This is a genomic window from Burkholderiales bacterium, assembly GCA_036262035.1.
Taxonomy (GTDB): Bacteria; Pseudomonadota; Gammaproteobacteria; order Burkholderiales; family SG8-41; genus JAQGMV01.
The window spans coordinates 1-113611 of sequence record DATAJS010000023.1 but is presented as its reverse complement, the minus strand read 5'-3'; the positions used below and the strand labels follow the sequence as shown (position 1 = coordinate 113611).

General features: G+C 67.6%; 105 protein-coding genes, 2 tRNA genes and 2 pseudogenes (1 of these 109 cut by a window edge). 51 read left to right on the top strand and 58 right to left on the bottom strand.

Annotated elements, in window-relative coordinates:
- On the top strand, positions 1–269 hold the 3' portion of the coding sequence (locus VHP37_24390) for an outer membrane protein assembly factor BamD (protein ID HEX2829506.1). It extends 544 nt beyond the left edge of the window; 269 of the gene's 813 nt are visible here — the last part of the coding sequence; the start codon falls outside the window, past its left edge; the stop codon is at positions 267–269.
- A gap of 107 nt (positions 270–376) precedes the next feature.
- Here the strand turns inward: VHP37_24390 and VHP37_24385 are convergent, their stop codons facing one another.
- The 9 genes from VHP37_24385 to VHP37_24345 form a co-directional block, all read right to left on the bottom strand.
- Entirely contained in the window at positions 377–673 is a 297-nt protein-coding gene (locus VHP37_24385; GenBank protein HEX2829505.1) for a metal-sensitive transcriptional regulator, read from the bottom strand.
- Positions 657–866 carry a heavy-metal-associated domain-containing protein gene (locus VHP37_24380; GenBank protein HEX2829504.1) on the bottom strand — a complete coding sequence of 70 codons (210 nt, stop codon included), beginning with the start codon at positions 864–866 and terminating at the stop codon, positions 657–659. The genes VHP37_24385 and VHP37_24380 overlap by 17 nt, the downstream gene beginning before the upstream one ends.
- A 3-nt stretch (positions 867–869) precedes the next feature.
- Positions 870–3065, bottom strand: coding sequence for a heavy metal translocating P-type ATPase (locus tag VHP37_24375; GenBank protein ID HEX2829503.1), 2196 nt, complete (start codon positions 3063–3065; stop codon positions 870–872).
- Positions 3066–3155: 90 nt separating this feature from the next.
- On the bottom strand, positions 3156–3833 hold the full coding sequence (locus VHP37_24370) for a glycine zipper 2TM domain-containing protein (GenBank protein HEX2829502.1): 678 nt from the start codon (positions 3831–3833) through the stop codon (positions 3156–3158).
- 259 nt (positions 3834–4092) lie between these two features.
- Positions 4093–6042 (bottom strand): acetoacetate--CoA ligase, encoded by a 1950-nt coding sequence (locus VHP37_24365; protein HEX2829501.1) that lies wholly within the window; start codon positions 6040–6042, stop codon positions 4093–4095.
- A gap of 89 nt (positions 6043–6131) precedes the next feature.
- Complete coding sequence (gene lysS / locus VHP37_24360; GenBank protein HEX2829500.1) at positions 6132–7643, bottom strand: lysine--tRNA ligase; 1512 nt, start codon at positions 7641–7643, stop codon at positions 6132–6134.
- A gap of 2 nt (positions 7644–7645) precedes the next feature.
- Positions 7646–8750, bottom strand: a protein-coding gene (gene prfB, locus VHP37_24355) for a peptide chain release factor 2 (GenBank protein HEX2829499.1) whose coding sequence is annotated in 2 segments (ribosomal slippage) — positions 7646–8668 and positions 8670–8750 — 1104 coding nt in all. Because the reading frame shifts where the segments join, the coding sequence is not laid out codon by codon here.
- Positions 8751–8850: 100 nt separating this feature from the next.
- Complete coding sequence (gene recJ, locus VHP37_24350; protein ID HEX2829498.1) at positions 8851–10515, bottom strand: single-stranded-DNA-specific exonuclease RecJ; 1665 nt, start codon at positions 10513–10515, stop codon at positions 8851–8853.
- Between the two features lie 23 nt (positions 10516–10538).
- Complete coding sequence (locus tag VHP37_24345; protein ID HEX2829497.1) at positions 10539–11570, bottom strand: hypothetical protein; 1032 nt, start codon at positions 11568–11570, stop codon at positions 10539–10541.
- A gap of 63 nt (positions 11571–11633) precedes the next feature.
- Between VHP37_24345 and VHP37_24340 the strand changes: the two genes are divergently transcribed.
- The 4 genes from VHP37_24340 (at position 11634) to VHP37_24325 (ending at position 14622) form a co-directional block, all read left to right on the top strand.
- Positions 11634–12893, top strand: a complete 1260-nt coding sequence (locus VHP37_24340; protein HEX2829496.1) for a lipoprotein-releasing ABC transporter permease subunit — start codon at positions 11634–11636, stop codon at positions 12891–12893.
- Positions 12886–13572 (top strand): lipoprotein-releasing ABC transporter ATP-binding protein LolD, encoded by a 687-nt coding sequence (gene lolD, locus VHP37_24335; protein HEX2829495.1) that lies wholly within the window; start codon positions 12886–12888, stop codon positions 13570–13572. The genes VHP37_24340 and lolD overlap by 8 nt, the downstream gene beginning before the upstream one ends.
- A 144-nt stretch (positions 13573–13716) precedes the next feature.
- Positions 13717–14259, top strand: coding sequence for an MOSC domain-containing protein (locus VHP37_24330; GenBank protein HEX2829494.1), 543 nt, complete (start codon positions 13717–13719; stop codon positions 14257–14259).
- A 12-nt stretch (positions 14260–14271) separates the two neighbouring features.
- A complete protein-coding gene (locus tag VHP37_24325; GenBank protein HEX2829493.1) occupies positions 14272–14622 on the top strand; it encodes a DUF2200 domain-containing protein in 351 nt (116 codons plus the stop codon).
- 28 nt (positions 14623–14650) lie between these two features.
- On the opposite strand, the gene VHP37_24320 is transcribed toward VHP37_24325, so the two are convergent.
- The 4 genes from VHP37_24320 to VHP37_24305 all read right to left on the bottom strand — a co-directional run bounded on the left by VHP37_24320 (position 14651) and on the right by VHP37_24305 (position 18008).
- Positions 14651–15001 carry a hypothetical protein gene (locus tag VHP37_24320; GenBank protein ID HEX2829492.1) on the bottom strand — a complete coding sequence of 117 codons (351 nt, stop codon included), beginning with the start codon at positions 14999–15001 and terminating at the stop codon, positions 14651–14653.
- 3 nt (positions 15002–15004) lie between these two features.
- Positions 15005–16723, bottom strand: a complete 1719-nt coding sequence (locus VHP37_24315) for a potassium/proton antiporter (protein ID HEX2829491.1) — start codon at positions 16721–16723, stop codon at positions 15005–15007.
- Between the two features lie 92 nt (positions 16724–16815).
- Positions 16816–17445 (bottom strand): DNA-3-methyladenine glycosylase, encoded by a 630-nt coding sequence (locus VHP37_24310; protein HEX2829490.1) that lies wholly within the window; start codon positions 17443–17445, stop codon positions 16816–16818.
- On the bottom strand, positions 17442–18008 hold the full coding sequence (locus VHP37_24305) for a DUF2062 domain-containing protein (GenBank protein ID HEX2829489.1): 567 nt from the start codon (positions 18006–18008) through the stop codon (positions 17442–17444). Before VHP37_24305 ends, VHP37_24310 begins: the two co-directional genes overlap by 4 nt.
- 77 nt (positions 18009–18085) lie before the next feature.
- Between VHP37_24305 and VHP37_24300 the strand changes: the two genes are divergently transcribed.
- Positions 18086–20479 carry a DNA internalization-related competence protein ComEC/Rec2 gene (locus VHP37_24300; GenBank protein ID HEX2829488.1) on the top strand — a complete coding sequence of 798 codons (2394 nt, stop codon included), beginning with the start codon at positions 18086–18088 and terminating at the stop codon, positions 20477–20479.
- Between the two features lie 139 nt (positions 20480–20618).
- Positions 20619–22808, top strand: a complete 2190-nt coding sequence (locus VHP37_24295) for a bifunctional (p)ppGpp synthetase/guanosine-3',5'-bis(diphosphate) 3'-pyrophosphohydrolase (GenBank protein ID HEX2829487.1) — start codon at positions 20619–20621, stop codon at positions 22806–22808.
- A 207-nt stretch (positions 22809–23015) separates the two neighbouring features.
- Here VHP37_24295 and VHP37_24290 read toward each other — a convergent pair whose 3' ends face one another.
- The 4 genes from VHP37_24290 to VHP37_24275 form a co-directional block, all read right to left on the bottom strand.
- Complete coding sequence (locus VHP37_24290) at positions 23016–23717, bottom strand: SUMF1/EgtB/PvdO family nonheme iron enzyme (protein HEX2829486.1); 702 nt, start codon at positions 23715–23717, stop codon at positions 23016–23018.
- A 177-nt stretch (positions 23718–23894) separates the two neighbouring features.
- Positions 23895–24311, bottom strand: a complete 417-nt coding sequence (locus tag VHP37_24285) for a DUF350 domain-containing protein (protein HEX2829485.1) — start codon at positions 24309–24311, stop codon at positions 23895–23897.
- A gap of 9 nt (positions 24312–24320) precedes the next feature.
- Complete coding sequence (locus VHP37_24280; GenBank protein HEX2829484.1) at positions 24321–25451, bottom strand: glutathionylspermidine synthase family protein; 1131 nt, start codon at positions 25449–25451, stop codon at positions 24321–24323.
- Entirely contained in the window at positions 25451–25786 is a 336-nt protein-coding gene (locus VHP37_24275) for a hypothetical protein (protein ID HEX2829483.1), read from the bottom strand. The genes VHP37_24280 and VHP37_24275 overlap by 1 nt, the downstream gene beginning before the upstream one ends.
- Positions 25787–25886: 100 nt before the next feature.
- Here VHP37_24275 and VHP37_24270 point away from each other — a divergent pair.
- From VHP37_24270 to VHP37_24230, 9 genes and pseudogenes are all read left to right on the top strand, one after another.
- Positions 25887–25963: transfer RNA gene (locus VHP37_24270), tRNA-Val, on the top strand.
- 149 nt (positions 25964–26112) lie between these two features.
- Complete coding sequence (gene thrS, locus VHP37_24265) at positions 26113–28029, top strand: threonine--tRNA ligase (protein ID HEX2829482.1); 1917 nt, start codon at positions 26113–26115, stop codon at positions 28027–28029.
- A 27-nt stretch (positions 28030–28056) separates the two neighbouring features.
- Positions 28057–28575 (top strand): annotated as a pseudogene (infC, locus tag VHP37_24260) (translation initiation factor IF-3).
- Positions 28576–28929: 354 nt separating this feature from the next.
- Positions 28930–29124: a 50S ribosomal protein L35 gene (rpmI, locus tag VHP37_24255; protein ID HEX2829481.1), complete on the top strand. Its 195-nt coding sequence runs from the start codon at positions 28930–28932 to the stop codon at positions 29122–29124.
- 12 nt (positions 29125–29136) lie between these two features.
- On the top strand, positions 29137–29496 hold the full coding sequence (rplT, locus tag VHP37_24250) for a 50S ribosomal protein L20 (GenBank protein HEX2829480.1): 360 nt from the start codon (positions 29137–29139) through the stop codon (positions 29494–29496).
- Between the two features lie 107 nt (positions 29497–29603).
- Positions 29604–30590 (top strand): phenylalanine--tRNA ligase subunit alpha, encoded by a 987-nt coding sequence (gene pheS, locus VHP37_24245; GenBank protein HEX2829479.1) that lies wholly within the window; start codon positions 29604–29606, stop codon positions 30588–30590.
- Positions 30587–32938 carry a phenylalanine--tRNA ligase subunit beta gene (gene pheT, locus VHP37_24240; protein ID HEX2829478.1) on the top strand — a complete coding sequence of 784 codons (2352 nt, stop codon included), beginning with the start codon at positions 30587–30589 and terminating at the stop codon, positions 32936–32938. The genes pheS and pheT overlap by 4 nt, the downstream gene beginning before the upstream one ends.
- A 12-nt stretch (positions 32939–32950) precedes the next feature.
- Positions 32951–33274, top strand: a complete 324-nt coding sequence (locus tag VHP37_24235) for an integration host factor subunit alpha (protein ID HEX2829477.1) — start codon at positions 32951–32953, stop codon at positions 33272–33274.
- Positions 33246–33623, top strand: coding sequence for a MerR family transcriptional regulator (locus VHP37_24230; GenBank protein HEX2829476.1), 378 nt, complete (start codon positions 33246–33248; stop codon positions 33621–33623). Before VHP37_24235 ends, VHP37_24230 begins: the two co-directional genes overlap by 29 nt.
- Positions 33624–33705: 82 nt before the next feature.
- On the opposite strand, the gene VHP37_24225 is transcribed toward VHP37_24230, so the two are convergent.
- From VHP37_24225 to VHP37_24175, 11 genes are all read right to left on the bottom strand, one after another.
- On the bottom strand, positions 33706–34494 hold the full coding sequence (locus VHP37_24225) for a fatty acid desaturase (protein HEX2829475.1): 789 nt from the start codon (positions 34492–34494) through the stop codon (positions 33706–33708).
- A 101-nt stretch (positions 34495–34595) separates the two neighbouring features.
- On the bottom strand, positions 34596–37007 hold the full coding sequence (locus VHP37_24220) for a cyclic nucleotide-binding domain-containing protein (GenBank protein ID HEX2829474.1): 2412 nt from the start codon (positions 37005–37007) through the stop codon (positions 34596–34598).
- A gap of 20 nt (positions 37008–37027) precedes the next feature.
- Entirely contained in the window at positions 37028–38317 is a 1290-nt protein-coding gene (locus VHP37_24215) for a multiheme c-type cytochrome (protein ID HEX2829473.1), read from the bottom strand.
- The gene (locus VHP37_24210; protein ID HEX2829472.1) at positions 38314–42027 is read right to left on the bottom strand and encodes a hypothetical protein; all 3714 of its coding nucleotides are present in this window, start codon (positions 42025–42027) and stop codon (positions 38314–38316) included. The genes VHP37_24215 and VHP37_24210 overlap by 4 nt, the downstream gene beginning before the upstream one ends.
- Positions 42027–44093: an SH3 domain-containing protein gene (locus tag VHP37_24205; protein HEX2829471.1), complete on the bottom strand. Its 2067-nt coding sequence runs from the start codon at positions 44091–44093 to the stop codon at positions 42027–42029. The genes VHP37_24210 and VHP37_24205 overlap by 1 nt, the downstream gene beginning before the upstream one ends.
- Entirely contained in the window at positions 44083–45951 is a 1869-nt protein-coding gene (locus VHP37_24200; protein HEX2829470.1) for a heme-binding protein, read from the bottom strand. Before VHP37_24200 ends, VHP37_24205 begins: the two co-directional genes overlap by 11 nt.
- A complete protein-coding gene (locus tag VHP37_24195; GenBank protein ID HEX2829469.1) occupies positions 45948–47678 on the bottom strand; it encodes a cytochrome c3 family protein in 1731 nt (576 codons plus the stop codon). Before VHP37_24195 ends, VHP37_24200 begins: the two co-directional genes overlap by 4 nt.
- An 11-nt stretch (positions 47679–47689) precedes the next feature.
- Positions 47690–48544 (bottom strand): hypothetical protein, encoded by an 855-nt coding sequence (locus tag VHP37_24190; protein HEX2829468.1) that lies wholly within the window; start codon positions 48542–48544, stop codon positions 47690–47692.
- Positions 48545–48639: 95 nt separating this feature from the next.
- A complete protein-coding gene (locus VHP37_24185) occupies positions 48640–49443 on the bottom strand; it encodes an SDR family oxidoreductase (protein ID HEX2829467.1) in 804 nt (267 codons plus the stop codon).
- 74 nt (positions 49444–49517) lie between these two features.
- Positions 49518–52184 (bottom strand): glucosidase, encoded by a 2667-nt coding sequence (locus tag VHP37_24180; protein HEX2829466.1) that lies wholly within the window; start codon positions 52182–52184, stop codon positions 49518–49520.
- 1 nt (position 52185) lies between these two features.
- The gene (locus tag VHP37_24175) at positions 52186–52683 is read right to left on the bottom strand and encodes a gluconokinase (protein ID HEX2829465.1); all 498 of its coding nucleotides are present in this window, start codon (positions 52681–52683) and stop codon (positions 52186–52188) included.
- Positions 52684–52737: 54 nt separating this feature from the next.
- On the opposite strand from VHP37_24175, the gene gnd reads away from it, so the two are divergent.
- Complete coding sequence (gene gnd / locus VHP37_24170) at positions 52738–53736, top strand: decarboxylating 6-phosphogluconate dehydrogenase (protein HEX2829464.1); 999 nt, start codon at positions 52738–52740, stop codon at positions 53734–53736.
- A 125-nt stretch (positions 53737–53861) separates the two neighbouring features.
- On the opposite strand, the gene VHP37_24165 is transcribed toward gnd, so the two are convergent.
- The 6 genes from VHP37_24165 to VHP37_24140 all read right to left on the bottom strand — a co-directional run bounded on the left by VHP37_24165 (position 53862) and on the right by VHP37_24140 (position 59736).
- Positions 53862–54062, bottom strand: a complete 201-nt coding sequence (locus VHP37_24165) for a hypothetical protein (protein ID HEX2829463.1) — start codon at positions 54060–54062, stop codon at positions 53862–53864.
- Positions 54063–54080: 18 nt separating this feature from the next.
- Positions 54081–54392, bottom strand: coding sequence for a BrnT family toxin (locus tag VHP37_24160; protein ID HEX2829462.1), 312 nt, complete (start codon positions 54390–54392; stop codon positions 54081–54083).
- A gap of 118 nt (positions 54393–54510) precedes the next feature.
- Positions 54511–55713 carry a type II secretion system inner membrane protein GspF gene (gspF, locus tag VHP37_24155; GenBank protein HEX2829461.1) on the bottom strand — a complete coding sequence of 401 codons (1203 nt, stop codon included), beginning with the start codon at positions 55711–55713 and terminating at the stop codon, positions 54511–54513.
- Positions 55714–55718: 5 nt separating this feature from the next.
- The gene (gene gspE, locus VHP37_24150) at positions 55719–57194 is read right to left on the bottom strand and encodes a type II secretion system ATPase GspE (GenBank protein ID HEX2829460.1); all 1476 of its coding nucleotides are present in this window, start codon (positions 57192–57194) and stop codon (positions 55719–55721) included.
- A gap of 44 nt (positions 57195–57238) precedes the next feature.
- Positions 57239–59281 carry a type II secretion system secretin GspD gene (gspD, locus tag VHP37_24145; GenBank protein HEX2829459.1) on the bottom strand — a complete coding sequence of 681 codons (2043 nt, stop codon included), beginning with the start codon at positions 59279–59281 and terminating at the stop codon, positions 57239–57241.
- Positions 59278–59736 (bottom strand): type II secretion system protein N, encoded by a 459-nt coding sequence (locus VHP37_24140; GenBank protein HEX2829458.1) that lies wholly within the window; start codon positions 59734–59736, stop codon positions 59278–59280. Before VHP37_24140 ends, gspD begins: the two co-directional genes overlap by 4 nt.
- A 121-nt stretch (positions 59737–59857) precedes the next feature.
- On the opposite strand from VHP37_24140, the gene gspG (VHP37_24135) reads away from it, so the two are divergent.
- The 8 genes from gspG (VHP37_24135) to gspN are packed head-to-tail and all read left to right on the top strand — an operon-like array spanning position 59858 to position 64912.
- Positions 59858–60289 (top strand): type II secretion system major pseudopilin GspG, encoded by a 432-nt coding sequence (gene gspG, locus VHP37_24135; GenBank protein ID HEX2829457.1) that lies wholly within the window; start codon positions 59858–59860, stop codon positions 60287–60289.
- Positions 60282–60773 (top strand): prepilin-type N-terminal cleavage/methylation domain-containing protein, encoded by a 492-nt coding sequence (locus tag VHP37_24130; protein ID HEX2829456.1) that lies wholly within the window; start codon positions 60282–60284, stop codon positions 60771–60773. Before gspG (VHP37_24135) ends, VHP37_24130 begins: the two co-directional genes overlap by 8 nt.
- Positions 60760–61143 (top strand): type II secretion system minor pseudopilin GspI, encoded by a 384-nt coding sequence (gene gspI / locus VHP37_24125; GenBank protein HEX2829455.1) that lies wholly within the window; start codon positions 60760–60762, stop codon positions 61141–61143. The genes VHP37_24130 and gspI overlap by 14 nt, the downstream gene beginning before the upstream one ends.
- Positions 61140–61703: a type II secretion system protein GspJ gene (locus tag VHP37_24120; protein HEX2829454.1), complete on the top strand. Its 564-nt coding sequence runs from the start codon at positions 61140–61142 to the stop codon at positions 61701–61703. Before gspI ends, VHP37_24120 begins: the two co-directional genes overlap by 4 nt.
- The gene (gspK, locus tag VHP37_24115; GenBank protein ID HEX2829453.1) at positions 61700–62536 is read left to right on the top strand and encodes a type II secretion system minor pseudopilin GspK; all 837 of its coding nucleotides are present in this window, start codon (positions 61700–61702) and stop codon (positions 62534–62536) included. The genes VHP37_24120 and gspK overlap by 4 nt, the downstream gene beginning before the upstream one ends.
- The gene (gene gspL / locus VHP37_24110; GenBank protein ID HEX2829452.1) at positions 62533–63711 is read left to right on the top strand and encodes a type II secretion system protein GspL; all 1179 of its coding nucleotides are present in this window, start codon (positions 62533–62535) and stop codon (positions 63709–63711) included. Before gspK ends, gspL begins: the two co-directional genes overlap by 4 nt.
- Complete coding sequence (gene gspM / locus VHP37_24105) at positions 63708–64190, top strand: type II secretion system protein GspM (GenBank protein HEX2829451.1); 483 nt, start codon at positions 63708–63710, stop codon at positions 64188–64190. Before gspL ends, gspM begins: the two co-directional genes overlap by 4 nt.
- Complete coding sequence (gspN, locus tag VHP37_24100) at positions 64187–64912, top strand: type II secretion system protein N (protein HEX2829450.1); 726 nt, start codon at positions 64187–64189, stop codon at positions 64910–64912. Before gspM ends, gspN begins: the two co-directional genes overlap by 4 nt.
- Here gspN and VHP37_24095 read toward each other — a convergent pair whose 3' ends face one another.
- Positions 64913–65581: a lytic transglycosylase domain-containing protein gene (locus VHP37_24095; protein HEX2829449.1), complete on the bottom strand. Its 669-nt coding sequence runs from the start codon at positions 65579–65581 to the stop codon at positions 64913–64915.
- A 67-nt stretch (positions 65582–65648) separates the two neighbouring features.
- Here VHP37_24095 and VHP37_24090 point away from each other — a divergent pair.
- A tRNA-Pro gene (locus tag VHP37_24090) sits at positions 65649–65725 on the top strand.
- A 59-nt stretch (positions 65726–65784) separates the two neighbouring features.
- Positions 65785–66582, top strand: a complete 798-nt coding sequence (locus VHP37_24085; GenBank protein ID HEX2829448.1) for an enoyl-CoA hydratase-related protein — start codon at positions 65785–65787, stop codon at positions 66580–66582.
- 2 nt (positions 66583–66584) lie between these two features.
- On the opposite strand, the gene VHP37_24080 is transcribed toward VHP37_24085, so the two are convergent.
- Positions 66585–67934 carry an MmgE/PrpD family protein gene (locus VHP37_24080; protein HEX2829447.1) on the bottom strand — a complete coding sequence of 450 codons (1350 nt, stop codon included), beginning with the start codon at positions 67932–67934 and terminating at the stop codon, positions 66585–66587.
- Between the two features lie 137 nt (positions 67935–68071).
- On the opposite strand from VHP37_24080, the gene VHP37_24075 reads away from it, so the two are divergent.
- Positions 68072–68617 (top strand): hypothetical protein, encoded by a 546-nt coding sequence (locus VHP37_24075; GenBank protein ID HEX2829446.1) that lies wholly within the window; start codon positions 68072–68074, stop codon positions 68615–68617.
- A 52-nt stretch (positions 68618–68669) separates the two neighbouring features.
- Here the strand turns inward: VHP37_24075 and VHP37_24070 are convergent, their stop codons facing one another.
- The 11 genes from VHP37_24070 to gspG (VHP37_24020) all read right to left on the bottom strand — a co-directional run bounded on the left by VHP37_24070 (position 68670) and on the right by gspG (VHP37_24020) (position 78096).
- Positions 68670–69137, bottom strand: coding sequence for a hypothetical protein (locus tag VHP37_24070; protein ID HEX2829445.1), 468 nt, complete (start codon positions 69135–69137; stop codon positions 68670–68672).
- A gap of 190 nt (positions 69138–69327) precedes the next feature.
- Positions 69328–69873 carry a type II secretion system protein gene (locus VHP37_24065; protein HEX2829444.1) on the bottom strand — a complete coding sequence of 182 codons (546 nt, stop codon included), beginning with the start codon at positions 69871–69873 and terminating at the stop codon, positions 69328–69330.
- Positions 69873–70250 carry a type II secretion system protein gene (locus tag VHP37_24060; protein ID HEX2829443.1) on the bottom strand — a complete coding sequence of 126 codons (378 nt, stop codon included), beginning with the start codon at positions 70248–70250 and terminating at the stop codon, positions 69873–69875. The genes VHP37_24065 and VHP37_24060 overlap by 1 nt, the downstream gene beginning before the upstream one ends.
- Positions 70244–70726 (bottom strand): type II secretion system protein, encoded by a 483-nt coding sequence (locus VHP37_24055; protein ID HEX2829442.1) that lies wholly within the window; start codon positions 70724–70726, stop codon positions 70244–70246. Before VHP37_24055 ends, VHP37_24060 begins: the two co-directional genes overlap by 7 nt.
- A complete protein-coding gene (locus VHP37_24050) occupies positions 70723–72720 on the bottom strand; it encodes a secretin N-terminal domain-containing protein (GenBank protein HEX2829441.1) in 1998 nt (665 codons plus the stop codon). Before VHP37_24050 ends, VHP37_24055 begins: the two co-directional genes overlap by 4 nt.
- A complete protein-coding gene (locus tag VHP37_24045; GenBank protein HEX2829440.1) occupies positions 72717–73397 on the bottom strand; it encodes a hypothetical protein in 681 nt (226 codons plus the stop codon). The genes VHP37_24050 and VHP37_24045 overlap by 4 nt, the downstream gene beginning before the upstream one ends.
- Positions 73394–73918, bottom strand: coding sequence for a hypothetical protein (locus tag VHP37_24040; GenBank protein HEX2829439.1), 525 nt, complete (start codon positions 73916–73918; stop codon positions 73394–73396). The genes VHP37_24045 and VHP37_24040 overlap by 4 nt, the downstream gene beginning before the upstream one ends.
- On the bottom strand, positions 73915–74817 hold the full coding sequence (locus VHP37_24035; GenBank protein HEX2829438.1) for a hypothetical protein: 903 nt from the start codon (positions 74815–74817) through the stop codon (positions 73915–73917). The genes VHP37_24040 and VHP37_24035 overlap by 4 nt, the downstream gene beginning before the upstream one ends.
- Complete coding sequence (locus tag VHP37_24030; GenBank protein ID HEX2829437.1) at positions 74798–76483, bottom strand: GspE/PulE family protein; 1686 nt, start codon at positions 76481–76483, stop codon at positions 74798–74800. The genes VHP37_24035 and VHP37_24030 overlap by 20 nt, the downstream gene beginning before the upstream one ends.
- A complete protein-coding gene (locus VHP37_24025; GenBank protein ID HEX2829436.1) occupies positions 76480–77667 on the bottom strand; it encodes a type II secretion system F family protein in 1188 nt (395 codons plus the stop codon). The genes VHP37_24030 and VHP37_24025 overlap by 4 nt, the downstream gene beginning before the upstream one ends.
- 21 nt (positions 77668–77688) lie before the next feature.
- Positions 77689–78096 carry a type II secretion system major pseudopilin GspG gene (gspG, locus tag VHP37_24020; GenBank protein ID HEX2829435.1) on the bottom strand — a complete coding sequence of 136 codons (408 nt, stop codon included), beginning with the start codon at positions 78094–78096 and terminating at the stop codon, positions 77689–77691.
- Positions 78097–78249: 153 nt separating this feature from the next.
- Between gspG (VHP37_24020) and VHP37_24015 the strand changes: the two genes are divergently transcribed.
- The 4 genes from VHP37_24015 (at position 78250) to VHP37_24000 (ending at position 81902) form a co-directional block, all read left to right on the top strand.
- Complete coding sequence (locus VHP37_24015; protein HEX2829434.1) at positions 78250–78819, top strand: hypothetical protein; 570 nt, start codon at positions 78250–78252, stop codon at positions 78817–78819.
- Positions 78820–78844: 25 nt separating this feature from the next.
- Positions 78845–79801, top strand: coding sequence for an FkbM family methyltransferase (locus VHP37_24010; GenBank protein HEX2829433.1), 957 nt, complete (start codon positions 78845–78847; stop codon positions 79799–79801).
- Between the two features lie 77 nt (positions 79802–79878).
- Positions 79879–80874 (top strand): tripartite tricarboxylate transporter substrate binding protein, encoded by a 996-nt coding sequence (locus tag VHP37_24005; protein HEX2829432.1) that lies wholly within the window; start codon positions 79879–79881, stop codon positions 80872–80874.
- A gap of 263 nt (positions 80875–81137) precedes the next feature.
- Entirely contained in the window at positions 81138–81902 is a 765-nt protein-coding gene (locus VHP37_24000; protein HEX2829431.1) for a hypothetical protein, read from the top strand.
- A gap of 45 nt (positions 81903–81947) precedes the next feature.
- Here VHP37_24000 and VHP37_23995 read toward each other — a convergent pair whose 3' ends face one another.
- The 3 genes from VHP37_23995 to VHP37_23985 form a co-directional block, all read right to left on the bottom strand.
- Positions 81948–82676, bottom strand: a complete 729-nt coding sequence (locus VHP37_23995; GenBank protein ID HEX2829430.1) for a PEP-CTERM sorting domain-containing protein — start codon at positions 82674–82676, stop codon at positions 81948–81950.
- A gap of 178 nt (positions 82677–82854) precedes the next feature.
- Positions 82855–83112, bottom strand: a complete 258-nt coding sequence (locus VHP37_23990) for a hypothetical protein (GenBank protein HEX2829429.1) — start codon at positions 83110–83112, stop codon at positions 82855–82857.
- Positions 83113–83139: 27 nt separating this feature from the next.
- A complete protein-coding gene (locus tag VHP37_23985) occupies positions 83140–84117 on the bottom strand; it encodes a tripartite tricarboxylate transporter substrate binding protein (GenBank protein ID HEX2829428.1) in 978 nt (325 codons plus the stop codon).
- Positions 84118–84221: 104 nt separating this feature from the next.
- Between VHP37_23985 and VHP37_23980 the strand changes: the two genes are divergently transcribed.
- The 3 genes from VHP37_23980 to VHP37_23970 all read left to right on the top strand — a co-directional run bounded on the left by VHP37_23980 (position 84222) and on the right by VHP37_23970 (position 86266).
- Complete coding sequence (locus VHP37_23980; protein HEX2829427.1) at positions 84222–84488, top strand: hypothetical protein; 267 nt, start codon at positions 84222–84224, stop codon at positions 84486–84488.
- A gap of 105 nt (positions 84489–84593) precedes the next feature.
- Entirely contained in the window at positions 84594–85565 is a 972-nt protein-coding gene (locus VHP37_23975; protein HEX2829426.1) for an isocitrate lyase/PEP mutase family protein, read from the top strand.
- Between the two features lie 104 nt (positions 85566–85669).
- Positions 85670–86266 carry a cytochrome b gene (locus tag VHP37_23970; protein ID HEX2829425.1) on the top strand — a complete coding sequence of 199 codons (597 nt, stop codon included), beginning with the start codon at positions 85670–85672 and terminating at the stop codon, positions 86264–86266.
- On the opposite strand, the gene VHP37_23965 is transcribed toward VHP37_23970, so the two are convergent.
- The 4 genes and pseudogenes from VHP37_23965 to mnmH all read right to left on the bottom strand — a co-directional run bounded on the left by VHP37_23965 (position 86267) and on the right by mnmH (position 90604).
- The gene (locus tag VHP37_23965) at positions 86267–87202 is read right to left on the bottom strand and encodes a beta-propeller fold lactonase family protein (GenBank protein ID HEX2829424.1); all 936 of its coding nucleotides are present in this window, start codon (positions 87200–87202) and stop codon (positions 86267–86269) included.
- Positions 87203–87509: 307 nt separating this feature from the next.
- Positions 87510–88892: pseudogene (locus tag VHP37_23960) on the bottom strand (PhoH family protein).
- A 160-nt stretch (positions 88893–89052) separates the two neighbouring features.
- Entirely contained in the window at positions 89053–89523 is a 471-nt protein-coding gene (locus VHP37_23955; protein ID HEX2829423.1) for a peroxiredoxin, read from the bottom strand.
- A gap of 10 nt (positions 89524–89533) precedes the next feature.
- Positions 89534–90604, bottom strand: coding sequence for a tRNA 2-selenouridine(34) synthase MnmH (mnmH, locus tag VHP37_23950; GenBank protein ID HEX2829422.1), 1071 nt, complete (start codon positions 90602–90604; stop codon positions 89534–89536).
- 98 nt (positions 90605–90702) lie between these two features.
- Here mnmH and selD point away from each other — a divergent pair, with 98 nt between their 5' ends.
- A complete protein-coding gene (gene selD, locus VHP37_23945; GenBank protein HEX2829421.1) occupies positions 90703–91758 on the top strand; it encodes a selenide, water dikinase SelD in 1056 nt (351 codons plus the stop codon).
- An 88-nt stretch (positions 91759–91846) separates the two neighbouring features.
- Here the strand turns inward: selD and VHP37_23940 are convergent, their stop codons facing one another.
- On the bottom strand, positions 91847–92470 hold the full coding sequence (locus tag VHP37_23940; GenBank protein ID HEX2829420.1) for an arylesterase: 624 nt from the start codon (positions 92468–92470) through the stop codon (positions 91847–91849).
- Here VHP37_23940 and VHP37_23935 point away from each other — a divergent pair.
- The 7 genes from VHP37_23935 to VHP37_23905 are packed head-to-tail and all read left to right on the top strand — an operon-like array spanning position 92469 to position 102330.
- Positions 92469–93170 (top strand): ABC transporter ATP-binding protein, encoded by a 702-nt coding sequence (locus tag VHP37_23935; GenBank protein ID HEX2829419.1) that lies wholly within the window; start codon positions 92469–92471, stop codon positions 93168–93170. The two genes, VHP37_23940 and VHP37_23935, sit on opposite strands and share 2 nt — an antisense overlap.
- Positions 93167–95653 (top strand): FtsX-like permease family protein, encoded by a 2487-nt coding sequence (locus VHP37_23930; GenBank protein ID HEX2829418.1) that lies wholly within the window; start codon positions 93167–93169, stop codon positions 95651–95653. The genes VHP37_23935 and VHP37_23930 overlap by 4 nt, the downstream gene beginning before the upstream one ends.
- Positions 95654–95665: 12 nt before the next feature.
- Positions 95666–96931 (top strand): DNA recombination protein RmuC, encoded by a 1266-nt coding sequence (gene rmuC, locus VHP37_23925; protein HEX2829417.1) that lies wholly within the window; start codon positions 95666–95668, stop codon positions 96929–96931.
- Positions 96932–96935: 4 nt separating this feature from the next.
- Positions 96936–97733: a M90 family metallopeptidase gene (locus VHP37_23920; protein ID HEX2829416.1), complete on the top strand. Its 798-nt coding sequence runs from the start codon at positions 96936–96938 to the stop codon at positions 97731–97733.
- Positions 97730–100120: an EAL domain-containing protein gene (locus tag VHP37_23915; protein HEX2829415.1), complete on the top strand. Its 2391-nt coding sequence runs from the start codon at positions 97730–97732 to the stop codon at positions 100118–100120. Before VHP37_23920 ends, VHP37_23915 begins: the two co-directional genes overlap by 4 nt.
- Before the next feature lie 16 nt (positions 100121–100136).
- Positions 100137–101156, top strand: coding sequence for a glucokinase (gene glk, locus VHP37_23910; protein HEX2829414.1), 1020 nt, complete (start codon positions 100137–100139; stop codon positions 101154–101156).
- A 40-nt stretch (positions 101157–101196) separates the two neighbouring features.
- Complete coding sequence (locus tag VHP37_23905) at positions 101197–102330, top strand: metallophosphoesterase (protein ID HEX2829413.1); 1134 nt, start codon at positions 101197–101199, stop codon at positions 102328–102330.
- A 99-nt stretch (positions 102331–102429) separates the two neighbouring features.
- Here VHP37_23905 and mobA read toward each other — a convergent pair whose 3' ends face one another.
- The gene (mobA, locus tag VHP37_23900) at positions 102430–103053 is read right to left on the bottom strand and encodes a molybdenum cofactor guanylyltransferase MobA (GenBank protein HEX2829412.1); all 624 of its coding nucleotides are present in this window, start codon (positions 103051–103053) and stop codon (positions 102430–102432) included.
- A gap of 270 nt (positions 103054–103323) precedes the next feature.
- Here mobA and VHP37_23895 point away from each other — a divergent pair, with 270 nt between their 5' ends.
- The gene (locus VHP37_23895) at positions 103324–104226 is read left to right on the top strand and encodes a cache domain-containing protein (protein ID HEX2829411.1); all 903 of its coding nucleotides are present in this window, start codon (positions 103324–103326) and stop codon (positions 104224–104226) included.
- On the opposite strand, the gene VHP37_23890 is transcribed toward VHP37_23895, so the two are convergent.
- Both VHP37_23890 and moaA read right to left on the bottom strand, forming a co-directional pair.
- Positions 104223–105047 carry a formate dehydrogenase accessory sulfurtransferase FdhD gene (locus VHP37_23890; protein HEX2829410.1) on the bottom strand — a complete coding sequence of 275 codons (825 nt, stop codon included), beginning with the start codon at positions 105045–105047 and terminating at the stop codon, positions 104223–104225. The two genes, VHP37_23895 and VHP37_23890, sit on opposite strands and share 4 nt — an antisense overlap.
- Positions 105048–105146: 99 nt before the next feature.
- Positions 105147–106178, bottom strand: a complete 1032-nt coding sequence (gene moaA, locus VHP37_23885; protein HEX2829409.1) for a GTP 3',8-cyclase MoaA — start codon at positions 106176–106178, stop codon at positions 105147–105149.
- Positions 106179–106297: 119 nt separating this feature from the next.
- Between moaA and VHP37_23880 the strand changes: the two genes are divergently transcribed.
- The 7 genes from VHP37_23880 to VHP37_23850 all read left to right on the top strand — a co-directional run.
- Positions 106298–106789, top strand: a complete 492-nt coding sequence (locus VHP37_23880) for a DUF3305 domain-containing protein (protein HEX2829408.1) — start codon at positions 106298–106300, stop codon at positions 106787–106789.
- Positions 106790–106814: 25 nt separating this feature from the next.
- Positions 106815–107342 carry a DUF3306 domain-containing protein gene (locus VHP37_23875; protein ID HEX2829407.1) on the top strand — a complete coding sequence of 176 codons (528 nt, stop codon included), beginning with the start codon at positions 106815–106817 and terminating at the stop codon, positions 107340–107342.
- Between the two features lie 83 nt (positions 107343–107425).
- On the top strand, positions 107426–109534 hold the full coding sequence (locus VHP37_23870; protein HEX2829406.1) for a 4Fe-4S binding protein: 2109 nt from the start codon (positions 107426–107428) through the stop codon (positions 109532–109534).
- Positions 109535–109545: 11 nt separating this feature from the next.
- Complete coding sequence (locus VHP37_23865) at positions 109546–110184, top strand: molecular chaperone TorD family protein (GenBank protein ID HEX2829405.1); 639 nt, start codon at positions 109546–109548, stop codon at positions 110182–110184.
- A gap of 131 nt (positions 110185–110315) precedes the next feature.
- A complete protein-coding gene (locus VHP37_23860; GenBank protein HEX2829404.1) occupies positions 110316–110513 on the top strand; it encodes a formate dehydrogenase in 198 nt (65 codons plus the stop codon).
- An 8-nt stretch (positions 110514–110521) separates the two neighbouring features.
- A complete protein-coding gene (locus tag VHP37_23855) occupies positions 110522–113443 on the top strand; it encodes a formate dehydrogenase subunit alpha (protein HEX2829403.1) in 2922 nt (973 codons plus the stop codon).
- 20 nt (positions 113444–113463) lie between these two features.
- Positions 113464–113611: formate dehydrogenase (locus tag VHP37_23850; protein ID HEX2829402.1), on the top strand; the 148-nt coding region annotated here is incomplete at its 3' end.

Here is a 113611-nt window from a genome sequence, read left to right as displayed (position 1 = left end):
AGATCCACGTCGCGCGCTACTACATGAAGCGCGGCGCCTACGTCGCGGCGGTCAACCGTATCCAGTACGCGCTGAAGACCTATCCCACGGCGCCCGCGAACGAAGAAGGCCTGGTCATGCTCGTGCAGGCGTACGACAAGCTCGGGATGACCGACCTGCGCAACGACGCCGAGCGGGTGATGAAGAAGAACTTCCCGAACAGCGTGTACCTCAACGGCGGCCGTCCGGGACGTTCCTGGTGGACCGTGATCCAGCCCTGGAACTGGTAATCGCGCGCCCGCTAGCGGGCGCTGCGCTTCCGCGCCGGTGAACGCCAAGGAGGGAAACCTTGGTTTTCCCTCCTTGAACCTCCCTTCCTTGAACTTCCCCGCTATCCTTAGCGAAGGCGCTTCACCACCGTCAGCAGCTCGTCGACCGCGTGGTCGCCCTTGCCGGCGCGTATCGCCGACTGCACGCAGCCGTGCGCGTGATCCTCGAGCAGCTGCATCGCGACGGCGTCGAGCGCCGAGCGGATCGCCGCGATCTGCGTGAGCACGTCGACGCAGTAACGGTCCTGCGCGATCATCGACGCGACGCCGCGCACCTGGCCTTCGATGCGGTTGAGCCGCTTCAACAACGCAGCGCGATGCGGCTGTACGACGCGCGGCGCTTCTTCCCTATCCGACGACGTCATAACCGGCATCCTCGATCGCGGCCTTGAGCGCGTCCGGCGTGACGCGCCCCGGCTCGTAGCTCACGGTCGCTTCCTTCCGGTCGAGCGACACGTCCGCGCGCTGCACGCCGTCGAGCGCGGTGAGCACGCGCTGCACCGAGGCGACGCAGCCGGAGCAGGTCATGCCGCTGATCTTGAGTGTTTTCGTTTCCATCGTTTACTCCTTGTTCACGGCTTTCCAGCGCTTGAGCAGCAGTGAGTTGCTGACCACCGACACCGAGCTCAAAGCCATTGCCGCGCCCGCGATGAGCGGGTTCAGCAGGCCGACGGCCGCGAGCGGGATGCCGAGCACGTTGTAGACGAACGCGAAGAAGAGGTTCTGGCGGATCTTCTCGAGCGTCGCGCGCGACAGCGCGATCGCGTCGGCGACGCCGGCGAGGTCGGAGCGCATGAGGGTCACGTCCGCGACGCTGATCGCGACGTCCGAGCCGGCGGCGATCGCGAAGCTCACGTCGGCGGCGGCGAGCGCGGGCGCGTCGTTCACGCCGTCGCCCGCCATGCCGACCGAGCGGCCTTCACGCTTCAGCGCCTCGACGCGCTTCGCCTTGTCCTGCGGCAGGACCTCGGCCTCGAAGCGCTCGATGCCGACCTCGCGCGCGATCGAGGCGGCGATCGCCGCGTTGTCGCCGGTCATCATGACGACCTCGATGCCGCGCGCCTTCAGCGCGTCCATCGCGGCGCGCGAGCTTGCACGCAGCCGGTCCGCGATCGCGATCACTCCGATCGCCGCGCCTGCATGCGCGACGACGACCGCGGTCTTACCCTGCGCTTCGAGCGCGGCGAGGTGCGCTTCGGGCACTTTGATGCCGTTCGCGAGCATCAGCCTGCGCGTGCCGAGCAGCGCGGGCACGCCGCCGACGACGGCCTTGACGCCCTGACCGGGTACCGCTTCGAAAGCGGTGACGGCATCGGCCGCGATCGACTGCGCGGCCGCGTGCTGGAGCACCGCGCGCGCGAGCGGGTGCTCGGACGATTGCTCGAGGCTCGCGGCGAGCGCGATCACGTCGCGCGCTTGGGCCGGCGCGAGCGGCACCACGTCGGTCACTTCGGGCCGTCCCATCGTGAGCGTGCCGGTCTTGTCGACGACGAGGGTGTCGATGTGCGCGGCGTGCTCGAGCGCTTCGGCGTTGCGGATCAGTATCCCGGCACGCGCGCCCGCGCCGGTGCCGACCATGATCGCGGTCGGGGTCGCGAGGCCGAGCGCGCACGGGCACGCGATGACGAGCACGGCCACGGCATGCATGAGCGCGAGGGCGGCGCTGGCGGTGACCCACAGCGTCGCGGCGAACGTGACGACCGCGATTGCGACGACGATCGGCACGAAGACGCCCGACACCTTGTCGGCGAGCCGCTGGATCGGCGCTTTGGAGCCTTGCGCCTCTTCGACGAGCCGCACGATCGCCGCGAGCGCCGTATCGGCGCCGATGCCGGTCGCACGGCAGCGAAGCATGCCGGTGGTGTTCACCGTCGCGGCGAAGACGCGTGCGCCGCGCTCTTTCTCGACCGGCAGGCTCTCGCCGGTCAGCATCGCCTCGTCCACGCCCGAGGCGCCGTCGAGCACCACGCCGTCGACCGGAATGCTGTCGCCCGGCCGCACGACGAAGACGTCGCCGACCTGCATCTGCGCGACGGGCACCTCGACGATCTCACCGCCGCGCTCCACGCGCGCCAGCGACGGCTGGAGCCTGATCAGCTCTTCGATCGCGCGCGTGGTGCGCGACTTCGCGCGCGCTTCGAGCAGCTTGCCGAGCAGGATGAACGTGATGATCCCGGCGCTCGCTTCGAAATAGAGGTGCAGGTCGAGGCCGAGGACGACCGCGGCCGCGCTGTAGCCGTACGCCATCGTGGTGCCGAGCGCGATCAGCACGTCCATGTTGGCGCCGCCGCCGCGCAGCGCGTGCCAGGCGCCGACATAGAAGCGTCGTCCTATCCAGAACTGCACGACGCTCGCGAGCGCGAGCTGGAGGGAGGGGGGGATGAACTCGTAATGACCGGCGGTGAGCATGACGGCCATCTGGGCGAGGAAAGGCAGCGTGAGCACGAACGCTGCGACGAACTGCCGGCGCTCCGCACGGTAGTCCGAGAGGCGCCGTGCGCGCTCTTCCTCGCGGGTTCGTCCCGCGATCTCGCGCGCGCCGTAGCCCGCTTTGGCGACCGCCGCGGCGAGCCGCCCTAGATCCGAGCGGGCAGGGTCGTAGCTCACGCGCGCTTTCCCGGTCGCGAAGTTGACGCTCGCCGAGACGCCGGGGATGCGGTTCAGCACCTTCTCGACGCGGGTGGCGCACGCCGCGCAGGTCATGCCCTCGATGCCCAGATCGACGCTGGCCCGGGCCGGGGTGGCAGCGGTGTCCATGGGCGCGAGTATATACCCACAGGGGGTATATGTCAACCGCTGCGAAAAAACCGCGCCGTAGCGCGGTTTCTTCGCGGAGCGGGCTCGCGGTCAGTCGCGCTGGAGCGAGCCGTTGACGACGCGCACCTTGTCGCCGGCCGACACGCCCGGGGCGGACGCGTAGTTGAAGCTGCGGTGCGAGCCGTCGTTCATGCGGACCGCGACGACATAGCTCGTCGTGCTCTTGTAGCGACGCTCGACTTCGGTGCCGGCCGCCGCGCCCGCGCCCGCGCCGATCACCGTGGCGATGGTCTTGCCGCTGCCGTTGCCGATCTGACGTCCGGCGAGGCCGCCGAGGAGGGCGCCTGCCGCCGGGCCGATCATGCTCGCCTCACCTTGTTGCTTCACCGCGCGGACCGAGGTCACCGTGCCGCAGCTATGGCAGGGGGCCGGGGCCGCCGGCGCGGGGCTCGCGGCGGCGACGGTTTCGCGGGTGCTGCTGGAGGTCGCACCGGTCGCCGGCGCGGTCTTAGCCGGCTCGCTCGAAGTCAGGCGCCGCGGCTCGGAGGCCGGCTTGTGCGTGACGGTGCGGCTCTCGCGCGTCGTCGTCGTCGTGGTCGGCGGCGCGCCGGACGGCGCGGCGGTGAGCTCCTGCTTGTCGGCCGCGCGGTTCATCGGGCTCGGGACGATGCCCGTCATGACGCCGATCGCGAGCAGGCACGTGAGGATCACCGCGATCGCGGCGATCACGATCAAAGGGTGATTCCCTCGAAGGCTGTGGGTATTCATATCAAGATCTCCTTTTGCGCTCACTCATTAGACCGCCGGCGCGACGCGGCTGTGCAGCGGTTTTACAACGCGTTACATCCGTAACACTCGATGTCGCCGCGCGCAGACACTGTCTGCGCTGTGTCGCGCAATTCGGTGAAGGAAAAGCAAGCAGCGCGCCAGGTGGCGCGAGGCATCCTGCGGATGCCTCGCGTTGCGCCGGTGAACGCCAAGGAGGGAAACCAAGGTTTCCCTCCTTGAACCTGCCTTCCTTCAGGGTTTAATTCCGCAGCTCTTCGCGGTCGCGATAGAGATCGAGCGCTTCGGGATTGGCCAGCGCTTCGACGTTTTTCACCGGCCGGCCGTGGACCACGTTGCGCACCGCGAGCTCGACGATCTTGCCGCTCTTGGTCCGCGGTATGTCGCCGACCTGCACGATGCGCGCGGGCACGTGGCGGGGCGTGGTGTTGTCGCGGATCTGCTTCCTGATCCTGTCGCGCAGCGCATCGTCGAGGGTGACGCCGTCGCGCAGGCGCACGAACAGCACCACCCGCACGTCATGGTCCCACTCCTGGCCGATGGCCAGGCTTTCCACCACCTCGTCGAGGCGCTCGACCTGGCGGTAAATCTCGGCAGTGCCGATGCGCACGCCGCCCGGATTGAGCACCGCGTCCGAGCGCCCGTAGATGACGAGACCCCGATGCTCGGTCAGCTCGACGTAATCGCCGTGGCACCACACGCCGGGAAAGCGCTCGAAGTAAGCGGCGCGGTACTTGGCGCCGTCGGGGTCGTTCCAGAATCCCACCGGCATCGACGGGAACGGCTTTTCGCAGACGAGCTCGCCCTTGTCGCCGTGGACCGGTTTGCCCTCGTCGTCGTAGACCTCGACCGCCATGCCCAGGCCGCGGCACTGGATCTCGCCGCGATACACCGCACCGATGGGATTGCCGAGCACGAAGCACGAGATGATGTCGGTGCCGCCCGAGATCGACGAGAGCTGCACGTCGCGCTTCACGTGCTCGTAGACGTAGTCGAAGCCTTCGGGGACGAGCGGCGAGCCGGTCGAGAGCACCGCTTTCACCGACGACAGGTCGTGGGTGTGGATCGGGTCCAGGCCGAGCTTGGCGGCGGCGTCGATGTACTTGGCCGACGTGCCGAAGATCGTCGCCTTCTCGGCTTGCGCGTAGTCGAAGAGGATGCGGCCGTCCGCGGCGAACGGCGAGCCGTCGTACAGCAGCAGCGTCGCTTCGGACGCGAGCGCCGAGACGAGCCAGTTCCACATCATCCAGCCGCACGTGGTGAAGTAGAAGATGCGCTCGCCGGCTTTGAGATCGACGTGCAGCCGCTGCTCTTTCAGGTGCTGGAGCAGCGTGCCGCCGGCGCCGTGCACGATGCACTTCGGCACGCCCGTCGTGCCGGACGAATACATGATGTACAGCGGATGGTCGAACGGCAGGCGCTCGAACTCGATGTCGCCGGGATAATACGGCGCGAGGAAGTCGTCGAGCAGCGTCGCACCGCGCAGCCCCGAAAGGTCGGGCTTCGGCTGGGTATACGGCACGACGAGGGTCTTCGCCACGGTCGGCAGCTTGTCGAGGATCTCCTGGATGCGCGGCACGACGTCGATGGTCTTGCCGGCGTAGTAATAGCCGTCGGCGGCGACGAGCACCTTCGGCTCGATCTGGCCGAAGCGGTCGAGCACGCCCTGCACGCCGAAATCGGGCGAGCACGACGAATAGATCGCGCCGATACTCGTCGTCGCCAGCATCGCGACCACCGCCGCCGGCATGTTGGGCAGATACCCGCCGACGCGGTCGCCTCGCGCGACGCCCGCGGCGCGCAGCGCCTGTGCGAAGCGCGATACGTCGTCGTAGAGCTGTGCGTAGGTGACGCGCGTGTGAACCTGCTCCTCGCCCTTGAAGACCAGCGCGACCGCGTCGTCGCGCCGGCGCAGCAGGTTCTCCGCGAAGTTGAGCCGCGCATCCGGAAACCATCGCGCGCCCGGCATGCGGTGGCCGTCGAGAAAGGCGCGCTCGCCGGCATCGCCGACGACGCCGCAGAAATGCCACAGCGCGGTCCAGAACGCTTCGGGCTGCTGGATCGACCACTGCCAGAGGTGCTCGTAGTCGTGCACGTCGACGCCGCACGTCTCGCGCACGCGCTTCATGAACGCAGTCAGGTTCGCCTGCGCGAGGCGTTCGGGCGAGGGCTTCCACATCGGCTCGTTCATGACTCCTCCGTCACACCGTCACCGGTTTATGTCACCGGTTCTCGTCACCGCCTCATCCGTCACCGCTTCACCCGTCACCGCCTCATCCGTCACTCTTCCCGCGTCTCCGGCCGCATGTGCGGGAACAGGATCACATCGCGTATCGACGGGCTGTCGGTGAGCAGCATCACGAATCGATCCACGCCGATGCCCGCGCCGCCGGTGGGCGGCAGGCCGTATTCGAGCGCACGGATGTAATCGGCGTCGAAGTGCATGGCCTCGACGTCGCCGGCCTCCTTCTGCCGCACCTGCTCGCGGAAGCGCTCGGCCTGGTCGTCGGCGTCGTTGAGCTCCGAGAAGCCGTTGGCGATCTCGCGGCCCGCGATGTAGAGCTCGAAACGTTCGGTGATCTCGGGGTTCGAGTCGCTGCGGCGCGCGAGCGGCGACACTTCGGCGGGGTAGTCGAGGATGAACGTCGGCTGGACGAGCGAAGTCTCCGCCGTCGCTTCGAACAGCGAGAGCTGCAGGCCGCCGACGCCGTCGGTGGGCTTGTACGACGCCTTGAGCCGCTGGAGCGCCGAGATCAGCTTGTCGCGGTCGTTCAGGACATCGTCGCCGTACTGCGGGTTGTACTTCCGGATCGCCTCGACGATGGTGAGCCGGTCGAACGGCTTGCCCAGCTCGATGGTCTGGCCCTGGTACTGGACGCTGGTCGAGCCGGTCGCCTCCTGCGCGACATACGCGAGCATCTTCTCGATGAGCTCCATCAGGCCGCGGTATTCCATGTATGCGGCGTAGAACTCGATCATGGTGAACTCGGGATTGTGCCGGGTCGACATTCCCTCGTTGCGGAAGTTGCGGTTGATCTCGAACACGCGCTCGAAACCGCCGACCACGAGGCGCTTGAGATAGAGCTCCGGCGCGATGCGCAGGTACAGCTCCATGTCGAGCGCGTTGTGGTGCGTCACGAACGGTCGCGCCGCGGCGCCGCCCGGGATCGGCTGCATCATCGGCGTCTCGACTTCGAGGAAGTCGCGCTCGACGAGGAAGCTGCGGATCGCCTGGATGATGCGCGAGCGCGTGCGGAAGGTCTTGCGCGTCTCCTCGTTGACGATGAGGTCGACGTAGCGCTGCCGGTATTTGATCTCCTGGTCGGTGAGACCGTGGAACTTCTCGGGCAGCGGGCGCAGCGACTTGGCGAGCAGCCGCAGGTTTTTCACGTGGACGGTGAGCTCGCCCTTGTTGGTCTTGAAGAGCGTGCCTTCGACGCCGAGGATGTCGCCGATGTCCCAGTGCTTGAAGGCGTCGTGCGTTTCCGCCCCGACGTCGTTCGTGGTGACGTAGATCTGGATGCGCCCGCTCATGTCCTGCAGCGTCGCGAAGCTCGCCTTGCCCATGACGCGCTTGAGCATCATGCGCCCGGCGATGCGCACCGACTTGGCCTCGGCCGCGAGCGGTTCACGCTCCATCCCGCCGTACTGCTCGGCGAGCGGACCCGCGAGGTCCGCGCGGTCGAAGTCGTTGGGGTAGGGATTGCCCTGCGCGCGCAGCGCCTTCAGTTTCTCGCGGCGCTCGGCGATCACCGAGTTGGTATCGAGGAGGGGAGTCTTGTTTTCTTCCATGTTTACAGCCCCTGCTTGAGGCTCGCGGTGATGAAGTCGTCGAGGTCGCCGTTGAGGACCGATTCGGTGTTGCCGATCTCGACATTGGTGCGCAGGTCCTTGATGCGCGACTGGTCGAGCACGTACGAGCGGATCTGGTGTCCCCAGCCGATGTCGGTCTTGCTGTCTTCGAGCGCCTGCTTCTCTTCGTTGCGCTTGCGAAGCTCGAGCTCGTAGAGCTTCGCTTTGAGCAGCGCCATCGCTTCGGCGCGGTTGCGGTGCTGCGACCGGTCGTTCTGGCACTGCACGACGATGCCGGTCGGGTTGTGCGTGATGCGCACCGCCGAATCGGTCTTGTTGATGTGCTGGCCGCCGGCGCCCGATGCGCGGTAGGTGTCGACGCGCAGGTCCGCCGGGTTGATCTCGACCTCGATGGTGTCGTCGACTTCGGGGTAGACGAACACGCTCGCGAACGAGGTATGGCGGCGGTTGTTCGAGTCGAACGGCGACTTGCGCACCAGGCGGTGCACGCCGGTCTCGCTGCGCAAATGCCCGTACGCATACTCGCCGGTCACCTTGAACGTCGCGCTCTTCAACCCCGCGACCTCACCCGGCGACTCTTCGAGGATCTCGGTCTTGAAGCCCTTGCCCTCGCAGTAGCGCAGGTACATGCGCTCGAGGATCGCCGCCCAGTCCTGCGCTTCGGTGCCGCCGGAGCCCGCCTGGATGTCGACGAAGCAGTTGTTCGGGTCGGCGGGGTTGGAGAACATCCGCCGGAACTCGAGCTCGGCGACCGATTCCTCGAGCGCGGAGGCGTCGTGGTTGACGCTGGTCAGCGTCGCGTCGTCGTTCTCGTCGCGGGCGATGTCGAAGAGCTCCTTCGCGTCGCGCACGCCGGAATCGAGCCGTTCCAGCGTGCCGACCACCGCCTCGAGCGTCTTGCGCTCCTTGCCGAGGTCCTGGGCGCGCTGCTGGTCGTTCCAGATGTCGGGGTCTTCGGTGAGGCGGACGACCTCGGTCAGTCGAAGCTTCTTCGAATCGAAGTCAAAGATACCTCCGCAGCTCTGCGGCGCGCGCCGCGACGTCGTCGAGGCGCTTGGCGATGAGGTTGATGTGTTCGGCTTCCATGGGGTTCCTGAATAAAGCGTTCGGGGTCAGGTCCGAATTTTCCCGGAAAATTCGGACCTGACCCCAATTAAGCCGAATTATACCGTGCGACGCGCGAGGCTCAGGCTTCGTGCCAGTGCTGCACCACGAGCTGCAGCGACTGCGTGCCGTTGAACTCGTTGACGTCGAGGCGGTAGACCGCTTCGATGCGGGCGGGGAACGTTTCGCACGCGCCGAAGAGCATCGCGTCGAACGCCCGCCCTTCGCGCGCGACCTTGAGCTTCATGTGGCGGCCGCCCACCACACGCTGCTCCACGACCTCGAAGCCGTCGAAAAACCTCGGCTCGGGGAAACCCTGTCCCCAGACCGCCGCTGCAATCGCTCTGCCTGCCGCGAGCGTGGCATGGCCGGCCGGAAGCGAGCCGTCGGTCTCGATCTGACGCTCGAGGTCGGCGGCGGTGACGAGCGATTTCACCGTGTCCTCCCACGCCGAGCGGAACACCGCGAAATCGGTCTCGCGCAGCGTGAGTCCGGCCGCGGCGGCGTGCCCGCCGAAGCGCACGACGAGGCCCGGATGGCGCTTGGTGACGAGGTCGAGCGCATCGCGCAGGTGCAGGCCGGCAATGGAGCGTCCCGATCCCTTGATCTCGCCGGCGTTGCCGCGCGCGAACGCGATCACCGGGCGGTGGAAGCGGTCCTTCAGCCGCGAGGCGACGATGCCGACCACGCCCTGGTGCCATTCGGGATCGAAGAGGGCCAGCGCACAGGCGTCGCCGACGTCCTCGCCGATGGCCGCCAGCGCCGAGTCCTGCATCTGCACCTCGATCTCCCGCCGTTCGCGATTGAGCTCGTCGAGCCGCATCGCGATCGCCAGCGCGCGGTTGGCGTCGTCGGTGACGAGGCACTCGATGCCCAGCGACATGTCGTCGAGCCGGCCCGCGGCATTGAGCCGCGGGCCGAGCACGAAGCCGAGGTCGTACGCGCCGGCGCGTGACGGATCGCGGCCCGACGCACGGAACAGCGCGGCGATACCGGCCTGCGTGCGCCCCGCGCGCATGCGCTTGACGCCCTGCTGCACGAGCACGCGATTGTTCGCATCGAGCCTCACCACGTCGGCGACGGTGCCGAGCGCGACCAAATCCAGCAGGGCCGCCATGTTGATCTCGCGTGTGAGCGCGCCTCGCGTCCTGAGCTCTTTGCGCAGCGCGAGCATGAGATAGAACATGACGCCGACGCCCGCGAGATGCTTGCTCGGGAAGCCGCAGCCGCGCTGGTTCGGGTTGACGATGCACCAGGCGTCGGGAAGGCTCTCCCCGGGCAAGTGGTGATCGGTCACGAGCACGCGCATGCCCAGCCGGTTCGCTTCGGCCACGCCTTCGAGGCTCGCGATGCCGTTGTCGACGGTGATGAGCACGTCGGGGCGCAGCCGCTCGTGCGCGAGGCGGGCGATCTCGGGCGTCAGCCCGTAGCCGTACTCGAAGCGGTTCGGCACGAGGTAGGCGACGTCCGCGCCGAACGCGCGTAGCGCGCGCATGCCGACCGCGCAGGCGGTCGCGCCGTCCGCGTCGTAGTCCGCGACGATCGTGAGCTTCGCGCGCTTTTCGATCGCGTCCGCAAGGAGGCGCGCGGCCTCCTCGAGGTTCATCATGGTTTCGGGCGCGTGCAGCCGCGTGAACGCATCGTCGAGCTCGTCCGGCGCGGTGACGCCGCGCGCGGCGTAGATGCGCGCGAGCAGGGGATGGCAGCCCGACGCGGTGAGGCGCGCGACGACCTCCGCGGGCGCCATGCGCTCGACGATCAGCGGGCCTTTCATGCGTACGCGGCGAGCGGCTTCGGACGCCGCCACACCTTGAAGAGGGCGCCGCGGGAGACGCTGAAGCGCGCGCTGTGATCGGCGCCGAGCGCGACGATGTCGAGCTCGTCGATGCGGCCGCGCTTCAATGCGGTCAGGAGCGGCGCGAACCACTCGCTCTCCAGCGCCTGGATGCGGTCGCGCCACGCGCCCGCATCCTGATAGGTCACCGCGCTGCCGAGCCGGTCGAGGACCGCGAGGTGCGGCAGCGTCGAGCTCGCGGCGCTCGAGCACGCGAGCCACGATTCCGCGTCGGCGTGCAGCGGGCTCACCGCGACATCGGCGGCGGCGGCGAGTGCGGTGGCGGCGGCGGCGTCCGCCGCCACGGTTCCGAAATGATGGCCGCGGACCTGCGGGATCGTGCCGCCGCCCCAGAACCAGACGCTGTTGACCGGCGGATCGCCGCGGTCTTCGCGCGCTTCGTTGAGTGCGTGCGAGTGCAGCAGCATCTGCGCTTCGTTGAAGCGGCGGTGCCAGTCGAGCGCCTGCTCGCCGTGCGGCAGGTGCTGCTGAACGTCCTTGCCCGCGACCTGGCTGACGGGATGCGTCGCGATCGCGGGAGCGCTCGCGCATTTCAGGTACCAGCGTTTGGGGTGCGGCGCGCAAAAGACCAGCTCACCGTCGAAATGCGCGTTGAGCGCGGCCACGAAGGCGGAGGCTTCTTCCGCGGAGAGGTCGAAGAGCGCACTGTCGACGAGGTGCAGGCCCTCGCGGCTCACCTTGATGTGCACCGGGTCCGCGCGCAGCCAGTACGCGCCGTCGGGCTCGCCGCCGTCGAGCACGAGCGTCAGCGGCGCGATCGGCCAGTCGCGCTGGCGCTCGACTTCGAACGCGCGGCACAGCCAGCCCTCGGTCGTCACGGGATCGAAGCGCTCGACCGTTGCGCGCGCGAGCAGCGTGGACAGCGCGGAAAGCTCGAGGCCGGCGGCCGCCGCGTCGGCGGTCTCGCGCGGCCAGAACAAACGCGGGATGAGCAGCGTGCATCGCATGACTGGCGCGAGTTTAGCAGCGGCAGACACGAATTCGGCGTCTGTTAAACTGCGCGCTTTCGTCTGACTAGCCGTCTCTTGAATTCATACGAGCTGTTCATCGGGCTGCGCTACACGCGCTCCCGGCAGCGCACCCGCTTCATCTCGGTCATCTCGCTGATCTCCATCGTCGGCATCGCGCTCGGCATGACGGTGCTGGTCACCGTGCTCTCGGTCTTCAACGGCTTTCAGCGCGAAGTGCGCACGCGCATGCTCGGCGCGGTCGCGCACATCCAGGTGAGCGACATCACCGAGCGGGTCGCCGACTGGAAAGCGGTCGTCGAAGCGGTGTCCAAGCATCCCGAAGTCAAGGCGACCGCGCCTTACGTGAACGCGCAGGGCCTGCTCACCAGCGGCGGCAACGTCCACGGCGCGTTCCTGCGCGGCATCATCCCGGAGCTCGAGGACACGGTGGACGACCTCGGCAGGAACATGCGCCGCGGCGACCTTGCGAACCTCAAGCCCGGCGAGTTCGGCATCGTCCTCGGCGACGCGCTCGCGCGACAGCTCGGGGTCATACCGGGCGACGTGGTCGTGCTCGTGGCGCCGCAGGGGCAGGTGACGCCGGCCGGCATGATCCCGCGGCTGCGGCAGTTCACCGTCGTCGGCACCTTCAACGTCGGCCATTACGAGATCGACTCGACGCTGGCGCTCATCCACATCGAGGACGCGCAGCGCTTGTACCGCATGGGCACCGACGTCACCGGCGTGCGGGTGAAGCTCGACGACCTCTTCCAGGCGCCGCGCGTGGCGCGCGAGCTCCTGCGCTTCCTGCCGCCGAACGCGACGGTGCTCGACTGGACGCGCATGAACGCGACGTACTTCCGCGCGGTGGACCTCGAGAAGCGCATGATGTCGCTGCTGCTCTTCTTCATCATCGCGATCGCGGCGTTCAACCTCGTCTCGAGCCTGTTCATGGTGGTGAAGGAGAAGAACGCCGACATCGCGATCCTGCGCACCCTCGGCGCGTCGCCGGGCGGCGTGATGCGTGTCTTCATGATCCAGGGCGTGCTGATCGGATTCACCGGCGTGCTGTTCGGCATCGTGTTCGGCATCCTCGGCGCGCTCAACGTCGACCATATCCTCGGCTTCGTCGAAAAGGTCTTCGGATTCAGGTTCCTGGATCCTTCGGTGTATCAGATCACCGAGCTGCCTTCGGAGCTGCATCCCGAGGACGTGATCGTCACCGCGATCGTCGCGTTCGCGCTGTCGACGCTGGCGACGATCTACCCGAGCTGGCGCGCGTCGAAGGTCAATCCGGCGGAGGCGCTGCGCTATGAGTGACGAGACCGCCGTCCTCTCGTGCCGCGACCTCGCCAAGATCTACCGGCAGGACAAGGTCGAGGTGCCGGTGCTGATGGGGGTGGATCTCGACGTCGCGCGCGGCGAGCGTGTCGCCATCGTCGGCGCATCGGGGTCGGGCAAGAGCACGCTCTTGCATCTGCTGGGCGGACTGGATACGCCCACTCGCGGCGAGATCCGCGTGCTCGGCACCGACCTGCGCTCGCAGACCGAAGCCGAGCGCGGCGAGACGCGCAACCGCGCGCTCGGCTTCGTGTATCAGTTTCACCACCTGCTGCCCGAGTTCACCGCGGAAGAGAACGTCGCCATGCCGCTTCTCATACGGCGCATGCCGAAGGAGGACGCGCACAAGGCCGCGGCCGAGATGCTCGGCCAGGTCGGGCTCTCGCACCGGCTCACGCACACGCCCGGCGAGCTCTCGGGCGGCGAGCGCCAGCGCGCCGCGCTCGCGCGCGCGCTCGTCACGCGCCCCGCGTGCGTGCTCGCCGACGAGCCCACCGGCAACCTCGACCGCCACACCGCGGAAGCGGTGTTCGAGCTGATGCTGGGCCTCAACCGCTCGCTCCAGACGAGCTTCGTCATCGTCACGCACGACCACGAGCTCGCGTCGCGCGCGAACCGCATCCTGCGGCTCGTGGACGGCGTCCTCCAGCCGGCGTAACGTCATTCCCGACCCGCGATAGCGGAAGGGATCGGGAATCCATTCTCACGGTCCCGCACGTCGCACCGCGTTTGCTTTTGTCGCGTGATAGGCGAGAATCATGTCGCAAGCGTACGGTCAGGCTTGCGAAGCAGACCTCATAAGATGCCCTCCGTCGTTCATGCCGTTCACCAGAGCACGACGCACTCGTTCTCGAAGACGACGGTGGCGCATATCACGCTCGTCGAGGGTCTCGGTGTGGACGGTGACTCGCATAGCGGGACGACGGTAAAACATCGATCCCGCGTTGCTCGCGATCCGTCGCAACCGAATCTGCGGCAGGTCCATTTGATCCACCGTGAGTTGTTCGGCGAGCTTGCCGCAGCCGGGTTTAACGTTCTTCCCGGAGAAATCGGCGAAAACGTCACGACCGAAGGCATCGATCTGCTTTGCCTTCCCGCGGGGACCGAGCTTTGGTTCGGCTCGGGCGCCGGTGTTCGACTGACTGGCCTTCGCAATCCCTGCTGGCAACTCGATGCCTTTCAGCCGGGGCTCATGGCGGCCGTGCTGGCCCGAACGGCGAATGGCGAGCTCGTGCGCAAAGCGGGCGTGATGGGTATCGTCATCCGGGGCGGCATCGTAGCGTCCGGGCAACCCATTACCGTCGCGTTGCCGCAAACGCCACGCCTTCCGCTCAAGCCCGTGTAGGGGTAGTCCACGATGTCCACGCACCGGATCTTCGCCACCAGGTTTTCGAGCGTGTATCCGCTCTATGTTCAGAAGGCGGAACGTAAAGGCCGCACGAAGGAGGACGTCGATCGAATCATCTGCTGGTTGACCGGATACAGCGAAGCCGGGTTGCGGCAACAGCTCGAGCAGGAAAGCGACTTCGAGACGTTCTTCGCCCGGGCACCGGCCATCCATCCGAACAGCTCGCTGATCAGGGGCGTGGTCTGTGGCGTTCGCGTGGAAGAAGTGGAAGACCCGCTGATGCAGAAAATACGCTACCTGGACAAGCTGATCGACGAGCTCGCCAAGGGCAAATCGATGGAAAAGATTCTGCGGCAGTAGCGGCGATGCTCCCGGGCGCCTTTCCGGCTTAAAGCGTCGCAGGGTTGTTGCTCTGGCGCTCCTCACTCACTGCGATCAGATGCATGATCCCCGCCCGATAGGCGTCGCTGTAGAACCGCGCATCGTGCAGCGACTGCGTCATGACGAAGTTGGGCGCGCTGACCCTGATGAACATCGGCACGATCGTGCCCACGGCGATGATCGCGAGGCCGGTCCAGATCCAGCCGATGATCGCGAGCGCAGTGCCGACTCCGAGTATGGGCATCATGATGAGAGGCAGCAGCAGCCGGCGGCTCACGAAGCGCGCGGCGCCTTTGCGGTCGATGTCCACTCGGATGCGGCCGGCGTGATAGGCCTCGACGAATTCCTTGTATTCCATTGATCACCTGAATTTAAGACCTACGCGCGAGACGCGGCCGTCTTCGGCGGTCTCGCGGATGACGAACTCGACGCGTCCCACTTTCAGCCGGTCGCCGACGACCGGGCGCTTGCGGAACACGCGCTGGAGGTAAGCGCCGAGCGTGACGTCGCCCGCGCCGGGCGGCATCTCCACGCCGTAGAAAGCCGCGATGTCTTCCAGCCCCGCGTCGGCGTCGAGCACGAGGTCGCCGAAGAACTTGTGCTCTTCGAGGCGTTCCGGATGGTGCGGCGCTATGAACGCGCGGTTCAGCGCGTCGACGTGCTCGGCTTCGGCGAGCACGAACACGCGATCGCCGGGATTGAGCGCGGTGACGTGCTCGGGCGGCTCGATGCGCTCGTCGCGCAGCACGCCGGCGATGGACGTCTGCTCGGGCAGCGGCAGGTGCGCGAGCGGTGTGCCGATCGCGGGGCTGTCTTCGGCGAGGTCGTAGCGCACGAGCTCGAGGTCCCAGTGTCCCGCGGTGCCGAGGTCGTAGCGGCCTGCCGGCAGCGAGGCGGGCGGCACTTCGAGCTGGAGCACCCGCGCCGCGGGCGCGACGGTCCACCCCTGCACGAAGAGCGACACCAGCACCACGAAGAACGCGATGTTGAAATAAAGCCACGCGTTCTCGATGCCCGCGACGAGGGGGAAGACGCCGAGAATGATCGGCACCGCGCCGCGCAAGCCCATCCAGGCGATGAACGCCTGCTCGCGCCACGGGAAGCGAAACGGCGCCAGGCACACGACCACCGCGATCGGCCGCGCGACGAGCGTGAGCACGACCGCGACGAGCAGCGCTGTCGGCGCGACGTACACGAGCTCGCGCGGCGTGGCGAGCAGTCCCAGCACGAGGAACATGCCGATCTGCGCGAGCCACGCCAGGCCGTCGTGCACGCGCAGGATGTTCTGGGCCGAATGCACCTGGCGGTTGCCCATCACCAGCCCCGCGACGTAGATCGCCAGAAAGCCGCTGCCGTGCAGGCTCGCGGTCGCGCCGAAGATCGCGAGCGCGAGCGCGGAGGCGAGCAGCGGATACAGCGCCTGTGCGAGCTCCAGCCGGTTGATGATCGCGACCATGAGATAGCCGCCGACGAGCCCTGCGGCGCCGCCCACGGCAAGCTCCGAAACGAGCCGCGTCACCACCGAGAGATCGAGCCCGGTCTTGCCCGCCGCGATCGCCTGCACCAGCACGATCGTGAGGAACACCGCCATCGGATCGTTGCAGCCGGACTCGATCTCCAGCGTCGCGCTGACCCGCCGCTTGATCGCGAGGCCGCGCGAGGAGAGCACCGAGAAGATCGCGGCGGCGTCGGTCGATCCCACCACCGAGCCGAGCAGCAGCCCCTGCAGCCACGTGAAATCGAACAGCTCGACCGCGAAGAAAGCGATGACCGCCGCGGTGGCGAACACGCCGAGCGTGGCGAGCACGATGCCCGGGCCGATGCCGACGCGCACGCTTCCGGCGTGCGTGCGCATGCCGCCGTCGAACAGGATGATGCCGAGCGCGATCGAGCCGATCAGGTAGGTGAGCTGGACGTCGTGGAACTGGATGCCGCCGGGCCCGTCCTCGCCCGCGAGCATGCCGAGTATCAGGAAGACGAGCAGCAGCGGGGTGCCGAAGCGCGAAGCGAAAGCGCTGATGATCACGCTCGCCGCGATCAGCGCGGCGCCGACGAGTATGAGCGTGTTGGCGGATTCCAAAGCGAGTGTTCAGTGTCGAGTGTTTAGTGTTCAGTCAAATGCGGCATGCTCGAGATTTTCGCCAAGGTCAACTCAACACTAAACACTCAACACTATCCGTTGTCGGCAGTAGCCGACAGAGGATCCAGGCTGCGCCACATATACCACGTGGCCACCGAGCGCCACGGCGCCCACGCCTTGGCGATACGCCGCATCTTGAGCTTGGACAGCGGCCGCCCCGAGTTGTAGTGCAGGCTCATCGCGCGCTGCAGCCCGACGTCGTCGAGCGGCAGCACGTCGGGCCGCGCCATATAGAAGATGAGGAACATCTCGGCGGTCCAGCGCCCGATGCCCTTGACCTGAGTGAGCTCGGCGATCAGCGCTTCGTCGTCGAGCGCGCTCCAGCGCGCCGGGTCGAGCGCACCGGATGCGAAGCGCTGAGCGAGATCGCACAAATACGACGTCTTCTGTCCCGAGAGGCCGCACGAGCGCAGCCGGGTGACATCCGCGCCCGCGACATTGGCCGGCGTGATCTCGGCGACTTCGGCGAGCACCCGCTGCCACACGCTCTGTGCCGCCTTGACCGAGATCTGCTGGCCGACGATCGCGCGCGCGAGCGTCGAGAACGCGTCGCCGCGACTGCGGACCGCGAGCCCGTCGTGGCGCCTGGCGAGCTTCGAAAGGACGTTATCGCGTGCGGCGAGCTCGCGCGTCGCCTGCGGCCAGTACTCCGGGACGCTCATCGCTGCGCCTTGACCGCGCGCCTCACCTGGCGGCGCCGCCATTCGATCATGACGTGCAGGCGCCAGCCCCAGTCGACCAGGAGATATCCCGCGATCGCGAGGAGGATCGCGAGCAGCGGCAAGCCCACGATCAGCGGATAGCCGACGCCGGTGATCCAGTCCCAGGCCGTCGACAGCCACTCGCCCATGCCCTTGCCTTCGAAGATCCCCACCAGCGAAGGCAGGTCGTTGTCGTTGCGGAAGAGCGCGACCTGGCCGATCTTGAATGCGGCGTAGTACAGCGGAACGATCGTGAACGGGTTCGAATAGAGCGTCACCAGCACCGCGATCGGCAGGTTCACGTGGAACACGATGGCGAGCAGCGACGCGGCGAGGAACTGCACCGGATTGCTGCCGGGTATCAGCCCCGCGAACATGCCGGCGGCGACGCCGCCCGCGACCGACCGGCGATGCAGGTGCCAGAGGTTGGGGTGCTGAAGCCGCGGTCCGAAACAGGCGACGTAGCGGTGCTGCCGTATGGTGTCAACGTCCGGCAGGTACTTGCGGAAGAGCTTGCGGGCCATCGGCGCGGTTGCTTAGGCGGTTTCGTATTGTAACTAAAGAACTAGTCGCGACCGCCCGCGCCGCGCGTTGTAACGCCATGCGCGTGTGCATCGTCCTCTTCGCGTGCGGTGCGTGGCTGTTGCAGCGCCAGGCCGAGCTGCCGCAGCTCGTGTACGCGTGGGCGCTGCTCGGTGCGTTGCCTCTATGCGTGCTCGCCGCGCGCCGTTCGTACGGGGCGCGAGCGCTCGGTTTCGCGGCGCTCGCGTGCGTGGCGGCCGCCTCCGGCTTCTATTGGGCGGCTGCGCGCGCGCACCTGCGGCTTGCCGATGCGCTGCCGCCGGCATGGGAGGGCCGCGACATCGAGATCGTCGGCGTGGTCTCGAGCCTGCCGCAGCCGTTGGATCGCAGCGTGCGCTTCGAATTCGACGTCGAGCACGTGTTGACGGCGGGCGCGGTGGTGCCCGAGCGCGTGCTGCTGTCGTGGTGGGGGCGCTCGCGTGACGCAGCGGTGCAACTGCCCGAAGCGAGCGCGGGCGAGCGCTGGCGCTTCACCGTGCGCCTCAAGCGCCCGCACGGCACCGCGAATCCGCACGGGTTCGATTACGAGGGGTTTCTGCTCGAGCGCGGCGTGCGCGCGACGGGATACGTGCGGCCCGGCACGTCCCCGCAGCGCCTGGCCGACATGGTGCACCGGCCTGCTTACTGGGTCGAAGCGGTGCGCGAGCGATTGCGCGCGCGGATACTGCAAGCGCTGGAGGGCGAGCGCTGCGCCGGCGTCATCGCGGCGCTCGTCATGGGCGATCAGCGCGCGATACCGGCCGATCAATGGCAGACGTACACGCGCACCGGCGTGAACCATCTCATGAGCATTTCCGGCCTGCACGTGACGATGGTGGCCGGACTGGGCTATGCGCTCGCGTATTTCCTGTGGCGGCGCTCGGCGCGGCTCACGCTATGGCTCCCCGCGGCCAGGGCGGCGGCGCTCGCCGGCGCGGTGACCGCGCTGCTCTACACCTTGCTCGCGGGCTTCGCGGTACCGGCGCAGCGAACGCTGTACATGATTGCCGTCGTGGCCGCGGCGTCGTGGGCCGGTGTCGCGGCCCGCGTCTCGGCGGTGTTGTGTGCGGCGCTGCTGGTCGTGATCGTGCTCGATCCATGGGCCGTCACCTCCGCCGGATTCTGGCTTTCGTTCGGCGCGGTCGCGGCGATCCTGTTCGTCGTGGTGAACCGCGTCGGCACGCCGCACTGGCTCGCGCTGTGGGCGCGCACGCAGGGGGTGGTGACGATCGCGCTGCTGCCGCTCCTGCTCGCGCTGTTCCAGCAGGTCTCGCTCGTGTCGCCGCTCGCGAACGCACTGGCGATCCCGGTCGTGAGCCTGGTCGTCGTGCCGGTCGCGCTCGTGGGGAGCGTGATGCCGTTCGATCTGCTGCTTGGACTGGCGCAGATCATCATGCATGCGACGCTGGTCGCGCTCGAATGGATGAGCGCGCTGCCCGCGGCGGTATGGCAGCAGCACGCGCCGGTCGAATGGGCGGTCGCCGTGGCGCTCGTCGGCACGTGCTGGATGATCTTCCCGCGCGGCGTTCCGGCGCGGTGGCTGGGCGGAGTCGCCTGCCTGCCGCTGTTCCTCGTATTCCCGCCGCCGCTCGCCGAAGGCGAAGCGAAGATCACGGTGCTGGATGTGGGGCAGGGGCTCGCGATCGTCGCGCGCACCGCGAGCCATGCGCTCGTCTTCGACACCGGCCCCGCGTATGGCGCGGCCTCGGACAGCGGCAACCGCATCGTCGCGCCGTATTTGCGTGCGGTCGGTGTCCGGAGTCTGGACGGACTGGTCCTGAGCCACGACGACAGCGATCACACCGGCGGCGCGCTGTCGCTGATCCAGTCGGTGCCCGTCGGCTGGCTCGCAAGCTCCCTGCCCGACATGGATCCGCTGCCGCTGGTCGCGGACGACGCCTTTCGTTGCCACGCGGGGCAAGCGTGGGAATGGGACGGCGTGCGGTTCGAGATGCTGCACCCGCCGCTCGCAAGCTACGCCGAGCCGCTCAAGAAGAACGACCGGGGATGCGTGCTGCGGATCGCCGCGCCCGGCGGCAGCGTGCTGATCCCCGCCGATGTCGAGCGCGCGGTGGAGGAGGCGCTGCTCGCGCGTGCCGTCGACGTGCGCTCGGACGTGATCGTCGCCGGCCATCACGGCAGCAAGACGTCCTCGACGCGCGAATTCATCGCGGCGGTGCGCCCGCGGGCGGTCGTTTTCTCGGCCGGCTATCGCAACCGGTTCGGGCATCCGCATCCGGACGTGGTGGAGAGATATTTGCATACCGGTGCGATGCTGTACCGCACCGACCGCGATGGCGCGCTGACGATCTCGATCGCACCGGAATCGGGCGTGACCGTGGAGCGTTATCGCGAGCGTTATCGGCGCTACTGGCTTGCCGCGCCCGGCGATGACGTAAGGCGCCTCGAAGCACAGCTGACCGCTATGCCGTAGCCGTCATCGCGAGGCGCGAAGCGCCGTGGCGATCTCGTGACGCACGTTCCGGATTGCTTCGTCGCAATGACCTTATTCCACTTTCGTCTGTCAGACTTGGGGTGCGTGCTGTATCTTCCCCGCTCGATTCGGATCCGCCATGGTCACCCGTTCCCATCTCCAGCTCGTCCAGACCGAAACCGCCGCGCTTCAAGCGTGGCGCGCGCGCCTCGCCGCCGCGGCAGGCCCGCAGAACGCGCTGATCGAGCGCGCGCTGGATTTCGCCGCGCCGCTGTACGAAAACCGCGTCCTTGGCGGCGACCGCCCGCTGCTCGCGCACGTGCTCGACGTCGCGCAGACGCTCTCCGCGCTCAACCTGGACGCGGACACGCTGGCCGCAGCGCTCCTGTATCCGGCGTACGAGCGCTCGCCCGACACCGCGCGCGCGATCCGCGAGAAGTTCGGCGTGGCGATCGCCGATCTCGCCGAAGGGGTCGTGCGCATGGCGCACATCGGCGCGCTCTCGACCCGGAGCGGGGCGGCCGGGAAACCGCAGCAGCAGGCCGCGCAGCTCGAGTCATTGCGCAAGATGCTGCTCGCGATGGTGCAGGACGTGCGCGTCGTCCTGATCAAGCTTAGCGACCATCTGCAGGATCTGCGCGCGGCGATCAAGAGCGAGGACGAAGCTTCGAAGCGCGCCGTCGGCGAGCTCACCCGCGACATCTTCGCGCCGCTCGCGAACCGCCTCGGGGTGTGGCAGCTCAAGTGGGAGCTCGAGGACCTCGCGTTCCGGCTGCTGGAGCCCGTCACCTACAAGGAGATCGCCAAGCTCCTCGACGAGAAACGCCTCGACCGCGAGCGCTACATCGAGGCGGTGATCGCGACGCTCAAAGGCGAGCTCGCGCGCGCGGGGGTCGCCGCCGAGGTGACCGGGCGGCCCAAGCACATCTACAGCATCTACAAGAAGATGCAGAGGAAAGGCGTGGGCTTCGAAGCGCTGTTCGACGTGCGCGCGGTGCGCGTGCTCGTCGACGACGTCAAAGACTGCTATGCCGCGCTCGGCCTGGTGCACCATCTGTGGTCGCCGATCCCCAAGGAGTTCGACGACTACATCGCCAAACCGAAAGCGAACCAGTATCGCTCGCTGCACACCGCGGTCATCGGCCCCGAAGGCAAGGCGATCGAGGTGCAGATCCGCACGCAGGAGATGCACCAGCACTCCGAGCTCGGCATCGCCGCACACTGGCGGTACAAGGAATCCGGCCGCCACGAGCGCGGGTACGACGAGAAGATCGCGTGGCTGCGCCAGATCCTCGAATGGAAGGACGAAGTCAGCGACGCGAGCGAGCTCGCCGAGCAGTTCAAGACCGAGCTCTTCGCCGACACGGTCTACGTGCTCACGCCGCAGGGACGTGTCATCGACCTGCCCAAGGGCTCGACGCCGATCGACTTCGCCTACCACGTGCACACCGAGCTCGGCCATCGCTGCCGCGGCGCGAAGGTCGACGGCGCGATGGTCCCGCTCAACACGCCGCTCGCCAACGGCCAGCAGGTCGAGATCCTCGCCGCGAAGCAGGGCGGGCCGAGCCGCGACTGGCTCAATCCCGCGCTCGGCTTTTTGCGCAGCCAGGGCGCGCGCAGCAAGGTGCGCAACTGGTTCAACCGCCAGAACCTCGAAGCGGACCTCGCGCAGGGGCGTGCGATGCTGGACAAAGAGCTCCAGCGCCACGGCATGACCGCGCTCAACCTCGACAAGCTCGCGGCGGACATGGGGTTCGAGAAGCTTCCGGACCTGCTCGTGGATATCGCGCGCGGCGCGGTCGGGCCGAAGCAGATGCAGGATGCGCTGAAGCCGCCGGAGCCGCAGATCGAGCCCGAGGAGACGATCGCGGTTCCGAAGAAACCGCGATCGTCGGGCAAAGGCAGCGTGCTCGTCGTCGGCGTCGACAAGCTGCTCACGCTCACCGCGAAATGCTGCAAGCCCGCGCCGCCGGACAGGATCGTCGGCTTCGTCACGCGCGGCCGCGGCGTGAGCGTGCACCGCGCCGACTGCGCGAACGTGAAACGCCTCGACAACGAGCGCTGCGTCGCCGCCGAATGGGGCGATGCCTCGGGCGCGACGTTCCCGGTCGACGTCGCGGTCGAGGCGCTCGACCGTACGGGTCTGCTGCGCGACATCTCCGACGTGCTCACGCGCGAGCACGTCAACGTCACCGCCACCTCGACGCAGACCACCGCGCACATCGCGCGGATGCGCTTCACGTGCGAGGTCGCGAACCTCGATCAGCTGTCGCGCGTGCTCACGCTGGTGCGGGACGTCAAAGGCGTGATGTCGGCCGAAAGACGTTAAGCGTCAAAAGCATTGACACGGAGGACACGGAGGAAAAGCCACGGAGGGCACGGAGGAAACCAGGAACGTCATTGCGAGGAGCGACAGCGACGAAGCAATCTCGCAGGGTGCGCCACGTCGCCGCTACGCGGCTCCCCGCGATGACACGTTCTTGACCTCCGTGTCCTCCGTGTTCCTCCGTGTCCTCCGTGTTCAAGCTTTTAGCTCTTAACGCACACAGCGGAAGCTGATGTTGTGATGACCTGAGGCGGGATTACGCGAGAGGTTGCGCCCGCGCTGGGTCGTCGTGATCTCGTCGGCGCGCGAATCGTGCCCGCCGCCGCGCGCCGCGCGCACCGGGCCGGGCTTCAAATCCTCGCGGCCGTCGTCGGCGCGATAAGGGTAGGCGCGATACGCGCTCGCCACCCAGTTCCACGCGTTGCCCGCCATCTCGCGCACGCCGTACGGGCTCGCGCCGGCGGGACGTGCGTCGACCGCCGCGGTCTCGTTGTAGCGCGCTTCGAACTGCGCGCGTTTCGCATCGGCCGGCTCGTTGCCCCACGGATAGCGCCGTGCGTCGGTCCCGCGCGCGGCTTTTTCCCATTCGGCTTCGGTCGGCAGGCGTTTAGCCTTAGAGCGGCAGTACTCGACGGCGCCGGCCCAGGGCACCTCGACCACCGGATGGTTGTCGTAGCCCGTATCCGCCACCCAGCGCTCGCCGCGCCGGTGGATGCGCGCATCGGGATCGTCGAAGTCGTACAGGCGCGACGCGGGTTTCGGTGCGGCGTTCAGGAACTCGGCGTACTGCGCGTTCGTGACGGGGAAACGATCGATCGAGTAAGCGGGCAGGGTAACGGTATGCGCGGGCTTCTCGTCGTCGGGGCCTTCGTTGCTGCCCATGGTGAACGGGCCGGCGGGGATGGCGATCATCTCGGACAACGGTGCTTGCGCGAGGACCGGAGCGGTAAGTAGCAATAAAACCCACCCCCACCCCAGCCCTCCCCCTGTGGGGGAGGGAGTGTTTTTCGTCACCGCCTCACCCGTCACCGCTTCATCCGTCACCGGTCTACCCGTCACCGGTTTTCGTCACCGCTTCATGTCACCCACTCAATAAGTCATGCACGCCGAATTCAGCAAACCCGTAGCCAGCGAAACCGACCCGAGAAACACGCCCGGCGCGAGCTTGCCGGCGGGGATGTCGCTCGCGATGCCGGGCATGATGCGTCTCATGACGAGGAACACCAGCGTCTGGACTGCCAATGCGACCACGCCCCACATCGCCATCTCGAGGAGAGTGATGCTCTGTGCGACCGCGTGCGCGAGCGGGATGGCGAAGCCGAGCACCGCGCCCGAGAGGCTCGCCGCTGCGGCCACGTTGCCGTCGCGGATCAGGGCGATCTCGCGGTACGGCGTGATCCAGACATAGATGCTGATGAAGATCGCCAGCAGCGCAAGGCTCGCCCCGAGGTAGACGACGAAGTCGTCGATGCCGCGCGCCGAGTGGATCAGGATGTCGGTATCCATTCTTGCCTTTCAGTCGAAGTAATGGGGGACGAAGCGGCTCGTATTGCTCGTAACCGGGGTGTTGTCTTCGCGTATGCCCATGCCGCAGGGCTGTCCGCCGACGATCCAGCTTCCGATCACCGGATAGTTGCCGTCGAATTCCGGCAGCGGGGCGTACGCCTGATACACATAGCCCTCCGCGCCATACGTGCCGGGCTGCGCGAACACGCCGCGCGGGCCGTGGATCTCGACGTTCGCGCCTTCACGCGAGTAGAGCGGTTTCTTGACATAGCGCTCGCCGAGCTTGTCCGGCTCGAAATACGCGGGCAGCAGATTGGGATGGTCGGGATAGAGCTCCCACAACACCGCGAGGATCGCCTTGCACGAGAGCAGCACCTTCCACGCGGGCTCGATCACCGTGAGACCCGAGCGCGCGATGTTGGGCCCGAACCGCTCCGCGGCGATCCACTCCCACGGGTAGAGCTTGAAGAGCGCGCGGATCGGCTGGTCGTCCAGATCGACGAACGAGTTCGCCTCCTCCGACCAGCCGATGTCCGCGATGGCGATGAAGCGTGCGTCGATGTCGGCCTGCATCGCGGTATCGCGCAGGTATTCGATGTTGCCGATGTCCTCCTCGGAGTCGCCGACGCACGTGAAGTGCACCGTCGCCGGCACGCCGCGCAAGCCGGGGCGTATCTCCTGCCAGCGCGCGATGAGCTTCTCGTGGATGGAATTGAACTGGTCGCTCGCGGGCCTGACCGCCTGCAGCCAGCTCCACTGCGCGACCGCCGCTTCGATCAGCGAGGTCGGCGTGTCGGCGTTGTATTCGAGGAGCTTGGGCGGGCCTTTGCCGTCGTAGCGCAGGTCGAAGCGGCCGTAGAGCGAGAGGTCTTCCGCCTGCCACGAATCGACGACGAAGCCTCCGAAGCGCTCGAGCTTGTAACGCTCGATCCAGCCGCGCGAAACGATCTCGTCGATCGCGTGCAGGCTCATCTCGTGGAGCTCGGCGGTCGCGGCCTCGATCAGGTCGACCTCGGCGGCGGTGAAGCGATAGCACGCCGACTCGTCCCAGTAGCTGCCGTCGAGGCTGTGGAAGTGGAAGCCGACCGCGTCGAGCTCGGCCTGCCAGTTGCGCCGCGGCGGTGTGCGCTCGCGATCCATCAGCCGCCGGAGCTGTGCGAGGACGCCGAGGCGCCGAAGCCGCCGCGGCTCACGGTGGTGCTCGACATGGCGCTGCTCCCGGAGCGCGGCGACAGGTTGCTGCCCACCGTCGAAGTGCTGCGGCCGTAGCCGTAGGAGGGGCCGTAGTAATAGCCCGAGTGCGGGCCGGAGGACTGGCGCTCGCACTTGGAGGCGTCCTCGCCCCAGTCGCGCTTGCAGTCGGCCTGGGTGCGGTAGACGTCCCGTCGCGCGGTCTGGTTGTCGTCGCCGCAGCCGTGGAGCGCAGCGCCGATCAACACGAGCGTGAGCGTAGCCGTGGATTTGCGAGACCTCATAGCGTGCCTCTTGTCGTTCTTATCCGACACGATCATAGCGCACTCGCGGCCGCGGGAAATTTGAACGAATGCGCGGCTTCCGTTACAATTTCCCCTCTTCAGGCGCGTAGCTCAGCTGGTTAGAGCACCACCTTGACATGGTGGGGGTCGTTGGTTCGAGTCCAATCGCGCCTACCAATACTGAAGCGAACGAGACATGCGGCGTATTTCGGTCACGCGAACCCCGACTACCGGGCTCAAATCCGCGTAGCCGCGCGAGTTTCGTTCATGAAAAAGTGCGGCGATCCCGCACTTTTTTTATTTGTAGCTATTGGGTGGTAGAGGCCATGCCTAATATCAAGCTTCCGGATGGTTCGGTCCGTTCCTACGATAAGCCCGTCACGGTCGGCGAGATCGCGGCGTCGATCGGGCCGGGTCTCGCCAAAGCCGCGCTCGCCGGCAAGGTCGACGGCAAGCTCGTCGATACCGCCTACACGGTGGACAACGACGCCGACGTCGCCATCGTCACGGACAAGGATCCCGAAGGCCTGGAAGTCATCCGCCATTCGACGGCGCACCTGCTCGCGCACGCGGTGAAGGAGCTGTTTCCCGACGCGCAGGTGACGATCGGCCCGGTCATCGAGGACGGCTTCTATTACGACTTCTCGTACAAGCGGCCTTTCACCCCCGAGGACCTCGGCGCCATCGAAAAGCGCATGGGCGAGATCGCCAAGCGCGACATCAGGGTCGAGCGCAGCGTCATGCCGCGCGACGAGGCGGTGAAGTTCTTCAGCGACCAGGGCGAGAAATACAAGGCGGAGATCATCGGCTCCATCCCCGAGGGCGAGAACATCTCGCTCTACGGTCAGGGCAACTTCATCGACCTCTGCCGCGGCCCGCACGTGCCTTCGACGGGCAAGCTCAAGGTCCACAAGCTCATGAAGGTCGCCGGCGCCTATTGGCGCGGCGACTCCAAGAACGAGATGCTCTCGCGCATCTACGGCACGGCATGGACGAAAAAGGAAGACCAGGAGGCGTATCTCCATCGCCTGGAAGAGGCGGAGAAGCGTGACCACCGCAAGCTCGGCCGGCAGCTCGATTTCTTCCACATGCAGGACGAAGCCCCCGGCATGGTGTTCTGGCACCCCAAGGGCTGGACGATCTGGCAGCAGGTCGAGCAGTACATGCGCAACGTCTACAGGGAGACCGGCTTCCAGGAGGTGCGCTGCCCGTCGATCCTCGACGTGACGCTGTGGAAGCGCTCGGGCCACTGGGATAACTTCCGCGAGAACATGTTTTTCACGGGCTCGGAAAACCGCGAGTACGCGGTGAAGCCGATGAACTGCCCCGGGCACGTGCAGATCTTCAACGCCGGGCTGCGCAGCTATCGCGACCTGCCGCTGCGCTACGGCGAGTTCGGCTCCTGCCATCGCAACGAGCCTTCGGGCGCGCTGCACGGGATCATGCGGGTACGCGGGTTCACCCAGGACGACGGCCACATCTTCTGTACGCCGGGGCACATCGAGCCCGAAGTGGAAGCTTTTCACCGCCGTGCCCTGGAGGTGTACGCCGATTTCGGCTTTACCGACGTCACCGTGAAGCTCGCGCTGCGGCCCGAGATGCGTCTGGGCACGGACGAAGTCTGGGAGCAGGCGGAGAACGCATTGCGCGCCGCGTTACGCAAATGCGGCGTGGAGTGGGAGGAATTGCCCGGAGAAGGCGCGTTTTACGGTCCGAAGATCGAATATCACCTGAAAGACAGCATCGGCCGGCCATGGCAGGTCGGGACGATACAGGTCGATTTCATGATGCCCGGTCGCCTCGGGGCCGAGTACGTCGACGAGGACAACACCCGTAAGGCACCGGTTATGCTGCACCGGGCTATCGTGGGCTCGATGGAGCGCTTCATCGGCATCCTCATCGAGAATTACGCCGGGGCGCTGCCGGTGTGGCTCGCCCCCGTGCAGGCGGTCGTGATGAACATTTCGGAAGGCCAGATCGACTACGCGAAAAGCGTTGCTGCTGCGCTGCGTCAGGCCGGTCTGCGGGCTCATGCCGACTTGAGGAATGAAAAAATTTCCTATAAGATTCGAGAACATAGTCTGCAAAAGCTGCCTTACCAGGTCGTCGTAGGCGACAAGGAAGTGGCGGCGCAACAGGTTGCCGTTCGTTCCCGCAAGGGTGAGGACCTCGGCCGTATGACGGTCGAGGCTTTTCTTTCTCTGCTGAAGGCCGAAGAGGCGCAGCGGGGGAGGACGGCGTAAGACGAATTTGACTAAGGAGCTCGTCGCATAGCACAGGAAAAGGAAGCCCGGATCAACGGTGAGATCAATGCGCCGGAAGTACGTCTGATCGGGGCGGATAAATCACAGGTAGGCGTCGTGAGTCTGGCGACCGCGAACAAGATGGCCGAAGAGGCCGAGCTCGATCTGGTAGAGATCGCGCCCACGGCGAATCCGCCGGTTTGCCAGATCATGGATTACGGGAAATTCAAGTACCGTGAGAGCAAGAAGCGCCACGAAGCCAAGCTCAAGCAGAAGCAGATCGTCGTCAAGGAAGTGAAGTTTCGTCCGGGCACGGACGAAGGCGACTACAAGATCAAGCTCCGCAACCTGATCCGATTCCTGGAAGAAGGCGACAAGACCAAGATCACCCTGCGTTACCGCGGCCGCGAGCTCGCGCACCAGGAGTTCGGCCAGCGGTTGCTGCAGCGTGTGCGCGACGAGCTCGAGCCGTATGGCGTCGTCGAGCAGTGGCCGAAGATGGAAGGTCGCCAGCTCGTGATGGTGCTGGCGCCGAAGATCAAGCAAGTGCAACAGGCGAAGCCGGCGAAGCCGAAGGGTGACGGCGGCGCAAAGGCGGCGCCGCAAGGCAGTGACGGCGGCGCAAAGGCGGCGCCGCAAGGCGGCGACCGCGGCGCGAAACAGGGAGCGCCGCAAGGCGAGAAACCCGCGGCGGCCGAAAAAGCCGCTGCCAAACCCGCCGGCGAGAAGCCTGCGGGGTCCGGACCGGTAGCGGCGGCAGGCGCGCCGCAGGCGGCCGAAGCGAAGAAGTAGTCAGGGCCAGGATTCAGAGTCCTGCCCGAGCAGCACCACAAGTAGTTGTCCGCGGCTTACAAGTCTCCCGACGGGAGCGCCCGGCGCTATGTGAGAACAGGAGCAACCATGCCGAAACTGAAAACCAAGTCCGGCGCGGCGAAGCGTTTCAAGAAGCTCGCCAGCGGCAAGTTCAAGAGGAGCAGCGCGAACCTGCGCCACATCCTCACCAAGAAAGCCACCAAGCGTAAGCGCCACCTGCGCGGCACCACGATGGTTCACGATTCCGATCAGCGCTCGATTTCGCGCATGATGCCGAACTAAGGGAGACGAGCCATGCCGAGAGTCAAACGTGGTGTCATCGCCCGCGCGGCGCACAAGAAGGTCCTCAACGCGGCCAAAGGCTTCCGCGGCCGCCGCAAGAACGTATTCCGCATCGCCAACGAAGCGGTCATGCGCGCCGGGCAGTACGCCTACCGCGACCGCCGCAACAAGAAGCGCGATTTCCGTGCGCTGTGGATCACCCGCATCAACGCCGCCGCGCGCGAGCACGGCCTGTCCTACAGCCTGTTCATGAACGGGCTGAAGAAGGCGGAGATCGCCGTCGACCGCAAGGTCCTGGCGGACATCGCCGTGATGGACAAAGCAGCATTTGCCAAATTCGTAGAAAAAGCGCGAGCGAGCCTCGGCGCCTGATACGAAGGTGCAATGAAAAGGAGGCTCACGTAGCCTCCTTTTTTTCGTACTGTCATTGCGAGGGAGCGCAGCGACGAAGCAATCTCGTGGCGCACGAATGTAGATCGATGTCAGACGTAGATACCATAGTCAGCGAAGCGCTCGAGATCTTCCGCGGGATCGACGATCCCGACGAGCTCGAAGGCGCGAAAGCGAAGTACCTCGGCAAGACCGGCGTGATCACCGAGCTGCGGAAAACGCTCGGCAAGCTGCCGCCCGAAGAGCGCCCCGCGATGGGCGTGCGCTTCAACGAGGCGAAGGACAAGCTCGAAGAGGCGCTGCGCGCACGCCGCGAAGCGATCCAGAACGAGAAGCTCGAGGCCCGCCTCAAGGAAGAGTCGCTCGACGTGACGCTCCCGGGCAGGGGACGCGGACTCGGCGCGCTGCATCCGGTCACCCGCACGCTGGAACGCGTCGAGGCGATCTTCCACTCGGTCGGCTTCGAAGTCGCGGACGGTCCCGAGATCGAGTCCGACTACTACAACTTCACCGCGCTCAACCAGCCCGAGAACCATCCGGCGCGGTCGATGCACGACACGTTCTATCTCGCGGACGGCAAGCACCTCCTGCGGACGCACACCTCGCCGATCCAGGTGCGCTGGATGGAGAGCCACCGGCCGCCGATCAAGATCATCGCGCCGGGCCGCGTGTATCGCGTCGACTCCGACGCCACGCACTCGCCGATGTTCCACCAGGTCGAAGGCCTGTGGATCGACGAGCACGTCACGTTCGCGGACCTCAAGGGCGTGGTCGCCGATTTCCTCAAGCGCTTCTTCGAGCGCGAGGACCTGAAGGTGCGCTTCCGTCCTTCGTTCTTCCCGTTCACCGAGCCTTCGGCGGAAGTCGACATGAGCTTCGGCGAGCGCTGGCTGGAGATCGGCGGCTGCGGCATGGTCCACCCGAAAGTGCTGCAGAACGTGCGCATCGATCCCGAGAAGTACCACGGCTTCGCATTCGGCATGGGCCTCGACCGGCTGACGATGCTGCGCTACGGCGTCAACGACCTGCGATTGTTCTTCGAGAACGATCTGCGCTTCCTGAAGCAGTTCACATGAAATTTTCCGAAAACTGGCTGCGCACGTTCGTCGACCCGAAGCTCGACACGAACGCGCTGGCCGACGCCATCACGTTCGGCGGCATCGAAGTCGAAGAGATCGAGCCGGCCGCGCCTTCGTTCGCACAGGTCGTCGTCGGCGAAGTGCTGTCGGTCGAGAAACATCCGAATGCCGAGCGCCTGTCGCTGTGCCAGGTCAACGTCGGCGTGGCGCCGCTCGCGATCGTCTGCGGCGCGCCGGACGTGCGCGCGGGCATGAAAGTCCCGACGGCGCTCGTCGGCGCGAAGCTGCCGGGCATCGAGATCAAGGCCGCGAAAGTGCGCGGCATCGAGTCGCACGGCATGCTGTGCTCGGAGAAAGAGCTCGGATTGTCCGAGGAGTCGTCGGGATTGATGGCGCTGCCCGCCGATGCGACCGTGGGCATGAGCGTGCGCGAGCTGCTCGACCTCGACGATGCGGTGCTCACGACCAAGCCCACGCCCAACCGCGGCGACTGCCTGTCGATCCTCGGTGTCGCGCGCGAAGTGGCGGCGATCACCGGCGCCGCGGCGAGGCTGCCGCAGGTCGATCCGGTGCCGGCGGCGACCGACGCTGCGTTGACCGTTACCCTCGAAACCCCGGACGCGTGCCCGCTGTATTGCGGGCGCCTCGTCAAAGGCGTGAATGCGCGAGCCGCGACGCCGCAGTGGATGCGCGCGCGCCTCGAACGCAGCGGGCTGCGCTCGATCAGCGCGATCGTCGACATCACCAACTACGTCATGCTCGAGCTCGGGCAGCCGCTGCATGCGTTCGATGCGAACAAGCTCGAAGGCGGCATCCGCGTGCGCTGCGCTCGGCCGGCGGAAAAGCTCGAGCTCCTGAACGGCGAGACGCGCGAGCTCTCGCCCGAGTACCTCGTCATCGCCGACGAAGAGAAGGCGGTGGCCCTCGCCGGCATCATGGGCGGCGCGGGCACCGCGGTCGACGATGCGACGCGCGACATCTTCCTCGAAAGCGCCTTCTTCTCGCCGGACGTGATCGCGGGCAAATCGCGCGTGCTCGGCTTCGGCTCGGATTCGTCGTTCCGCTTCGAGCGCGGCGTCGACTTCGGCGGGACGCATCGCGCGCTGGAGCGCGCCACGCAGCTCGTGCTCGAGCTCTGCGGGGGGGCCGCGGGTCCGGTCACCGAAGCGCGCGCCACGCTGCCCGAGCGCAAGCCGGTGACCCTGCGCCTTACGCGCGCGCAGCGCGTGCTCGGTATCGCACTGCCGGCGGGTGAGGTCGAGGACGTGCTGAAGCGCCTCGGCTTCGCGTACGAGAGCCGCGACGGCGCCTTCGTCGTCACGCCCCCGACGTATCGCTTCGACATCGAGATCGAAGAAGACCTGATCGAAGAGATCGCGCGCATCCGCGGCTACGAGAACATTCCCGCCGCCGAGCCGCTCGCGCGCGTGAGCATGCTGCGGGCGCCCGAAGCGACGCGCTCGCGCGCGGCCTTGCGCGCGCGCGTCGCCGAGCGCGATTACACCGAGGTCGTCACCTACAGCTTCATCGACGCGAAGTGGGAAGCGGAGCTCGCGGGCAACCCGCACCCGGTCGCGCTCGCCAACCCGATCGCCAGCCAGATGAGCGTGATGCGCTCGAGCCTGATCCCGGGGCTGATCGACGCCGTCGCGTTCAACGTGCGCCACAGGCAGGCGCGAGTGCGCGTGTTCGAGATCGGCCGCTGCTTTCGCAAGGCGGGGGACGATTATGCCCAGCCGGTGCGCGTCGGCGGCGCCGCTTACGGCGACGCGCTGCCGGAGCAATGGGGCATGCCCGCCCGCCGGGTCGATTTCTACGACGTCAAAGGCGACCTCGAGGCGGTCTTCGCGCCGCGCGAGCCGCGCTTCGAGGCCGCCGAGCACCCGGCGCTGCACCCCGGCAAGTCGGCGAAGCTCATCGTCGGCACCCAGACCGTCGGCTGGATCGGCGAGCTGCACCCGCGCTGGCAGCAGAAATACGACTTGCCGCTGGCCCCGGTGCTGTTCGAGCTCGAATACGACGCGCTGGCGGCGGGGGAAGTCGCCGCTTATCGCGAGATCCCGAGGTTCCCGCCGGTGCGCCGCGACATGGCGGCGCTGTTCGACGAAGCGGTCCCTTATCAGGCCGTCATCGAGGCGCTCAAGGCGGACGCCGCGCCCATCGTCACCGACGTCCGGCTCTTCGACGTCTACCGGGGAAAGGACCTGGAAAAAGGGAAAAAAAGTCTTGCATTCAGAGTGTTATTGCAGGATACTCGAAAGACTCTGACCGATGCGGAAGTGGAATCGGCGGTCTCCCGGCTTCGCGACGTGCTGCGCCAGCGGTTCGACGCAAAGCTCCGCTGATGAGAGGAAAAAATGACCTTAACCAAGGCCGAGCTCGCGGACCTGCTTTTCGAAAAAGTCGGCTTCAACAAGCGCGAAGCGAAGGACATGGTCGAATCGTTCTTCGAGGAAGTGCGCACCGCGCTCGAAGCCGGGAACGGGGTCAAGCTCTCCGGATTCGGTAATTTTCAGCTTCGCGACAAGCCTCAGCGGCCGGGCCGCAATCCCAAGACCGGGGAAGAGATCCCGATCACCGCGCGCCGCGTGGTCACGTTCCACGCGTCCCAGAAGCTCAAGGCCATGGTCGAAGAGAAATACGGCGACGCGGATGGAAGCGAGCAACCACAACCCCACTAAGGCCGTGCTGCCGCCGATCCCGGCGAAGCGCTACTTCACGATCGGCGAGGTGAGCGAGCTGTGCGGCGTCAAGCCGCACGTGCTGCGCTACTGGGAGCAGGAGTTCACCCAGTTGAAGCCGGTCAAGCGCCGGGGCAACCGGCGCTACTACCAGCACCACGAGGTGCTGCTGATCCGCCGCATCCGGGAGCTCCTGTACGACCAGGGCTTCACCATCAGCGGCGCTCGTAACCGCCTCGACGAGCTCGTCGCCGAGCCGGCTAAGGCCGCCCGACAGGCCGAGCCCGACCCCAACCTGCTGGCGGTCCGCAAGGAAATCCAGAGCCTGCTGGAGATGCTCCGGGCCTGAACGGTTCCACCACTGGCCCGTAGGGTGTGGGAGCCCTAACGCACCGCGCCTTTCGTGGGGTGCGCGCAAACGCCCCGCGCCATTAAAACACCTTCTTCGAAGCAAGCTCCGGCGCCACCTCGTCCAGCCGCCGCGCGAGCACCGGCAGCTTGCGCGTCGGCACCCCGGGGAAGAGGTGGTGCTCGACGTGATAGAACATGTCGTAGGTGACGATCGCCTTCAGGCGGTTGCGTATCGTCCGCGCGAGCACGCCGTCGGGATCGCAGTCGTGGTGGACGGTCCACACCGCGAAGAATGCGGTGAGGCATTGGCCCAGCAGCATGGCGAGGACGTGGTAGCGGAGCCAGGCCACGTCCAGCACCGCGAGCACGACAAAGAGCAGGGCGACGTTCGCCGCCAGCTCGGCGCGGATCCAGCGGCGGTGCCGTGCCCCGGCGATCGCCAACGCCTTGCGGTGCAGCCGGAGCGGGAAAAGCGGTCCCACCAGCAGCGCCCGCCATCCCGGCATGCGCGCGCTCATCGCCTCGACGTCGTCGTGCTTCATGCAGGAGCGATGATGCAGCAGATGTGTGAGCTGCACCGCGTGCATCGAACCGAGCATGAGCACGCTCAGGAGGAACATCACCCCTTCGGTTCCTTTGCGGGAGATACCGAGCGCGTAGTGATAGGCGTTATGGACCTGACGCAGCCCCGTCAGGAAGAACATGAACGACGCGCAGAGGGCGAACGCGTAGAGCTCGTGCGCTGCCGCGACCCACGACGCGGCGAGCCAGGGCAGCGGAAGCGCGAGCTCGCGGGAGACCTCACCCCTGCTGAGGCGAAGCAGGTCCCTCCACCGCACGCTCTCGAGACCGGGGCGCGCCGGAAACATGTGTCACCCCCGAGCACATACACGTCAAATGGGTTCCCGCCCGACTCAAGCATTCGGGGGCAGGCTCTTCGCGGGAACGACGGTCACTTCGCCAGCGAGCGTCAATTCCCGGCGTAGTCGAGAAACTTCTCGGGGCTCACCCGGATCGCCGCCCCGGTCGGGCACGCGCGCACGCACGCCGCGCCGCCCCACAGATCCTTGCACATGTCGCACTTCACCGCTTTCTTCGCGCCGTCCTTGTCGGCGCCTTCCGCGGTGCGCTCGCGTCCCGGCTCGGTCGTGAGTCCGGTGATCAGCCACGCCCACAGGCTCGGACGGTGGCGCTTGGGATGTGCGGTCGCGAGCTGGATCACGCCGTACGGACAGTTCTTCTGGCAGTTGCCGCAGCCGATGCACGTGTCGTCGATGTAGACCTCGCCCTGCGGATTGCGATGGATCGCGTCGGGCGGGCAGTCCTTCATGCAGTGCGGGTTCTCGCAGTGCCGGCACGACGTCGGCACGTGGATGTTCGCGAACGTGGGACCCGCCTGGCGGTCGAGGCGCGACGTCCCGTCGTGCGAGTCCGCGCACGCTTTCTCGCAATTGTCGCAGCGTATGCACAGGCTCTCGTCGATGAGCAGCACGTCGGTCGCTTCGCCGATGCCCTGCGCGAGCAGGAAGCTGATGAGGTTGCCGGGCTCGGGCTCGGACTCGCGCTTCACGTTCTCGGCGACGCGCTCGAGCACTTCCGCCTGGAACTCGCCGCGCAGGCTCGCATTGCGCGCGACGACCGACTTGAAGACGTTCGACTGGAGGACGATCGTCTCGACGTTTACCGCCGCGCGCACGGTCGCGGTCCGCCGCTCGTCGGACAGCAGCGCCATCTCGCCGATGTAGTTCCCGGCGGGCACGTACGACAGCACGATTTCCTTGCCGCCGATCTGCTTGGTGATCATCACCGAGCCGCGGCGGATGAGGTGCAGGCCGTCGGCTTCGTCGCCTTCGCTGAAGAGCGTCGCCCCGGCGGGGAAGGTCTTGATGACCGCGCCGCGGATCATCTCTTCCATGTCTTCGCCGGAGATCCACGGCGCAACGTGTCCGCGCACCGCTCGGCGCAGGTAGGCGCGGTCGATCTCCTGGCGCACGGGGTCGATGCTCGCGATGAGCTTGAGCATCGAGCGCCGCGGGGTCTCGACGACGACGCAGCCGTGGCCCGCGCGGACGGTGTTCGCGCGCCGTCGGCCCGACAACAGGCCCATCTCGCCGAAGAACTGTCCCTGGCCGAGCGCGACGGTGTTGGTGCCGCCGTCCTCGCCGCGCGTCTCGATCAGCACCTCGCCTTCGACCACGGAGAAGAACGAGTTGGAGTAATCGCCCTTGAAGAAGATCGCCTCGCCCTGCCGCGGCGCGAGGACCTCGCTGTCGAGCATGAACTCGCGCAGCTGCAGCGGCGTGAGCTCGGCGAACAGCGGCACGTTGCGCTGGATGAGCGCGAGCGCTTCGGACACGCTCGCCGCGCCTTTCCAGCTCCTGAACTTCTCGCGCAGGAGCGGCTCGTCGGCAGGCTCGACGCGGTTGCCGAGGATGTATTCGACGACCTCGTAGCCCTGGTTCATCGCCTGCTTGATCAGCGGATAGCCGCCGAGCGCGCCGATGATGTAGAGGCCCGGCACGTTCGATTCGTAGCGCTCGGACAGGCGCGGCACCGCGGCCGGGTCGGCCGACGGGAACTCGATGCCGAAGCTTTCGACGAGCTTGCGCGGCGGTATCGCGCCCAGGCGCGCGATCACGCGGTCGCACGCGATCGGCTCGACGCCGGCCGGCGTCTGCGCGAGGAAGCGGCACGGCTTGCCGTCGGTCTCCACATCCTCCACGCCGACGACGCTCGTGCCGTAACGGCACTCGATGCGGCCCTGCTTGATCGCCTCCAGCACGAGGTCGAGGTTGCCCTGCTTGGCGCGCGCGAACTCGTCGTTGCGGTTGATCATGACGACGCGGTTGCTGTCGGCGAGCGCGAGCGCGTTCTCGATCGCGGCGTCGCCGGCGCCGACGACGACGATGGTCTCGTTGGAATAGCGGTCGGGATCGTCGAGCTCGTACTGGACGAGCGGAAGCTCCTCGCCCGGCACGCCGAGCTTGCGCAGGTTGCCCTGGAGGCCGATGCACAGCACCACGTTCTCGGCCTCGAAGCGCTCGCGCTGTGCGGTGGTGATGACGAAAGCGCCTTGCCCGCCGGCGATCTGCGTCACGCGCGCGCGCAGCCGGATGTCCACGCCGTAGCGGCGCAGGTCGGTGTTCCAGCGGTCGAGGACGGCTTCGCGCTTGCCCGCGCTGAAGGCGATGGGGCTGCGCAGCGGCAGCACCGCCGGCTCCGCCATCACGTGCTTGCCTTTCTGGTAGCGGTAGATCGTGTCGGACGGGTGGCCTTCGGCTTCGAGCAGCACGTGGCTCACGCCGAGCTCGGCGGCGTGCGCCGCGCAGGAGAGGCCGCTGGGGCCCGAACCGATGATCGCGATTTTGCAGACGTCGCTCATGCTTGCGATTGTCGCGCGAATCAGCCGTCGAGAGGCGCGAGCGTCGCCTTGAGCTCGCGCAGCGCGCTCTGGAACTCGGCCGGCTTGTATTTCTCGTCGTACTGGACCAGTCCCAGGAGCCGGTTGAGCTTCGGCCCGACCTTCCTGATGTCGATCAGGCTGCGCTTGCGCATGAAGTCCGCAACGCTCTGGAGCGCCATCACCGCCTGCTCGGCCCCCTGGTAGTCGCTGTACTCGCCGTTGAGGCCGTCGTCGATCAGCCCGACCAGCACCGCGTTCAGGTCGCGCTCGGAGAAGCGATAGGCGCCGATCTTCGGCACCAGCTCGCCGATCGCGTGCTGGAGCGAGCGCGCCTGCGCCAGGGCATCACTGCCGCCCGCCACCGCGCGGTGGAAGCGCTGGATATGCTGGGGTACCTGCGACTGAGGGTCCACCCGCCTCGCGATCTGCCGCACCATCAGCAACCCCGAGTCGTTGAGCCGGATCACGCCGGGACCGACGCCGAGCCGCGCACCGGCGTTGCGCTTGTCGGCCATCGGGTGATGGCACGCGTGGCAGTCGAACAGGACCAGCTCGGGAAAGAGGCCGTCGCGGCCGCGCCGGGGATCGTTGAGGATGTCCAGGATCTGCTGGCTGCCGAGCGCCTGTCCGATCGCCCAGATGCGCACGCCGTCCCACGCGTCGCCGGTGTCGACGCGGAAGTGCGGGGGCTGGATCTGGGTGAAGGTGTCGAGCTCGAAGCTCATGCGCGGGTGGCCCGCGGCCATCATCTTGTGCGTGACGAACTTCTGCGAGTTGCCGAAGTGGCACGAGAGGCAGAGCTTCGCTCGATCGACCGAATCCTGCGTGGGATAGAGGCCGTTCGCGACGTTGGCCGCGCGGCTCGCGCCGCGCTGGACGTGCGTCTTCACGTAGCGTCCGGCGGGGCCGTGGCACGCTTCGCACGTCACGCCGTCGGCGAGGACGAAGCGCTCGCCGCGCCTGTCCTGGGGGACGTTGTGCGCGTGACAGTCCAGGCACAGCGCCGAGGTGTGCGCCGGCTCGCTGGCGCCGAGCCGCTTCATGATGTCTTTCGAGCGCTCGTTGAGCAGCACGCTGTAGGCGCGCGCGTGCTTGTCGCGCCGCGACCACGTCACGTATTCGTTCTGGAGCACGTTCGAGCGCTTCCACGATTCGACCGCGCCGTGGCACAGGCTCGACGAGCAGCTCGCAACGCCCAGCGTCCGGTCGGACGAGCTCTGCGGCAGCGTCGCGCCGCGCGCGGCGAGCGTGCAGGCGAGAGCCGCCAGCGCGAGCAGGATGCGAATCATCTCGGATCGTCGTGCACGGTCCACGGCGTGCCGTCGGGTTTGAGGAAGAGTTTACGCTGCTCCTCCAGGTTGAAAGGCCGCGAGCCGATGCGCCCGAACACCGCGACCTGGCCGCCGGTCTCGTCGACGCCGCGGTCGCGCTCGAGACCCCGCGAGAGCGAGAGCGCCGGACTGCTCGTCCTTTTCCACGCGACGAGGCGAGGCCTGGGTTCCGGGCTGAAGCCGTAGAACCTGGGCTGCGTGTCCGGCGCGGTGAGCTGGATCACCTTGAGCCCGTTGCGGCCGTCGGCGACGTAAGCGAAGAGCGACGCGTTGGTCGAGCCGATCGTGACGTCGCTCGCGTCGTTGAGCGCGCCGTCGGCGGTGTACCTGGTGAGGAGGCGAGGGCGCTCGGGGTTCTCGACGTCGACGATCGCGAGCCCCTCGCGCCCGGCAGCGACGTAAGCATAGGTGCGTGCGACGAACACTCTGCGCGCATCGGCGAGCGGCACGCGCGCGCGGGGCACGAGCTTCGGTCGCTCGGGATTGGTCACGTCGACGACCGCCAGGCCGCCCGCATCGGTCACGAAGAGGTAGCGGAACTGGAGCATCGCCGAGCGCGCGTCCTTCAGCGGTATCGTCGCGACCACTTTGGGCTGCGTCGGCTTGTCGAGGTTGACGACGACGATGCCCGCATCGGCGGCGATATAGGCGTAGTAGCCGCCCATCGTGATGTGGCGGGCGCCCTTCAGCGCGCCGCCGCCGTTCCAGGTCAGCGCGCGCCTGAGGAAGTTGTTGCGCGGCTCGCCGTCCTGCATCGTATTCACGTCGACGAGGATCAACCCTTCCTCGGCGTCGGTGATGAAGGCGTAGTTGTAGATCGGATGGAAAGCCTGCTCCTGGTTGGTCACGCGCATCAGCGTGCCCTGGTTCCTGAACGGGGCGATGGGCTGGTTGGTCGGCAGCGCGACGCACGTCGCGTTCGTCGAGGCGATGCGCGTGTCGTGGCCGGCGGACGAGAACGGCGCGGTGATGATGCGCTGGGAGATGCCCTTGTTCGCGATCGATGCGACGTCGTAGACCCGCAGGCCGCCCGCGCCTTCCGCGACGTAGAGATATTCGCCGCGAAGCTGGATGCAGTTGGCGCGGCCGCTCGTGCCGTGGTCGTGCGATTCCTGAAGCTCCCGATTGCGCTTCTGGTGAGCCGCGTACCAGTCGGGATAAGCGTAGCGGTGCAGATAGCTGCCGATCACCGCCTGCGGCTCGTCCCATTCGGTGACCTGCACCGCCTCGACATGACGCTCGGCGCCGACCCACGCGTTGAAGCCGACGAAGTTGACGAAGTTCGTCCCGTGCAGCAGGAGCTGCGCCATGATGGCGTTGTTGTCGTTCGCGGCCGAGAGGTGGCAGTCGCTGCACGTCTTGGTCTCGGTCTTGCGCTCGGTGTGGGGGTAGTGCGGCGCGAAAGCCTGGCTCGAGAATCCGCTCGCCGACACCGGCGGCTGCTGGATGTAGATGCGCTCTCGGTTGTTGTTGGTCGACGAGAGCACGAGCGCGGACGACGAGCGAATCGGCGCGATCTTGCCGTTCTTCACGCTGCCGTGCCGCCCGAGCTGGAAGACGTCGTCGCGCACGACCTGCGGGTTGTAGGTGGCGTAGTTGCGCGTGAATCCGCCTTCGAAGTGCAGGCGCTCGGTCTTCCAGTTCGCTTCGATCGGGAGATGGCAGCCGCTGCAGCTCGTGGTCCACGACAGATGGCAGGTGTAGCACGCCATGTTCTCGTTGCCGTGCGCGCGCTGGTCGGCGGGCACGCCGGGTCCCCATGACTGCTTGTAGCCGTCGTAGCTCCCCTTCGCCATCAGCTTCGCGCGGGCCGCTTTCTCGTTGTAGCCGGGATGCTTGGGGTTGACGCTGTCGCGTACCAGCGAGAGCTTCCATTCCAGCTTCGGATCGAGCATCGAGCGCTGGTAGAGCCGTCCTTCGCGCCACTCGAAGCGCTTGCGCCCGTCGGGCGTGCGCAGCAGTCCGAGGTCGAGCCCGCGCCCGTTCGCGGCCGGCCCGGAGGTGAAGAGCGTGGGATAGCGTTCCGACGTGCCGTGGCAGTCGACGCAGTCGATCTCGATCGCCGCCGCGACCTCGCCGTAGAGATGGCCGTTGCCGTGCGAATCCTGGCTGAAATGGCAGTCGGTGCAGTGCATGCCGACGTCGAGGTGCACCGACGAGAGGTGCACCGCTTTCCTGAACTTCATCGGGTCGTCGTCGGCGACCGCTTTGCCGTCCTTGTCGAGCAGCGTGCCTTTGCGGTCGCGCTTGTATACCGCGCGGAAGTTCCAGCCGTGCCCGTGGTAGTCGGCGAACTGGGTGTCCTTGAGCTTGGGATTGAGCGCCGAGACGTCCTTGAGGAAATCGGGATCGCCCCACTTGCCGATCGTGGACGCGCCTTCGGGATTGCGGTCGAGGATGCGGCGGCGCTCGTCGTGCGACGGATGGCGCTGCTTCTCGGGCCACATGAACGGCGCGTCGGCCTCGTAATCCCACATCGTGTAGCCGTAATAGCTGTTCACGAAGACGTTGGGCTGGTGCATGTGGCACGTCATGCACTGCGAGGACGGGATCGAGCGCGTGAACTCGTGCTTGAGCGGGTGCCCCGGACGCGTCTTGTCGATCGTCGGATCGGCGGTGATCGACTTGCCTTCGTGCCCGTGCTTCGCATAAGGCCCCGCGTGCCGCGAGTCGCGGTCGTTCGCGTACACCACGTGGCAGCTCGAGCAGCCCGAAGAGCGGTAATCGCCCGGCTGCTCGTTGGTGCCGAGGAACCACATCAGCGGATCGTTGAGGCGCGTCTTGGTGAGGTTGATGAGCGGCACCGCGATGCGCGCGCCGGTGCCGGGGCCGCGGTTCGAAGCCTTGATGTCGGGCCGACCCGGCTCGTCGAGCACCTGCAATCGCCCGGCGAGATTGGGCAGGCCGACCTCGGGGAAGAGGCTGCCGATCACGCGCCCGCCGCGCTCGAACACGCGAAAGATGTCCGCCGGCGGCACGGTCTCCCACGCCGGCAGCGGCATCAGTTCGGGAAGGATGCCTTTGCTCGACATCCATGCGTCGGGCGCCACCGGGTTCTTGATCAGCGCCGGCTCGCCGATGCGCGTGTACGCTTCGCCGAGGATGCCGCGCTTGTCGGACAGGATGCCGTTGTTGTACGACGCGCCGTTGAAGAGCATCGCGCCGGTCGCCATGAGGCTGCGCTCGGCCGCCTGGATCGTTTCGAGGTGGCACGCGCCGCACGCTTCGCGCGCGACGCGGTAGTCGGCGGGATTGATGAAGCGCACGAACTCGGGACGCTCGCGGTTGAGCAGGGTGTAGCTGCGCTCGGGATTCGCCGACGCCGGGGTTTTCCAGGCTTCGGGAAAGCGCGGCGCCACATGGGCGCGCGACATCGCTTCGGCGTATTCGGGGGACGGGCTGCGGTCGACGACCGGCTTCGTCACGCGCGGGTTGCCGCCGTGGCAGTCGGCACAGCCGAGCACCACGCTTTCCGCCGCGTGCATGGTCGCGCGGTCGGTCGTCTCGTGGCACGACACGCAGCCGCGCGATTTCTCGGCGGCTTCCCCGGCGGTTTGCGTCGCGGGTGCCGGCGGCGCGGCGGCGGCGCGCTCCTCCGGAGCCACGACCGTCGCGACCGCCGCGGTCGCAGCGATCCAGCACGCGAACGCGATGGGGAGGAAGCGCATCAGTACGCGAACAGGATGTTGATCAGCACCGAGTACTGCTTGCTGTCGACCGAGTTGCCGTACAGCTCCTTGAGCCCCTGCGCCGGGAACAGCACGGCGCCCGACGCGTTGATCACGATGTTCTGGTTGAAGAGCGGCCGATACTGGATGCCGGCCGAGACGTCGGTGCCGATGCGCGTGCTGGTGAAGCGCTGGTTACGCAGGTTCGCGAGCGATGAGAGATTGTCGAACTCGAGGTAGTTCACGTTGGTGATGACGCGCAACTGCGGGCGCACGTCGAAATCCGCGCCGATGCCGAAGAGGTGTATCCCCGGATTGGTGAAGTTCGACTGGCCGTGCTCGCGCGAGGTGCGGAGCGAGGCGAGCACGCCGTTGCGGATCGACAGGTTGGTGCCGCCGCCGCCGATGAGCGGTATGCCCTGGCGTATCCAGTAGCTCGTGTCGGCGCCCGCGATCAGCGGGTTCTCGAGCACCGCGTCGAAACCGGTCGCTTTGGAGTCGAACGGGTCCTTGTCGCCCGAGGCAAAAAGGGCGCTGGCGCGGATGCGCACCCAGTCGAAGTCGCGCGACAGCTCCATCGCGCCGAAGTACGCGCCGATGCGCTCGCGCACGCCGGAGAACATGCCGCGGTCGTCGCGACCGTAAGCGTAATAACCCGATGCGGTCAGATTCCAGCGGCCGAAATGGCCGTCGCCGTTCAGGCCGAAATAGGTGACGTTGTAGTTGTGCGGCCGCCCGGTGCCGAGGATCGCCGGGCGTTGCAGGAAGCCGTTGGCGTTGTAGTACTGGCCGCGATCGCCTTCGCGGTTGCGGTTGTGGAGCACGATGCCCTGCGCGGTGAAACCGGGCACCGGCCAGTCCTGGCGATAGAGGTTCGCGACGTAGACGTCGTCGGCGCGCAGGCGCTGCGTCACGTCGTTGAGACCGCTGTTGGTGTCTTTCTCGAGCCTGCGGAAAGCGCCGACGTTGTACTGCCACTGGTTGTTGTCGCGCGTGCCGAAGAGGCGCACGCCGAGCGGCTGGTCGAGAAAGAGAAAGCCGCGGAAGTCGCTTGTGAACGGCTGGATGCCGACGCGCACGCTGTCGAAGTCGTAGCGCGTCGAGACGTCGCGCAGGTGCTTGTCGAGGAAGAACTCCTGTACGCCGAAGAAGCCGTCGTTGCGCGTGCGCCCCTGCAGCGGATCGACGTTGACCGCCCGCACTTCCTGGGTGACGGTGCGGTTGAGGTTGATGACCGGCACGAAGCGCAGCTCGTAGTCCGGCGGGCGGAAGACGGTGTTCCCCTTGATGAGCGAGAGCCCGATGATCGCGGTCTCGGCGAGCAGCGACTGGCGCCCGCGGCCGAGCGTCGCGTTCGAGCCGGCATTCACCATCGACTGGTTGCCGACCGCGGTCGGCAATCGCCGCAGCTCGATCACGCTGTCCGACACCGCCGAGAGGTTGAAGAACCAGTCGGGCCCGAGCTGCTTCTGGAGGACCGGCAGGTCGCCTTTGAGCACGTTCGGGTTGTACGGATCGCGCAGGTCGTACGGCAGCAGGCCGAGCTGTTTCACGATCCGCCAGCGGTCGATCACCGGCACTTCCTGGCGCAGGTCGAAGGGCGAAGGCGCTTCGACTTTCGCCGGATCGATGACCGGCAGGCGCGGCTCGAGGCGCGTGCCCTGCGGCCGGCGGCGTTCGAGATCGGGCGCGCGGCCCAGATCGATGCGTCGGTCGGCGGGGAAGGGGATCACGCTCAGCGAAGGACCGGTCGTGGTCGGTGCGTCCATCACCCACGCCGGCGCCGCGCCTTCGCGCCGCACCCGATACCACTCTCCGGTCTTCAGATCCGATTCGAGCTGCGCGCCCTGTTCGACGCGTCCGACCACGGGCGCATCGCTGTCCGGTTTCTCGTGCAGCGCCGCTTCGGGCACGAGCACCTGAAGCAGGAACCGATCGGGCACCGCGGCTGCGGGTTTCGCATCGCTGAGGGCGGCGTAATGGACCGGCACATAGCCGTACGAGGCGAACGGCAGCGCGCACGCCGCCATCGCGACCAGTGCGAGCGCGCGGCGGTCAGAGGCCATCGCAGACGTTGGTCGCGGTGCTGTCGACGAAAGGCGCGATGGGGCAGTTCACATAGCGCAGGCGTCCGCCGGGCAGGTTGATCTGGTCGGCGCGGCGCGCCTGCGGCGCGTTGCCGATCCCGGTGGCCAGCGCGGCGCCCGCATTGGCGAGACCGAGAAATGCGACCATGTCGTCCTGGTCGATGCCGTCGCCCGACACGCCGATCGCGCCGACGAGCGTCGCGCCGCGGTAGATCGGTACGCTGCCGGGGAAGATCTGGATGCCGTTGGGCGCGCGCGTCAGGCCGGTGCACGGCGCCGTCTGCGCGTTGGTGACGAGGTTCGTGACCACGCGATTGATGACGAGATCGAGCTGCAGGCCGTCGGTGAACGGGCTCCAGCTCCCGAACGGCTTGGAGAGCGGCCCCGGCCCGTTGGCGTTGATGCCGTCCGGGAAGAACGGCCGCGCGAGGTTGCCGATCGCGCGCGCGCTGTAGGCGGTGCCGTCGGTGAGCGCGCCGGGAATCAGCGCCTGCATGTTCACCACGTACTGCCCGATCGGTGAGGCGGCGGGCGGCGTGGGATAGAGCGCCGGCGGCTGCGCGGTCAGCTCGGCGCCCGCGGTCGGCACCGAAAAGAGCAGCGCGCTGCGGGCTTTCTGCACCGAGACGTCGATGCCGAAGATCGCCGCGTCCGGCGTCCTCACGAGCCCGACGATCGCGCCGTTGGTGTCGACGACGGCGATCGAGACCTGGGCCGTCGCCCCGAGCGGCCGGCGGATCTGCCCCCGCGCGCGATTCGCGACGCGCAAGCCTTCGACGAGGATGCGCGAGACTTCGGGCTGGGTCATCTGGCCGTCGGTGCCGGCGATCGGCGGGTAGCGGTTGACGCCGGTGCCGTCGTCGAGCACGTACGAGTTCGTGCCGGCGAAGGCCGGGTCGGCGTTGGCGCGTATGCCCGATGCGGTCGTGCCGTAGGTCGCGCCCGCCGCGACGACCGCCGCGTTGAATCCGGGAACCGCGATCAGCGCGCCGGGCGGCGGGAACGCGGGCGCGCCTGCGGGATTCGATTGCAGCGCTTCGGAATCGACGTAGCGCAGGCTGCGGCCGTCGACCGTGATGCGGTCGGCGCGGCGGTCGGAGGGCGCATCGAAGCCGCGCGTGCCCGCCACGGCGATCAGCTCGTCCGCGCTCTGGTCGATGTCGGTGACGTTCAGATCGAGGCCGTACACCGCATCGGAGATGACGCCGACGCCGCCGACGACCGTGCCGTTCTTGTAGAGGGGAAGGCCGCCCGGGTCGGCTGCGAGCCCGAGCGGCGAGCCCTTAGGGCCCGCTGCGACGATCGCCTGGTTGCGAACGACGTCGGAGCACGAGAGCGACGAGAACTGCACGCCGAAGAGCGGGCCGCCCGGCGAGTTGATCTCGCCGGGATTGAAGTTCTCCTGCACGATCTGGCTCGCGGTGCGCGTGGTGAAGGCGTGGCCTTCGCTCGAGAGATACGCGCCGGTCAGCGCTTTGGCGATCGCCGCGAACTCCGAAGGCACGATGTTGACGTTCTCGAGACCGCCCGACACGCCGCGTCCGCTGCTGATCGTGAACGTCGGCGCCGCGGCGGGCATCCTGAACACCGCGAGCACGTTGCCGACGCGGTCGACGACCGCGACGGTCGCGTTCGCGCCGCGCGCCGTCGCCTCGAACACCGCCTGGCCGATCACGCGCTGCACGTCGGCGACGGTGAGATTGCTCGGCGTCGCGACGAAGCACGCGCCGGAGCATCCCGCCGAGCCGCCGACCGTACGTCCGCCGTCGCCACCCGAACCTCCGCCGCATCCCGCGATCAGCGCGGCCGCCAACAACGCGACGAAGCGTCCCCTCATTTCCTTCCCCTTGCCTGCATCTGAGTCTGCAGCTCCCAATGCCAGAAGTCGCGCCCCGCATGAAACTTGTGGCACGACGCGCAATCGGACGTGACCTTCCCCATCACCGGCCGCGCGCCGACGTGGCACTCGCGGCACTTCGCGACGTTCGGCATCGCGATGTCGGCGGCATTCTTCGATCGGGTCACATCATGACACGTCGTGCACGACTGCGTCGCGTGCTTCGCATGTGAGAACAATGCCTGCGGCATCCACACGCGCGCGACGCGTACCTTTGCTATGGCGTAGCCGCCGTTCGCGTCGGGCTGGGTGTAGTGGCACGTCGAGCACACCGCGCGCTCCTTGAAGAGCTCGCGCAGCACGCGCTGGGCGCGCTCGTCGGCGATGCGCAGCGCCTGCTGGCGTTCCTGGTAATCGAGCACCGCGCCGGGGCGCATGCGGATGAGATCGGGCGGCGGCGTGACACCCGGCGGCACTTCGCCGAGCACGAGCCTCGCGTAGAACTCGCGCAGCGTCGTCACCACGTCTTCGACCGGCCCGTGCGGGACCTGGCGCCTGGTCACTTTCGGCTCGAACGCGAGCGAATGGCATTGGCGGCAGTGGCGCTCCATGTCGATGGGGGCGATGAGACGTCCGCCTTCGTCGCGCTCGTGGCAGTCGCCGCAGCTCAATACCGTGCGCTTTTCCTGCGGATCGCGGATTCCCGCGGGATTCATGTGCAGAGCGTGGTTGAACTTCAGATTCGAGCGCTCGACCATCTCGGCGGGCCGCTGCGCGGCCTGTCGCACGCGCCGGGTCGTCTCGGGCCGGTCCGCGTCGACGAGCGTCAGCCGGAACTGCGGGTGATCTTCGGCGAAGTCGGTGACGTTCTGCGACTGCGCATGCGGCGCGGTGGACTTGATGTCGGCGTGACAGTCGGCGCAGAGCTCCTGCGCGCGCGGCGCCATGTCCTTGCCCTTGTGGTCGCGATGGCACTCGGCGCAGCGCGTGCGCGCGAACTCGATGCCGCGCGAACCGGTGAGCTCGAATTTCGGCACGTGCTCGCGGATGGTCTTGTGGCACGACACGCACCCCGAGTCGCGCACCTGCACGAAAGGAAATTCGTGGCACGCGCGGCAGTTCGCGCCGAACACCTGGTGCCCGCGAGACAGCGTGCCCGGGTTCCACGCCTGCATGAAATTGCCGGCGACGACCGGCACGAGCTCGCGGAAGATCGCTTTCGCAGAGCCCGGCTCGGCCGGGCCGCGCGGGCCGAGGAGATCGGCCGCGAGCGGCACGACGAGCGCGAGCAACAGCACGCCGAAGAACGCGAGGTAGGAGAGCCGCCTTTTGGACACGCGGGGCGCGAGCATGAGCACACGCCGGAGCATGTTGCCGCCGCTCGCGAACTTCGGGTCGAACGCGACGGTGAGCGCGAGCGGCAGGTCCGCGGGCGGCTCATCGACCGTGATCTCGTACGCCCCGATGTGGATCGCGTCGCCGATCGCGAGATCGGCCGTCTGCACCCGGCGGCCGTTGAGCTCGATCGTGCCGTCGACCGCTTCGACACGCGCGCCGGTCGGGTGGATCGAGAGACGCGCGTGGTTGAGCGCGACGCGCGCGTCGGGAAGGTGGATCTCGTTGCGGGTGCCGCGGCCGATGCCGAGCAGCGTCCCGGTCAGGCGGCGCTGGTCGCGCTGCGATTGCCCGCGGGCATTGCGGCGTACGTGCGTGACCAGGACCGTCATTAAGGCGCGCGCTACCAGAAGTAGAAGACCGACACGACGTGCGCGATCAGCGCGGCGAGCAGCGCGAAAGAAAGCGGCACGTGGAAGTACAGCCACAGGTGCAGGACCGCGCGATAACCGAGGTCGCGCCGGATGCGGTCGGTCAGCGCTTTCTTGCGCGTCATCTCGACCAGGAGCTGCGCGTTGAGCTTCGCCTGCTCGCCCGTGAGGTTGCGGCCGACCTTCTTCAGCGCGTCGCAGGCCGCGGCGGTCGGGCACTCCGCGGGCGAGAGCACCGGCCGCAGCACGAAGTCGGGCAGGACGTTCATCTCGCGCGCCTCGGCGCGCGCGGCGGTGGCGACGATCGCGTTGACCTCGTCCGGAAGATCGAGCGCGATGCGGCGGCATTTCTGATCGAGGTCGGCGACCTTGAGCAGCATGGTCTCGAGGGTCTCGTTGCGGAGATTCCGCGTCATGAGCTCGGGGTAGCGCACGTACGAGTAGATGCCGAAGAACCCGCTCACGATCACCGCGACCATGAGCGCGTAGGCGAGGGTGTGGATGTTCCAGCCGAACTCGAAGGCGCAGTGCAGCGTAGCGACGACGAGGAGCGAGGTCCCGAGGCAGACGTGCGCGGAGGTCCAGCCCTGGAGGCTGCCGAGCGCACCGCGATAGCGGCGCTTCCTCACGCCGAGCAGCATCAGCCACAGCACGAGGACACCCGAGATCGTGCCCATGGTGTAGCCGAACGCGGTGCCGCCGTACGGCTTCAGATACACCGTGGGCGGCTCGTGCCACGCGTAAGCGGCTATCGCGCCGACGCAGACGAGCAGGGCGAGCTTGACGTACCGGCCGTTTCCGAAGTTGAGTATCGACTGGTGCTGCATCGGCGCCGTCGGGGTTTGTTATTCGTTCTGGCTCCGCGCATGCAGCCGCGCGGATGGGCATTGCCCGAGTATAAACGGACGCCGGCGCCGAAGCGTCAGCCGCCGCGCGCGAATCCGGGATAGAGCGTCATGCCGCCGTCGACGAAAAAGGTCTGTCCGGTGACATAGTCCGCCTCGTCCGAGGCGAGCCACACCGCGGCCTTGCCGATGTCTTCAGGGACGCCGATGCGCCCGTAGGGGATGAGCGTGAGGAGCGCATCGAGCGCTTCCTGCGTCTCCCACGCCGCGCGGTTGATCGGGGTCTGGATCGCGCCCGGTCCGATCGAGTTGACGCGGATCTTCTGCGGCGCAAGCTCCTGCGCCATGGACTGCATCAGGAGCTTCACGCCGCCTTTGGACGCCGCGTAGTTCACGTGCCCGGCCCACGGGATCACCTCGTGCACCGAGGACATGCAGATGATCTTCCCGCACGCCTTGGAGATCTCCGGGCGCACGCCCTGCCGCAGAAACTCCTGCACCGCCCGGCGCGCGCACAGGAACATGCCCGTGAGGTTGACCCCGATCACCTTGTCCCACTGGGCGAGAGTCATGTCGGCGAACGGCGCGTCCTGCTGCAGGCCTGCGTTGCTGACCAGGATGTCGATCGTGCCGAAAGCCCTCAGCATCTCGTCGAACATCGCTTCGACTTCGCCCTCCTGGGAGACGTCCGCCCGGATCGCGATCGCCTGACGCCCGAGCAGCTCGATGCTCTCGACCGTTTTCCGCGCGCCCTCGACGCTGCCCGCGTAGTTGACGATCACGTCGGCGCCCGCGCGCGCGAGCGCGACGGCGACACCCGCGCCTATGCCCGAGCTCGCGCCGGTCACGAGCGCTTTCTGTCCCTGCAGCGGTAATGTCATCTCGTTCTCCTGTAGCGCAGGCGCCTCGCCTGCATCCGGTACTCGAGCCCAACGTGCAGGCGAGGGCGCCTGCGCTACCGCTGGCACCACTCGTCGATGAGCGATGCGACGAGGCCGGTCCAGCCGGTCTGGTGCGACGCGCCGAGGCCTTCGCCGGTCTCGGCGTGGAAATACTCGTGGAAGCAGATGTAATCGCGCCAATACGGGTCGTTCTGGAATTTCTCGCTGTTGCCGTACACCGGGCGCCGGCCGTCCGGGCCGCGGAGGAAGATCGAGACGAGGCGCTGGGCGTGCGTCTGCGCGAGCTCGCCGACGGTCCAGCGCCGGCCGCTGCGGTCGAGCGTCCCGAGCGAATTGCCGTAGGCCTTGGCGAGCTTGCGCATCGCTTCGATCATCAGGAACGCGGTCGGGAACCACACCGGACCGCGCCAGTTCGAGTTGCCGCCCTTGATCTTGGAATCGGCCTCGCCGGGCTCGTACAGCACCTGCGCGCCGTCGAGCACGAAAGGCCGGGCCGCGTGGCATTTCGACAGGCTGCGCAGCCCATAGTCGGAGAAGAACTCCGACGGCTCTGCGATGTAGTGCAGCAGTCCCTCGATCTGGCGCCGGTCGACGATCGTGAGCGCGAGGATGCCGCCTTCGGGAGTGTGCAGCCGGTTCACCACGTGCTGCGCGAGCTCGTGACGCTTCTCGACGAACCATTGCACATTCCCGCGGAACTCGTCGAAAAACTCGGTCCACGCGTCCTCGAGACGTTCCACCGCGTACAGCGGCACCAGGCCCACCATCGAGCGCACCCGCAGCTTCTCGCAGCGACCGCCGGGGAACCGCAGCACGTCGTAGAAAAAACCGTCGCGCTCGTCCCACAGGTTGTAGTCCTCGCCGCCGATCTTCTTCATCGCCGCGCCGATGTAGATGTAGTGCTGGAAGAACTTGGTCGCGAGCCCCTCGTAGGCGTGATTCTCCTTCGCGAGCTCGAGCGCGATGCGCATCATGTTCAGGCAGTACATCCCCATCCAGCCGGTCGCGTCCGACTGCTCGAGCGTGCAGCCGCCGGGCAGCTTCTCCGAGCGGTCGAAGAGGGTGATGTTGTCGAGCCCGAGGAAACCGCCTTCGAAAACGTTGTTCCCGTCTGCGTCGACCTTGTTGATCCACCACGCGAAGTTGATGAGCAGCTTGTGGAAGCATTTCTCGAGGAATACGCGGTCGCCTTGCTTCGCGCGAATGCGGTCCATGTTGTACACGCGCCAGACCGCCCACGGATGCACCGGCGGGTTGAGGTCGGAGAACTCCCACTCGTACGCCGGGATCTGCCCGTTGGGATGCTGGAACTGCTCGAACAGCATCAGCCACAGCTGCTCTTTCGCGAACTCCGGATCGATGAGGCAGATCGGGATCGTGTGGAAAGCGAGGTCCCACGCCGCGAACCACGGGTACTCCCACTTGTCCGGCATGGACAGCACACGCATGGAATTGAGGTGCTTCCAGTGCGTGTTGCGGATCCATTCGCGCTCGCGCGGGGGCGGCGCGTGCGCGTGATCGCCCTTGAGCCACTTCGCGACGTCGAAGAGATAGTTCTGCTTGCCCCACATCAGCCCCGCGAACGCCTGGCGCTGCACGCGCTTCTCGTCCTCGGTCGCGCCTTTGGGATGGATGCTGTCGTAGAACTCGTCGGCATCCCTGACGCGCTCGCGCACGGTCGCGTCGACCGCCGCCAGCGGATCCTCGAGCGCGGCATCGGTGAGGCGCAGCCTCACCACGGTCGAGCCGCCGGCGGGAACGGCGCGGACGAAGCGCATCGCGGCTTTGGTGCCGCGAAACTGGCGGTTCACCGCGCCGGCATCGCCGTCCACGACGTAACGGTGGAAAGCATCCTTGGTATAGGTGTGGCCGTCGTCGCGGCCGTACAGCCTGCGAGCGTTGGTCTCGTTGTCGGTGAAGAGCAGCTCGGCGTCGCGCTCGCCATAGAGGTAGCGCCGCCCGATCGAGTAGTGGAAAGGCAGGTTATCGAGGTGGTCGGCGTCGCTGTCGTCCGCGATCAGCCACTCGAAGCGGTCCGCCACGCTCGGCCCCGCGGTGATGATCGGCTCGCGCTTGCGCGTATCGCCCCACGCCCAGATGTTGCGGAACCAGAGGTGAGGGATGATCTCGACCGCGGCGGCTTCGGGGCCGCGGTTGAACGCTTCGATGCGGATGCACAGGTCCTCGGGGCCGGCCTTGGCGTACTCGACGAAGACGTCGAAATAGCGGTCCTCGTCGAAGACGCCGGTGTCGAGCAGCTCGTACTCGCGGCCGCTCCCGCCGCGGCGGCGGTTCTCCTCGACGAGCGCGCGGTATGGAAACTCCGCCTGCGGATACTTGTACAGGTATTTCATGTACGAGTGCGTCGGCGTCGAGTCGAGATAGAAGTAGTACTCCTTCACGTCCTCGCCGTGATTGCCTTCGGTCGGCACGAGCCCGAACGCGCGTTCTTTCAGGATCTGGTCCCTGCGGTTCCACAGCGCGAGCGCGAAACACAGCAGCTGGTAGCGGTCGCAGATGCCGGCGAGACCGTCCTCGCCCCAGCGATAGGCTTTGGCGCGCGCCATGTCGTGCGTGAGGAAGCTCCATGCGTCGCCGTCGGCGCTGTAGTCCTCGCGCACCGTGCCCCACGAGCGCTCGGAGAGATAGGGTCCCCAGCGCTGCCACGGCACGCGGGCGTTCTTGATCGCGAGCAGGCGCTCCTTTTCCCGCGTCGGCATCTCAGGCGAGCGCCCACGCCTCGACGATGCGCCTCACGATCTCTTCGGGCGGCAGGGTGTTCGGCAGCGTCAGCGCGTCGCCCGGCTCTTCGAGCGTGGCGATCTGGCTGTCGAGAAGGTGCGGCGACGCGCGGTGCGCGCGCCGGCCGGCAAGGCGCCGGGCGGTGACGTCGCGGTCCGCCCGCAGGTACACGAAGCGCATCTCGCCGCGGGCGAGGCCGGGCGGCGTCAGCGCGTCGCGATACGCGGCCTTGAGCGCGGAGCACGCGAGGATCGCCGATTCCCCGTTCGTTACGACGCGGGCAAGCTCCTGGTTCAGGCGCGCGAGCCACGGCGTCCGGTCGGCGTCCGTCAGCGCTTCGCCGCGCTCCATCTTCTGCCACGCCGATTCGGTGTGAAAATCGTCGGCTTCGATGAAGCGCCAGCCGAGCCGCTCGGCGAGCTCGGCGCCGACGGTGGTCTTGCCGGCGCCGGTGACGCCCATGACGACGATGATCATCGCAGGTCCGCGTATAGTCGGGTCAGGTAAGTTACTACAAACGGGAACGCGTTTATGCAACTCGCGATGATCGGCGCAGGGCGCATGGGCTCGAACATGGTCAGAAGGCTGCTGCGCGCGGGGCACGAGTGCGTCGTCTACGACGCCAATGCGGCGGCGGCGCAGGCGCTGGCGGCGGACGGCGCCGCGGCCGCGCGTTCCATGGAGGATCTCGTGCAGCGCCTCGCGAAACCGCGGACGGTCTGGCTCATGCTGCCCGCCGGCCTCGTCGACCGCGAGATCGCCGCGCTGTCGGCGCTGCTCGAGCCGGACGACGTCATCGTCGACGGCGGCAATTCGCATTTCGCGGACGACATCCGCCGCGCGCGGGAGCTCGCCGAGCGCGGCATCCGCTACATGGATGCGGGCACGAGCGGGGGCATCGCCGGCGGCGAGCGCGGCTATTGCCTGATGGTCGGAGGCGACGCGGACATTTTCGAGCGGTTGGAACCGCTGTTCGCTGTGCTCGCGCCTGGCGTGGATGCCGCGCCGCGCACGGCGGGCGGGAGCGGGGAGCCTGCGGTCGCCGAGAAGGGGTATCTGCACTGCGGACCGCACGGCGCGGGGCATTTCGTGAAGATGGTCCACAACGGCATCGAATACGGGTTGATGGCCGCGTACGCCGAAGGACTGAACCTGCTCAGGAGCGCCAACGCGGGCGCGGCGACCCAGCGCCACGACGCGGAGACCACGCCGCTGCGCGAGCCCGAGCGCTATCGCTACGACTTCGACATCGCGGCGATCGCCGAGCTCTGGCGGCGCGGCAGCGTGGTGAGCTCGTGGCTGCTCGACCTCACGGCGCGCGCGCTGGCGCGCGACCCCGATCTCGGGGCGTTCTCCGGAGGTGTCTCGGATTCAGGGGAAGGCCGCTGGACCGTGTCCGCGGCCATCGACCTCGGCGTACCCGCGCCGGTGCTGTCGACCGCGCTGTTCGAGCGCTTCGCCTCGCGCGACAACGACGATTACGCCAATCGCGTGCTGTCGGCGATGCGGCGGGAGTTCGGGGGGCATTGAGGATTACCGGACGCTCCGGGATTGCTTCGTCGCTGCGCTCCTCGCAATGACCGCTTCAGTCATCGCGAGGCGGCTGCGGCAGGAACGCCGGCGCGATCCGGTGGCACCCGCCGGCATACGCGGTGCTACTTCGCGGACTCGATCAGCTCGATGTCTTTGCGTAGCAAGTCGTTGACGAGTTCGGAAAGCTCAACGCCTCGTTCGGCTGCGCGCCGAGCGAGGTAGCTCTGGACCTCGTCGTCGAGATAAACCGGGAGCGTGACCTTCACACCGTCGCGGTAGAACTTGCCGCGCACTCCCTGACTGAAATCGTATTCATCCTTCATCGGAATCACCTGTAGCCGCTACCGCGGCGAACTCTCGTAATTCTCGCGTTCGCGCTGCGTCGCCTCGCGCGCTGAGACGACGCGTACTGTTGCGCTTACTGCGCTCGTTTCCTCAAAGGTGTGGATCACAACGAGCAGTCTACCGTCTTCCGCTCGGCCTACGCTCGCCCAGCGTTCTTCCACTTCACTGTGTTCGCTGTCGAAAATAGTGAGCGCAAGCGGGTCGCGCAGGACGGTTGCGGCGATCTCGAAAGCGACTTGATGTTTGGCGACGTTCTCGGCTGCCTTAGTGGGATCCCATTCGAACGCATAAACGAAGGTCTCCGCCACGCTTCATGCCTCCTGCTTTCGGGTCTTCCTCCGGATCAGACCGCCCTCAACGACGAGACAGCGGCAATGAGCATGCCACGGATTGTGCGCAGCGTAGCATTGTTTAGCGATGGGATGCTCAGCGCACCAGCTGATTCATCTCCACGATCGGCATCAATATCGCCAGCACGATGACGAGCACGAGCGCACCCATGGTGAGGATCATCGCCGGCTCGAGCAGCGTGACGAAGACGGCGAGGCGGCGTTCCAGCGTCTGCGTCTCCAGCCGCGCGGCGTGCTCGAGCATGCGCGCGAGATCGCCGGTCGCTTCGCCGCTGGCGACGAGGTGGACGAGGAGCGGAGGGAAGACGTTCGCGGCGTGCAACGCGCGCGAGAACGTCGAGCCTTCGGCGATGCGTGTGGCTGCGTCGGCGATCGCGTCGCTCAGCATCGCGTTGGTGACGACCCGGCCGGCGGGACCGAGCGCCGCGAGCAGCGGCACGCCGCCGCGCACGAGGATCGCCAGAGTGGCCGCGAAGCGCGCGATGTTCGCCGCCCGCACCAGCGTGCCGATCGCGGGGGCCTTCAGCAGGAAGCCGTGCCAGCGTTTCCTGATCTCGTGCCGGCGCAGCGCCGTGCGCGCGCCGATGGCGCCGAGCGCCAGCGCCGCAGCGAGATACGGCCAGGTCACCTTCAGGAACTCGCTGACGCCGATCACGACGCGCGTGAGCACCGGCAGCGCCTGGTTCGACTGGTTGAAGACCTGCGCGACCTGCGGCACGACATAGACGAGCAGCCCTGAGACGATCGCGAACGCGACGATCGCGACCAGCGCCGGATAGAGCAGCGCGAGCGCGGTCTTGTGCTTCAGCGCCGCCGCCGCCTCCATGTAATCGGCGAGATGCTGGAGCACCGTGGGCAGCGCGCCGGACTGTTCCCCGGCGTGCACCAGCGCGCCATAGAAATCGGGAAAGGCTCTCGGAAAGGTCTTCAGGGCTCCCGCGAGGTCGCGGCCGGCCGAGACTTCGGCTTTCACGCCTGCGATCACCTCTCGCGCGGCCGGATCGGCGGTCTCGTCGAGCAGCGCGTCGAGCGCGTCCGCCACGGTCAGACCGGAATCGAGCAATGTGGCTAGCTGGCGCGTGAGCAGCGTGAGCTCGCCGGTCGCGACGCGGCGCCGTCCGCTGCGCTGCGCATCCGACGCGCCGACTGCGTCGACGGCGGAAGGGAGCAAACCCTGCGCACGCAACTGCGTTCGCGCGTGCCGCGCGGTGTCCGCCTGCAGCAAACCGCTGACGACGCGGCCGGTCGCGTCGACGGCTTCGTAGCGGTAGGCGGCCATCGCTGTTAAACGCGCGTGACGCGCAGCACTTCTTCGAGGCTCGTCACGCCCGCGGCGACCCAGCGCATGCCGTCTTCACGCAGGTCGCGCATGCCTTGCGCGGCCGCGTGGGCGCGCAGCGCGTGCTCGGGCGCGCGATCGTGGATCATCCGGCGCAAGCCGTCGTCGACCGCGACGAGCTCGTAGATGCCGGTGCGGCCGCGGTAGCCGGTGTGGAGGCAGGCGGGGCAGCCGGCGGGGGAATATCTTTGCATCACGTCAAAATGGATTCCCGCCTTCGCGGGAATGACGGACTGCGCCTTCGCGGGAATGACGGGCTGGGCCTTCGCGGGAATGACGTACTGCGCCTTCCCGGGAATGACGGACTCCGCGTTCGCGGGGATGACGGTGCGGCATTCGGGGCAGAGCTTGCGCACGAGGCGCTGCGCGCCGACGCCGATCAGGCTGGAGGCGAGCAGGAAAGGCTCGACGCCCATGTCGGCGAGCCGCGTGACCGCGCTGATCGCGTCGTTGGTGTGCAGCGTCGCGAGCACGAGGTGGCCGGTGAGGCTCGCCTGCACCGCGATCTCCGCGGTCTCCAGGTCTCGGATCTCGCCGATCATCACCACGTCCGGGTCCTGCCGCAGGATCGCGCGCAAGGCGCGCGCGAAGCTCATGTCGATGCGCGAATTGATCGAGGTCTGGCTGATGCCGTCGAGGTCGTACTCGATCGGGTCCTCGACGGTCATGATGTTGAGCGCACCGGCGTCGAGCCGCGACAGCGCGGCATACAGCGTCGTGGTCTTGCCCGAGCCGGTCGGGCCGGTCATGAGCACGATGCCGTGCGGCTGCCGCACCAGCTGGTCGATCAGCGACAGCGTCGCCTCGTCCATGCCGAGATGAGCGAGATCGAGGCGCGCCGCCTGCTTGTCGAGCAGCCGCAGCACCGCGCGCTCGCCGTGGCCGGTCGGGATCGTCGAGACCCGCACGTCGACCGGCTTGCCCGCGAGGCGCACCGTGATGCGGCCGTCCTGGGGCAGGCGTTTTTCCGCGATGTCGAGCTGCGCCATGATCTTCACGCGCGAGACCAGCGCGGCGTGCAGCGCGCGCGCAGGCTCGAAGAGGTCGCGCAGCGTGCCGTCGATGCGCAGCCTCACGACCGAGCGCGTCTCGTACGGCTCGATGTGGATGTCGGAAGCGCCGTCGCGCAGCGCCTGCATGAACAGAGCGTTGATGAGACGGATGACGGGCGCGTCGTCGTCGGCGTCGAGCAGGTCCTCGACCTCGGGGATGTCCTGAAGGAGCCGCGTGAAATCGGCATCGCGCGCGAGGTCGTCGGAGAACGCATTCGCCTCGCTGTAGAGCGCGGAAACGAGCGCATCGAACGCAGCAGTGCTGATGCGCTGCGCCCGGATCGGCACGCCGAGCGTGCGCCGCAGCTCGGCGATGCCCCCAGGGCGCGCATCCTCGCGCACCGCGACCTGAGCTCCGCGAGCGTCCATCGCGGTCACCGCGACGCCGTGCGCTTTCGCGAAGGCGAACGGAATCACTTTCCGAGCTCCGGCGTCACGCGCAAAGGGAGCGTGGGTGAGGGCGTCGCCGGCAGCGGGCTCGACGGCTGCGGCGCGACCTTGGTCTGCTCGCCGCTGATGTAGTCGTAGCGGTCTTCGGTGATCGGGCGTACGCGCGCGGTGTCGCGCACGACGGTCGGCCGCAGGAACACCATGAGGTTGGTCTTGCTGCGCGAGCGCGTGCGGTATCGGAAGAGCTCGCCGAGCCACGGGATGTCGCCGAGCACCGGCACCTTCTCGACGCCGTCGCTCACCGAGTCCTGGATGAGCCCGCCGATGACGATGATCTCGCCGTCGTCGAGCAACACGGTCGACTCGACCGCGCGCTTGTTGGTGATGATGCCGGCGGTGTTGGTTACGCTCTGGATGCTCGACACCTCCTGCATGATCTGCATGCGCACCGTGCCGCCTTCGGTGATCTGCGGCCGGATGCGCAGCGTGAGACCGACGTCGCGGCGCTCGATCGTCTGGAAAGGGGTCGGCGTCGTCGCCGCGCCGCTCACCGCATAGCTGCCGGTGATGAACGGCACGTTCTGGCCGACGACGATGCGGCCTTCCTCGTTGTCGAGCGTGAGCAGCGTCGGCGTCGACAGGATGTTGGCGTTGTTGTCGGCCTCGAGCGCGCGCACCAGCAGGCCGAGATTGAGCACCTCTCCGACGCCGGGAACGGTCACGCGGCCGCGCACGACCCCGATGTTCAGTCCGCTGCCCGCAGCGCCGGGATTGCGCGACACGTCGAGGATGTTCTGTCCGGGGCCGCCGAAGTTCGTCCCCCCGAAAGCGCGCGTCGACCCGTCGGGCGCGTTCGCGCCGCTCAGCGATTGCCACTGGATGCCGAACTCGGCGGCTTTCGCTGCGGTGATCTCCGCGACCAGCGCTTCGACGTACACCTGCGCGCGCCGCACGTCGAGCTTCTCGATGGCGGCGCGCAGATCGTTGTAGATCGCGTCGGGCGCGGTGACGATGATCGAATTGGTCGCGGGATCGGCGTGGATGATGGCGCCGGCGTTCGGCGCGGTGTTCGTCTGCGCCATCGGCGGCGGAGGCGGCGGCGGTGCGCCGGCAGGCGGAGGCGGGGTCGCGACGGTGCGCTGGGGCTGAGGCGCCGTTCCGCCCGAATAGACCGAGCGCAGCGTCTCCGCGAGCTTCACCGCGTCGGCGTTCTTCAGATAGATGACGTGGATGTTGCCGCCGGCGCTGGTCGGGCTGTCGAGCGTCGCGACCATCGTGCGCACGCGCGACAGCCGCGCCGGATCGGGCGATCGCACCAGCACGCTGTTCGATCGCATATCGGCGACGATCGAGAGGCGCTGCGTCGCGTCGGCGCCTTGCGCGGGCGCGCCTTCGGCGAGCACCCGATTGAGGGTGTTCGCGACGTCGGTCGCCGACGCGCGGCGCAGCGGGATGATCGCGAGGTCCGATCCGCTCGGCTGGTCGATCGCCTCGATGATCTTCTCGATGCGGCGCAGGTTCGACGCGTAATCGGTGACGATCAACGAGTTGGTGTTGGCGTACGACGCGATCGTGTTGTTGGGCGCGATCAGCGGGCGCAGCACCGGCAGGAGCTGCGCGGCGGACTCGTGCTGGAGCGTGAAGACGCGCGTCTGTATCTGGTCGCCGCCGCCGCGCGGCTTGTCCTGCGGGCCGAACGTCGGCGCGGGGTGGAGCTTCGCGTCGCTCTCCGGAACGATCCGGACGATGCCACGGTCCTCGACCGCCGCGATGCCCTGCACGCGCAGCGCGGAAAGGAAGACGTCGTAGACCGCCGAGCGCGGCACCGGCGAGGCGGAGACGATGTTGATCGTCCCTCGCACGCGCGGATCGACGACGAAGTTCTTGCCGGTGATGCCGCTCATCGCCTTGACCACGCTTTCGATGTCGGCGTTGGCGAAGTTGAGCGTGATGAGGTCGGGTCCCGGATCTTTCGCGACCACGCTCTCGGTGGCGATGCGCTGGGCGCCGGCGGGCATTGGCGCGAGCAGCGCAAGCGCGAGTGCGACGGCGCGGAACGCGCTCACGGATTGCGCGCCTGTGCAATCGGCGCCGCGCGGCCGGGCTTCGGCCATTCGAGCGTGCGTCGCGCGCCGTGCTCGTCGATGACGACGCGGTCGCCGTGCACTTCCGCGACTTTCACGCCGGGCGCGATCTCTTCGCCTTCGCGAACCACCGCGGTGCGCGCGTTATCGATGCGCAGCACTGCATGTCCAGTGCGTCCGCCGCTCGCCGCAGCGATGCCGACGAGCGTGTACGCGGAGCCGCCCGCCGCGGCGGGCCGCGCATCGCCGAACAGCGCGGCGGCGGTTTCGATGCGGGGCGCTTCGGAGACGACCGGGGTTGCGGGTTCCGCGGCCGGTGCAAACCATTGCCACGTCCAGTACGCAAGCACGAGCGCGAGCAGCGCGAGCGCGGCGAGGTTCGCCGCGTACACGGCGAGATTGACCGCAACGCGCTGGAGGGCTTCGGATTTTTGCATGGGTTCGATGCGGCTCGCCCGCGGTCTTGGCGCCGCGGTGCTCACCCGCATTATCACGGATGGCGTATTAGAATGAAATCGATTCTATTCGAGAGATCGCCGGCTCACGGTGACAGAGGACATGCCGGATGCCCGCCCGCGGCGCGGTTTCACTTTGCTCGAAGTCGTCGTCGTGGTCGCGATCCTCGGCCTGCTCGCGGCGCTCGTCGTACCCCAGGTGATGCGCCGTCCCGACGAAGCGCGCGTCACCGCCGCCAGGCAGGACGTCGCGACGCTCATGCAGGCGCTCAAGCTCTATCGCCTCGACAACGAGCGCTTCCCCACCACCGAGCAGGGGCTCGCCGCGCTCGCGACGAAGCCGCAGGCCACGCCGGTTCCGGCGAGCTGGAAGAAAGGCGGCTATATAGACCGCCTGCCGCGCGATCCGTGGGGCAACGCCTACCAGTATCTCAACCCCGGCGTGCACGGCGAGATCGACGTCTGGAGCCTCGGCGCCGACGGCAAGCCGGGCGGCGAGGGCGGTGACGCCGACATCGGCTCGTGGAATGGTTGAGGCGCGCGCGTTCACGTTGATCGAGCTGCTCGTCGCGATGGCGATCGTCGGCATCGTCGTCGCGCTCGTCGCGGTGTCGGCGCGGCCCGGCGAGCGCGCGGTGCTCGAGCTCGAAGCGACGCGGCTGGCGGCTTCGCTCGCGCTCGCCGCGCGGGAGGCGCGCTTGACCGGCGACACGATCGTGTGGCGCGGCAGCGCGTCGGCGTATGCGTTCGCGCGCCATGCCGAGGACCGTTACTCAGCGTCGCAGCGCGGGACGGACGAGCTCAAACCGCGCACGCTCCCCTCGGGCGTCGCGATCTCGGCGGTTTCGATCGGCGGCGTCAGACGAGACGGAGAGATGCGGATCGATTTCGCGGCTTCGACGCCGATCGAGCTGTTCGATGTCGAGATGCGCGCCGGCGATGCGCGCTATTCGGTCTCGAGCACCGCGATGGGCGACGTGAGAGCGATCCGCGCGGAGGCCTCCGGTGCGCCGCGCTGAAGCGGGATTCACGCTGATCGAGGTGCTGGTCGCGCTCGCGATCGTCGCGGTCGCGCTGCTCGCGGCGGCGCGCGCCGCGGGGCAGGGTGCGAACAGCGCCGAAGCATTGCGCGCGCGCACTCTCGCGGCGTGGATCGCCCAGGATGCGATCGCCGAGCATCGCGCGCGCGGCGACTGGCTGGCGCTGGGCGTGCGCAGCGGCAGCGTGAGACAGAGCGGCATCGATTTCGCGTGGCGCGAGGACGTGACGGCGACGCCCAACAGCGCTTTTCGGCGCGTCGATGTCTCGGTCTATCGCGCCGGCGACGAATCGGCCGCGCTCGCGAAGCTCACCGGTTTCGTCGTGCAGCCGCCGGGACCGCCCAGGTGAAAGCGCGCGGCTTTACGCTCGTCGAGCTGCTCACCGCGCTCGTCATCCTGTCGATCGTCGGCCTGATGTCGTACCGGGGTCTTGCGGCGGTGGTCGAGACGCGCGAGCGCGTCGAGAGCGAAACGCAGAAATGGCGCAGCCTCGCGCTCTTCTTCGAACGTTTCGAGCACGACCTCGCGCGCGCCGCACCGCGCAAGGTGCGCAGCGCCGCCGGCGACCGGCCGGCTTTCATCGGCTACGCCGACGGACGCGTCGAATTCAGCCGGCTCGCGGGCGGATCCGAAGCGCCGGCGCGCGTCGCCTACGTGCTCGACGCGGCGAACGAGGTCGAGCTGCTGCTGTGGCCCGCGGCCGATGCGTTCTCCGACGCGCAGCCGGGACGCTACGCCGCGCTGGCCGGCGTCAGGTCTTTCGAGCTCCAGTACCTCGGCAGGGACGGCGCGTGGCTCGCCGAATGGCCGTCCGCCCGCGACGATCCCGCACTGCCGCGAGCGGTGCGCGTGCGCGTGGTCCTGACGAGCGGCGAAGACGTGGTGCGCGTCTTCGCGGTGCAATCGTGAGCGTGCGCGAGCGCGGCGTCGCAGTGGTGCTCGCGATGGGCGCGGTCGCGCTGGCGGCGATCGCGGCGACGGCGATCCTCGTCACGCAGAGCGCGTGGGCGCGCGAGCGCGCGCTGATCGACGATCACGCGCAGGCGCGCGCGCTCGTCGACGGCGCGCTCGACTGGTCGCGCGCGGTGCTCGCGGACGATCGGCGCACCAGCATGGCCGATCATCTGAACGAAGCATGGGCGGTGAAGGCGCCCGCGATGAAAGTCGAGCGCGGCGAGATCGCGGGCTATCTCGAAGACCAGCAGGGGCTGTTCAACCTGAACAACCTCGCGCGCGAAGGCCGGATCGATCCGGTACAGCTCGCGCGCTATCGGCGGCTGTTGTCGGTGCTGCGCCTTCCCGACGCGCTGGCGGACGCGCTCGCGGCCCGGCTCCAAGCTCAGCTCATGGTGGAAGTCGAGGAGCTCGCGCTCGTGCGCGGCTACGACGAGTCGGTGCGCGCGGCGCTCGCGCCTTTCGTCACCGCGTTGCCGACCGCCACGGCGGTCAACGTCAACACGGCGCCCGCGGAAGTGCTCGCCGCGGTCGTGGAAAAGCTCGAGCTCTCCGATGCGCGTGTTCTGGTCGAGAAGCGCGAGCGCGTGTATTTCCGCGACGTCGCCGAGTTCTCGCGCGCGCTGCCGTCGGGTGCCGCGGCGCGCGCCGATGAGGTTGCGGTCGCGAGCGACTACTTTCGGGTGTCCATACGAGCGCGCATCGGCGACGCGGCCGCGCGGACGAGCGCGCTGCTCGCGCGGGACGGCGTGCGCTGGCCGGCGGTCGTCTGGAGAAAACCGTCGTGAGCACGCTGCGCGCACGCTGGGCGAGCCTCAACGAGCCGCTCTCGCTCGAGTGGGTAGCGTTCGACCGCGGCAATCCCGTCGCCGCCGGCGGCGGTGCGGACGAGCTGCCGCGCGGCGTGCGGCGCGCCGAGCTCGTGGTCGCCGCGGCCGACGTGCTCCTCGTGCGCACGCAGCTTCCGCAGTCGGCACGCGCGAGGACGCCCGCGGCATTGGCGTATGCCGCGGAAGAGCAGACCGTCGCCGACGCCGAAAGCCAGCGGGTGACGTGGCTCGGCCGCCGCGACGGCGCCGATGCGCTCGCGATCGTCGATCGCGCGCTGCTCGATCGCGCGGTCGCCACGCTGCGCGCTTCGGCGATCGCGCAGTGCGACGTCTATTGCGAGACGCTGCTCCTGCCGCGCGCGGAAGGGGAATGGAGCGTCGCGTGGGACGGCGCGGAGGGTTTCGTGCGCAGCGGCGAGCTGGAAGGCTTCGCGATGGACGAAGGCGATGCGATGACGCCGCCGCTGTCGCTGACGCTCGCGCTCGTAGAGACGCGCGCGCGCCCGCGATGCATCGCGGTGTACGGCACCGACGACGCAGCGCCTGACGTCGATGCATGGTCGCGCGAGCTCGGCGTCGAGGTGCGCTTGCGCGGTCCGTGGGATTGGCGCGATGCGGAGCTCGCGCGAGTCGCCCGCATCGCGTCGGAGTCGCGATCGTTCGCGTTGGCGTTCACGCGATTCAGGACCGCGGCGGCGTTTGCGGGTGCTGCGCTCGCCCTGCACGCCGTGGCGGTGACGATCGACTGGGCACGGCTCGCGCGCGAGGAGAGCGCGCTCGAGCGAAGCATGGAAGCGCGCTTTCGCGCGGTGTTTCCGGAGGCGGTCGCGGTCGTCGATCCCGCGCTCCAGATGCGCCGCAAGCTCGCCGAAGCGAGACACGCGGCGAACCAGAGCGATGCGGCGGACTTCCTGCCCGTGGCCACGCGTGTCGCGGAGGCGATGAAAGCGCTGCCCGCGGGCACTTTGCGCGAAGCTGCGTACGACAGCGGCCGGCTGCGCCTGCGTCTCGCGCCGATGGCGGACGGCGCGTTGCAGTCGCTCGTCGGCCGGTTGCGCGAAGCGGGACTGAGCGTGGACCTCGACGCGCGTAGCGCCGATGCCCCGGTCGTCGTCACGGTGAGCGGCGCATGAAAGCGCTCGCCGCAGCATGGCGCGCGCGCACGCCGTCGGAGCGCACGGTGCTCGCCGTGCTCGTCGCCGTCGCCGCGATCCTCCTCTACGTCGTCGCGTTCGGCGCGATCGACGCGCGCCGGCAGAAGCTCGGCGAGCGGGTGAACGCGCTGTCGGCGCAAGCGGCGGCGCTCGAACGTCACGCGGCGGAGATCGAGCGGCTGCGCGGGATCGCGCGCGCGGCGCCGGCCGGGGGCGACCTGCGCGCCGCGATCGAGACCGAAGCCCGCGCACGCGGCGTCGCGCGCAGCGTGACGCACCTCGACAACAAGAGCGCGAACGAGGTCGAAGCGGCGCTGCCGTCGGTCGCGTTCGGCGACTGGCTGGCGTGGGTCGCTGCGCTCCAGCGGCAGAACGTGCGCGTCGCGACCTGCCGCATCGAAGCGCTGTCCACACCGGGTGTCGTCAACGTCACCGCGACGTTCGTGCGAGGGCGATGAAGGCGCGCGCGTGGATCGGGGCGGGCGCGCTGCTCTACGCCGCGGCGCTCGTGATGCTCGCGCCGGCGATGCTGCTCGATGCGGTCGCGTCGCGTGTAGCCGACGGCCGCGTGCGGCTGACCGCAGCGCAAGGCACGCTGTGGTCGGGACGCGCGCAGATCGCGTTGCGCGACGGGGCGACCGCCGTCCGCGCGGGCGCGATCGCATGGCGGCTTCGCGGCGTCACCGCGTCGCAGGGCCTTGCGTTCGAGGTGACGGGGGGCGCGCGGCCTTTCGTGACACACGTCTCGCTGTCGCGCATCGAATTGACCGAAGCCGCGCTGTCGCTGCCGGCGCGTGCGCTCGCGGTCGTCGTGCCGAGGCTCGCGCCCATCGAGCCGACCGGCGAGGTGCTGCTGCGCGTGTCGCGTCTCGCGCTCACGTCCGACGGGACGAGCGCTGAGGCGACCGTCGAATGGAGCGACGCGGGCTCGGCGCTGACCCGGGTGACGCCGCTCGGCGCCTACCGCATGCACGTAATGCAGACGGGAGCCGCGCTCGAAGCCACACTGCGCACCGTGCGCGGTCCGCTGGAGCTCGAAGGCCGCGGCGGGTGGAGGCCCGGCGGCAAGCCCGCGTTCGCGGCCATCGCGCGCGTCACGGCCCACGAGCGCGAGCTCAGGCCGCTGCTGGGATTGATCGGAGTGCCGCGAGGCGATGGCAGCTTCGAGCTGAAGCTCTGATTACTTCGGCGGCTGCGCGTCGGGTGCGATCGCCGACAGCACGCGGTAGGTATCGAGCACGCGCGGCACGTAGCCGCGAGTCTCGCGATACGGCGGGATGCGCCGGCCGTGTCTGAGCACCGCGTTCTCGCCCGCGTTGTAGGCGGCGAGGGCGAGCCTCACGTCCCCTTCGAAGACCCGCATGAGGTACGAGAGATACAGCGTGCCGGCGGTGATGTTGGCGCTCGGCTGGAGCAGGTTGTCCACGCCGAAGCGCCGGCCGGTGCCGGGGATCACCTGCATGAGGCCGAGCGCGCCTGCCTTCGAGACCGCCCGCGCGTTGTAAGCCGATTCGACGCGGATCACCGCGTGCACCAGCACCGGATCGATCCCGGCCTCACGGGCGGCTTTCAGGATCTCCTTGTGATAGGGGCGTGCGGCGAGCGCTGCGGTCGCGGCGGCATTGGGCGCGCCCCATGCGCGCGGATACGTGGGTTCGGCCGGCGGTGCAGTGCCGGGTCGCGCACGATGCCAGCTTTCGACGAGAAGGGCTTCACGGGCGAGATAGCCGCGGGCGGCGGGACTGCGTCGCGTGTCGGCGAGCGCATCATTCGGCGCTGCGTCGTTCGCCGCCGCGCCGAACGAGGCGAGGCACAGGACTGCGGCAAGAACGACGCGGGCCGGGCGCATCGGCGAATCGTAGCATCGACGCGCGCCGCAGGGCGCGGCCTCGGTCCTCTGCTATAATTCGGGTCCTCGGGGCGTAGCGCAGCCTGGTAGCGTACCTGCATGGGGTGCAGGTGGTCGGAGGTTCAAATCCTCTCGCCCCGACCAGATATCATCGGAACGGCCGGCATCTCATGCCGGCCGTTGTCTTTTTTGGAGTCGACCTCATGAGCGAAACGCCCGGCGCCTCGACCGACGTCCGCTACGATATCGCCGACCACATCGCCCGCATCACCATCGACCGGCCCGAGCGCCGCAATGCGATCGGCGTCGGGGTGCGGCGCGGGCTCATCGAGGCATTCACAGACGCAGCGGTGAATCCCGACGTGTGGGTGGTGATCCTGACCGGCACCGGCGACCAGGCGTTCTGCGCCGGCGGTGATCTCAAGGAGAACGACGCGCGCACGCGCGCGGGGACGCGTTTTCCGGTGCCGATGACCGGTCCCGAGCGCAACGTCTACGAGACGATCCTCGAGACTTACAAGCCGACGATCGCGGCGTTGAACGGGCTTGCGTACGGCGGCGGGCTCGAGCTTGCGCTGGCATGCGACATCCGCATCGCCGCCGATCACGTGAAGCTCTGTCTCCCCGAAGCGAAGCGCGGCATGGGCGCCAACTTCGCGTCGGTGCTGCTGCCGCGGCTCATCCCGCGCGCGCTCGCGTTTCAGATGCTCTACACCGCCGAGCCGATCACCGCGCAGCAGGCGCACGCATGGGGCTTGCTCAACACGGTCGTGCCGGGAGACAAGCTCGCGGAGACGGTCGATGCGTTCGCGCGCAAGCTGGCGAAGAACGCGCCGGTCACGCTGCGCCGCTACAAGCAGATGGTGGTCAAAGGCGCCGACCTGCCGGTGTTCGCGGCGCTGCGGCTCGATCCGGGGATGAATCCCTATCTCAGCGAAGACCGCGCCGAAGGCGTGCGCGCGTTCGTGGAGAAGCGCGACCCGCAGTGGCGCGGGCGCTGAGGCTAGTCGCCGGCCAGCGCGCGGACCAGCACCCGCGCGTCGTCGAGATCGTCCAGCTTCTCCACGAGGCCGATCAGCTTCTCCATCCTGTCTTCCGGCAGCGCGCGCGACATGCAGTCGCGCACTTTGACGAGGTGCGCCTCGCGGTCGATCGGATTGCGCGAGGAGCCGCGGAAAGCGTCGCAGCGCTCGGTCACCACCTTGCCGCCCTTGAGACCGGCGCTCGCCTGCACCCACGTCGTCAGCGACGAGATGGCGATATCGGGATTGGGCTTCAGGCGAATCTTGTTCAGCGCGTCCTCGAGGTCTGCCGAGAACCGCACCTTGTCGGTGAACGCATCGATGCCCACGCGATCCTGCGTGAGCGCGACAGCGGCGCAATACTCGATGCTGAACTTGCCCGCGAGCCCGGTGGCGACTCGCGGATTCGATACCTGCGCGCGCTTGGCCGGCACTTCCAGCTCGAGCCATTCCACGTCTTCGGCGCGTAGCGCGTTCTTCTCACGCAGGAGCACCACCGCTTCGGTCACCCACTGCATGCCGATCTGCGCGGGATAGCGCTTGATGTTGAAACCGTGCTGCTGGAGGTTCCACGTCTCGCCCAGACCTCCGAGCAACGCGTCCCACTCGAAGTCGTCGCCGAACAGGACCTCGACGTAGCCGCGGCCGGTCTCGAAGATCGAATCGTTGGCCGTGAAACCTTCCGCCGCGAGCAGCGCCGCTTCGACGCCCATGCGTCCCGAATTGCCGGGCGTCGTCGACTTGGTCATCGTCCCGTTGTTCGCATACAGACCTCCCGTGCGCCCGCCGGCGATGCCGAGCGCCACGCGCACTTTGTCCTCGGGCAAAGCGAGGAGCTTCGCGCAGCCCGCGGCGGATGCGGGCGGACCGTAGATGCCGGGCGGATGGAAAGGGCGCGACTCGGCATTGCGCGCCGCCATCGCGATGCGCTGCTGCACTTCCCACGCGATGGCGAACGCGGTGAGCACATCGCGCCCCGATGCGCCGTTCACCTCCGCGAGCGCGAGGATGCCGGGCAACAGCGTGGAAGTGCCGTGCGTCGACGGAATGCCCTGCGGCTCGTAGTCGAGCACGTGCATCGACGCGCCGTTGGCGAGCGCCGCGAGCGGCGGGTTGGTGCGAAACGACGCGCCCACGACGGTGCAGTCGGGACGCCCGCCGAGGCGCTCGACGAAGCCGCGGACTTTGGTCGGTGCGGCCTGTCCCGATCCCGCGAGCACGTTGGCGAGCCCGTCGAGGATGATCGTGCGCGTGGCGTCGAGCACCGGGCGCGGAATCTTGTCGTAGGTCGTGCGCGCGATGAACTGCGCGATCTGCTGCGTGGCGTTCACTTCATGGTCTCGTCGTTAGAGTGGTGACCGTATTGTCCGCTACTTTGCGCCGATTGACTCGCGCGCGATGCGGCTTAAGCTCTTCGGGCGCGCCGTTTCGGCCGTACATCATCATGAAACCAAAGGAGTGACCAGAGATGCTGAAGAAGACTTCGTCCGTCCTGCTCGCTGCTGTCCTGTCGTCGTTCGCCTGTGCCGCGTATGCGGATCGCTCGGAAGGCGCCGCCACCGCGCGGCAGGGAACCATGCGCTGCGGCGGGAATCACTTCCTGCGCTTGGCCGGCAGCGAGATACAGTTCACCTCGTGGGTGTTCCGCAATTTCGATTCGACGCAATCGATCACGCTCGACCGGCTGCGCGTGTTCGACGCGAACGGCGCGACGCTGTTCGACTCGGCGAGCTCGACGCTGCCGCCGTCGGAGGAAGGGAATATCGGACCCGGCAACAACGTGCTTGCCCCGAACATGACCGTGCAGTTCAACAGCGAGGACGTGCTGCCGGCCTTCCTCACGCAGCAGACGCGGCCGGTCCAGCTCGAGCTCCAGTGGTCGTCGGCGCAGAAGGTGCTGACGCTGGACGGCATCACCGTGCGTGTGTCCCGGCAACGCGATCCTTCCACCGGCGCGCAGCTCGCCGAGCGCGGGCGCCACGCGATCGACTGCCGTACGATAGCGACCCGCTGATCGCCCGCGATGGAATAACGCCGGCGCGCGCGGTGTGCGCCGGCGTTTTCTTTTATGGCTTCGGGATACCGGCGGCGAACCAGCTGCCGCCGCCGCTCACGATGAGCAGGATGGGCGTCGCGCACGGGTTCGGCAGCCCCGCGAGCTGGTCGTCGATGCGGAAGTCGCCGTTCGCCTCGAGCGGCACGAGCTGCGCGCCGACGAACGGAACGCCGCCGCAGAAGAGCGTCACGCGCACGCTCTGCCCCCCGGGCGTGCCGATGTTGTTGCCGCCGCCGAGCACGAGCCCGCGGCCGTCCACGCGCACGCGGCCGTCGGTGCGCACGTCGGCGGTGAGACGCTCGATCACCCACGGACGCCCGCCGGGCGGCACGCCGTTGACGTCGTTGACGAGACCGCCGGCCCTGAGCGGCTGCGAACCGATGCCGCCGTCGAAGCGGACGAGACGATCGTCGGCGTTCGCCGCGAACGAAGCGCCGAGCGCGAGCGACAACAGACAAAGCTTCAGTGTTGTGTTCATGCGAGCCTCCTGGGGTGTGCGTTTGCGATGCGAGTGAACGCGCGCGGCCGGCTCGCGCGCGCGCGGTCATGACGCAGCAATGCGGCGAATGCGATTCGATCCCCTTTCGCCGAATGCAAGCTGCACCGGTTAAAACACTGCGCGGCGCGCGATATTCCGCACGGGCACGGCGAATCTCGAAGAGGAACTCTTACTTGGCCGCGGGTGTGAGCGTGGCGGGAGGCGTCGAGCCTTGAGGTGGGGCAGCCTGCGGCGGCGTGGGCGCGCCGGCAGCCGGCTTGGGTGCAGCAGGCGTATAGACGAACTTCCAATCGACATACTTCGTCCCGCGCTCGAAGTCGCGATCGCGCGTCTTGAAGTTCGTGGTCTTGATCGGCGCGTCCTCCGACTTGCTGAAGACGCCCATCACGCCGCCGTCGGGCGCTTTCACGATGCCCCACTCGTTGCTGTTGGTGATCGGGTCGGCATAGAGCCGGCGGATGTAGCGTTGCGTGGCCGGCGTGCGCGGATCCTTGACGAGGTCCTGGAGCGTTGCGGGATAACGCCGCTGTCCCGCGAGGTAATAACGCTGGATCGCGAGGCGATACGAGTTGCCGACGAAGAGGAGCTCGGCTTCGCGCTCGCGCTTCGCGGCGCTGTCCCACGCGGTGCCGATCGCCATCGCGCCCACGCCCATGAACGCGACGATGAAGAGCGCGAAGAGATAGGTGAACCCGCCGCAGCGTCGCTTGCGCATCACCACTCCGAGTACGGCCTGCCGTCGGACGCGTTTCCCGGCGCGCCGCTGCGGATGTCGTAGACGGCGCCTTTCTTCGGATCGTCGGGCGGCACGACCACCCACGTCGCGCTGCTCTCGGTGATCGGATCGACGGGGAGGTTGCGCAGGTACTTGTCGTTCGCGAGCGCGTCGAGCGACTCGGGGTATTTGCCCTTGTCGGCGTAGTACTTCCCGATCGCGTCGCGCGTGACGTAGAGGTTCTCCTTCAACACCGCTTCCTTGGACTTGTCGACGCTGCCGAAGTAGCGCGGCAGCGCGATGGTGAGCAGCGTCGCGATGATCGCGAGCACGACGAGGAGCTCGATGAGCGTAAAGCCGCGGCGGCGCGTCACCATTCCCGGTAGGGCCTGCCGTTGATGCCGCGCCCCGGCGCGAGGGTGTAGACGTCGAAGACGTCGTCGCCTTCCTTGGGCTCGTCGGGCGGGCTCGCGTAGCTGCGCTTGCCCCAGGTCTGCGCGGCGCTGAGCTCGCCGTCGGTCGCCAACGGATCGCGCGGGATGCGCCGCAGGAAGTAGATCTTCTCCTTCTTCGGATTCTTCAGGTCTTCGACGCCGTCGACGAGCTCCTCGAGCCGGTGCGGGTAGCCCGATTCGTTCGGCTTCTTGAGGATGCGGCCGTCGTCGCTCGCCTGTTTGTACGCGTCGATGCCGTCGCGGAGGTCGCGCAAGCTCCGCCGCAGTTCCTGTTCTTTCGTGCGCTGGACGGTGAGGTCGGCGAGCGGCATGGCGATCGAGGCGAGCAGCGCGACGATCGCGAGCGTGATGACGAGCTCGATCAGGGTGAAGCCGTGCGCCGCGGCCGACCGCGTCATCTGGGCGGGGTCTGTACGCCGCCGAACGGCACCGGCGTGGCGCCGCTTCCCGCAGGCGGCGAGGTCGTGGGTGTCGAGGGTGTCGAAGGGCTGAACGTCGCGCCCGGCGGCGTGGTGAAAGGCTGGGGCTGCGGTCCGCTCGGCGCGGGCCCGGCGGGCGGCGGCGCGATGGGCTTCGCTTCGGGCTTGCTCTCCGGCCGTGGGGGAATGAAAGGCGTCGCAGCGCCCGGCGCCCCGGCGGAGGTTTCGGTGCCCGCGGCGAACTCGAGCGCACGCTGCTCCGGCCGGTCGAGGGTGCGCAGCAAGCGCGGCGTGATCAGGAGCACGATCTCGGTCTTGGTGCGGCTGTCGTGCGTCTGCGAGAAGAGGCGGCCCGCGACCGGCAGGTCGCCGAGGCCGGGGACGCGGTCGGCGGTTCGGCGGTCTTCGTCGCTGATGAGGCCGGCGAGCACCTGCGTTTCGCCGTCCTTGAGCCGCAGCACCGTCGCGGCGTTGCGCGTGCCGATCTGGTAGGCGACGCTGCCCGAGCCCGCGGAGCTCGTCGTGCGCACTTCCTTGACGATGTTGCTCACCTCGAGCCCCACGTTGATCGCGACCTCGTCCGCGAGGTGGATGATCGGCTCGACCTCGAGCTTCAGGCCGACGTCGAGATAGCTCACGTTCTCCGAGACGAAACCGCCCGAGGCCGCGGCGGTGGTGGTGATGACCGGCACGCGGTCGCCGATGTGGATGCGCGCCTTGCCCTTGTTCCTCACGCGGATGCGCGGGTTGGCGAGCACGTTGGTCGTGCCGTCCTGCTGCTTGAGCTGGAGCAGCAGGAGCGGGTTGTTGAAGGTGAAGCGCAGCATGTCGTTGCTGCGGTTGTGGTACTCGTCCAGCGTGATCGTGCCCGCGCCGCCCGAAGGACCGATGATGCTGGCCGACAGGAAATCGGGAAACTTCATGCCGAGGTCGAGGAGGCGGCTCCGGCCGATCTCGAGGACCTCCACTTCGAGCATGACTTCCGGATCGGCGAGGTCCTGCGCGGCGACGAGCTTCTCGGCGAGCCGGATCGCGTTCGGCGTGTCCTTGATGACGAGCATGTTGAGCTTCTCGTCGATGAAGATGTCGCGCGTCTTGACGATGGTGCGGATCATGTTCGCGGTCTGCTTCACGTCCGCGTTCGCGAGGTAGAAGCTGCGCACGACGAGCTCCTGGTGCTCCTGGAGCTTTTGCGGGGTGCGCGGGAAGACGAGGATGGTGCGCTCGTTGACGATCTTCTGCTCGAGCTGGTTGGTCGCCAGCACCAGGCGTATCACTTCCTCGGCGTTGGCGTCCTGGATGGCGATCGAGGTCCGCAGATCGCTCCTGACGTCCTTGTCGAAGACGAAGTTGATGCCGATGGCGCGCGAGATCACGTCGAAGACGGTGCGCACCGGCACGTCGCGAAGCTCGATCGTGATCGGCTTCTGCGCCGACGCCGCCAGCCGCGGCACGGTCACCGCGGGCTTGGCCGTCCGTTCCTCGAGCGTGCGCTGAAGGCGGCGCGCGTCGCGATTCTGCGGGTTCTCAATGAGCACGCGGCGCAGGAGGTCGCCGGCGTCGGCGTAGCGGCCCTGCTTGAAAGCGGTCTCGGCGTCGGTCAGCAGCGTGCGATGGCGCAGATCGCGCTCGATCTGCGCGAGACCCGTGCGGGCGCGCGCGTTCGCCTCGTCATAGCCGAGGACGCGCTTGTAGACGCTGCCGGCGATGTCGAGCTGTCCGGATTGCTGGAGCGCCTCGGCCTGCACCAGCCAGCGCGAGATGAGGATGTCGCGCTGCCTGAAATACTCCGCGCGATAGGCGTAGCGGTCGGGCTTGTCGCGCGAGGCCTTGTCGAGCAGCGCCAGCGCTTCCTCGCCGCGGCCGTCGTTGAAGAGGCTCTGCGAGTTCTTGATGACCGGATCGAAGATCTCGCACGCCGCGAGCAGCACGAGCGCCGCGGCGATGAGGGTCAGTCGGGCAAGGGAGGTCATAGCTCCGGTTCCTCTTTCGGCGGCGGCGCGGGCGGCGCGCTGCTGCGCGGTGATGCAGTGTCGCGCGCGGGCGGCGCGCTGTCGCGCGGCAACGGCGCGGACTCGCGCGGCGCGGAGAAACCCGGCGCCGCACCCGAGGCCGCGATCTCTTCGTCACCTTCGCGGCGGAAATAGACCGACAGCCGAACCTGGCCTTCGAGCTGCGTGTCGCCGACGCGCCTACGCTCGAAGCGCAGCGCGTCGATCGACGCGATCGGCATGTCGGTGAGCATGACGCCGACGAATTGCCGGATCCGGGCATATTCGCCGCGCACCGGGAAAGTCAGGCGATACGCGAACAGGCCCGAGCCGCGCGATTCGAGGCGGTATTCGCCCTGCTGTATGGAGAGTCCCGCTTCGCGCGCGACCGCGTACACGCGCTCGAGCTGCTCGGGCAGGTGGGCGACCGGCGGAAAGAGCTCGTAGAAGCGGCGCACCTCGTCGGCCTTGTCGGGTGCGCTGGACAGCTCGATCGGGGCGCGCGACTTCAGGCGCTCGGCCGCGCTGCGCTGCGCGCCGAGCTCGCGCTCGAGCGGCCGCACCGTGGAGTAGTGAAAGAACGCGCAGAAGAGCAGCACGCCGAGCGAGATCACGCCCGCCGGACCGAGCCTGTCGAGCACCGCGCGCACGGCGTTCACGGCATTCCCCTGAACGAGGCCTGCGCGGCGAACTGCACCGGACGGTTCGGATCGTCCTGCTGCACCTGGTGCGAGAGCAGGTGCACGCCCGCGAACCCGCGCGCGTCGGCGAGGCGCTTCAGGTAGTCGACCATCGCGTCCTGCGAGCGCGCTTCGGCGGTGATGCGCAGCACGCGCGACTGCGCCTCGGGCTGGAGCTGGAGGATCGCGACGTCCCTGGTGCCGGCTTTTTCGAGGGTCTCGATCAACGGGCCCCACGGCAGCGTGAGCTGCCGCACCACCGCGTCGACTTCCTTCGCCTGCTCGTCGACGCGCTGCTTGGGCACTTTCGCCAGCGGCGGACGCTTGGCCGGCAACAGGCCCTGGGTGGCCGCGTAGCGCGCGGTCTCTTCCTGCGCCTCCCGGTAGCGCTGCATCATCTCGCCGGCGACGATCAGCGACACGGCGAGCAGGGCGTAACCGGGCCAGCGCGGATGGCGGACCGTCGCCAGGTGATCGAGCTCGAGGCGGCGCGGTTTCATGCGGCGTGCAGCGCCATCGCGTAGCGCTCGCGCTCGGCGTCGGCGATGCCTTCGATGCCCGGGGGATGCAGCGTCACGAGCTGCCATGGTCCGACCGCCGTATCGTCGACTCGCGCCTCCGAGCGCGCGAGCACGGTGGTCGGAACCGGCTGCACCGGCGCGCGCTGCGCTTCGCGGTCGAGGAGGGTGAGCCAGTCGTCCGGCGCCTCGCCCGCTCTGCGCGCGCTCTGCAGCGCCTGCCAGACGTCGCCGGTGAGCAGCGCCATGCACACGCGTCCCCGCTCGGGCAGCACCAGCCAGCCGCCGCCCGCGCCGAGCCGCTCGCGCCAGCGGTTGAACGCGCACATGAGATAGGGCTGCACCGAGGCGAGCCGCGGCCGCGCCGCACCCGGAAAGATCGATTGCAGCTCGGTGATGAGCTCGCGGTCGACGGCGCTCGCGACGCGCGGGGTGCCGCGCCGCCCCGGCGTCACGCGCACGTCCCACGCGCTGGCGCGCTCGCCGTGCAGCTTCGCGAAATGAAATCGCGCCAGCGCGAGCTCTTCTTCGCGGTTGACGCCGCGCGGCGGCGCATCGACCAGCGCGTAGCGCACGAAGTGATTCGACAGGACGACGGTGACCGCGACGCGCTCGCGCTGCCACGCCTCGGAGGCGACGCGCAAGGCGGCGACCGCGCCCGCCCACGGCTCGCGGCCGTGCCCGGGATCGGCGTCGGCGGCGCCGCGCGCGATCGCGTGCGGCCGCGGCAGCGCCGCGAGCCGCACCCACGACACCGAGTCGGGCGCGAGCGCCACCAGCAGCCGGTCACGCAACAGCGGTGACACCGCCAGCTTCGCGACCCGGTCGCGCCATGCCGATCCGGTCAGCTTCGCGAGCCGCTCACGCCACAAAGGTGACACGGTTGATCTCCGAAAGCGTGGTATCGCCGCGTTTCACCGCGTCGATCGCGGCGGCGCGCAGAAAGCGCGTGCCGTAAGCCTGCGCCGCATCCTTCAGCTTGCGCATCGGCGCGCGCGTGGTGATGAGCTCGCGGATCTCGTCGTTCAGGATGAGGAGCTCGGCGATCGCGCGCCGTCCTTTGTAACCCGATCCCCGGCACTCCCGGCACCCGCGGCCGATGCGGAAGCGAAAGTCCGAGGCTTCCTGCGGGCTGATCCCCGCTTCGCGCAACTGCTCTTCGCTCGGGTGATCGTCTTCGGCGCAGGACGGGCACACCAGCCGCACCAGCCGCTGCGCGAGGATCGCGTTCAGCGCCGACACGAAGCTGTAGAGATCGACGTTCATGTGCATGAAGCGGCCGATCACGTCGAAGACGTTGTTCGCGTGCACCGTGGTGAAGACGAGGTGGCCGGTCAGCGCCGACTGCACCGCGATGTTCGCGGTGTCGGGATCGCGGATCTCGCCTACCATGATCTTGTCCGGGTCATGGCGCAATATCGAGCGCAAGCCTCTCGAGAAAGTGAGGCCTTTCTTCTCGTTGACCGGGATCTGCAGCACGCCGGGCAGCTGGTATTCGACCGGGTCCTCGATCGTGACGATCTTGTCCTGGCCGTTGTTGATCTCGGTGATCGCCGCGTACAGCGTCGTCGTCTTGCCGCTGCCGGTCGGGCCGGTGACGAGCAGCATGCCGTACGGCTCGTGCGACTGGCGTCGAAGCGCGTCGATGTCTTCCTGCTCGAAACCGAGACTGTCGAGCGAGAGCTGCTGGCGGGTCGCCTCGTACAGCGACTGCTTGTCGAGGATACGCAGCACCGCATCCTCGCCGTGGATGCTCGGCATGACCGACACGCGGAAATCCACCGCGCGGCCGCGGTCGAGCGCCTTGAAGCGTCCGTCCTGCGGCACGCGGCGCTCGGTGATGTCGAGCTCGGCCAGCACCTTGACTCGCGCGATCGCCTGCTCGGACTGCGGCACGTCGTTGATCGCCTTGATCTGGGTGAGGATGCCGTCGATACGGAACTTGATGACCAGCCCGGTCGCGACGGCTTCGAGGTGCACGTCGCTCGCGCCGAGCATCAGCGCGTCGCGCAGCGTCGAGCGCACGAGGCGCACGACCTCGCTGGTCTCCTCGCTGATCGCGCGCAAGCTGAGGTCTTCGACGCGCTCGTCGTCGGGGCCGCGCGTCTCCACGTGGGCCGGCACGGCATCGAGCGCGCGCAGCGTCTCCTCGTGGCTGGCGAGGAAAGCGACGAGGTCGCCGCGATGCACGAGGCACCACGAGAACGGCTCGGCGATGCGCTCGTCGGCCCACGCCTGCAATTCCGCCGAGAAGGGATCGTCCGCGGCCAGCCACAGCCGCCGCTCGCCCTGGAGCAGCACGCACGAGCGCTGGGTGCATTCGCTGAAAGGCAAAAGGTCGAACGCCGGCGTCGAGCGGCGAAGCTGATCCATCGCGAGCACCGGCAGGCGGAAGTTGACGCCGAGCCGCGCGATGTAGACGTCGGGCTCGTCGCCGATGCGCTCTTCGAGCACGTCGACGAGCCGGCGCTTGGACGCCGCGGCGGCCGCCCGGGCGTCCCTGATCGCCTGGTCGGGAATGCGGTCGGGAAGGGTGCGCGCGTTCATCCGAGGCTGCCCACGAGGTCGAAGATCGGCATGTACATCAGGATCACGATACCGCCGATCAGCAGTCCGATGAAAGCCATCAGCAGCGGCTCGAACAGCCGCGTGAACCACTCGATCCAGCGGCCCATCTCCTCGTCGTGGAAATGGGCGATCTTGTCCATCATCTCGCCCATGTTGCCGCTCTTTTCGCCCACGCCGAGCATGCGCAGCGCGACCGGCGTGGTCAGGCCGTGCGCGTCCAGCGATTCGGAGACGCTGCGGCCTTCGCGGATGGACCGGCTGGCGCTCCCCAGGCGGGTGCGCAGCACCGGGTGCAGGAGCTGCGAGCCCATGTCGAGGGCGGCGACGAGCGGCATGCCACCTTTCAAGAGCATCCCGATGGTGCGGTAGAAGCGCGCGAGCTGATAGACCTTCATGCGCTCGCCGATCGCCGGCAGCCGCCACATCGCGTCGCCGATCGCGGCTTTCGTGCGCGGGTTGCGAAAAGCGTAGAAGAGCGCGGCGGCGACGAGCGCGAAAAACCCCAGCGCCAGCATGCCGTGACCTTCGACGAGCTGTCCCCACGACAACAGCGCGCGCGAGACCATCGGCATCTCGGTCACGCGATCTTCGTAGATCTTGGCGAAGCGCGGCACGACGTAGAAGAGCAGGAACAGCGCGACCAGGCCGCCGACGCCGAGCAGGAGCGCCGGATAGATCGCGGCGTTGGTGACGCGCTTTTTGATCGCGTCGATCTGGTTCTGGTACGCGACGTAGCGGGCGAGCGCCTGCGGCAGATCGCTGGTGCGCTCGCTCGCCTTCACGGTCGCCACGAAGAGCGTGGGAAACACCGCGGGAAACTCGTCGAGCGCGGCGGAGAGTGTGCGGCCCTGGCGCAGGATGTCGACGACGCGCTCGAGGATCGTCCTGAAGTCGCCGCGCTTCTCTTTTTCGCCGAGCGTCTCGATCGCTTCGACGAGCGGCAGGCCCGCGTCGAGCAGCACCAGCAGCTCCTGGCTGAAAAGGAGCAGCGGAAAGCGCTCGCCGGCGCGGGTGAGCGCGATGAGCCGCGCGCGGCGGCGCACCGCGAGCACGGTGTAGCCGCGCACCAGCACCTGCTCGCGCGCGCTGCCTTCATCGAGCGCCTGGACGTCGAGCGATTCGAGGCGTCCGTCGGGGCTGATCGCGCGTAGCTCGAAGCGCATCGCGTGAGGTGAAGGCGGCGGTCAGTGATTCGTGAGGTCGGCGTTCTCGCCGTCGCCGCCGGGCTGGCCGTCCTTGCCGTACGAGACCAGGTCGTAATCGCCTTTGTCGCCGGGAATCTTGTAGAGGTAGGGCTTGCCCCACGGATCGTTCGGCACCGCCTTGCGTAAGTACGGGCCGTTCCATTTCGCCTCGTTCTGCGGCTTGGTGACGAGCGCGTTCAGGCCCGCTTCCATCGTCGGATAGCGTCCGGTGTCGAGACGGTATTGATCGAGCGCTTTTTCGAGCGCGTCCATCTGCGCTTTCGCGGCGTTCACTTCGGACTTGCCGACCTGACCGAAGTAGCGCGGCGCGACATAACCTGCGAGCAGGCCGATGATCGCGACGACCACCAACAGCTCGAGGAGCGTGAAGCCGCGCTGGGGATTCATTGTCTTAAGAATGTAGCAGTGCACCATTCCCCCTTGTGCGAGGATTATATACAGCCCCCTGTCGCGCGCCTGTGCGAGAATCGCCACCATCAAGAGCTTGCGGCAGGGCGTGAGCCCCACGACTTTGCCATGCGCATCCCGATCAGACCCGTCTTGCTGACCGCCGCCCTCGCGGGGGCGGGTGCGCTCGCGTATACCTACTCCGGCGACGAGAAAACCGCGGCGCGCAAGGCGACGGCGCACGTGGTCGCCGCGGCGACCGCTACCGCTCAGCCGGCCGCGCCCGAGCAGCCCGCCGGCCCCGCGTTGCCGACGCGCGGCGGCCTCGCCGAAACAGGCTCGTCTCTCTTCTCCAGCCATTCGTGGGAACCTCCGCCGCCGAAAGTCAAGCCGGGCCCGCCGCCGCCACCGCCGAAGCCCGTGGCGCCGCCGCTGCCGTACACGTTCGCGGGAAGGATGTTGCAGGACGGAACGGTCTACGTTTTCCTCGCGCGAGGTGACAGGATCATTACGGCGAAGCAGGGCGACACCCTCGAAGGCGTCTATCGCGTCGATTCGATCAGCGAGACGCAGGTCAGCCTGATCTACGTGCCGCTGAACGAGAAACAGACGCTCGCCGTGGTTTCATCCCTGCCGCGCGCGCTGTCGCCGTTCGCCGAGCCGCGCCCGTCGGCGCCCGCGCCGCAGCGCGCGGAAGTCGTGCCGCAATCGACGCTGCGTTGACTGCGCTCTCGGCTCGAAACCGGTCATGAGCCGGCAGGTGCGCTACGAGGTGCTCGCCGCGGCGCTCGACGCGAGCGGCATGACCGATCCGCTCGATCTTCTCGAGGCGCTGTCCGCACGCGGTCTCACCGCGCCCGGGTATCGCCACCTGCGCGCCGAAGCGATGCACGCGTTGGCCGCCCGGCTGCATCGCGCGATCCAGCTCTGCGAATTCCGCGACGACATCACGGTCCGGCCCGACGGCGTCTTTGTCGACGTGGGCGGCGTACGGATGGAGATCTCGTACACGTCGGGGTACCTGAAGAGCTCGGGCGCGGCGTGCCGCAATCAGGGCGAGGCGCTCGCGGCGGTCCTCGCAGGGAGGGGTATCGAGGTGTCGACGATGATCGACATCGGCGCGAACTTCGGCGAGATCGCGTTGTGGTTCAAGCGCGAGTTCCCGCGCGCGCGCGTCATCGCGATCGAGCCGTCGTCGCTGAACGCCCGGGTGCTCCGCACCAACGCGTCGGCACAGACTTTTTCGATCGAGGATTTCGAGATCGTGCGCAGCGCGGTGGGCGACCGTAGCGGGACGGTGGAGATCGCGGGCACGCTCGGCCCGATGGCGCGCGTCGTGCCGGACGGCACCCCGCATGCCGAACGAGTTCCATGCGAGCGCCTCGATGCGCTGCTGGACCGCTGCGGTGTCGCGAGCGCCGATTTCGTGAAGATCGACATCGAAGGCAGCGAGCCGCTGTTGCGGCAAGCGCTCATCGCACTGCGCGGGCGCGTGCGTTCGTACTACATCGAGTTCTCGCAGTTCGCGCCGCTCGCCGGTTATCGTTCACTCGCGCAGGGCCTGCTCGACGCGGGCTACGATTGTTTCGGGCAAGACGGCGCCGCGCCGCTGCGCGACGTGGCGGCGATCGAAGGTGTGACGCGGGCGGCGTTCGCCGCCGGACCGCTCGCGGTGACGAATCTCTGGTTCTTCGCGCGTGCCTGAACCGGCGTCGCGCGGGGTTCGCGGATGCTATGCTTCGCGGTCGTCGTTTCCAAAAAACATCCCGAGGAGGTTTGCCCATGAAGGAGTTCGTCGCGCGCCGGACCACGGTCTCGATCGCGCTTAGCGCAGCGTTCGCGTTTCTGCCCGCAGCGGCGTCCGCCCAGAATGCGCCCGCGTATCCCACCAAGCCCATCCGCTTCGTCATCGCGAACTCTGCCGGCGGAGGACTCGACGTCACCGCGCGGGTGACCGGGCCGACCCTCATCAAATCGATGGGCCAACAGGTGATCTACGACAACCGCGGCGGCGCGGCGGGCAGCGTTGCGGCCGAGACCGTGGCGAAGGCGCCGCCGGACGGCTACACGATGCTGATGGGCTCGATCGGCAACATCGCGGTCAATCCGCACGTGTACAAGAACCTCGCGTACGACCCGCTCAAGGATCTCGCGCCCGTCACGTTCGCGGTGTCGGGCAGCAACGTGCTCGTCGTGCACCCGACGCTGCCGGTGAAGAACGTGCAGGATCTCGTCGCGCTGCTGAAGGCGAAGCCGGGCGGTCTCACCTACGGCTCGAGCGGCAGCGGCAACGCGGGCCATCTCGCCGCGGAGCTCTTCCAGAGCATGACCAAGACCAAGATGACGCACGTGCCGTACAAGGGCGGCGCACCCGCGATGACCGCGCTGCTCGGCGGCGAGGTGCAGCTCATCTTCGCATCGCCTTCGACCGCCCAGGTGCAGGTGACGGCCGGCAAGGTGAGGGCGCTCGCGGTGACCACGCTGAAGCGCTCGCTGGTGCTGCCCGACCTGCCGACGCTCGCCGAGTCGGGGCTTCCCGGCTACGAGACCGACAACTGGTACGGCGTGATGGTGCCGGCGAAGACGCCGAAAGCCATCGTCGCGCGGCTCAACAAGGAATTCATGCACGCGCTCAACGTGCCGGAGGTCAAGGATGCGCTGCTCAAGAACGGCCTCGAAGCGCGTCCGGGCACGCCGGAGGAATTCGGCAAGTACATCCGCTCCGAGTACAGCAAATGGGGCAAGGTGATCAAGGAAGCGGGAATCGGCCAGAGCTAGGCATGCGCATTGCACATCGAGGGGTCCAGCTATCGCAGGACCTCCGATGCTCGGCTCCACACCCCGCGAATACGTGTGTGAACGCGGCTACAATGCGTCGCGTTTTTACACCGTAGATCTTTTCGGACGCACGCTCTGGGCTTGGGAACGCCGCGACCAAAGCGGCGCTGTCGTCGCGTGTTCCGAGAAGTTGTTCATGGATTACATCAGCTGTTTCTGCGACGCTCAGGGCCGGAACGGTTAAACGCAAGGCTTTGAACGTCATGGCAAAGATGTCGGCCCCGGCGCCCGATGAGCGCCGCGCTGCGCGTTCGCGCGGCACCATCGAACCCGTCCTGCGCGAACGCCCGGGCGACCGCAGGCCTGCCGATCCCGCGCTCGATCCCGATATGCAGGACCTCGTGCAGCGTTTCGAGCTCGGTTATGCCGAGCTCGCGCCGAGCGTCGAGGAGGCGGCGCGGCAGGCGCCCGCGTCCGACGCGCCGTTTCCCGAGATCCCGGATATCTTCGGCGAGCCGTCCGCGGCCCGGCCGGGCGCCGAGTCGGCGCGCGTCTTCCCGATGCCGCGCCGCGAGATCGAGGCCGTAGCGGCAACGCCTGCCTGGCCGCGCGAGACTCCGGGCGGCGATCGCGGCGGCGACGTCGATCTCGACGAGGCGATGGCGATCCTGCGTGCGTCGGAGCAGCGCGCCGCCGCGCCGCCGCGCACCGAGGTCGACGAAGAGCCGAAGAGCGCGCCGCGCGCATGGCGCAGCGACGACGTTCCGGTACAGCACGCCGACGTGCACGCCTCGCAAGTGACGCCGCGCGAGGCGCACGCGGCTTCGGCAACGTCGTGGGCGAGCCGCTCGCACGGCATGCGCACGTTCGCGCTGGTCGCCGCGGTGGCGGCGCTCGTCGTCGGCGCCGCCGCGGGTTATTTCCTCGGACGCAGCGCGTCGCTCACGACGCCGTCGGCCGTCATCGAGAGCTCGGCGCAGGGCGGCACCCAGCTCAAGCTCGATCGACAGCTCCACCTTACCAAATAAAAAAGGGCAGGCGTCACGCCTGCCCTTTTCTCAGACTGCTGCGGCTTACTTCCGCTTGCGCCTTGCCACGCCGGCGCCGAGCAGCGCCACGCCCAGCAGTGCCAGCGAGGTAGGTTCGGGCACCTGCACCGCCGTCGACGTCGACGCCAGAAGGTTGTCGCTCAGGTCGAACACCTGGAGCTGGAGGCTGTAGAGTCCTGGCGCATTGGGATTGAAGCCCGGCATGAATCCCGAATCGCCGAAGATGGGGTTGACCGACTGCTGCACACCGAACTCGCCGACCTGCGGTCCAAGTCCGCTGTCGGTGCGTTCCGTCGTGCCGTTCCAGAAGCTGTTATCGCCCCAGTTCGTGAAGACATTCAGAACGGTGAAGCTCGTGCCGGCGGTCGGATCGGTGTCGACGAGAACCTTGGCCTTGACGTCGGTCAGATTGAGTACCCCGCCGCCGCCGTGCGTATTGATCGAAAAGTCGTAGTTCCAGCGCGCCCGGTTCCCCGTCCCGCCGCAGCCTTCCGGAACACCGCACGTGCCCATCTCGGCGTTGTAAATGCCGCTGGATCCATTGATCGTCGAGCCCGCACTGAAGCGGTCCCTCGCACGTATTGCCACTTCGATGCCGTTGCTGATGTCGATCGTGAAGTCGCCGTTCGGGACGCCCGTGCCGTTATAGAAACCCGGCGAGGCGATGTTGCCGTAGCTCGGCACGGCGTGAGCGGTACCGGTCGCGAGGACAGCCAGTCCTGCGGCCATCAACGTTTTTGCGATGCGAGTCATTCGGAATTCCCCTTTGTCGTTTTAGTGCCAGCGGCGGAGCATTAAGCACGACCCGGACCAGGTATAGGATTCAATGACTTAGCGATTTCGGTCGCGCCTGGTGTAAAAAGTTTCGACAGTGCGCGTACAAGAAAAGAGGCCCGTCCGAGCGGGCCTCTTGCATGTCGGTGTGCTGAGATCAGGCGTGGCCGCCGCCCGCGCCGCCGCTGGTCTCGATGACTTCGACGAGCGAGCGCAGCCAGTCGTCGACGTTGATCCGCCACTCCTCGGCCTGCGCGGGCGCGAGGCCGTTGCGGATCGCGTCGTCGTGATAGCGCGTCGCCACGTCCACTATGAACGCTTCGCGCTCGTCCCGCGGCAGCTCGACCGCTTCCATCGCCCAGTGATGGAGCTGCCCGAGGAGTCGCTCGGCGCGGCTGTCCGAATCATCGGCCAACACAATCTCCAGCCGCGCCGACGCGCGTCACTCGGCCTTGGCGCCCGAGAACTTCACGACCTTCGCCCACTTCTCGGTTTCCATCGTGTGGGTTTTCCAAAAGTCTTCGGGCGTGCCGGGAATCGTCACGCCGCCGAGATCGGCGAGCTTCGCGCGGATCCCGGCGTCGGCGAGGCCCGCGTTGATCTCCTTGTTCAGCCTCGCGACGATTTCGCGCGGAGTGCCTTTGGGCGCGCTCATGCCGAACCACGCGCTCGCTTCGTAGCCCGGCACCGTTTCGGCGACCGTCGGCACATCGGGCAGGGCGGGCGAACGCTTGGCGGTGGTGACGCCCAGCGCGCGCAGCTTGCCGCCTTTGATGTAGCCGATCGAGGACGGCATGTTGTCGAAGAGCACCTGCACCTGTCCCGCGATGAGATCGATGAGCGCCGGGCCGGAGCCTTTGTAAGGGATGTGCTGCATCTGCACGCCCGTCATCGCCTTGAACATCTCGCCCGACAGATGGACCGAGGTGCCGGCGCCGCTCGAGGCCATGTTGACCTTGCCGGGGTTCGCCTTCGCGTAGTCGATGAATTCCTTCACCGTCTTGGCCGGGAAGCTCACCGGCGTCTCCATCACGTTCGGCACGCGCATGATGCCGCCGACCGGATCCATGTCGCGCAGGAAGTTGAACGACAGCTTTTGATAGAGCGTCGCGTTGATCGCGTTCGCCGGATTGACGAGGAACACGGTGTAACCGTCGGGGGCGGAGCGGATCGCCATCTCGGTGCCGATGTTGTTGCCGGCGCCGGGACGATTGTCGACGACGACCTGCTGGCCGAGGCGATGGGTGAGCCAGTCCGCCATGATGCGCGCGGTGATGTCGGTCGTACCCGCGGGCGTATACGGCACGATCCAGCGTACGGGACGGCTCGGGTAGTTGTCGGCGGCTGTGGCGGCGCCTTGCGCTCCAAGGCTTGCGACGCACGCGAGAGTGATTGCGGCCAGCGGCGTTCCGATGCGCATTACTCCATCCTCCTCGTTGAATTTTCAGGCGAAAAATTATGGCATAGTCGGGACCCCACGGAGGCGCGGCGATGTTCGAATATTTTCCCGACAACTAGAAGATCGTGCGGCAGATGACGCTGGAAGGCGTCGCCGACAAGATCACGTGCCCGCTGCCGGCGATCCACGGCGAGAACGACCGGCAGGTGCCGCTGTGGCACGCCGAGAAGACGATCGCCGCGGCGGTGAACAGCCCCGACGCCGAGCTCAAGGTGTGCCGCCTCGCCGACGGCGCGGCGGAGCACTGCGGCGCGGACAACGGTCCGCTGATCGTGGATTACATGACCGACGGGGTCGCCGAGAAGCCCGGCGCGTTGCCTGCTGGTGTCTGAATGGATCGTCATTCCGGACGCGCGTAGCGCGATCCGGAATCCATTTTGACTTTGACTTTTTTGACGATGGATTCCCGCCTTCGCGGGAATGACGGAGGTTTGGAAATGAAGTGTTCCACAGTACTGCGGCGGCTCTTGAACGAGCCCGGCTGCCTGACGACCATCTGGGGCGGCGCCGCGCATCACGCGCAGCTCGCGGAATACGCGGGCTTCAAGGCGTTCGGCATCTCGGGCTCGAAGACCTCGAGCTGGATCTACGGCATGCCCGACGCCGGTTACATCACGCAGACCGAGCTCGTCGAGAACGTGCGCAACATCTGCAACGCGGTGAAGATCCCGGTCATCGTCGATGCCGACACCGGCCATGGCAATGCGCTCGGCGCGCGCCGCACGGTGGATCTGCTCATCAAGGCCGGCGCCGCGGGCTGTTTCATCGAAGACCAGAAAGCGCCCAAGCGCTGCGGCTTCGTCAAAGGCAAGCAGCTCATCTCGCTCGAGGAAGCGGTCGGCAAGTACCGTGCGGTCTGCGACTTGCGCGACGAGCTCGATCCGGACTTCATCATCATGGCGCGCACCGATGCGCGCGGCGCGGTCGGCGGCAGCCTCGACGAGGCGATCGCGCGCGCCAAGGCATACGTCGAAGCGGGCGTGGACGTGATCTACGCCGAAGCGCTGCAAAGCCGCGAAGAGATCCGCGCGATGCGCGATGCGTTGCCCGGCATCCTCTTCCGCGCCACCGAAGGCGCGATCAAGCCGCCGCTGACGCGGCGCGAGAAGGAAGAGCTCGGGCTGTGCATGACATCTATCCACGCGGCGAACGTCGCCACGGTCGCGATGTACGACTTCCTCGTCGACTTCCGCGAGCGTCAGGAAGACGCGTGGATCGATTTCCAGAACCGCACGAAGGCGCATCCCCTCGGCGGGCTGGGCGTCTTCGACCTCACCGGCTTTCCGGAAGTGGTGAAGCTCGAGGAGAAGTATCTGCCGAAGGACGAGCTGGAGAAGTACAACGCGGATTCGCTTGGAATTTACGATCCTCACACCGGCCGCAAGGGCCAGGTCGACAGCGGTTATTGAGGCGCGGTTCAGTGCTCGCCGGCGAGGTCGCGCAGCGCCTCGCCTCGCGCTAGCATATCCCCCATAACGAAGCGTCCGGACAGGCGCGGAAAAGGAGGGGATCCATGCGCTCGGCGTCAGTCGAAAGCTACAGCCGCACCGCCATCGTTCTGCACTGGTCGATCGCCGCGCTGGTTTTCGCGCAGCTCGCGCTCGGCTGGTGGATGGTCGACATCCCGAAGAACCCCGTCGGCGTGCGCGCGTGGTGGTTCAACCTGCACAAGTCGATCGGCATCACGATAGGGTTGCTCGTGATCTTCCGCATCCTGTGGCGGCTGACGCATCCGGCGCCGCCGCTGCCCGACACGCTGCCCGCGTGGCAGCGCGCCGCGGCGAAAGTGAGCCACGTCGGGCTCTACCTGTGCCTGCTGACGATGCCGATCACCGGTTACCTCGGCTCGAGCTTCACCAAGTACCCGATCAAGTATTTCGGTTATGCGATACCGCACTGGGGGTGGGATGCCCCGGCGCTCAAGGAGCTGACGAGCCAGATCCATTTCGGCACGGTGTGCGTCTTCATGGCGCTGATCCTGGTGCACGTGACGGCAGCGGTCAGGCACCTCGTGACGCGTGACGACCGGATCTTTCAGCGGATGTGGCGCTGGCCGGGTAAGACGGTGCAGGAGGTGCCGGCTACCCCCGCACAAGTCCCCGCACGTTAATCATTTAATCACGACTCCCCAAGGCAGGGAGCCGACCGGGATGTCGGCGATCTTCTTCTCGGCTGCGGTATCGATCACCGAGACGTTGCCGGAACGGCCGTTCGCGACGTAGAGCTTGGCGCCGTCGGGCGTGATCGCCATGTTCCACGGGCGCTGGCCGACCGGGATGGACGCGACGACCGCGTTCGACGACGTGTCGATCACCGACACCGTGCCCGATTTTCCGTTCGAGACGTACACGCGCCTGCCGCTCGGGTGCATGGTCACGCCGTTGCTGAAATCCCCGCCCTTGATCGTCGCGACCACCGAGCCTGCCTTCACGTCGATGGCGTAGGTGAGGCTCGCCACCTCGCAGGCGACGTAGGCCTTGCTGCCGTCGGGCGTGAACGCGATGCCGCGCGGCCGCGGGCCGACCTTGATCGATGCGACCTGCGCGCGCTTCGCCACATCGACGACCTCGACCGTGTCGGCGTCTTCGGAGCTCACGTACAGCCACGCGCCGTCGGGACTGAACACCGCGTGCTCCGGGTTCTTGCCCTTGACCGGGATGTTCGCCACCGCCCTGGCGCTCGCGGTGTCGATCAGCGTCACGCTGTTGGTCTCCTCGATCGCGACCGCGAGCAGCCTGCCGTCGCGGGTGATGTACACGCCTTCGGGCGATTTGCCGAGCCCGACGTGCGCGGTCACGGCGCGTGTCGCAAGGTCGACGACGTGCAGCGCGCTGCTCGGCGAATCGCTGTAGTAGAGCGTGCCGGACTTCGGATGCACCGCGATGCCGCGCGGCTTGCCGCCGGTCTTGATCTCGCCGACGACGGTGTCGCCGGCGACGTCGATGATCGAGATCGTGCCCGAGCCTTCGTTGGGGACGTACGCGAAGGGTGCCGCCGCCGCGGTGAGGCTCAGCGCCGCGGCGAAGCATGCAGCGGCGGCTCTCAAGAAAAAGCCCGGCCGGGGCCGGGCGAGAGCGGGGTTACTGCTGACCCCGCGAGGAGGAAACTCATGAAGCGAGTCGATGCCATCCTCGCATGTCAATCTTTCTACAGCCTTACGGTACCACTGCATAACCAACAAAAAATTCACAGTTTCCCCCGTTTCGTACGTGGCGCCGGCAGGCGCTTAAGCGCGCCTTGCGCGCGGCGAGGCGCATCGCAGATGCGCCGAAGCAGCGGCGTAGACCTTTCCGCGTTTCGGGATTGCTTCGTCGCGCCGCTCCTCGCAATGACATTATCGCGTAAGCCCAGGGCTACAGCGCTTCCGCCGCGTAATCCGCAAGCCTCGACCGCTCGCCCCGCGTCAGCGTGATGTGCCCGCTGTGCGACCAGCCTTTCATTCGATCGACGACGTACGTGAGGCCCGAGCTGCCTTCGGTCAGATAAGGCGTATCGATCTGCGCGATGTTACCGAGGCACACGACCTTCGTCCCGGGACCCGCCCGCGTGATCATCGTCTTCATCTGCTTGGGCGTGAGGTTCTGCGCTTCGTCGATGATCAGAAACTTGTTGATGAAGGTGCGCCCGCGCATGAAGTTGAGCGACTTCACCTTGATGCGCGAGCGGATGAGGTCGCGCGTCGCCGCGCGGCCCCATTCGCCCGCTTCGTCGTCGGTCTTGTTGAGCACGTCGAGGTTGTCCTCGAGCGCGCCCATCCACGGGTTCATCTTCTCTTCCTCGGTGCCGGGGAGGAAGCCGATGTCCTCGCCGACCGGAACCGTCACGCGAGTCATGATGATCTCCGAATAGGTCTTGTGCTCGAGCGTCTGCATGAGACCGGCGGCGAGCGTGAGCAGCGTCTTGCCGGTGCCGGCCTGGCCGAGCATCGTCACGAAATCGATGTCGGGATTCATGAGCGCGTTGAACGCGAAGTTCTGCTCGCGGTTGCGCGCGATGACGCCCCAGACGTTGTTGCGCTGGTGGCTGTAGTCCTTGAGCGTCTGCAGCACCGCGGTCTTGCCGCTCACTTCCTTCACCTGCGCGTGGAACGGCTTCTCGTCGTCGAGGTAGACGAACTCGTTGACGATGAAGCTCTGGCTTAACGGTCCGCGCACGCGGTACCAGGTGGTGCCGCCCTGCTGCCACGACTCCATGTCCTTGCCGTGCTTGTCCCAGAAGTCCGCGGGCAGGGCGCGCACGCCGCTGTACAGGAGGTCGGTGTCCTCGAGGACCTTGTCGTTGAAGTAGTCCTCGGCCGGCATGCCGACCGCGCGCGCCTTGATGCGCATGTTGATGTCTTTCGACACCAGAATGACCTGCCGCTTTCCCAGCGTTTCGTGCAGGTGCATGACGACGCCGATGATCTGGTTGTCGGCCTTGCCGGTGCCGGTCGGCAGGCGCGGCGGCAGGCTGCCGTTGATCGCTTCGGTCTGGAGAAAGAGCTTGCCGGTCGCGCTCTTGTCGCCGTGGCGGTCGAGAGGGATGCCGTCGGCGATGCTCGCTTCGGCGCCGCTCACGAGCTCGTCGAGGTAGCGGCTCGCCTGGCGCGCGTTGCGCGCGACCTCGGACATGCCTTTCTTGTTGTTGTCGAGCTCTTCGAGGATCGCCATCGGGATGTAGACGTCGTGCTCCTCGAAGCGGAAGAGCGAGGTGGGATCGTGCATCAGCACGTTCGTGTCGAGCACGAAGAGCTTGGTGGAGGCGGAAGGGAGACGGGCGACATTCGATGCCGGCTTGCGTTGGATCATGTGCCTCCTGGGGCGCTGTAGCGCCAGTGTTGAGTGTTGAGTGTTAAGTGCTTAGTGAGAAGCGGGTCGGCTGCGAACCCACTCAACACTCAACACTTAACACTCAACACTATCGCGCAAGCGATTTCACGTAGTCGAGCACCTCCTGTACATGTCCCGGGACCTTCACGCCGCGCCACTCGCGTCTCACGACCCCCTCGTCGTCGATGACGAAGGTGCTGCGCTCGATGCCGCGCACCTTCTTGCCGTACATATTCTTCATCTTGATCACGTCGAAGGCCTTGCACGCGGCCTCGTCGGCGTCGGACAACAGATCGAACGGAAAGCTCATCTTCGAGCGAAAGCTCTCGTGCGACTTCATGCTGTCGCGCGAGATGCCGTACACGTCGGCGCCCGCCTGCTGGAACTCCGGATAGAGGTCGCGGAAATTCTGGCCCTCGGTGGTGCAGCCGGGCGTGTTGTCCTTGGGGTAGAAGTAGAGAACGACGATGCGGCCTTTGGCGTCCGCGAGGCGGAACGCCTTGCTCCCGGTGGCGGGTAGCGTGAATTCAGGCGCGGGTTGATCTAGCATCTTCGCGATCTATGTTGAACTAAACACCCCGCGAGCGCAACACTTCCCGCGCGACTTTCTCCACCGCGGCGTCGCTCGCGTCATGAAGCGTGAAACGCGGCGCTTCGGATAGTGCCGGGTAGTGCTTGAGCGTCGAGCGCATGTAGGCCGGATCGTAATGGCGCTGCAGCATATCTTCGACGAACTCGTCCGCTTTTTCTTCGCGCGCGAGCGCCTGCCAGCGCTGCACGGTCTCGCGCCCGTGCAGCGACGTGAGGCACTCGAGCTGCGCGATGAGCGCGTCGGGCGCCGCGACGTAATGCGCGTACTCGGCTTTCAGCAGAGCGACCCGCACGGGCAGCGGCGCGTCGATCACCAGGCAATCGTCGCTCGCCCACATCGCCGCGATCAGCGCTTCGGGGACGCGCAGCTTGCCGATCTTCTTGCTCTCCGCTTCGACGAACACCGGCCGGCTCGCGTCGAAGCGTCTCAGCGCGTCCCACACCAGGCTTTCGAACGTCTTCTGCGTGGGCTGCGGGCTGTCGGGCAGGCTGCCGAGAACCGAGCCGCGATGCGCGGCCAGCGCTTCGAGATCGAGCACCTGCGCGCCGGCGAGTCCGAGCGCGCGCAGGATGCGGCTCTTGCCGGTGCCTGTCATGCCGCAGACGACATGCCAGCGGAAGCGCGAAGGCAGGGTTTCGAGATCGGCGATGACGGCGCGGCGATACGCCTTGTAACCGCCGTCGAGCTGGCCGACGGTCCAGCCGATCTGCGCGAGCACCGCCGCGAGCGAGCCGCTGCGATTGCCGCCGCGCCAGCAGTAGACGAGCGGCCGCCAGTCCTTCGGGCGATTGAGGAAGCGCTCGCGCAGGTGGCGCGCGATATTGGCCGAGACCAGCGCCGCGCCGATCTTCTTGGCTTCGAAAGAGGATTGCTGCTTGTAGATCGTGCCGACGAGCGCTCGCTCCTCGTTGTCGAGGACGGGACAGCAGAGCGCGCCGGGGACGTGGTCTTCGGCGTACTCGCCTTCCGAGCGCACGTCGATCACCTCGTCAAACCCGGACAGTTGTGCTACGGTTACCGCAATCGGCGCGCGCCCGACGCGTTGCAACGGAGCCTCATTGGCGTTCGCTTTGGCCGCTCCAGTCGATTCCGCGCCGTCCCAGGCGCTGCGATCACGTTTTCCCACACCCGAATTTTAAATTAAATATGAACGAGCCCATGCAAGCGCCGCTGCGCCTCACACAGTTTTCGCACGGCGGCGGCTGAGGCTGCAAGCTCACGCCAGCGTTGCTGAGCGAAATCCTCGCGAAAGCGCCGGTCGCGGCGGCGTTTCCCGACCTCATCGTCGGGAACGAGAACGCCGACGACGCGGCGGTCTATCGCCTCAACGACCATCAGGCGATCGTCGCCACGACCGACTTCTTCATGCCGATCGTCGACGATCCGTACGACTTCGGCCGCATCGCCGCGACCAACGCGATCTCGGACGTCTACGCGATGGGCGGCAAGCCGTTCATGGCGCTGGCGCTGCTCGGCATTCCGGCCGGGAAGATCCCGGTGGAGGCGGTGCTCAAGATCACCGAAGGCGGACAGGCGGTGTGCGCGGCCGCGGGCATCCCCATCGCCGGCGGGCATTCGATCGATTCGCCCGAGCCGATCTACGGCCTCGTCGCGCTGGGGCTGGTCCATCCCGATCGCGTCATTCGCAACGACGGCGCGCGCGCGGGGGACGTGCTGATCCTCGGCAAAGGGCTCGGGGTCGGCATCATGAGCGCCGCGCTCAAGAAAGGCGATCTGAAGCCCAAGGCGTACGAGCAGATGATCGACACCACGACCAAGCTCAATACGCCGGGACCCGAGCTCGCGCAGATGGCGGGCGTGCACGCGATGACCGACATCACCGGCTTCGGCCTGCTCGGGCACGTGATGGAGGTGTGCCGCGGCTCGGGGCTCAAAGCGCGCATCCGCTATGCCGACGTGCCCATTCTGTCGGCCGCGGCGTATCTGGCGGAACAGGGTTATGCGACCGGCGCCTCCGACCGCAACTGGGCGAGCTGCGAGTCGTGCGTCACGCTGCCGGCCGATGCGCCCGGCTGGCATCGCAAGATGCTCACCGATCCGCAGACAGCCGGCGGACTGCTCGTCGCGTGCGACCGCGCGGCCGCGGACAAGGTGCTCGGCGTGTTCCGCGAGCATGGTTTCGCGCAGGCCGCGGCGATCGGAGAGCTGGCCGAAGGCGAGGCGGGAATCGAAGTCGTGTGAAAGTGTTGAGTGTTGAGTGTTGAGTGAAAACCCCATTCGCCCAGCACGTGATGCTCGAGCAGACCACTAGCCCACTAAACACTCAACACTATTTTTTGCTCAGCATCGGCCTGAGGCCCTTCCACACCGTATCGAGCATCATCGCCTGCGCTTCCGCCGTCGGGTGCACCCGGTCGGCCTGGAAGAACTTCGGGTCTTCGCCGAAGCCTTCGAAGAGGAACGGCACGAACGCGACCCTCTTCGCCTTCGCGATGTCGATATAGGTCCGGTGGAACTTTTCGGTGTAGGACGGACCGTAGTTGGGTGGCAGGCGCATACCCACCAGCAGCACGTCGGCCTTGGCCTTGCGGCTCGCATCGATCATCGCTTCGAGATTACGCTTCATGATGTCGACGCTCTGCCCGCGCAGGCCGTCGTTCGCACCGAGCTCGAGCACGACGACAGCGGGCTTGTGCGCCTTGAGCGCGCCCTCGATGCGGGTCGCGCCGCCGGCCGTAGTCTCACCGCTGATGCTCGCGTTGGCGACGCGATAGTCGAAGCCTTCGTCACGCAGGCGCTTCTCGAGCAGATGGGCCCAGCCCTGCTGCTGCGCGAGCCCGTAGGCGGCGGAGAGGCTGTCTCCGAATACGAGTATCGTCCCGGGCTGGGCCGCGGCCGCGTGCAAGGCGGGAACGAGTGCGCAAGCGAGCAGAAAGAACCAGCGTGTGAGCATGAGCGAGCAGTCGAAGAGAGACAACGCAAAGAACGAGATTATCGTGAGCGTCGCCGGGCTGGGGAAAACCGTGCCGGCGGGCGCCCACGGGTTGACCATCCTCGACGATATTAGTTTCGAGGTGCGCGCGGGCGAGGCGGTCGCGATCGTCGGCGTGTCGGGATCGGGCAAGTCGACGCTGCTCGGCCTGCTCGCGGGTCTCGACACGCCGAGCGCCGGCCGCGTGCGCATCGACGGCCACGAGCTCCACGCGCTCGACGAGGACGGCCGCGCCGCCTTGCGCGGGCGCATGGTCGGCTTCGTCTTCCAGTCTTTCCAGCTCCTGCCTTCGATGACCGCGCTCGAGAACGTGATGCTTCCGCTCGAGCTCGCCGGCGACGCGTCGGCCGAGGCGGCTGCGCGCGCGATGCTCGCGCGCGTCGGTCTCGCCGAGCGGCTTGCACACTATCCGCGGCAGCTTTCGGGCGGCGAGCAGCAGCGCGTCGCGATCGCGCGCGCCTTCGTGACGCGGCCCGCGCTGCTCCTCGCCGACGAGCCCACCGGCAACCTCGATGCCGCGACCGGCACCCAGATCATCGATCTGATGTTCGAGCTCAACCGCGAGCAGGGCACGACGCTCCTGCTGGTGACGCACGACGAAGGGTTGTCGCGCCGGTGCGATCGCATGCTGAGGCTCGCCGGCGGACGGCTGGCCGCATGAAAGAGCTCGCGCTCGCGCTGCGCCTCCTGTGGCGCGACCACCGCGCGGGAGAGCTGGCGCTGATCGCGGTGGCGATGCTCGTCGCGGTGGCGAGCGTGACGACGGTCGGTTTCTTCACCGACCGCATCCACCAGGCGCTGGGACGGCAGGCGAACAACCTCCTCGGCGCCGACCTCGTCATCGCAGGCAATCAGCCGATCGACGCCGCGTTCGAAGCGGCGGCGCGCGAGCGAGGCCTCGCCATCGCCCGCTTCGCGCGCTTTCCGAGCATGGTGACGCACTCCGATAAGAACCTGCTCGCGAGCGTCAAAGCGGTGAGCGCGGGCTATCCGCTGCGCGGCGAGCTGCGCGTGAGCGACACGCTGTACGGCGCCGAACGCAGGGTCGACCAGCCGCCCGAGCGCGGCACCGCGTGGATCGACGAGCGCCTCGCGACCGAGCTCAAGCTCAGGCCGGGCGATCGAGTCGAGCTCGGCCGCAGCATGTTCGCGGTCGCGGCGTTCGTCACCCGCGAGCCCGACGTGTCGATCGGCTTCATCAACAGCGGCCCGCGCATCATCATCGGCGAGGCCGACGTCGCCGCGACCGGACTGATACAGCCGGGAAGCCGCATCAGCTATCGCCTGCTCGTGGCGGGCGCGCCGCAGGCGGTCGACGCCTACCGCGCGCACGTGTCGCCGCGCCTGCTCAAAGGGCAGCGGATCGAAGGCGTCAAGGACGCGCGGCCCGAGATCCGCTCGGCGCTCGAGCGCGCCGAGAAGTTCCTGAGCCTCTCGGCGCTGGTGAGCGTGGTGCTCGCGGCGGTGGCGGTCGGACTGTCGGCGCGACGGTTCCTCCAGCGCCATCTCGATGCGGTCGCGATCATGCGTTGCCTCGGCGCGTCGCAGGCGAAAGTGCTCAGGCTCTACGTGGTGCACTTCGCGTTGCTCGGTGTGATCGCGAGCGCGATCGGCTGCGTCGTCGGCGCTGTCGCGCAGTCGCTCCTCGCGTACTGGCTGGGCACGCTGGTGAAGGTCGAGCTGCCGCCGCCCGGCGTGCTGCCCGCAGTGCACGGGCTGCTGACCGGCATCGTGCTCCTGCTCGGGTTCGCGCTGCCGCCGCTCGTCTCGCTCAAGCGGGTGCCGACCCTGCGGGTGCTGCGCCGCGACCTCGGCGTGCCGGCGGCGAGCGGTCTTCTCGTCTATGGCGTCGGTTATGCGGCGATCGCGCTGCTCATCCTCTGGAAAGCCGAAAGCGTGCGCTTAGGGAGCGTCGTGCTCGGCGGCTTTACCGCCGCGATGCTCGGCGTCGGTCTTTTCACGTGGCTGCTGGTGAGGCTCGTCGGCGCGGTGCGCGTGCGCGCGGTCGCGTGGCGCTACGGCGTGGGCAATCTCAGGCGCCGCGCGCTCGGCAGCGTGCTGCAGGTCGTCGCGTTGGGGCTGGGCATGATGGCGCTGCTGGTGCTGACGCTCGTGCGTCACGACCTGGTGCGCGCGTGGCAGACGACGCTGCCTCCCGAAGCGCCGAACCGCTTCGTCGTCAACATCCAGGCGACCGAGGTGCCGCGCATCAAGGCTTTCTTCGAGGCGCACCGCGTGCCTGCCCCCGCGATGTTCCCGATGGTCCGCGGGCGGCTGGTGAAGATCGGCGAGCGCAGCGTGTCCGCGGCCGATTACCAGGACGAGCGCGCGCGCCGCCTCATCGACCGCGAGTTCAACCTGTCGTGGGCGGAGCGCATGCAGGCCGACAACCGCATCGTCGCGGGGGCGTGGTGGCCGGCCGCGCAGCCGCCGGCGCAGTTTTCGGTGGAGCAGGGGCTCGCGGACTCGTTGGGCATCCGCATGGGCGACGTGCTCACCTTCGACGTCGCCGGCACGCCGGTGTCGGCGCGCGTGACGAGCCTGCGCCACGTCGACTGGGACACTTTCAACGTCAACTTCTTCGTGATCGCATCGCCGGGCGTCCTGGACTCGCAGCCGGCGACGTTCGTGACGAGCTTCTACCTCGCGCCCGGCAACTCGGCGCTCATCGCCGCGCTCGTCCGCGAATTCCCGGGCGTGATCCTGATCGACGTCGCGCAGGTCCTGGGGCAGGTGCAGACGATGATGGACCAGGTCTCTCGCGCGGTGCAGTTCATCTTCCTCTTCACGCTGCTCGCCGGGCTCACGGTGCTGTATGCCGCGATCGCGAGCACACAGGACGAGCGCGTCTATCAGGCGACCATCATGCGCACGCTGGGCGCGAGCCGCGCCCAGCTCACGCGCGCGATCGTCGCGGAGTTCGCGGTGCTCGGATTGCTCGCGGGCGTGCTCGCGGCGGCGGGCGCGACGGCGCTCGCGTACGTCGTCGCGACGCGCATCCTCAACCTGCCGTTCAGCGCGAGCGCGCTGGTGTGGATCACCGGCGCGACCGCCGGCGCGATCGGCATCGCGCTTGCGGGTTATGCGGGCACCCGGCGCGTGCTCGATGCGCCTCCGCTCAAGGCGATGCGCGAGGCCGGCTGATATACTTGACTCATGGTCGAGGTCATTCTGCTCGCGCTGGTCGCCGTCGCGGTCGCGATGCTGGGCATCGTGCTCGCGCGCAGCGCCGCGCAGGCGCGTGAGATGCGGGCGCTGTCGGCGCGCCTGAACGACGCGCTCGAGGAGAAGCATCGCGGCATGCTGGTCGATCTTTCGAACGGGCTCGCGCAGCACGGCGACAGGCTGGGCAGCCGCGTCGCCGAATCGGGAGAGCGCCTGCGCACGAGCGTGTTTGATTCGCTGCGCGAGACGCGCGACACGCTGCACGCGATGAAGCTCGCGCTCACCGAGAACATGCGCGACTACCGCGAAGCGATGGTCGCGCGGCTCGCCGACACCACGCAGGCGCTGGACGCGCGCATCGACAAGCGGCTGTCGGAGATCTCGGGCAAGGTCGACGAGCGCCTCGACGAAGGCTTCAAAAAAACCAACGAGACGTTCGCAAATGTCATGGCGCGGCTCGCGACCATCGACGAAGCGCAGAAGAAGATCGAAAGCCTCACCGGGAGCGTGGTGAGCCTGCAGGAGCTGCTCGGCGACAAGCGCGCCCGCGGTGCGTTCGGCGAGGTGCAGCTCGAAGGGCTGGTGCGCAACGTGCTGCCCTCCAGCGCTTTCCGGATGCAGTGCACGCTGTCCAACGGCACCCGCGCCGATTGCGTCCTCGAGCTGCCGCCGCCCACCGGCAAGGTCGCGGTCGATTCCAAGTTCCCGCTCGAGAATTACCACCGCATGTTCGCGCCCGAGGCGACCGAGATTGAGCGCGCGGGCGCGCAGCGGCTCTTCAGGCAGGACCTGAAGCGCCATGTCGAGGCGATCAGCAGCAAATACATCATCGCCGGCGAGACGTCCGACGGCGCCGTGATGTTCGTTCCCGCGGAGGCGGTCTTCGCCGAGATCCACGCGCACCACGCCGAGATCGTCGACTTCGCCATGGCGCGGCGGGTGTGGATCGTGTCGCCGACGACGCTGATGGCGGTGCTCAACACCGCACGCGCGGTGTTGAAGGACGTCGAGACGCGCCGGCAGGTGCACGTCATCAAGGAATCGCTCGCGCGGCTCGCCATCGAGTTCAGCCGGTTCGACGAGCGCATGCGCGATCTCGCGCGCCACATCCGCCAGGCCCACGAGGACGTGGAGAAGGTGCAGGTGACGAGCGCCAAGATCTCGCAGCGCTTCGCGCAGATCGAAAGCGTGGACCTCGGGGCGGCGGAGCCTCCCGCGCTGCGCGTCGTCGAGCTGCGCGACGAGGGCAAGGGCTGAGCGCTTGGGTTGGTTCAGCCGCTGGCGGCGCAGGCGAATACTCGATCAGGCGAGCCTCGATCCCGCGGTCTGGCGCGCAACGCTGGAGCGCTACCCGTTCACCCGCGCGCTCGACGAAGCCGAGCGGACGCGCCTCTGCGAGCTCGTCAAGCTGTTCCTGCACGAAAAGCAGATACACGGCGCGGGCGGCATGGTGCTCGACGACGCGGTGCGGCTGGCGATCGCGGTGCAGGCGTGCATACTCGTCCTGAATCTCGGCCTCTCGTCGTATCGCGGCTGGGTCGAGATCATCGTATATCCCGACGAGTTCGTCGCAGAATACGAATACGTGGATGAAGCCGGCGTCGCGCACAGCGTCCAGGAGCCGATGACCGGCGAGTCGTGGGAGCGCGGCCCGGTGATACTCTCGTGGGCCGACGCCGAAGAAGCCGGACGGGGAGCGGCCTATAACGTCGTGATACACGAGTTCGCACACAAGCTGGACATGCTCAACGGGGAGGCCAACGGCTTTCCGCCGCTGCACGCCGACATGTCGCGCGAGCGCTGGTCGCAGGCGTTCGGCGACGCCTACCAGGATTTCTGCGGGCGCGTCGACGGCGGCGACGACATCGAGCTCGACGAGTACGCCGCGGAGACACCCGCGGAGTTCTTCGCGGTGATGAGCGAAGCGTTCTTCGAGTGCCCCCAGGTGGTGCGGCGCGCCTACGCGCACGTCTACGAGCAGCTCGCGCTGTTCTACCGGCAGGACCCGCTCGCGCGCAGGGGCGCGCGCGCCTACGATCGAGCGCGGGCGAGGGCATGAGCTGGTCGTTCTCCTCCCGCTATACGCTGCTCGCCGGCTTCAGCCTCCTGCTCGCGCTCCTGCTGGGCATCTCGGTGCTCGGACTCGCGCGCACCGAGCAGGTCAACCGCCGCTTGCACGACGTCATCGAAGAGCAGGACGCCAAGACCAGGCTCGTCTCGGTCATGCTCAACGTCGCGCGCGAGCGCGGGCAACTCATGGTGCAGCTCTTCAACGAGCAGCCTCCGGACGCGCGCGCGCGCTCGTCCGGGCGCTACGTCGAGCTCGGACGCGAGTTCGACGCGGTCACCGGGCAGCTCTCGGCGATGCCGCTGTCGCGCGACGAGCGGGCGGCGTTGCAGAACCTGCTCGACGCGTCGCGCCGCACGCAGGACGTACGCGACGAAGTCGTCGAGCTCGTCCTGGCGGGCGATACGACCTCGGCGCGGCGCATCCTGTACGAGCGCGGCATCGGCACGCATTACGCGTTCCAGGAATCGATGTACCTGCTCCTCGACAAGACGCGCGAGGCGACGATGGCCACGGTCGCCGAAGCGCGCGATTCGACGCGCTACGCGCTGACGCTGATCGCGGCGATCGGCGGGCTCGTGCTGGTCGGCGCGACGCTCGTCGCGACGCTGGTCACGCGCCAGGTGAAGCGCACCGAGTACGCGCTCCAGCTCGAAAAGGAGCTCGCGCAGGTGACGCTGCATTCGATCGGCGACGGCGTCATCACCACCGACGCGGGCGGCAAGGTCGAGTACCTCAACCCGGTCGCCGAGCAGTACACCGGCTGGACGACGAAGGACGCGCGCGGCAAGGCGCTCGCCGACATCTACCGCGTCATCGACGAGCGCACCGGCAAGGGCCTCGAAGCGCTGTCGTCGGTCAACGGGGTGCCCGTCGACGAGAACGACCACGGCGCGGCGGTTTCGGTGCGGCTCATCGACCGCAACGGCCGCGAATGCCCGATCCGCTATTCGCACGCCCCGATACGCAACCGCGAAGGGCGCGTGCTCGGCATGATCGTCGTGTTCCACGACATCAGCCAGATCCGCGCGATGGCGCAGCAGCTCCTGTGGCAGGCGAGCCACGACGCGCTGACCGGGCTGGTGAACCGGCGCGAGTTCGAGCGGCGCCTTGCCGAGCTCATCGACACCGCGCGCACGCAGGGCCGCGAGCACGCGCTGATGTTCATGGACCTCGACAACTTCAAGGCGGTGAACGACACCTGCGGCCACAGCGCGGGCGACGAGCTGCTGCGCCAGCTCACCTCGGTCATGCTCGCGCGCATGCGCGGCAGCGACACGCTCGCGCGCCTGGGGGGGGACGAGTTCGCCGCGCTGCTCGAATCGTGTCCCTACGACCAGGCGGTGCGCATCGCCAACGCCATGCGCGAGACGGTGCGCGAGTTCCGCTTCGTTTCGGAGGACAAGACTTTCACGGTGGGCGTATCGATCGGGCTGGTGCCGCTGACTGCGGAGACCGGCGACCTCAACCGGGTGCTGAGCCTCGCCGACGCGTGCTGCTACGAGGCCAAGAATCGCGGGCGCGACCGCGTCCAGGTCTACCGTCCCGACGAAGGCGAGGCGACCGGCAAGCACGGCGAGCTGCAGGTCGTCTCGCAGATCAACCAGGCGTTCGAGATGGGACGCTTCAGGCTGTACCGGCAGCGCATCGTCTCGCTCGCGCCGGGGCCGCAGACCGAGCCCAATTACGAAGTGCTGGTGCGCATGATCGACCGCTCGGGCAACCTCATTCCGCCGACCGGTTTCATGCCGGCGGCCGAGCGCTACAACCTGCTCACGTCGATCGAGCGCTGGGTGATCAGCTCGCTCATCGAGTACCTGCACAATCAGTGGGCGGCGGGTGCGATCCCGCGCGACGCGAGCCAGCGCGGCTATTACTCGGTGAACCTCTCGGGCGCCAGCATCAACGACAAGAGCCTGCCCGATTTCCTGCACACGCTGCTGCGGCGCTATCAGCTTCCGGCGGGACTGCTGTGCTTCGAGATCACCGAGACGACCGCGATCTCCAATCTCAATGCCGCGGCCGAGCTGATGACGGAGCTGAAAGGCATGGGCTGCCGCTTCGCGCTCGACGATTTCGGGACCGGCATGTCCTCGTTCGCGTACCTCAAGTATCTGCCGGTCGACGTGCTGAAGATCGCCGGGATGTTCGTCAAGGACATGGCGACCGACGAGATGGATTTCGCGATCATCGACGCGATCAACCGCATCGGGCACATCCTCGGCATGGAGACCGTCGCGGAGGAGGTCGAGGACGCCGACACGCTCGAGAAGATCAGCAACCTCGGCATCGATTTCGCCCAGGGTTATTTCATCGCCGCGCCGGAAGCCATCCTCCACGGGCCGACGGGGCAGCCCGTCGAGCTCACGTCGGCCTGATACGCCCGCGCAACGCATGAGCGCCACACCCGGTTACGTCATCGCCGCGGACGTCGGCGGCACCAACACCAAGCTCGCGCTCGCCGCCTGCGACCAGCGCGGCGCCTGCACGTTCGTCGCGCGCCACAACTATCGCAGCGGTGCGCACGCGACTTTCGCGCTCGCGGTCGAGGCGTTCCTGCGCGAGCCGGACGTGCAGCCGCTCGCCGATCGCGTGCGCGGCGCGTGTTTCGCGGTCGCCGGGCCGGTCGAGGAGGGCAGGGCGCGGCTCACCAATCTCGCCTGGCAGATCGACCAGGCGGAGCTCGAGGCGCATCTGCCGATCGGCAAGGTGCGCGTCATCAACGATTTCGCGGCGGCGGGTCTCGGCATCGAGCACCTGCCCGAGAACGATCTCATGACGCTGCAGGCGGGGACGCCGGTCGCACGCGCCGATCGCGTCGTGGTCGGCGCCGGCACGGGCCTGGGCGTGTGCATCCTCGATCACGACGGCGACCATTACGAGGTTCACGCGTCCGAAGGCGGCCACGCCGACTTCGCGCCGGTCGACGAGCTGCAGGACGCACTGCTGCGCTTTCTGCGCAAGGAGTTCGTGCGGGTGTCGTGCGAGCGCATCGTTTCGGGACCGGGCCTGCCGCGGATACTCACTTTTCTCGCGCAGCACACCGGCCGCGCGCCGTGCGCGGAGCTCGCGCAGGCGATGGTGACCGGCAATCCTTCGCGTGCGGTCACCGAATTCGCGATGTCGGGGCGCGATCCGCTCGCCGCGCAGGCGCTGCACATCTTCGTCTCTGCATACGGCGGCTTCGCGGGAAACGTCGCGCTGCTCGCGCTGGCGCACGGCGGCGTCTACATCGCCGGCGGCATCGCGCCCAAGATCGCGGCCAAGCTGCGCGACGGCACCTTCGTCGCGGCGTTCAACGCGAAAGGGCGCTTCGGACCGCTGATGGCCACGATCCCGGTGCACGTCGTCATGAACGAGCACCTCGGCCTCATCGGCGCGGTGCACGCGGCCGAGAGGGTTGCAAGGGTCTGACCCCGGTTTCATCGGGGTCAGACCGTGGTTTCAGGGGCCCATGTCGCGCTTCACCCTCATCGTCACCGCGATCCTCGGCGCCGGCTACGCCTACGTGGCATCGCGCCTGGGCTCGGACGTGCTCGACCGCCTCGCGCTCGCGGTGCCTTTCTTCCTGGTGTGGATCGTGCCGATGTACTACTGGCGCCGCGATCGCGACGAGCAAGGCCGCTTCGACGCGATGGTCCACGTCGCGAGCTATCTCTCGATGGCGTGGCTGTCGTTCCTCGTCGTCGCCACGCTTCTGCGCGACGCGCTGCTCGCCGGGACGGCGCTCGTGCAGGCCGCGGAGGCGCACGCTTTCGTCCGGGCGCACGGCACGCCGCTCGTGTACGCGGCGTCGGTGCTCGCGCTCTTCATCGGCGCGCTCACCGCGCTGCGCGGACCGCGCCTCACGACGGTCGACGTGCCGGTCGAAGGCTTGCATCCCGATCTCGACGGCTTCCGGATCGTCCAGGTGAGCGACCTGCACGTCGGCCTGACGATACGCAAGGGCTACGTGAGGCGCGTGGTGGCGCTCGCCAATTCGGTGGACGCGGACATGGTCGCGCTCACCGGCGACATCGTCGACGGCAGCGTCGAAGCGCTCGAGCCGCATGTGGCAAAGCTCGCGGAGCTCGAAGCGCCGGCGTTTTTCATCCTCGGCAACCACGACTGCTATTCGGGCGCCGCGCAGTGGTGCGGGCGATTTCGCGCGATGGGCATGCGCGTGCTGCTGAACGCGGGCGAGGCGTTGACGAAAGGGCGGGCGACGGTATGGATCGGCGGCGTCGTCGATCCGGCGATACGCCTGTCCAATCCCGCGTTATCGCCCGATGCGCAGCTCGCGGCGCGCGGTGCCGACGGCGCCGACTTTCGCGTGCTGCTCGCGCACAATCCCAAGCTCGCAAAGCTCGGCGCGCACGCCGGCTTCGATCTGCAGCTCTCCGGCCACACCCACGGCGGACAGTTCTTTCCGTGGACGCTCGCCGTGCGCCTCGTCCACGCGCCGCACGTCGCCGGCCTCTCGCGCGAGGGCCGCATGTGGGTCTACGTAAGCGCGGGCACCGGGACGTGGGGACCGCCCGTGAGGTTCGGGACGACGCCGGAGCTGACGGTGGTGAGGCTGGTGCGAAAGCGTGACGAGAAAAGGTGACGGATGAAACAGTGACGGATAGAACGGTGACGCGCCTCACCCCGGGAGATTTCGTCACCGCATCACCCGTCACCGCCTTATCCGTCACCGCATCATCCGTCACTTCCCCTCGAACCCGTTCAACTCCTCCCGCGTATTGATATTGCTGAACGCCTCGGCCTCATCATCGAACGTGACCTCAGTCACCTTCAGCGCCGAGTACCACGCGTCGATCTTGCGGCCGCCGGAGGCGAGGAAGGCGGTGAGGCCGGCGAGCACGCTCTTGCGGCACAGGCAGAAGACCGGGTGCGGCTGGTCGCCGGTCTTCGCCACCGCGAGCTCGGCGCCTTGTGCTTCGAGCGCCGATCGCAGCCGCGATACCAGGTCTTCGGGCAGGAACGGCGAGTCGCAAGGTACCGTCGCGACGAGATCGAAGCGCGCCTCGGTCAGGCCGCGGTGCAGCCCCGCGAGGGGCCCCGCGAAACCGCCGATCTCGTCCGGCACCACGCGCGCGCCGAAACGCCCGTAGGTTTCTGCGTTCTGGTTCGCGTTGACGAGGAGCTCCTCGACCTGCGGCGCGAAGCGCTCGACCACCCATTGGACCATCGGCCTGCCGCGCAGCGGCTGCAGGCCTTTGTCGACGCCGCCCATGCGCCGGCCCAGGCCTCCGGCGAGGACGACGCCGGTCACGCCACGCGCGTGGGGGAATCTCGACAGGTTGCGGTTGTTCGGGGAGGTGGGCATGGCTGCGAAAGGCGCTATGGCGGATGAAGCGGTGTTTCTTAATGGATCGCGGCGGGGCCGGCTGCGGTCTAATTTCGCATTTCGTCAAACCGCACCGACGCAACAAGGAACCCATTTTAACGCCCGACCCATCGCTCGACCTGCGCCTTGCAGCGCGGGAAGCCGGTCCTCGGCGCGCGTGGCGCGATTCCCCAGCCAACGATGCCTTTTCGAACTTTACTGCCCCGCCGCCGGCAGAGTCGCGCCGGTGTATGGATCGCTCTCACCGTCGTGGCGGTCACGCTCGTCGCGTCGCGAGTCGCCGAGTCCGTGTCGGCCGACCGGGCACGCGAGCGCAGCTCGATCACCCTGACCACGCTCGCGCAACAGGTCGCGGTGAAGCTCGATCGCGGGATGTTCGCGTTGTATCGCGAATTCCAGCTCCTCTCGACCAAACCCACCCTTGGCGATCCGGCGATACCGGTCGAGGAGAAGCAGCGCCTGCTCGACCAGATGCAGCGCACGCACCCGGCCTACGCGTGGATAGGCGCCACCGACCGGCAGGGGAAGGTGATCGCGGCGGCACAGGGACTGCTCGTGGGCGCGGATGTCTCGCAGCGGCCGTGGTTCGCCAACGCGCTGCAGGAGCGCTACGTGGGCGACGTTCACGAGGCCGTGCTGCTCGCCTCCAGGCTTCCGAACCCGGACGGCGAGCCGCTGCGCTTCGTCGACATCGCTTTTCCGTATCACGATCCAGCGGGCAATATCGCCGGCATACTCGGCGCGCACCTGCTCTGGTCGTGGGCCGACGGTGTACACCGCGCGGTGCTCGCGAGGCACGCCGCGGGCCTCGAGGGCGTGCAGGTTTTCATCGCCGCCGGCGACGGCACGGTCGTTCTTGGTCCGAAAGGGACGGTCGGCGGCCTGTTGCGCGTGCGCGGCGGCGATGGCGACGGCAGCGTCGCGACGGTGGAGCGCTGGCCGGATGCGGGACGCTTCGTGGCGGGTTACAGCCGCACCCGCGGCTTTCAGAGCTATCCGGGGCTGGGCTGGTCGGTCGTCGTGCGGCTGCCCGCCGCTATCGCGCTCGCACCTTCGGTGTCGCTCGGCAGGCGGGTGATGTGGAGCGGCTTCGCGCTCGCCCTGCTGTGCCTCGCCTTCGGCTTCGCGCCGAGATCGCTGTCGCGCGGCTAGGCGAGCATCGTCGGCGTCACGGTCTTCACGAACCGCTCGCGGCCGGTGAACAGCAGGTAGTGCTTGTTCACCGCGCGTCCGATCATCGTGATGCCCACGCGCTTTGCGATCGCGTGACCCATCTGCGTGAGCCCCGAGCGCGACACCAGGAACGGTATGCCCATCTGCGCGGTCTTGATGACCATCTCGGAGGTGAGCCGCCCGGTGGTGTAGAAGATCTTGTCCGAGCCGTCGACGCCGTCCAGCCACAACTGGCCGGCGATGGCATCGACCGCGTTGTGGCGGCCGACGTCCTCGACGAAGTACAGGATGTCTCCGCCTGACGCCAGCGCGCAGCCGTGCACCGCGCCCGCGCTCTTGTAGATCGTCTCGTGCCGGCGCACCGCATCGAGGAGCTCGTACAGCGTCTCCTCTTCGAGCGTGACGTCGCTGCGCAGCCGGATCGTGTCGACCTCATCCATGAGGCTGCCGAACACCGTGCCCTGGCCGCAGCCGGTCGTGACCGTGCGCTTGCCCATCTTCGCGTCGAGATCGCCGAGCCCCGCGCGCGTGGTGACCGCGACCGCGTCGGTCTCCCAGTCGACCTGCACTTCGGCGATCTCATCGATCGAGCGCGCGAGCCGCTGGTTGCGCAGATAACCGAGCGCGAGCGCTTCGGGCGCCTGGCCGAGCGTCATCAGGGTCACGATCTCGCGCTTGTCGACGTACAGTGTCAGGGGATGCTCGCCGGCGATCGAGGTCGGCAGCAATTCGCCGCGTTCGTTGAGGGCGTCGACTTCGAAAGTGAGGGGGCGGGAGGCGTGGGAAAGCTTGGGTTTCATCTGCTTGGAGAGAGGAGAGAGGAGAGAAGAGAGAGGAGATAGGAGATAGGAGAGGAGTCATGCGAAGCTTTTCTTCTCTCTCCTGTCTCCTTTTTCCCCTCAGCCTCCGATATACGACATTTCGATTTTCTTGAGCGGCACCGTCTGCGACGTGCGGATCTCGGAATAACGGTCGGCGCGTCGGGTCCATACCGCACGTATCTTCTGCTCGATGTCTTCGTCGCCGGCGCCTTCGCGCAACAGCGTGCGCAGATCGGTGCCTTCGGTCGCGAAAAGGCACGTGTAGAGCTTGCCCTCGGTCGAGATGCGCGCGCGCGTGCAGTCGCGGCAGAAAGCCTGGGTGACCGAAGCGATGACGCCGATCTCGCCCGAGCCGTCCTTGTAACGCCAGCGCTCGGCGACTTCGCCGGTGTAGTTGGCGTCGGCGGGCTCGAGCGGCATCTCGGCGGCTATCGTCGAGACGATCTCGCGCGCGGTGACGACGTCGTCGAGCCGCCAGCCGTTGGTCGCGCCGACGTCCATGTATTCGATGAAGCGCAGGATGTGGCCGCGCTCCCTGAAGAAGCGCGCCATCGGCAGGATCTCGTGCTCGTTCATGCCGCGCTTCACCACCATGTTGACCTTGACCGGCGCAAGCCCTGCGGCCGCCGCCGCGTCGATGCCTTCGATCACGCGCGCGACCGGAAAGTCGACGTCGTTCATGCGTTTGAATATCGCATCGTCGAGCGCATCGAGGCTCACGGTCACGCGCTGCAGACCGGCGGCTTTCAACGCCGGCGCTTTCTTCGCGAGCGTCGAGCCGTTGGTGGTCAGCGTGAGGTCGAGGCCGAGCTCAGCGAGCATGCCGATGAGCTGCTCGAGATTGCGGCGCACGAGCGGCTCGCCGCCGGTCAGGCGGATCTTCTCGATGCCGAGGCGCTGGAAGATGCGCGCCAGGCGCGTGATCTCTTCGAACGAGAGCAGGGCCTTGCGCTCGAGGAACGCGTAGTCCTTGCCGAACACCTCCTTCGGCATGCAGTAGACGCAGCGGAAGTTGCAGCGGTCGGTGACCGAGATGCGCAGGTCGCGCAGCGGCCGCCCCAGCGCGTCGCGCAGGACGCCCGTCGGCGCCGCGAGTGTGGAAGAAGTCATGAAGGCCCGATTATCGCAGCCGCGCAGCAGCCTGCGCAAGGAATGACCACTTAGAAATCAGTGATTTGGACCGCGTTTTCGGTTGAATGTGCCGCGTCGCTGGCGCACAATCCACAATCATGGAGAACGAAGCCGACGACCACCGATCGCCTCCGCTCGCGGTCATCATGGAGCGCACCGCGCTCGAGAACCGCTGGGCGAGCGAGCGCTGGGAGGTCATCGGCGTGCTGCGCGATCCCGACCCGGCGCAGAGTACGACGCGCGTCATCGTGCAGAACGATCGCTGCACCCAGACGCTGTATCCCGGCTATCGACTCGTGCTCATGCGCGACGAGGCCGAAGGTTACTACCTCAATCTCACCTCGCCCGAGCCCAAGGTTTTCGTGCTCTGGCGCTGGATCGAGGAGGTCGCACAGCCCCAGCGCATCACCGTCAGCTACGGCGAAGGCGCGCGCTGGGCCGACAGCGGCGAGCAGGTCGACGGCGTGGCCATCCCGCCGGAGCTGCTGCCGTGGATCGCGGCGTTCGTCGAAAAACATTACGAGCCCGAGCCGCCGAAGAAAAAGCGCTATGCAAGCAGCAAGGACCGCGGCAGGATGGGGCAGGTGTGAAGTCTTGAATGTTGAGCGTTGAGTGATGAGTGAACGGCGGGAGGGCGAGGGGTTCCTGGGCCGGTGGTCGCGGATGAAGACCGAGGCGCGCACGGCCGAGCCCGAGCCGCCGTCGGACGTAGCGGCGCCTGCCTCCGCCGTCACTGCGGAAGAAGTGCCGCCGGAGCTGCCGCCGGTCGAATCGCTGACGATCGACTCCGATTTCCGCGGGTTTTTCCACCCCAAAGTCGACGAAGACCTGCGCCGCAGCGCGCTGCGCAAGCTCTTCAGCGATCCGCACTTCAACGTGATGGACGGTCTCGACGTCTACATCGACGATTACTCGGTCAGCGAGCCGATACCGCCTGCGATGCTTGCCGGATTGAAGCAGGCGCAGCGCATCCTGCGCTGGGCGGAAGGGCACGATGACGAGCGCGAAGAAGAGCGTAGCGAAGCCGTCGCCGAACCCGAGGCCTGCGCGCCGGATGCGCCCGCCGCCATCACCGCCGCGCCGAGCGACACCGTGGCGGCCGTTCCCGACCCGGCGCCGCAAGCCGTTGCCAAACCCGATTGAGAAGCCGCGCGCGAGCCGGGTCGGCCCGCGCTTCGGTCCATAGCGGCAGCGAGCGCCGCCGATCAGCCTAGAATCCGCCAGCCATGAGCCAGCCCCGCTGCAATCTCCTCCTCTGCAACTGCAACCGCACGTTCTCCATCGATGCCAAGGCGGTCGCTTCCGCGCTCGACGTCAAAGTCGTGCCGCAGGTCGCGAGCGAGCTGTGCCGCCGGCAGGTCGGACGCTTCGAGACCGCGGTGAAGACCGGCGACGATACGCTCGTCGCGTGCACTCAGGAGGCGCCGCTCTTCAGCGAGCTGCATCACGAGCTGCAGGCGAAGGGCGACATCCGCTTCGTCAACATCCGCGAGAACGCGGGCTGGTCGGCCGAAGGCGGTGAGGCCGCGGCGAAGATCGCCGCGCTGCTCGCGCTTGCCGACCTCCCGGCGCCCGAGCCGGTGCCGGTGGTGCAGTACACGTCCGCGGGTCAGCTTCTCATCATCGGTCCGGCGGCGGCCGCGCTCGACTGGGCCGAGCGCCTCGCGTCCGAGCTTGCGGTCACGGTGCTGCTGACCGAAAGCGCCGCCGACGCCGAGCTTCCGCTGGAGCGCCGCTATCCGGTCTATTCGGGCAGCTTTGTTACGCTCACCGGCCACCTCGGCGCGTTCGACGTCACGTGGCGGCAGGCAAACCCCATCGATCTCGACGTGTGCACGCGCTGCGGCGCCTGCGCCCGGGTCTGCCCGGAGGGGGCGATCGACGCGACGCTGCAAGTCGATCTCGATCGGTGCAAGAGCCACCGCAAGTGCGTCGCCGCCTGCGGCATCGCCGGCGCGATCGATTTCGACCGCGCGGCGACCGAGCGCGAGGACCGCTTCGACCTCGTGCTGGATCTTTCGCGCGAGCCGCTGATGAAGATGAGCCAGCCGCCGCAGGGCTATCTCGCGCCCGGCGCCGATCCGCTGGAGCAGTCGCTCGCCGCGGCCGCGCTCGCCAAGCTCGTCGGTGAGTTCGAGAAGCCGAAGTACTTCGCGTACAACGAGAAGATCTGCGCGCACAGCCGCTCGGAGATCGTCGGCTGCACGAAGTGCGTCGACGTGTGCTCGACCGCGGCGATCACCGCGGACACCGCGAACAACCGGGTGGTCGTCGATACGCATCTGTGCATGGGCTGCGGCGCGTGCGCGAGCGTGTGTCCGACCGGCGCGATGACTTACGCGTATCCGAAAGCCGCCGACATCGGCGAGCGCCTGCGCACGGTGCTGCGCGTGTACCGCGCTGCGGGCGGTCGGGATGCGACGCTGCTCTTTCATAACGCGACCGACGGCCGGACGCTGGTCCACCGGCTCGGCGCGCGGGGCCGCGGATTGCCGGCGCACGTCATCCCGCTGGAAGTGCATCACGCCGTTTCGATCGGACCGGATATCCTGCTGGGCGCGCTCGCGCTGGGGGCCGGTGAGGTCGCAGTGCTTTTCGCCGGCAGCGAAGCGCCGGAATATCCCGCAGCGCTGCAGCGCGAGATCGCGCTGTGCAACACCGTCGTCGGCGCTCTCGGCTACGCGGGCGAGCGCGCGCGCCTCGTCACCGCCGAAGACGTCAAGGCGCTCGACGCCGACGTGTGGTCGCGGCCGCGCGCGAGCGCTTTCGAGCCCGCCACCTTCAACCTGACGAACGAGAAGCGGCGCACGCTCGACGCGGTGATCGACCACCTCGCGCGCCATGCGCCCGCGGCCCCGGCGGCGATCGAGCTCAAAGCCGGGGCGCCGTTCGGCGCTCTCGAAGTGAATCGGCAGTCGTGCACGCTGTGCATGGCGTGCGTGGGCGCGTGTCCCGCCAACGCCTTGGTCGATTCGAAGGAGACGCCGCAGCTGAGGTTCGTCGAGCGCAACTGCGTGCAGTGCGGCCTCTGCGCCAAGACCTGCCCCGAGGATGCGATTACCCTCGTGCCGCGCCTTCTGCTCGGCGCCGAGGCGAAGAACGCGCGCGTGCTGAACGAGGCCGAGCCGTTCGACTGCGTGCGCTGCGGCAAACCGTTCGGCACGCGGCGGATGATCGACGGTATGCTCGCGCGGCTCACCGGCCACGCGATGTTCGCCACGCCCGAGGCGCTGCGGCGGCTTCAGATGTGCGCGGATTGCCGCGTGCTGGACATGATGGCGACGCAGGGCTCGGCCAGCATTTTCGAATATCCCTCAGCGGGTGCGAAGGAATGATCGTGGAAGAGATGGACAGGCCGCTCAGCGAGGAAGACAAGGCGCGCGCCGACTGTTATGCGCTCGTGTCCCGGCTGTTCTACGCGCCGGTCGATGCCGAGCTCCTCGCGGTGATCGGCGGGAGCCCGAAGCTCGAGCTGGCCGACGGCGAATCGCTGGAGCTCGTCACGTGGGAAATCGAGGCCGACGAGACGCCCTACAGCAAGGCGATGAAGACCCTCAAGGACGCGTGCGCGAGCGCCGAGCCGGATGCGCTGCGCCAGGAATACGACGACCTCTTCACCGGCGCGGGCAAGGCGCTGGTGACGCCGTATACGTCGGGCTACGCCGATCCGCACGCGCCCGACCGTTATCTCGTCGCGCTGCGCGAGCACCTCATCGCGTGGGGCCTTGCCCGGCGCGACGCGGTATTCGAGATCGAAGACCACGTCTCCGCGGTCTGCGACGTGATGCGCTGGCTGATCGAGCGCGAGCGTCCGCTCGAGGAGCAGCACGCGTTCTTCAACGATTTCGTCTACACGGGAGTGGGGACTTTCTGCGATGCAATAGAAGCGCGCGCCCAGACCGCGTTCTACAAAGCCGTCGCAGGGGTCGCCCGCACCTTCCTCACGATAGAAAAAGAAGCGTTCGACCTCCACGCGGCGCAGTGACGCGCCAACTTCGCGCGCAGGAATAAAAGCCGAGCGCAACCTGTGTATTCCTCAGGACATAGGAATATGTTGCTTCCGACATAGGTCAAGGGTAGATTGCGCACTATGTTGGAGCAAACAGAGGAGGAGTCATGAAGCCCACTCGAACAAAGCTCTCGCGCCGCAACTTCCTGCTCGCGGCTACGGCGGGCACCGCAGCAACCGCCGCGGCCGTCATCGGTAAACAACCCGTCGAACAATCGAGCGCCGGCGCCGCCGACCAGCCCAAGGACAAGGGCTACCAGGTCACCGAGCACGTCCAGAACTACTACCGCACCGCCCGTATCTAGGAGGTTCCATGCTCACGCGCAAGTCGACGGGAGTTTCCGCGGCGAGGAGCCGCCTTGTACGTCCGGTCACGAGCCTCCTGGGTCGCACGGTCGATCGCCGCAGCTTCCTGAAGAGCTCGGGCATCACGCTGGGCGCCGGTGCGGTGGCGAGCCAGTTGCCGTTCTCGATCGTGTCCGAAGCGCCGGCCGCCGATCAGCAGCCCGCCACGCAGGTCCAGACCAAGCGCACGGTGTGCACGCACTGCTCGGTCGGCTGCTCGGTCGACGCGGTCGTGCAGAACGGCGTCTGGGTGCGGCAGGAACCGGTGTTCGACTCGCCGATCAACCTCGGCGCGCACTGCGCGAAGGGCGCTTCGATCCGCGAGCACGGCATGACCCACGACTCGCATCGGCTGAAGTATCCGATGAAGCTCGTGGACGGCAAGTGGCAGCGTATCTCGTGGGACGTCGCGCTGAACGAAGTCTCGCAAAAGCTCGCAGCGATCAAGAAAGAGTCCGGACCCGACGCCACCTTCTGGATCGGCTCGTCGAAGCACAACAACGAGCAGTCGTACCTTCTGCGCAAGTTCGTGTCGATGTTCGGCACGAACAACATGGACCACCAGGCGCGCATCTGTCACTCGACCACGGTCGCCGGCGTCGCGAACACCTGGGGCTACGGCGCGATGACCAACTCGTACAACGACGAGCAGAACTCGAAGTGCATCATGTTCTTCGGGTCGAACGCTTCCGAAGCGCACCCCGTCTCGATGCTGCACACCCTGCACGCGAAAGAGACAGGCGCGAAGGTGATCGTCGTCGATCCGCGCTTCACGCGCACCGCGGCCAAGGCCGACAAGTACTACCGCATCCGTTCGGGAACCGACGTCGCGTTCCTGATGGGCCTGCTGCACATCATTTTCAAGAACGGCTGGGAAGACAAGGAATACATCCGCACGCGCGTCTACGGCATGGACAAGGTGCGCGTGGAAGCCGCGAAGTGGACGCCCGAGGAAACCGAGCGCGTCACGGGTATCCCGGCGGCCGGGATGCTCGACATCGCCGAGACATTCTCGAAGAACAGGCCGAGCTCGCTCGTGTGGGCGATGGGCCAGACGCAGCACACCAACGGCAATGCGATCGTGCGCGCTTCGTGCATCGTGCAGCTCGCGCTGGGCAACATCGGCGTGGCCGGCGGCGGCTGCAACATCTATCGCGGCCACGACAACGTGCAGGGCGCGACCGACATCGGCCCGAACCCCGACTCGCTGCCCGGCTACTACGGCGTCGCGACGGGCTCGTGGAAGCATTTCGCGGCGGTCTGGGGCGTCGATTACGAGTGGCTGAAAGCGCAGTTCCAGAACCAGACGATGATGGAGAAGCCCGGCATCACCGTCTCGCGCTGGATCGACGCGGTGCTGGAGAAGAACGAGGTCCTCGACCAGGACCCGAACGTGCGCGCGGTGGTGTACTGGGGCCACGCGCCCAACTCGCAGAACCGCGGCAAGGAGATGCTCGAGGCGATGAAGAAGCTCGACCTTCTCGTCGTCATCGATCCGTATCCGTCGGCGACTGCCGCAATGGGCGCGCTGGTGCGCAAGGAGAACATGTATCTCCTGCCCGCGGCGACCCAGCTCGAGTGCGAAGGCTCGGTGACCGCGTCCAACCGCTCGCTGCAGTGGCGCGAGAAGGTGATCGACCCGTTGTTCGAAGCGCGCACCGATCACATGATCATGTATCAGCTCGCGCAGAAGTTCGGCTTCGACAAGCAGTTCGTCGGGAACATCAAGCTGCAGAAGGGCAAGGGCGGCATGGACGAGCCGTCGATGGAAGACACGCTGCGCGAAGTCAACCGCGGCATGTGGACGATCGGCTACACGGGGCAATCGCCGGAACGCCTGCAGGCGCACATGCGCAACCAGCACGTCTTCGACGTGAAGACGCTGAAAGCCAAAGGCGGCAAGGACGCCAAGACCGGCTACGTGCTCGACGGCGATTACTACGGCCTGCCGTGGCCGTGCTACGGCACGCCGGAGCTCAAGCACCCGGGCTCGCCGAACCTGTATCAGACCAGCCGGCACATCATGGACGGCGGCGGCAACTTCCGCGCGAACTTCGGCGTCGAGCGCGACGGCGTGAACCTGCTCGCCGAGGACGGCTCGCACTCGCAGGGCGCGGACATCACGACCGGCTATCCCGAGTTCGATCACGTGCTCATGAAAAAGCTCGGCTGGTGGGACGAGCTCACGCCCGAAGAGCAGAAGCTCGCCGAAGGCAAGAACTGGAAGACCGATCTGTCCGGCGGCATCCAGCGCGTCGTGATGAAGAATCACGGCTGCCATCCCTGGGGCAACGCCAAGGCCCGAGCGGTGGTGTGGAACTTCCCCGACGGCGTTCCGCTGCACCGCGAGCCGCTGTTCAGCCCGCGTCCGGACCTCATCGAGAAGTATCCGACCCACGCCGACCAGAAGGTGCGCTGGCGCATGCCGGTGCTCTTCAAGACGGTGCAGGACGCGAACAAGAACGCCGTGCAGCAGTATCCGCTCATCCTCACCAGCGGGAGGCTGGTCGAGTACGAAGGCGGCGGCGACGAGACGCGCTCCAACCCGTGGCTCGCCGAGCTGCAGCAGGAAGCCTTCGTCGAGATCAACCCGAAGGACGCCAACGACCGGGGCGTGCGCAACAACGAGTACGTGTGGCTCGAGACGCCGAGCAAGGCGCGGCTCAAAGTCAAGACGCAGGTGACCGAGCGCGTCGGACCCGGAACGGTCTTCATGCCGTTCCACTTCGCCGGGTGGATGGAAGGCAAGGATCTGCTGCCGTATTACCCCGAGGGATCGGCGCCGATCGTGCGCGGCGAAGCGGTCAACACCGCGATGACCTACGGCTACGACATCGTGACGATGATGCAGGAAACCAAGGTCACGCTCTGTCAGGTCCAGAAGGCGTAATCGGCTAGGAGGAAACCAGAATGGCCAGAATGAAATTCCTGTGCGACGCCGAGCGCTGCATCGAGTGCAACGGCTGCGTCACCGCGTGCAAGCAGGAGCACGAGATTCCCTGGGGCGTGAACCGCCGCCGCGTGGTCACGCTGAACGACGGCCTGCCGGGCGAGAAGT

Coding starts and splice junctions, on each gene's coding strand:
- VHP37_24385 (HEX2829505.1), bottom strand. CDS start 673: ATGACGTCGTCGGATAGGGAAGAAGCGCCGCGCGTCGTACAGCCGCAT.
- VHP37_24380 (HEX2829504.1), bottom strand. CDS start 866: ATGGAAACGAAAACACTCAAGATCAGCGGCATGACCTGCTCCGGCTGC.
- VHP37_24375 (HEX2829503.1), bottom strand. CDS start 3,065: ATGGACACCGCTGCCACCCCGGCCCGGGCCAGCGTCGATCTGGGCATC.
- VHP37_24370 (HEX2829502.1), bottom strand. CDS start 3,833: ATGAATACCCACAGCCTTCGAGGGAATCACCCTTTGATCGTGATCGCC.
- VHP37_24365 (HEX2829501.1), bottom strand. CDS start 6,042: ATGAACGAGCCGATGTGGAAGCCCTCGCCCGAACGCCTCGCGCAGGCG.
- lysS (HEX2829500.1), bottom strand. CDS start 7,643: ATGGAAGAAAACAAGACTCCCCTCCTCGATACCAACTCGGTGATCGCC.
- recJ (HEX2829498.1), bottom strand. CDS start 10,515: ATGGCGCCCGCGGAGGTCGTCGCGCGCCTCACCGCGTCGGGCTGCCAT.
- VHP37_24345 (HEX2829497.1), bottom strand. CDS start 11,570: ATGCGATGCACGCTGCTCATCCCGCGTTTGTTCTGGCCGCGCGAGACC.
- lolD (HEX2829495.1), top strand. CDS start 12,886: ATGAGTGACGAGACCGCCGTCCTCTCGTGCCGCGACCTCGCCAAGATC.
- VHP37_24330 (HEX2829494.1), top strand. CDS start 13,717: ATGCCCTCCGTCGTTCATGCCGTTCACCAGAGCACGACGCACTCGTTC.
- VHP37_24325 (HEX2829493.1), top strand. CDS start 14,272: ATGTCCACGCACCGGATCTTCGCCACCAGGTTTTCGAGCGTGTATCCG.
- VHP37_24320 (HEX2829492.1), bottom strand. CDS start 15,001: ATGGAATACAAGGAATTCGTCGAGGCCTATCACGCCGGCCGCATCCGA.
- VHP37_24310 (HEX2829490.1), bottom strand. CDS start 17,445: ATGAGCGTCCCGGAGTACTGGCCGCAGGCGACGCGCGAGCTCGCCGCA.
- VHP37_24305 (HEX2829489.1), bottom strand. CDS start 18,008: ATGGCCCGCAAGCTCTTCCGCAAGTACCTGCCGGACGTTGACACCATA.
- VHP37_24300 (HEX2829488.1), top strand. CDS start 18,086: ATGCGCGTGTGCATCGTCCTCTTCGCGTGCGGTGCGTGGCTGTTGCAG.
- VHP37_24295 (HEX2829487.1), top strand. CDS start 20,619: ATGGTCACCCGTTCCCATCTCCAGCTCGTCCAGACCGAAACCGCCGCG.
- VHP37_24290 (HEX2829486.1), bottom strand. CDS start 23,717: ATGATCGCCATCCCCGCCGGCCCGTTCACCATGGGCAGCAACGAAGGC.
- VHP37_24285 (HEX2829485.1), bottom strand. CDS start 24,311: ATGGATACCGACATCCTGATCCACTCGGCGCGCGGCATCGACGACTTC.
- VHP37_24280 (HEX2829484.1), bottom strand. CDS start 25,451: ATGGATCGCGAGCGCACACCGCCGCGGCGCAACTGGCAGGCCGAGCTC.
- VHP37_24275 (HEX2829483.1), bottom strand. CDS start 25,786: ATGAGGTCTCGCAAATCCACGGCTACGCTCACGCTCGTGTTGATCGGC.
- thrS (HEX2829482.1), top strand. CDS start 26,113: ATGCCTAATATCAAGCTTCCGGATGGTTCGGTCCGTTCCTACGATAAG.
- rpmI (HEX2829481.1), top strand. CDS start 28,930: ATGCCGAAACTGAAAACCAAGTCCGGCGCGGCGAAGCGTTTCAAGAAG.
- rplT (HEX2829480.1), top strand. CDS start 29,137: ATGCCGAGAGTCAAACGTGGTGTCATCGCCCGCGCGGCGCACAAGAAG.
- pheS (HEX2829479.1), top strand. CDS start 29,604: ATGTCAGACGTAGATACCATAGTCAGCGAAGCGCTCGAGATCTTCCGC.
- pheT (HEX2829478.1), top strand. CDS start 30,587: ATGAAATTTTCCGAAAACTGGCTGCGCACGTTCGTCGACCCGAAGCTC.
- VHP37_24235 (HEX2829477.1), top strand. CDS start 32,951: ATGACCTTAACCAAGGCCGAGCTCGCGGACCTGCTTTTCGAAAAAGTC.
- VHP37_24230 (HEX2829476.1), top strand. CDS start 33,246: ATGGAAGCGAGCAACCACAACCCCACTAAGGCCGTGCTGCCGCCGATC.
- VHP37_24225 (HEX2829475.1), bottom strand. CDS start 34,494: ATGTTTCCGGCGCGCCCCGGTCTCGAGAGCGTGCGGTGGAGGGACCTG.
- VHP37_24220 (HEX2829474.1), bottom strand. CDS start 37,007: ATGAGCGACGTCTGCAAAATCGCGATCATCGGTTCGGGCCCCAGCGGC.
- VHP37_24215 (HEX2829473.1), bottom strand. CDS start 38,317: ATGATTCGCATCCTGCTCGCGCTGGCGGCTCTCGCCTGCACGCTCGCC.
- VHP37_24210 (HEX2829472.1), bottom strand. CDS start 42,027: ATGCGCTTCCTCCCCATCGCGTTCGCGTGCTGGATCGCTGCGACCGCG.
- VHP37_24205 (HEX2829471.1), bottom strand. CDS start 44,093: ATGGCCTCTGACCGCCGCGCGCTCGCACTGGTCGCGATGGCGGCGTGC.
- VHP37_24200 (HEX2829470.1), bottom strand. CDS start 45,951: ATGAGGGGACGCTTCGTCGCGTTGTTGGCGGCCGCGCTGATCGCGGGA.
- VHP37_24195 (HEX2829469.1), bottom strand. CDS start 47,678: ATGACGGTCCTGGTCACGCACGTACGCCGCAATGCCCGCGGGCAATCG.
- VHP37_24190 (HEX2829468.1), bottom strand. CDS start 48,544: ATGCAGCACCAGTCGATACTCAACTTCGGAAACGGCCGGTACGTCAAG.
- VHP37_24185 (HEX2829467.1), bottom strand. CDS start 49,443: ATGACATTACCGCTGCAGGGACAGAAAGCGCTCGTGACCGGCGCGAGC.
- VHP37_24180 (HEX2829466.1), bottom strand. CDS start 52,184: ATGCCGACGCGGGAAAAGGAGCGCCTGCTCGCGATCAAGAACGCCCGC.
- VHP37_24175 (HEX2829465.1), bottom strand. CDS start 52,683: ATGATCATCGTCGTCATGGGCGTCACCGGCGCCGGCAAGACCACCGTC.
- gnd (HEX2829464.1), top strand. CDS start 52,738: ATGCAACTCGCGATGATCGGCGCAGGGCGCATGGGCTCGAACATGGTC.
- VHP37_24165 (HEX2829463.1), bottom strand. CDS start 54,062: ATGAAGGATGAATACGATTTCAGTCAGGGAGTGCGCGGCAAGTTCTAC.
- gspF (HEX2829461.1), bottom strand. CDS start 55,713: ATGGCCGCCTACCGCTACGAAGCCGTCGACGCGACCGGCCGCGTCGTC.
- gspE (HEX2829460.1), bottom strand. CDS start 57,194: ATGGACGCTCGCGGAGCTCAGGTCGCGGTGCGCGAGGATGCGCGCCCT.
- VHP37_24140 (HEX2829458.1), bottom strand. CDS start 59,736: ATGCAAAAATCCGAAGCCCTCCAGCGCGTTGCGGTCAATCTCGCCGTG.
- gspG (HEX2829457.1), top strand. CDS start 59,858: ATGCCGGATGCCCGCCCGCGGCGCGGTTTCACTTTGCTCGAAGTCGTC.
- VHP37_24130 (HEX2829456.1), top strand. CDS start 60,282: ATGGTTGAGGCGCGCGCGTTCACGTTGATCGAGCTGCTCGTCGCGATG.
- gspM (HEX2829451.1), top strand. CDS start 63,708: ATGAAAGCGCTCGCCGCAGCATGGCGCGCGCGCACGCCGTCGGAGCGC.
- gspN (HEX2829450.1), top strand. CDS start 64,187: ATGAAGGCGCGCGCGTGGATCGGGGCGGGCGCGCTGCTCTACGCCGCG.
- VHP37_24095 (HEX2829449.1), bottom strand. CDS start 65,581: ATGCGCCCGGCCCGCGTCGTTCTTGCCGCAGTCCTGTGCCTCGCCTCG.
- VHP37_24085 (HEX2829448.1), top strand. CDS start 65,785: ATGAGCGAAACGCCCGGCGCCTCGACCGACGTCCGCTACGATATCGCC.
- VHP37_24075 (HEX2829446.1), top strand. CDS start 68,072: ATGCTGAAGAAGACTTCGTCCGTCCTGCTCGCTGCTGTCCTGTCGTCG.
- VHP37_24070 (HEX2829445.1), bottom strand. CDS start 69,137: ATGAACACAACACTGAAGCTTTGTCTGTTGTCGCTCGCGCTCGGCGCT.
- VHP37_24065 (HEX2829444.1), bottom strand. CDS start 69,873: ATGCGCAAGCGACGCTGCGGCGGGTTCACCTATCTCTTCGCGCTCTTC.
- VHP37_24060 (HEX2829443.1), bottom strand. CDS start 70,250: ATGGTGACGCGCCGCCGCGGCTTTACGCTCATCGAGCTCCTCGTCGTG.
- VHP37_24055 (HEX2829442.1), bottom strand. CDS start 70,726: ATGACGCGGTCGGCCGCGGCGCACGGCTTCACCCTGATCGAGCTCGTC.
- VHP37_24050 (HEX2829441.1), bottom strand. CDS start 72,720: ATGACCTCCCTTGCCCGACTGACCCTCATCGCCGCGGCGCTCGTGCTG.
- VHP37_24040 (HEX2829439.1), bottom strand. CDS start 73,918: ATGAAACCGCGCCGCCTCGAGCTCGATCACCTGGCGACGGTCCGCCAT.
- VHP37_24030 (HEX2829437.1), bottom strand. CDS start 76,483: ATGAACGCGCGCACCCTTCCCGACCGCATTCCCGACCAGGCGATCAGG.
- VHP37_24025 (HEX2829436.1), bottom strand. CDS start 77,667: ATGCGCTTCGAGCTACGCGCGATCAGCCCCGACGGACGCCTCGAATCG.
- gspG (HEX2829435.1), bottom strand. CDS start 78,096: ATGAATCCCCAGCGCGGCTTCACGCTCCTCGAGCTGTTGGTGGTCGTC.
- VHP37_24010 (HEX2829433.1), top strand. CDS start 78,845: ATGAGCCGGCAGGTGCGCTACGAGGTGCTCGCCGCGGCGCTCGACGCG.
- VHP37_24005 (HEX2829432.1), top strand. CDS start 79,879: ATGAAGGAGTTCGTCGCGCGCCGGACCACGGTCTCGATCGCGCTTAGC.
- VHP37_24000 (HEX2829431.1), top strand. CDS start 81,138: ATGGCAAAGATGTCGGCCCCGGCGCCCGATGAGCGCCGCGCTGCGCGT.
- VHP37_23995 (HEX2829430.1), bottom strand. CDS start 82,676: ATGACTCGCATCGCAAAAACGTTGATGGCCGCAGGACTGGCTGTCCTC.
- VHP37_23985 (HEX2829428.1), bottom strand. CDS start 84,117: ATGCGCATCGGAACGCCGCTGGCCGCAATCACTCTCGCGTGCGTCGCA.
- VHP37_23975 (HEX2829426.1), top strand. CDS start 84,594: ATGAAGTGTTCCACAGTACTGCGGCGGCTCTTGAACGAGCCCGGCTGC.
- VHP37_23970 (HEX2829425.1), top strand. CDS start 85,670: ATGCGCTCGGCGTCAGTCGAAAGCTACAGCCGCACCGCCATCGTTCTG.
- VHP37_23935 (HEX2829419.1), top strand. CDS start 92,469: ATGAGCGAGCAGTCGAAGAGAGACAACGCAAAGAACGAGATTATCGTG.
- VHP37_23940 (HEX2829420.1), bottom strand. CDS start 92,470: ATGCTCACACGCTGGTTCTTTCTGCTCGCTTGCGCACTCGTTCCCGCC.
- VHP37_23930 (HEX2829418.1), top strand. CDS start 93,167: ATGAAAGAGCTCGCGCTCGCGCTGCGCCTCCTGTGGCGCGACCACCGC.
- rmuC (HEX2829417.1), top strand. CDS start 95,666: ATGGTCGAGGTCATTCTGCTCGCGCTGGTCGCCGTCGCGGTCGCGATG.
- VHP37_23915 (HEX2829415.1), top strand. CDS start 97,730: ATGAGCTGGTCGTTCTCCTCCCGCTATACGCTGCTCGCCGGCTTCAGC.
- glk (HEX2829414.1), top strand. CDS start 100,137: ATGAGCGCCACACCCGGTTACGTCATCGCCGCGGACGTCGGCGGCACC.
- VHP37_23905 (HEX2829413.1), top strand. CDS start 101,197: ATGTCGCGCTTCACCCTCATCGTCACCGCGATCCTCGGCGCCGGCTAC.
- mobA (HEX2829412.1), bottom strand. CDS start 103,053: ATGCCCACCTCCCCGAACAACCGCAACCTGTCGAGATTCCCCCACGCG.
- VHP37_23890 (HEX2829410.1), bottom strand. CDS start 105,047: ATGAAACCCAAGCTTTCCCACGCCTCCCGCCCCCTCACTTTCGAAGTC.
- moaA (HEX2829409.1), bottom strand. CDS start 106,178: ATGACTTCTTCCACACTCGCGGCGCCGACGGGCGTCCTGCGCGACGCG.
- VHP37_23880 (HEX2829408.1), top strand. CDS start 106,298: ATGGAGAACGAAGCCGACGACCACCGATCGCCTCCGCTCGCGGTCATC.
- VHP37_23875 (HEX2829407.1), top strand. CDS start 106,815: ATGAGTGAACGGCGGGAGGGCGAGGGGTTCCTGGGCCGGTGGTCGCGG.
- VHP37_23870 (HEX2829406.1), top strand. CDS start 107,426: ATGAGCCAGCCCCGCTGCAATCTCCTCCTCTGCAACTGCAACCGCACG.
- VHP37_23865 (HEX2829405.1), top strand. CDS start 109,546: ATGGACAGGCCGCTCAGCGAGGAAGACAAGGCGCGCGCCGACTGTTAT.
- VHP37_23860 (HEX2829404.1), top strand. CDS start 110,316: ATGAAGCCCACTCGAACAAAGCTCTCGCGCCGCAACTTCCTGCTCGCG.
- VHP37_23855 (HEX2829403.1), top strand. CDS start 110,522: ATGCTCACGCGCAAGTCGACGGGAGTTTCCGCGGCGAGGAGCCGCCTT.